The sequence below is a fragment of the Kutzneria sp. CA-103260 genome (assembly GCF_018263855.1).
GTDB lineage: Bacteria > Actinomycetota > Actinomycetes > Mycobacteriales > Pseudonocardiaceae > Kutzneria.
This window is the reverse complement of record NZ_CP073318.1, coordinates 6,875,704-6,991,046: the sequence shown is the minus strand read 5'-3', so window position 1 is coordinate 6,991,046 and position 115,343 is coordinate 6,875,704. Positions and strand designations below refer to the sequence as shown.

Genomic DNA, 115,343 nt, shown 5'->3' with positions numbered 1-115,343 from the left:
AGGACCCGATCGGCGCGCTGGCCGCCCAGGCCCCGACCTGGTTCCTGGTGCCGTACCTGATCAGCGTGATCATCAGCGTCACCGCCGCCGGCGCGGTCGACCTGTACTCCTCGGGCCTGGTGCTGCAGGCCATCGGGGTGCGGCTGCCGCGGCCGGTGACCGCCGGCGTCGACGGGGTGCTGATGATCATCGGCGGCATCTACATGGTGTTCGTCGCTCCCACCTTCGCCAGCGTCTTCCAGGCGTTCCTGCTGATCACCGGGGTCGGCGCGGCGGCCTGGGCCGCGGTGTTCCTGGTCGACCTGCTGCTGCACCGCCGCGACGGCTACGACACCGCCGCGCTGGACGACGTCAACGGCCGCTACGGCCGGTTCAACTGGGCCGGTATCGGCTCCATGGTCGTGGGCACCGTGGTCGGGCTGGGCCTGGTCACCTCGGCCGACCCGCACCTGGCGGTGATCACCGGCTTCCTGATGCCGCCGGCCATCGCCAACAGCACGCTGGCCATCACCAACCTGGGTGTGGTGCTGGGCTTCCTGCTCTCCGGCATCCTGTACGCCCTGCTCACCTCCAGGGCCAGGACCACGGCCGCCTGACCGCCGGTTACCGTTGTCGGGTGGACGCGACGACGGTGCTGACCGAACCCGAGTGGCGGGCCCGGCAGCGCGCGCACGTCGACCGGGTCCGGCAGTGGACCCAGCCGCACCGGGAACGGGCGCTGGCCAAGGAAAAGCACCCGGTGCACGACTTCCTGTTCACGTACTACTCGCACCGGCCGGGCCGGCTGGAGCGGTGGCATCCCGGCCTGGGCGTGGTGCTGGCCGGCGACGCCGACGAGTTTCTGGACTACCGCGGCTATCACCGCACCGACGAGGGCGTGACGCTGGACCCGGCCGCCTGCACCGAGCCCCGGGTCCGCACCGCCGAGTTCTACCTGGCCCTGCTGAGCGCGACCGCGTCCCGGCCGCCGCGGCTGAACTGCTTCGGGCTGCACGAGTGGGCCATGGTGTACCGGCAGACGCCGGAGCAGGTCCGGCACTTCGGCTGGCCGCTGCGCCTGGGGCACCAGGGAACCGACGAGCTGGTGGAGGCATCGAACGTCCGATGTGGACACTTCGACGCGTTCCGCTTCTTCACCCCGCCGGCCCGGCCGCGCAACACCCTGCAGCCGACCCGGGAGTCGCAGGTCGAGCTGGAGCAGCCGGGCTGCCTGCACGGCAACATGGACCTGTACAAGGTGTCCTACAAGATGGAGCCGTACGTGCCGTCCGAGCTGGTGGCCGACTGCTTCGAGCTGGCCTCGCGGATCCGCGAGCTGGACATGAAGGCCAGCCCGTACGACCTGTCGGAGCTGGGCTACCAGCCGGTGCGGATCGAGGACGCGGCCGGGCGGGCCGAGTACGCGCGTCTGCAGGCGTCCTTCGCCGAGCAGGCGAAACCCTTGCGGGACAGTCTGATCACGTGTTGTCGGGCGGTCCTGAGCTGGCGGTCAGCACACCAGCCAGCAGTTCCCTGACCGAGCGGCTGCCGGTGGTGTCGTCGATCTCGTCGTAGAGCGTCACGGCCTGCTGCCAGGACGCGCGGGCGTCGTCGCGGCGGCCCAGCTCCATCAGCACGTCGCCGCGCCGGGTCAGCGACTCGGCCTGGGCCCAGCGGTCGCGCAGCTCCCGGCCGGTCGTCACGGCATCGTCCAGCAACGCCAGCGCGTGCGGGAAGTTGTTGCGCAGCAAGTGGATCTCCACCATCTTGCGCAGCACGTAGACCTGCCCCTCCAACGAGGCGATGTCCACCATCATGCCCAGCGCCAGCCCGCACAGGGCGAGCCCGCCGTCCAGATCGCCGCGCAGCCGCAGCACGTCGCCGCGGGTCATCAGGCACAGGGCCTGGCCCTGGATGTCCTTGTACGTCAGGAATATCTGCGTCGCCTGGTCGGCGAAGTCCTGCGCCCGCGCGTGGTCGCCCAGGTCGGCGGCGAGGAACCCGGAGCCGGCCAGCGCCCAGGCCAGGCCGTAGCGGTCCCCGACCTCGGCCCGCAGCGCCCGCGCCTCGTCGTACAGGCGGCTGGCCGGCTCCAGGTCGCCCATCCGCCGGTAGCCCTCGGCCAGGTTGGTCACCACCCAGCCCTCGGCCGCGCGGTCGCCCAGCCGGCGGGTCGCCTCCCGGGCCAGCTCATGGCTGCGCAGCCACACCGTCCACGGCCGCCGTTGCAGCAGGTAGGTCCACAGCGTCACCGGCAGCTGCCAGGCCAGCTTGTCGTGGCCGTGGTCCATGGCCAGCTGGATGATCGGCACGATGTTGGCCAGCTCGGCGTCGCACCACCGCAGCGCGTCCAGCGCCCCGGCCTCGTCCTCGGTCCAGGCCAGCGGGTGCACGCCCGCCGGCAGCCCGTCCTTGTCCATCGGGTCGAAGCGGAACGGGGCCAGCACATGGCAGGCGGCCGCCGCCGAGTGCAGGTACCAGGAAGCCAGCCGGTGCACCGCCGCCGAGATGTCGGTGACCTGGCGGTCGGCCAGCTCGGCGGCGTAGTCGCGGATCAGGTCGTGGAACGTGTAGCGGTCGCGGCCGACCGCCCGCAGCAGGTGCGCGTGGGTGAGCCGGGCCGTGGCGCGGCGGGCGAAGGCGTGCGGCATGCCGGCGAACGCGGCGGCGGCCCGGCCGCTGATCTGCGGGCCGGGGTGCAGCCCGAGCAGCGGGAACAGCCGCGCGGCGTCCGGGTCGAGGCGGCGCAGCGACCAGGAGAACACCGTCCGCACGTCCGCGTCCTCCACGCCGAGCACGTCCAGGCGTTCCGAATCCAGCTCGGTGACCAGGTCGTGCAGGTCGTAGTCGGGGATCATGACCGCCCGCTCGGCCGCCACCCGCAGGGCCAGCGGCAGCCGGCCGCACCGGGCGGCCAGCGAGGCCAGCGCCGCCGGCTCCCGGGCCGCGCGCTCCCGGCCGAGCACGGTCGCCAGCAGGGCCAGCGACTCGTCCTCGGACATCGGGCCCAGGGTCAGCCGGTGCGGGCTGGCCCGCAGCGTCAGCCCGGACAGCCGCTCCCGGCTGGTGATGATCACCGCGCAGCGGGCGGTGCCCGGCAGCAGCGGCTCGATCTGGGCGAAGTCGGCCGCGTTGTCCAGCACGATCAGCATCCGCCGCTCGGCCAGCGCCGACCGGTAGAGCGCGGCCAGGTGCTCCACGTCGGCGGTGCCGGCGGCCGGCACGCCCAGCGCCCGCAGCAGGTCGGCCAGCACCTCGGCCGGCAGCGCCGGCCGGTCGTGCGGACTGTGGCCGCGCAGGTCGGCGTAGAGCTGGCCGTCGGGGAAGCGGGGAATGGCCCGGTGCGCGAAGTGCAGGGCCAGGGTGGTCTTGCCGGCGCCCGGCGGGCCGTCCACCGCGATGATCAGCGGCACCCGGCTGTCGGCCGGCCGCTCCAGCGCGGCGGTGAGGTCGCGGACCTCGGCCTCCCGGCCGACGAAGCCGCTCATGGCCAGCGGCAGCTGGGCCGGCCGGGGCAGCTGGTCGACCGTCAGCACGGCCAGCAGCGTGCCGTCCGCGTCGAGCGCGTCGTCCAGGATCCGGGCCATGTCCACCGAGGGCAGCCGGCCGTTCTCGATCTTGCTCAGGTAGCCGGGGGTGATGCCGGCGAGTTCGGCGAGTCCACGCAGCGACAGCTCACGCCGCGTGCGCAGCGCCCGCACATGCTGGCCGAAGCTTTCTCGCATTCCTTACCCCCGCCGCCGAGGGTATTACACATACCTCCCCAGCCCGGCGATGTCTGCCAGCAAATCGGCCAGGATCCGGTCGCTGTCGGCCCCGACGGCCACCTGGACCGGCCGGCGGGCCGGCAGCTCGGTGCCCGGCAGCGGGGCCGCCCGGCGGTCCACCAGGGTGGCTCCGCGCAGGTAGCCCTGCAGTTCGACCACCACCTCGTGGCGCTCGTACCGGCCGAGCTCGGGGTTCAGGGCGATCGCCGCCGCCACCGGGTCGTACAGCAGCATGCCCGGGCCGCCGTGCCCGGCGGCCGCCGTGCCCGAGTAGAAGTCCAGGTACTGCTTGTGCCAGGCGGTCAGCGCGCGGGCCACCGGATGGTCGACGCCGGCCAGCTCGGCCAGCCAGGCCTCGTCGGCCCAGGCCTGCTCCACCGCGTCGATCGGCACCACGGTCAGCGCGAAGCCGGCGGCCAGCACCTGCTCGGCCGCCTCCGGGTCGTGCCAGGCGTTGGGCTCCTGGACGATCCCGACCGTGCCCGGGCGGTCGAACACGCCGCCCATCCACACCACGTTCTTGACCAGGGTCGGCAGCGCCGGCTCGGCCGCCAGGGCCAGCGCCAGGTTGGTCAGCGGGCCCAGCGCCAGCACGGTGATCTCGCCCGGGTGCGTTCTGGTTAACCGGACCAACTGGTCGGCGGCCGACTCCGCGGTCGGCGTGGCCCGGGGCTTCGGGCCGGCGTTGCCGCCCAGACCGTCCTCCCCGTGCACGATCTGACCCGACTGCATCTCCGGCCCGACCAGCGGTTTCGCCGCCCCCACGGCCACCGGCACGGCCATCTCGAGCAGTTCGGTGATGCGCAGGGCGTTATCCGCGCCCGGGGCCGGCGGCAGGTTGCCGTGCACCGTGCCGATCGCCAGCACCCGGCAGTCGCCCCGGCGAGCCCGGGCCAGCAGCCCGACCAGAGCGAACGCGTCATCGACGCCGGGATCTGTGTCCACCACGATCAGCACACGATCGATTATGTAAGCCCCTAGGGGCAAGATCCGGGTGTTTCCTGGGTTGGCAACGGCCAACCCCTTTCGACCGTGACCGCTTGTTCACCATAGTTGACGTACCGGGGACTTCGGGGAAGCGGACCCGCTGGTCGAGGGGAGCGGCGGGTCCGGCCCCAGAGGTCTGCTCCGCCGAGGTGCGTCCCGGTCCGCGGTCCCCGCTGAAGTCCGCGCGACCCGCCCCTACGGCAACCGAATCCCGCTCTCGGGCGGCCATGAATCCGTCATGGCCGCCCGAGAGCGGGATTCGCCATCTCCGGCCCCAGCCTCTTGTGGCGTGGCTCACAAACCCCGGCGAGTCACGCTCTCCGGCACACCGAAATGCGGATCGGCGAACACGCCGATGGCGCCCGCTTCACGCGGGCGCCATCGAAGGCATTACGTGGTCTGTTCAGCTGCCGTGGGCGGCCTGGAACTTGGCCACCAGCTCGGCCGGGATGCGGCCGCGGTCGGAGATCTTCTCACCCTGGCTGCGGGCCCACTCGCGAATGGCCTGGTTCTGCGCGCGGTCGCCGCCGGCCTTCACCGCGGTGGTGGCGCCGCCCCGCTGCTTGCGGCCACCGACGCGCTGCGCCTTCTCAACGAAAGCGGACAGGCCGTCCCGCAGCTTCGCGGCGTTGTCCTCGGACAGGTCGATGGTGTACTCGACGCCGTCGAGTCCGAAGGACACGCTCTCGTTGGCCTCACCGCCATCGAGGTCGTCGATCAGCTGGACGATGGTCTTCTGTGCCATGGATGTTTCTCCGTCTGGGTCGGAACGTGGCGTAATGCTCGCTGTCAAAGAGGCGTGCCCCGTCGACGCGACTGCGGCCAGTCTAGTCGATACTCCGCACATAATGACTCACCGACTCGAAAGAAAATTGAGCGGCTAACCGGGTGGGGTCGGTCACCCCCAGCCGGCCGATCGGGCAGAAGTTGTCAAGACGCCGGTCCGCCAGTGATGTGCCGGTAGTACGCCGAACAGACCAGCGAAGACAGTTGTAACGGCCGATTCTTCACCGGATCAGGTGGTGGTGGGAAGAGCGTTAGGTCCGGATTCGCCGCAGGTCGAGGATTGCCCGCCCGCTCGGCGTGGCCGCCATGGGTGGCGCAGGATGGAGCGGTGAGCGAACCGGATCCGCGGCGGTGGAAAGCGCTGACGGTCAGCCTTGCCGCCGGCTTCATGAGCTTGCTCGACGTCAGCATCGTGAACGTGGCGCTACCGTCGGTGCAGAACGGTCTGGGGGCCTCGGCCGGATCTGTGCAGTGGATCGTGTCCGGATATGCGCTCACCTTCGGGTTGTCACTGGTTGCCGGCGGCCGGTTGGGTGACGTGCTCGGCCGACGGGTGATGTTCCTCATCTCTTTGACGGCTTTCGTGGTCACCAGCGCGCTGGCCGGCGCGGCCCCGAACGAGACGCTGCTGATCGGCGCGCGACTGCTGCAGGGACTGGCCGCCGGCTTGCTCACACCGCAGAACTCCGGCCTGATCCAGGATCTGTTCCGCGGCGCCGAACGGGGCCGCGCGTTCGGTCTGCTCGGGGCCACCATCGGCATTTCCACCGCGACCGGGCCGATCCTGGGCGGCCTGATCCTGGCCGCGTTCGGCGACGAGACCGGCTGGCGCTGGGTGTTCTACGTCAACGTGCCGGTCGGCGTGCTGGCGTTCGTGCTGGCGCTGCGCTGGCTGCCCAAAAGGGATCGAGACGGCCTCGACGGCGGTGGCCGGGGATTGCGGGGCCGGATCGACTATGTCGGCGCCGTCCTGCTCGGGGTCGCGGTGCTCGGCGTGTTGCTGCCGATCGTGGAGTCCGAGAGCGGCTCGACCGGTCCGTTGTGGCTAATCGCCGCGCTGACGCCGGTTTTCGGCCTGGTGTTCGTCTGGTGGGAGCGCCGGGTGGTCGCCCGGGGCGGCACGCCGCTGCTGGACCTGCGGTTGTTCACCGAGGTTTCCGGCTACTCGTCCGGTTTGCTGCTGGGATCGGTGTACTTCTGCGGGTTCGCCGGCATTTTCCTGGTGATGTCGCTGTTCCTGCAGAAGGGGCTGCACTACACGCCGTTGCAGTCCGGACTCACCGTGACGCCGTTCGCGGTCGGTTCCTCGATCATGGCGGCGGTCGCCGGCCGGCTGGTTTCCCGGCTGGGCCGCGCGCTGACGGTGGCGGGACTGAGTCTCATCATGATAGGGCTGGCGGTCGTCGCGGTGGTCGTGCTACTGGTCCCGCAAGACGTGATTGGCGGCGCGATCGCGATCCCATTGCTGCTCGCCGGAATCGGTGGCGGCGCGGTCATCTCGCCCAACACCACCTTGACCCTGGAATGTGTGCCGAACAGCATCGCCGGGGTGGCCGGCGGCGCGTTGCAGACCGGTCAGCGGATCGGCACCGCGATCGGCACCGCCGTGCTCGCGACCGTCTTCTACGCCACCGCCGCCGGCGGCTTTCCGGCCGCGCTGTCCACGACGTTGGGCTGTGCCATCGGATTCATGCTGGTGGCAATAGCCATCGCGGTCTACGAACTGCGGCGGGTCGGGGCCGGCCGGACTCCCGTCCGGCCGGCCGGACGGGATTAGGGCGTGACCGCGATGTTGGTCAGGCCCTTCACCGCATTGGTCACGGTGTTGGAGGCGTAGACCACGTTCGGCGTTCCCGCGCACTTGGACACCGAAGTCACGTTGATGGCGTACTGGCCGACGCCGCCGAGATCGGAGGAGTTGTTCCGCCAGACGTTCCCGCAGCCGCTGGCAAATGCCGGCGTAGTGCTCACGTTGTGCGTCTGGTAGCCGTCGGCGAAGGTGCCGGGGCTGGTGAACGTGCCCTTGTTCGCGTCGATCGTGTAGCCGGTGCCCTTGACGTCCACCCAGGAATCGGCCGAGTTCTCGCCGCTGACGCCCTGGCCGTCGAAGGTGTTGCCACTGATCACGCCGCCGGTGGTGCCCTCCTTGACGTCGATCAGCTCGGCCGCGACGTTCGGGCCCAGATGATTGTTCAGCACCTGCACCCGGTCACCCCGGTCGACGCCGCCGGTGTTGCCATAGCAGGGCCAGTTCGACACCGCCGATCCGATGTAGACACCCTCGCCGTAGCCCGGCTGCACCAGACCGGTGTCGGTGACCGTGGAATCGCGCACGACGCTGTCCGCCGAGGAGCGCCGGAAATGGATGCCCTCCTCGTCGACCCGCCGCACGGTGACGCCGTCGATGACGGTGTGCGGGGAGTTGTCCACAACGATGCCCTTTTTGGAGTCCGACACGGTGAAACCGGTGAGATTCCAGTACGGGGCGCCGAACAGCCAGAGGCCGTAGCCCGAGTCGTAGCCGGCGGCCGGCGCGGCGCAGTCCGGCGGGTCGCCGGCCGGCCCGTCGTTGACCAGCACGGCGTCGGCCGGCCCGGTCAGCGTGATGGGCTCGGCCGCGGTGCCGGCCCGCTGCGTGACGAAGGAACCGTGGTACGTCCCCGAGGCCAGCCTGATCGTCTGGCCCGGGGCGGCGCTGCCCAGCGCGGCGATCAGCTCAGCCGCGGTGGCGACGTTCACGACCGGGCCGCTGGGCGGCGTGGTGGTGGTCGTGGTGGTTGTGGTTGTCGTTGTTGTGGTCGTGCTGGTGGTCGTCGGGCCGCCGGTGCAGGCGGCCCCGTTGAGCAGGCAGCCGGTCGGGGTGGCCAGGCCGCTGACGCCGAACCCGAAGCTGGTGCTGGCTCCGGGTTTGACCGCGCCGTTGTAGCTGACGTTGGCCAGCTTGTAGTGCTGGCCGGTCTGGGACAGTGTGGCGTTCCAGGCCTTGGTCACGGTGGAGCCGCTGGGCAGGTCGAACTCGACGACCCAGGTGGTGCTGGCGGCCGTGCCGGCGTTGGCGATGGTGTAGCTGCCGTTGTAGCCGTTGCTCCAGGTCGATGTCTGGCTGAACTGCGCGGTCAGCAGGGGAGCCGTGGCCGACGGCGCCGTCGCGTCGGCCGGGTGCGCGACGGCGAGCAGCCCGGCGACGACCGCGACCGACGCCAGCGGCGCCAGCAGTCTCGTGCGGAACCTGGTGCGGAACCTTGTTCGGAACACGCGGGAACCTCCGGAAACACAGGGCGGGGTTCCGGCAGTATCAAGGTCGCTTTGACGCGGCGGCAATGGGCGGAACGGGTAGCTCCACGTACGTGAATCAAGAAAGCGGTCATGCCTTTCCGAGTCGTTTTCAGGTAGGCAAAACCGCTGGTCAGTCGGGGTCGATCGCGGTGGACCGCGGTACCACCAGGGTGAACTCCGCGCCGCCGGGACTTGTCACTTCGATCCGGCCGCCGTGCAGCACCGCGTTCTCGTAGGCGATGGCCAGGCCGAGGCCGCTGCCCTCGCCGCGCCGGGAGCGGTCGCCGCGGACGAACCGGTCGAACACCTTCGACCCCAGCTCCGGCGGCAGGCCCGGCCCGTGATCCCGCACCGCCACCCGGACCTCGGGCTCGGCGGTGCCGTCGATGGTGATGGTGATCGGCGGCGCGCCGTGGTGCAGGGCGTTGCTGACCAGGTTGCGGACGATGGTGTGCAGCCGGCGCGGATCGCCGGTCACGACGCCGTCGCCGCTGGCCGCGACCGGGATGTCGGCGCCCACCATCTCCACCACGTCCACGCAGAGCGCTTGCAGGTCAACGGGTTCCGGTCGGAACTCGGCCGCGCCGGCGTCGAACCGGGACATCTCCAGCAGGTCCTCGACCAGCGCGCTCAGCCGCCGGGTCTGCGTGCCGATCAGCTCGGCCGAGCGCTCCCGCTCCGGCCCGTCCAGGCCGTCGCTGGCGGCGATCAACACCGCCATCGGGGTCCGCAGGTCGTGCGCGACGTCGGCGACGAACTGGCGCTGTTGCTCGTCCTTGCGGCGCAGCTCCTCGATGGACTCGCCGAGCCGCTGGGCCATCGAGTTGAACGAGCCGGCCAGGTCCGCGAACTCGTCCCGACCCTGCACCGGCAGCCGCGTGTCGAGGGCGCCCGAGCCCAGCGTGCGCGCCGCGCCCGCCGCCACCCGGACCCGGCGCTGGATGCGGCGGGCGGCCAACAGGCCCAGCAGGCTGCCGACCAGGATCACGCCCGCGGCGGCCGCCGTCAGCTCCAGCCGCACCCTGGCCAGCTGCCGGTCGGCGATCTCGGTGCTGTAGATCTCGACCAGGATCATGCCCGGCTCGGCCTGGCCCATGACGATGTAGTGCAGGCTCCCGTCAACGATGTCGTTGTAGTCGACCGTCGCCGTCTCCTTGGCTCGGGCTTCCTCGACCCGACTCCGGTCGAACGGCCCCGGCCGGCCGGAGACCGGCACGTAGCCGCCCGGTCCCAGCGAGGACTGCGGGCCGAGGCTGGCGTTGAAGTTCAGGATGGACCAGTCCAGCGCCAGCCGGCCGTTCAGATACTCTCCGACACTGTCCAGTTTGGACTGTTCGGTGCTGCGGGAGTTCACCAGCCACTGGTGGATCTGCTGCCGGTCCGAGCCGAAGTCGGCCTTCGCCGCCGCCTTGAACCGCTCCCTGATCTCGGTCTGCTGCAACTGGTAGGACAACAGCGCCATCGTGCCCGTCGCCGCCACCGTGATCGCGATGACCGTGAGCACGATGCTCGTGCGCAGGCCCGGATGCCAGCGCCTCACGGTTTGACCAGACGGTAGCCGAGTCCTCGGGCCGTGCGCAGCAGCGTCGGGTTGCCCGGGTCCGGCTCGATCTTCGCCCGCAGCCGGGCCACCGCCGCGTCCACCAGCCGCGAATCGCCCGCGAACCCGTAGTCCCACACCCTTTTCAGCAGCGCCTGCCGGGACAACACCTGGCCCGGGTGGTCCGCGAACTCCAGCAGCAGCCGCATTTCCGTGGACGTCAGGTGCAGTTCCTCGCCGCCCCTCGTGACGATCATGGCCTCGCTGTCGATCGACAGGTCGCCGAAGGTGTGCACGGTGTGCTGCTGCGGGCTCGACGACGTGCGGCGCAGGATCGTCTTCACCCGGGCGTCCAGCACCCTCGGCTCCGCCGGCTTCACCACGTAGTCGTCCGCGCCGCCCTCCAGGCCCACCACCATGTCCACCGGGTCGCCCCGGGCCGTCAACAACACCACCGGCACCGTCGACTTCGCCCGGATCTTCCGGCACACCTCGAACCCGTCGATTCCCGGCAGCATCACGTCCAGCAACACCAGATCCGCCGGCGCCCTCTTCTCGAACAGGGACTCCAGGGCCTGCTCTCCCGTCGGCGCCACCGTCACCTCGTGCCCCAGCGCCGTCAGTGCCCGGGCCAGCGCCTCCGCCAGCACCGCGTCATCCTCGACGAGCAACAGCTGGGCCACCGCGCCTCCCTCGATCGGATACACAGTGGTTAGCACGACCGCCGCACCGGCGCCGCCCCAGGATGCGGCTGCCGCTCCGGTCGCCGCTGCGCCAACTCGAAATGCCAGGGCTCGTTGTCGTACCGGCTGTAGAGGCTGTACCTGTCCCCGTTGCGCTCCAGCCACCGCGCCCCCTCGGTCGGCCGCACATCCAGCGCCATTCCCCGCACGTGCTCCGACTCACTCGGCCGCAACACCCGGTTTCCCAGCTCCTGCCACAACCGATGCTGCTCCGCCGCGTCCCGATACCCCGACGTCAGCCCGATCAACTGGCCGTCCCGCCACAACGCCTCCGTCCTCGCCCCCTCGAACGCCCTCCTCGTCTCCGGCGTCAGCCCCTCCAGCGACTCCTTCGGGAACCTCAGTCCCAACGCCCACTGCGCCGCCCGATGCCGAGCCTCTCTCGGCTCCCGCACCTTCGCCACCGGCAGCAGCAGCCTCGCCAACACCTTCGTCGCCATCTCGTACACCACGCTTCGGTCCATACGGCCAGCGTGAATCCCCGGTGTGCCCGCCCCGACCTAGGACTGTGACGGAAGTGTGACGGTTGTCCGTTGTCCGCGGGCGTGCGTACCCTCAATGCCTTCTCCGCCCTGACCCATGGATCGGTGTGCTGGCCTACCCGCCTCTCCCGGCAATCGCAAGCACCGCTTAGGTTGGGCAGGGAAGAGGAGGTGCCCATGCCTGAGGTACTGGCGATTCCCGGCACGTTGTGTGCGCCGAGAGTGTTCGACCGGCTGGCGGAAAGGCTGGCCGGCGAGGTGGCGGTGACCGGGGTGTCGTGGCTGACGGAGCCGGGGCCGTGGGATGTGCCGACGGTCGCGGAGCGGATCGTGCGGAGGTACCCGGAGCCGGGAGTGGTGCTGGGCCATTCGACGGGCGGGGCGATCGCGTTGCAGCTGGCGATCGCGTATCCGGCGCGGGTGCGGGGGCTGGTGCTGGTCAACACGGGCGCCAACATGCATGGGCACGGTGACGCGGAGCGGATCATCGCGACGATGCAGGAGGGCTGGGGACCGGATCTGCACGCGGCGCTGATCGACCGGTCGTTTGCCACGCCGATTGAGCCGGTCGACCGGGCGGCGTTGTTGGGGTATGCGGCGGGGGTGCCGGCGGCGGCCGCGTTGGGGGTGTTGCGGAGTCAGCGCGACCTGGACGCGGCGCCGAGGCTGGGTGAGATCCGCTGTCCGGTCACGGTGGTGCACGGCGTGCTCGACAAGGCCCGCACCGTCGAGCACGCCAACGAGTTGGTGGGCGGCATTCCCGATGCACGCCTCTGCCTCGTGCAAACGGGGCACACACCGGTTTACGAAGCCCCGGACGAGGTCGCGAACGAGGTCCGCGCGCTCATCGGCCGACTGTGATCAGCGGCGGCGGGCCTTCCAGACCTCCTCGACCGGCCACTTGCGGGACCATTCGGCCGGCGCGTAGGCGTAGGAGGAGTCGGCCGCGCCCTCGGGGGCGTAGATCTCGATGAGGTCCTCGACCTCGAAACCGTTGGCCCGCAACAGGCGGATCATGTCGCCGTGGCCGAGGTGGAAGTCGACGGAGCCCTCGGGCCACGGCGTTCTGTGCAGGCCGCGCTGCGGACGGAGCATGCGGTCGGTGGGCCGCTCGTCCTCGTCGTCGGGGGCGCAGAGCACGGAAACGACGCTGTTGCCGAGGAAAGCGAGCCGGCCGCCGGGACGCAGCAGGCGGGCGGCCTCGGGAATCCAGACGTACGGGTCGCACCAGATGGCGGCGCCGTATTCGCTGACGGCCAGGTCGAACGAGGCGTCCGGGTACGGCACCTGTTCGGCATTGCCGTGCAGCAGCGGGAATTCCAGGCCGTGCTCGGCCTGAAGACGGCGGGCGGTGGCCAACTGGGCCTCGGAGTTGTCGATGCCGACGGGCCGGGCGCCGCGGCGGGCCAGCCAGGAGCTGACGTACGCGGTGCCGCAGCCCAGCTCGATCGCGTCCATGCCGTCGACGTCGTCGGGGAACAGCGGGGCCTCGCTCTGTGGGATGTGGAAGACGCCCCACGTCACCTCGTTCGACCGCCACGACCGCTCGCCGGCGGGTGCATACCTCGCGGCTTGTGTGTCCCAGTACTCGCGGTTGACGCGCACATGCTCCGGCAGCTCGGTCATGTCCCCATCACAACGCATGGGGTCAACCGAGTTTCAGGCGCTGTAGCGGATCATCCACTCGGTGTCGGGGTCGACGCCGGTGAACTCGAACCGTTCGGGCGGCACGACTTCCCCGGTGTGCTCGGCGCGCACCCTTTCGGGCAGGGCGCCGAAGCGCTCGCGGCGGCGGGCGGCGGCCTGTTCGTCGGTGATCTCAGCCATGACTGCCTCCGGAATTCCGTGTCGGCCGGACCCTGGCCCGATAGCTGCGGGCCGAGATGCCGACGTGTTTGACGAAGCTGCGGCGCAGCGACTCGGCCGAGCCGAAGCCGACCAGCACCGCGATGTCGGTGACCAGATGATCGGTGGTCTCCAGCAGGGTTTTCGCCCGCTCGACCCGCTCCCGGGCGATCCAGTCGAAGATGCTGGTGCCGGTCGCCTGCCGGAACTTGCGCACCAGGCTCCTCTCGCTCACGTGCGCGTGCGCCGACAACCGGTTCAACGTGAGCGGCTCGTGCACGTGTTCCCGTAGCCAGCTGAGAAAATCCTCCATGAACTGGCCGTCCGGGTCGCGGGACAGTTGCTCGCCGGACCGGTTCGGGGCCGCCACGAGCATCCGACCGACAGCGTCGGCGTACGCGTCGCCGACGTCCAGCGACAGCAGGTGCAACGCGACGTCCGCAGTGGACAGTTCGCCGCCGCAGGTGTGCACGGTCCCGTCGGTCACGAACACCCGGTCGATTTCCACCTGGGCCAACGGGAACTCCTCGCGGAGCGCCTGCGAGTACAGCCAGTGGGTGGTGGCCCGCCGGCCGTCAAGCACGCCGGCGCGGCCCAGCAGAAACGCGCCGCCGCACAGCCCGACCATGCGCGCCCCGTGGAGAAAGGCCGTCCGCAACATCGCCAGCACCGATCGGCTGCGCGGTGCGAACGGGTTCTCCACGCCGGGCACGAACACCGTGTCGGCGGTCAACACCGTCTCCATCGGGGCCAGGTCACCCAGGTCCACACCGCAGGCCAGCGGCTGGCGACGGCGTTCCCCGCACAACACGACCTGGTAGCGGCTGGACAGGTCGCCGGCGCCGGGGAAGGGACGGCGGCCGAACACCTGCTGCACCACCGCCACCTCGAGGGGCACCGAATCGGGCAGCACCGGCACGGCGATCACGTGGCGGTCGCGGCCGTGGGACACCGGCGGCGACTTCACCGGGTGCATCAGGCCGCGGCGACGAGTGCGTCGCGCATGATCTGCAGTTGGCCGTGGTGCTGGACGACGTCGGTGTAGACGTGCAGCAGCGCGCCCGAGCTGTGCACGTCGTCCCGGGCCTCGGCGATGTCCTGCTTGAGCTGGTCGATGGCTTCGTGCACACGCGTCAGCAGCGGGGCGATCGGTCCGGCGGCGGTGAACTCGGCGTCGCGGTCGCGGTGGGCCGGCCGGCCGAGCACCACTTCGCCGACCCAGTAGCCGATCGCGCCGAGGCTGTGGTGGAGCACCGCGTACGGCGTGTTCGCGCCGGGCAGCGGCAGCCGCCGGTTGGCCAGTTCGTCGCCCAGTTCCGCGACGATGTCGGCCATTGCGTTCAGGGCGTTGGCGAAGAAGTCGAGGTACTGCTCCCGTGTGATCACTGGCGTCTCCACTCGGCACCTGTCGGACCGGTGTTCGATGGTCTTCGACAATCGCGCACCGGTTAGAACGGTGTGCAGCGTTGCACGGGGTCTGCGCACCTGTCAAACTGGTGCGCATGGTTCACCGCTTCCCGTGCGACCATCCCGCGCTGGACTTCGTCGGCACGCTGCGCGGCCGCCGCTTCGACGACCCGCTCGAGATGCTCGACACCCCCGCCGCCCTGACCGCATGGTTCTTCGAATCCCGGCTCGTCGATGCCGGTCCGGCCAGCAACTCCATCGACCTGGCCAGGGCAATCGCCCTCCGTGAGGCCATCTACGCCCTCATTGCCGTGCGCCTGTTCGGCGACCCCCAGCGCGACTCCGACGTCGTCCTCCTCAACGACCACGCCCGGCTCGCCCCGGTCGTGCCGCAGCTCACCCCGGCCGGCCGGCACGTCGAGGCCACCCCCGAGCAGGTCCTCGCCACCGTCGCCCGCGCCGCCGTCGACCTCCTCGGCGGCCCCGACGTCACCCTGCTCAAGGAATGCCAGCGCCCGGAATGCAATCAGGTCTTCATTGACCGTTCCCGCGGCTTCCGTCGGGAATGGTGCTCAATGACCACCTGTGGCAACAAGGTCAAGGGCGCCACCTATCGCGCCCGCCAACGAGGGAATATGGCTCCGGCGAACTAGCTGAGCGTCAGTCGGTTTCGCTACCGTCGACCCGCCAGCCCACCTGATCTCGGACTGACCGATCACGCGAGGAGTTTGCGCACGGCGTCGACGACGGTCCGCCGGCGGAACTCGCGGGAGGACGAGCCGGCCAGTTCGGGGTTGGTGGTGGCCCACGCGGCGGGCACGGCCTGGAGCAGGACGAGCAGCTGCACGGGGTCGAAGTGACCGGGCACGGAGCCGTCGGCCTGGGCCTGGCGGAGCCGGTCGAGGCGCACGCCGTTGACGGCGGACACGGCGGGCAGGGCGACGTCGGCCCGTTCCATGCGGTACCACGTGGACAGCCGAAGCGTGACCGGGTGGGTCTCGTAGTGGTCGAACAGCCGGCCGGCGTAGCCGGGCAGGTCGGCGGCGTCGAAGGGCACCAGCTCGTAGAACTGGGCGATGTCGCGGGCGAAGACCGCCTCGAACAGCTGGTCCTTGTTGCCGAAGTACGAGTAGATCAGCGCCTTGTTGCAGCCGGCGGCGGCGGCCACCCGGTCGACCCGGGCGCCGGCGATGCCGTGCTCGGCGAACTCGGCGGTCGCGGCGTCGAGCAGCCGCTGTCGGGTGGCGTTCGCGTCCCTGGCCATGTGACCAGCGTATCAACTAACTAGATAGTTGACACGGAACATCGATGGTGCTGTCATGGTTGATGTAACCATCCAGTTAGTTACGAGATTGAGGTGGGACCGACGATGAGGACCTGGCTGATCACCGGCAGCTCCCGTGGCCTGGGCCGGGAACTGGCCGAGGCGGCGCTGGCGGCCGGCGACAACGTGCTGGCGACGGCGCGCCGGCCTGAGCAGCTCGACGACCTGGTGCGCAAGTACGGCGACAAGGTGGCGGCCTTCGCCCTGGACGTCACCGACGCCGAGGCGGCGAAGGCGGCGGTCCGGTTCGCGCAGGAGAAGTTCGGCGGCCTGGACGTCGTGGCCAACAACGCCGGCTACGCCGCCAGCGCCCCGATCGAGTTCATGGCCGAGAAGGACTTCCGCGACCAGTTCGAGGCCAACTTCTTCGGCGTGGTCAATGTGACCAAGGCGGCGCTGCCGCTGCTGCGAAAGCAGCGCAGCGGGCACATCCTCCAGTTCTCCTCGGTCGGCGGCCGGGTCGGCGGCTCGCCGGGTCTGAGCGCCTACCAGTCGGCCAAGTTCGCCGTGGAGGGCTTCTCCGAGGTGCTGAACAACGAGGTCAAGCCGTTCGGCGTGAAGGTGACGATCATCGAGCCGGGCCCGTTCCGCACCGACTGGGCCGCGTTCGCCAGCGACGCCGCGATCGACCCCGACTACGACGGCACGGTCGGCGAGATGGACCGCTACCGCGCCGAGACCGCCGCGACTTGGCCCGGCGACCCGGTCCGCGCGGGCCAGGTGATCGTGGACATGGTGCACGGCGAAGAGGCGCCGCTGCGGCTGCTGCTCGGCGCGCGGGCCGTGGACCTGGTGCGCCAGTCGGAGGCCAAGCGCGGGGCCGAGATGGAGAAGTGGGCGGAGATCAGTCGCTCGGCCGACTTCCCGACGGACTGAACGCGTACCGCCGCGCCCACGCGGCCAGCACGGAGGCCACGAACTCGGCGTCGGCCCGCTTGGTCAGCAGATGGTCGGCGCCGTCGATGGCCAGGAACGACTTGGGATGCCGGGCGGTGTCGAAGATCCGCCGCGCGTGGTCGACACCGACCAGCTCGTCCACGGGAGAGTGCATCACCAGCAGCGCCGCCCCGAGCGTCGCGATGCACTCGGCCTGCGGCTGGGCGGCGATGTCGGCCAGGAAACCGGCTCGTACCCGGAACTTCCGGCCGCCGAGCACGACATCGGCCTCGCCGTCACGCTCGATGTCCTCCCGGCGGTGCCCGATCAGGCTCAGCACATGCTCGGGATCGGCCGGTGCGCCGATGGTGGCCACGGCCCGCACCTCGGGGATCCGCCGCCGAGCGGCCAGCACGGCCGCGCCGCCAAGGGAGTGCCCGATCAGCAGTGTCGGGGCAGCATGGGTGGCCCGCAGATGTTCGGCCGCCAGCACCAGATCCTCGATGTTGGAGGAGAAGTCGGTGTTGCCGAAGTCCCCGCCGGAGCCACCGAGGCCGGTGAAGTCGAAGCGCAGCACGGCGATCCCGAACTCGGTGAGCGCCTTGGCGATCCGGGACGCGGCCAGCACGTCCTTGCCGCACGTGAAGCAGTGCGCGAACAAGGCGTACGCGCAGGGCGTCTCCTCGGGCAGCTCCAGCCGAGCGGCCAGCGGCTCGCCCTGCGACCCGGTGAACTCGGTCTTCACACTGTGCATCGGTCAGTCCTGACGGTGGCGCTGGTAGTGGCGGGCCACCCGCGCCCGGTTGCCGCAGTTCGGCGAGCACCATTCGCGGCGGGTGTGCTCCTTCACGAAGTACAGCACGCAGTTGGGGGCCAGGCAGGCGCGCAGCCGGCCGCGGGCCTCGCCGGCAAGCAATTCGACCCCGAGGGTCGCGATCACCCCGACGGCCGGCCCGTGCAGGGTGCGCTCCGGCGGTCCGTCGGCCGGCCACGACAGCTCGGTGCGGGCCAGGCCGGCCAGCGAGTTCAGGGTGGTCAGCGCGTCCGGCCGGGACATCGCGGTCACCGGCGCGCGGGGATCGTCGGTGGCGTCCGCGGCCAGCCGCCGCAGCGCGGTCCGCAGGTCTCGGAGTTGGTCGAGGTCGACCGGTCCGACCGGGTCCAGCCAGGCGACAGCGTCGTCCAGCTGGTCCTCGTCGGGGCGGACCGTGTTCATCAGCTCGACCGGCAGCGGTTCCGGCACAAACCGAACCTAGCACACCGCTAATGGAACCAAATTGTCCTATCCATTTGGTCGCTGTCGGCGGCGGGCCACCCGCGGGCACAATCCCGTGCCATGCGGGTGCTGGTCACGGGGGCGTTCGGCAACATCGGGTCAAGCGTGGTGGCGCAGTTGCGCGGGCAGGGCCACGAGGTGCGCTGCTTCGACGTGCCGAACAAGACCAATCTCCGCCGGGCACGCGGCGCGACCAACGTGGTGTGGGCCGACATCCGGGACGAAGAGGCCGTGCAGCGGGCTGTCCGCGGTCAGGACGTGGTGGTGCACATGGCTTACGTCATCCCGCCGCACGTGGACGAGAACCCTGAAACCGCCCGTGAGGTCAACATCGGCGGCACGGCCACCGTGCTGGACGCGGTGGGCCGACACGGTTCCCGCATCCTGTTCGCGTCCACTTTGGACGTTTACGGGCCGACCCAGCACCTCGAACCGCCGCGCCGCGCGGACGATCCGGTGGTGGCCACCGACGCCTACTCCGAGCACAAGATTCATTGCGAGGCGCTGGTACGGAAGTCGTCGCGACCGTGGGCGATCTTCCGGTTCGCCGACGTGCCGCCGCCGCAGGCCCGCCGGCCGCACCCGATCATGTTCGAGATCCCGCTGGACAACCGGATCGAGCTGGTGCACCGGGACGACGCCGGGCTGGCCGTGGCCAACGGCGTCGCGGCCGACATCTGGGGCCGCACCTGGCTGATCGGCGGCGGGCCCGGCTGCCAGGTCCGCTACCGGGAACTGCTGTACCGGTCGATGGCCCCGTACGGGCTGGGCGAGCTGCCCGCGTCGGCGTTCAGCACCGAGCCCTACTGCACGGACTGGCTGGACACCGAGGAAAGCCAGCGTGTGCTGCGGTTCCAGCGGCACACCTTCGACGAGATCATGGCCGACGTGGTGGCGTGCAGCCGGCCCACCCTGCCGGTCCGGCTGATGCTGCCGCTGGTCCGGCCGCTGGCCCGCCGGCAGATCCTCAAGCTCTCGCCGCATCTCTAGGTCCCCGGCCGGAGCTCGTCCACCGGCTCCATGCGCGCAGCTTCGTGTTTCCGCGTTCGACGCCCAGGGTGCCCTGCTCGAAACGGTCAGCGGTCCAGCGGGTCAGACCCGCCGCTTGTCACACACTGCGCAGGACGGTGACAACCGTGCCCAGCACTTCCGCGCGATCGCCGTCGATCACGTCGTAGGCCGGATTCCGCGGTTCCAGATAGACGTGGCCGTTTCGCTTCCGATAGACCTTCACCGTGGCTTCACCGTCGATCATGGCGGCCACGATCTGACCGGAATGGGCCTCCGGCTGCTTCTTGATGACGACCATGTCGCCGTCGCAGATCGCGGCGTCCACCATCGAGTCGCCGCGGACCCGCAGGGCGAATACGGTGCCCTGTCCGGTCAGTTCCCGAGGCAGCGTCAGAATGTCGTCGACGTGTTCCTCGGCGGTGATCGGAATACCGGCGGCGATGTCGCCGACCACCGGCACGCTCACCGCGCCGTCGGCGTGGTCCCGGCTCTTGCCGTTGCCGCGCAGGAAGTCCCGCACGTCGATCGGCCGCGACACCGAGGCGCTGCGCCGCAGGTAGCCCTTCTCTTCGAGGGCCGCCAAGTGCTTGGACACCGAGGAGGTGGACTTCAGGCCGACCCGGGCGCCGATCTCCCGGGTGCTCGGCGCGTAGCCGTACTCGACGACCCACTCCCGGATGGTGGCGAGGATCTTCAGCTGCCGCTCCGGCAGCGACTCCACGTCCATGTCCTGGAACGGGTCGAAATCGGTGTACGCGGTCATCGGATGATCATAGAGCCAGGGCATTTCCCGGTTCTTGCCGGATCCACATTCCGCGGGCCAGGCCGGGGAATCCCAGTTCTGCCCAGAGCCCGCAGCGATGGACCAGCGCCTCGTCGTTCGCGGACCACTCCACGTCGAATCCGCTCGCATGTTCGACAAGACGCAGGTTTGGCGGCGGATCATCGTCGCACGGGCGGCCCCGGCGGGCATACTCCATCACTGCGTCGCATTCCAGGAAGTGGTCGAGCGACGGGAACGCGGGCCGGTAGCTCTCGAACATTCCGAACAGGACAGTGCCGTCCACAGCCATCCCGGCGTCGAAACAGCCGTCGGCCGGATCGGGCTGGAGCACACCCCAGATCGCCGGTTCGTCCTCGGGATCGAACTGGGGCTGGAAGAAGACGGCCTGGTAGAACAGCGGGCTCTGGTAGCTCAGCCCGGCGTACCGGTCCTGGGCCCACCGCAGTCGCGCGAGCAGGTCCTCGTCCACCCGGCCGTACGCCGCCCGCATGTCGGCCCGCAGCCGCTCGTCGTCCGGCCCGAGGTCGACAGGCAGGCGCTTGGCGTTGCGGGCCAGGAAGTCGCGGGCCAGCGGGCTCAGCGGTCCCGGGTCGTCGAGCACGTGGGCCACCGGTTCATTCTGCCAGCACTAGGGTGGGGACCCGTGCCGAGTTTCGAGGATGTGCGGTTCTACTCGATCCCGATGACAACCCGGTTCCGGGGCATCACTGTGCGGGAGGGGGTGCTGCTGCGCGGCCCGAACGGGTGGGGGGAGTTCTGCCCGTTCGACGACTACGACGACGCGGTGGCGGCGACGTGGCTGGCGACGGCGGTGGAGCAGTGCACGCAGGGCTGGCCGGAACCGGTGCGGACCAGGATCCCGATCAACTGCACGGTGCCGGTGGTGGAACCGGCCAAGGCACACGAGATCGTGGCGAAGTCGGGCTGTGGCACGGCGAAGGTGAAGGTGGCCGACCACTCGGAGTCGCTGGGCGAGGACATCGCCCGGCTGGAGGCGGTCCGGGACGCGCTGGGGCCTCAGGGCAAGATCCGGATCGACGCGAACACGGCGTGGGACGTGGACACCGCGGTGCACCAGATCCGGCGGCTGGAGCGGGCGGCCGGCGGCCTGGAGTACGTGGAGCAGCCGTGCCGCACGATCGAGGAACTGGTGGCGGTGCGGCGCCAGGTGGACGTGCGGATCGCGGCGGACGAGTCGATCCGGCGGGCCGAGGATCCGCTGAAGGTGGACGTGTCGCAGGCGGCCGACGTGGCGGTGATCAAGTGCACGCCGCTGGGCGGGGTGCGGCGGGCGATGCGGGTGGCGGAGGCGGCGGGACTGCCGGTGGTGGTGTCGTCGGCGCTGGAGACGAGCGTGGGCCTGGCGGCGCAGCTGGCGTTGGCCGGGGCGCTGCCGGAGCTGGATTTCGCCTGTGGGCTGGGCACTTTGTCGCTGCTGACCGGGGACGTCGTGCGCGACTCGTTCACGGTGGTGGACGGATACCTGCCGGTGCCGGCGAAAGCGCCGACCCCGGACCCGGAGTTGTTGGCCCGGTACGAGATGACCGGCGACCGGCTGACGTGGTGGCAGGACCGGCTAGACCGCGTGCTGGCGCTCTGACCGCGGCGCGGCCAGCACGGCCGCCGGCAGGGCGATCGCGGAGAGGACCAGTCCGAGAGTGGCCACGGCCGGCCAGCCGCCGAGCACCCAGAGCTGCGAGCCGCACGCCAGACCGATGGCGATGCCCAGGTAGCGGGTGAAGAAGTACAGCGTGTTCAACCGGTTGTGGTGGGAGGCGTCGAGTCCGAACAGGACGGACTGGTTCACCACCTGGTTGCCCCACACGCCGATGTCCAACAACACTGTGCCGATCACGAGCCAGCCGAGCCACTCCTGTCCGACGGCCAGCGCGGCCCAGCCCAGCAGCAGGATGCTCACCAGGGTCAGCTGGCCGACCCGTGGCCCGAGCCGGTCGGTGAGCCGGCCGGCCAGCGGCGAGGTCAGCGCGCTGGCCGCCGCGACCAGCCCGAACAGGCCGGCGACCGCCGGCCCGAGACCGAAGTCGTGCAGCAGCACGAAGGGAAGCGTGTTCCAGAACACGCCGAACGCGGCTCCCACGAACACCCCGGCGGCGCAGACCCGGAGCACGGACCGGTTGTCCAGCAACAGCTTCGGCAGCGAGCGCAGCAGATCCGGGTACCTGATCGCGGACCGGGCCGGTGCGCTGGGCAGCACCCGCAGCAGCACCAGGCCAACGATGATCATCATGCCCATCGAGCACCAGTACACCGCCCGCCAGCCGAGCGCCTCCCCGACCGCGCCGGCGTAGGCGCGGGACGCCAGCAGCCCGACCAACAGGCCGCCCTGGAGGATGCCGACCACGTGACCGCTGCGCTCGCCGCCGTTCAACGCGACGCCGAGCGGCAGCACCACCTGGGGAATCGCGGTGAACAGGCCGATCAGGAAGCCGGCGGCGGCCAGCCAGCCCACCGACGGCGCGACCGCGGCGCCGACCAGGGCCAGCGTGGTGGCGGCCATCATGGCCAGGATCAGCGGCCGCCGGTCGCGGATGTCGCCCAGCGGCACCAGCAACAAGATGCCGGCGGCGCAGCCGAGCTGGGTGGTGGTCGGCACGATGCCCGCGGTGCCCTCGCCGATCCGCAGGTCGGCGGCGACCTGGCCGAGCACCGGCTGGATCAGGTAGAGGTTCGAGGCCGTGACGGCGCAAGTGGCGGCCAGCACAGCGGTCAGGCGACGAGTGAGCACGTGACGCCAATGTACGCCATATACTCCGGGGCGGGGAGGGAAAAATGAGTGTCGAGCACATCGTGTGGGACTGGAACGGCACCCTGTTCGGCGACGGGGCGGCCCTGATCGAGTCCACCATCGCGGCCTTCCGGGCCGCCGGCCTGACGGCGGTGACGCGGGAGTCCTACCAGCGGCACCACACCCAGCCGATTCCACTGTTCTACGAACGGCTGGCCGGGCGGGACCTGACCGAGGACGAGCAGACCGCGCTGGCCGGGCACTTCCAGACCGCGTATCTCAAGATCCGGGACACCATTCCGCTCAGCCCGGGCGCGCTGACGTCGTTGCAACGCTGGCGGGACACCGGCCGCAGCCAGTCACTGCTGTCGATGTATCCGCACGACGAGCTGATGCCCTTGGTGCGCAAGGCCGGCATCGCCGACTACTTCACCATCGTCGACGGATTGCGAGAAGGCGAGCGCGGCCGCAAGGCCCCGCATCTGCGCCGCCAGCTCGATGAGCTCGGCCTCGACCCGTCCACCGTGCTCCTCGTGGGCGACAGCGCGGACGACGCTGCCGCCGCACGGGAGTGTGGCACCAGTTTCCGGCTCTACCACGCCGGCCGGGACGCCCTGCACGCCCGCGACCACTTCGCCGGAATGTCCATCGTGGACAGTCTAGGCGAAGCGGTCGACGCCGCCCTGTGAACAACGTTTGAGTGTCTCCAAGACCCCCAAACCCTGCTCCGGAGGGTCTTCAACCGCCCCGAACATGCCAGGGTTCGTGGCGGTTGAAGACCTCTGCCGGCGGGTTTGTGGGTCTTGGAGACCTACAGACTGGGATCAGCTGCCCAGGGAGACGTGGAAGACCTGGTCGTTGCTGTTGTGCGGGGTGCTGTCCTTGTCCCCGTTGTTGGAGGTGGTCAGCCAGATCCCGCCGTCCGGCGCGGGTTCGACGGTGCGCAGCCGGCCGTAGGTGCCGTCGAAGAACACCTGCACGTTGGTCAGGCTGCTGCCGCTGATCACCTCGCGGTAGAGCCGGGTGCCCCGTTCACAGGCCACGTACAGCACGTCACGCACGATGGTGATGCCGCTGCACGAGCCCTGCGCCACCGGATAGGTGTGCTTGGGGGCGATGAAGCCGGCGGTGCCGCAGGTGCCGGACGTGCCCTCGCAGGACGGCCAGCCGTAGTTGCCGCCCTTCACGATCAGGTTGGTCTCGTCCATGATGCTGTTGCCGAACTCCTGCTCCCACAGCCGTCCCTGGGAGTCGAAGGCCAGCCCCTGCACGTTGCGGTGCCCGTAGCTCCACACCGCGTTGTGGAACGGGTTGTCGGCCGGGATGCTGCCGTCCGGGTTGATGCGCAGCACCTTTCCGTTGAGACTGCTGGTGTTCTGCGCGTTGTCGCCGTTCTGGGCGTCGCCGGTGCCGGCGTAGAGGTACTTGCCGTCGGGGCTGAACCGCAGCCGGCCGCCGTTGTGGAACTTGTTGCGGGCGATGCCGGTGACCAGGATCTGCTCGGTCGAGGTCTGCAGGCTGTCGGCGGCCGGGTCGTACTTGATCCGCACGATCCGGTTGTCGGTCGGCGAGGTGTGCATGATGTAGAGCCAGTGGTCGGACGAGAAGCTGACCGGGTTGATCTCCAGGCCGGTCAGGCCGCCCTCGCCGTCGGTGCTCTGCACGTTCGGCACGGTGCCGATGACCTTCTTGGCGCCGGTCTTGGGGTCCAGGTGCACGATGTCGTGCACGTCCCGCTCGTTGAACAGGATGGTGCCGTCGGGCAGCGTGACCAGGCCCCACACCACGTCGTCGCTCGCGCCGACCTGGGTGACGGTGCACACCGGCTGCGTGCACGAGCCGTTGGTGGTGGTCACGTCCAGCACCGGCGAGGGCGCGCTGGCGTTCTTGTTGGCGTCGGACGCGGTGACCTGGAGGTGGTAGGCCGTGTTCGGGCTGAGCGCGCTGAGCTGGGCACTGGGCGTGGCCCCGCTGGAGGAGCCGATCTCCACCGGCGAGCCGTTGACCACGTTGTAGACGGTGTACCCGGTGACGCCGACGTTGTCGGTCGAGGCGGTCCAGGCCAGGCCGATGCTGGTGCTGGTGACCGAGGTGGTGTGCACGGCGGTCGGCGCGGTCGGCGGCGTGTGGTCGTCCGACGGCGGCGTGGTCACCGACAGGGTGGGGCTGGGCTGCGAGACGTTGCCGGCCGCGTCACGGGCGTTGACGTAGAAGCCGTAGTTGGTGCTGGGGCTCAGACTGCCGCAGGTGCCGGTCAGCGTGGTCCCGTCGACCTGCGCGCACAGCTGCCCGTCGTGGTAGATGTCGTACCCGGCCACGCCGACGTTGTCGGTCGAGGCCGGCCAGCTGATGGTGACGCTGGACGCGGTGTCGCTGACCAGGGTTGGTGTGCCCGGCGCGGTCGGCGGAGTGGGGTCGCCGCCGGTGCCGTAGACCTGGAACTCGTCGAGCGAATAACCCTTGGTGGCGTCGGTGCGGCAGCGTTTGGTGCCGTACACCCGGACGTACCGGCCGGTGCCGGACAGGCCGGTGAGGTTCTCCACGCCACCCTTGCCGGCGGCAGTGGTGTAGATCGCCGTCCAGTTGGTCGTGTCGGGGGAGACCTCGACCCGGTAGGCCGCGGCGCACGAGGCGTCCCAGGTCAGCTGCACCCGGTGCACGGCGTAGGTGGCGCCGAGGTCGACGTAGATCCAGGACGGGTCGGTGTTCGCCGCGCTGGCCCACCGGGTCGTGGTGTTGCCGTCGACGGCGTTGGCCGGCTGGCAGCAGCCGCCGGAGGAGGAGGCCACGACGGGCTTTCCTTGGGACAGCAGGGTGTCCGCCGCTGAGGCAGTACCGGCCGCGCCGGCGACGACGATCAGTGCCGCCACCACCGCGGCGACCAGTCTGGCTAGTCTTCTGGCCACAACCCGCACCTCTTCCACTCGCATCGGATCTCACTGGGCGCGGCGGCGGACTGAAAACGTTTACACCAGCGAGTCAGCGTAAGAGTGGCGGGAGGGCGCGTCAACTGCTGCGACGGCCCCGATAGTGCTGTGCGACCAGTGTTGCGCCGAACGCCAGCGTGAGCAGGCCGAAGCCGACGCTGACGAGCACGAGGTTGGACGCGGACGTCACGACGTTGGCGACGGCGCTGATGATCAGCAGGATCCAGAGGGCCAGGCGGGTTTTGGTCATGGCCGAAACCCTAGGAATCCCGGGCGCGGCGGGCGATCCAGCGGGCGGGAGAGTTCCAGGTACAGCAGGCTGTACTTCTGGCCGGCAAACGTGGCGACGGCACGCGGGCGTGACTTATGGTCCCGGCGTGATGGTCGCCCGCACCCGCGCCGCCCTGGACGCCCTCGAACACCTCGCCGGTGGCCTGGGCACGGCGCTGCTCGCGGTGGCGGCGCTGGCCTGGCTGCTCGGCACGGCGGCATTGTGCCTGGTCGGAGTGGGTGTGGTGCTGCTCCCGACGGCGTTGCGGCTGGTGCGGGCGGTCGCCGACCGGGAACGGGCCCGCCTGTCCCGCTGGGGCCGGGAGATCGTCAGCCCGGAGCCGCTGCCGGCCCGGCCCCGCGCGGCCCTGGCCGATCCGGCGGTGCGCCGGGAAATCGGCTGGCTGGTCGGCCATGCCACGCTCGGCTTCCTGCTCGGCGCGACCGCGTTGACGATTCCCATCACCACGCTGCACGACATCTCCTTCCCACTCTGGTGGCAGCTGGTCTCGCCCGAGGCGGACACGGTGGCCCAGGGGTTCTTCCGTGCGACCGACTGGCCGGGCGCGGTCGTGGTGTGCCTGATCGGCCTGGCGGAACTGGTGGTCGGCGTGCTTCTGCTGCCGCCGATGGCGTGGTTGCAGGCCTGGCCGGGGATTCGCCTGCTGTCGCCCGACCGCGGCACCGATCTCGCCCTGCGGGTGGCCCAGCTGACGGCCACCCGGGCGGCCGCCCTCGACGCACACGCCGTCGAGCTGCGACGGATCGAGCGGTCGCTGCACGACGGCGCCCAGAACCGGCTCGTCGCCGTGACCGTGCTGATCGGCGCGGCGCGGCGGGCTGTGGCCCGGGATCCGGCCACCAGCAAGGAATTCCTCGACCGCGCGCAGGACGCCGCCGAGCAGGCGCTGGCCGAGCTACGCGGGGTGGTCCGCAGCATCCTGCCGCCGGTGCTGGCCGACCGCAGCCTGCCTGACGCCCTCTCCGCGTTGGCCGCGTCCTGCCCGGTGGATTGTCGCGTCGATGCCGAAATGCCCGACCGCTGCGCCGTTTCCGTGGAGGCGACCGCGTACTTCGTGGTCGCCGAGGCGCTGACCAACATCGCCCGGCACAGCGGGGCCGACAACGCCACCGTCCGGCTGCGCCGCGATGCTGGCCGGCTGTGTGTGGAGGTCCGCGACGACGGCGTGGGCGGGGCGAGTTCGACGAGCGGATCGGGGCTGACCGGCATCCGGCAGCGGGTCGAGGCCCACGACGGCCGGTTCGCGCTGACCAGTCCCGTTGGGGGACCGACAACCTTGACTGTGAGCCTGCCATGCGGATTGTGATCGCCGAAGACGACTCGTTGCTGCGCGAGGGCCTGGCGCTGCTGCTCAAGGCCGAGGGGCTGGACGTGGTGTCCACAGTGGCCAATGCCGTGGACTTCCTCACTGCTGTGGAAGAACACCGGCCCGATGTGGCCATTGTGGACGTTCGGATGCCGCCGACCCACACCGACGAGGGCATCGTGGCGGCCGTCGAGGCCCGCCGCCGGCAACCCGGGTTGGCGGTGCTCGTGCTGTCCGCGTACGTGGAACAGGCCTTCGCCACCGACCTGTTCACCACCGGCAGTTCCCGGCTCGGTTACCTGCTCAAGGAACGCGTCGGTCGCGTGGAGGAATTCCTGGACGCACTGCGGCGGGTGGCCGCCGGCGGCACGGCCATCGATCCGGAAGTCGTGGCCCAGCTGATGGTGCGCACCCGGCCCGACACCCGGCTGGAGCGGCTGAGCGCCCGCGAGCGGGACGTGCTGGCGTTGATGGCCGAGGGTCTGGGCAACGGGGCCATCGCCGAACGACTGGTGGTCACGGACGGGGCCGTGCACAAGCACATCCGCAGCATCTTCGCCAAGCTGGATCTGGCCCCGACCGACCGCGCCGACCGGCGCGTCACAGCCGTGCTGCGGTACCTGAAAGATGTGCACCGGAAAGGATGATTTCCTCTCCCCACTTCACTGTATAGCGCAGGTGGGGGCTTGCGGCAAGACCCCGGGTGTGCTTCAGGATGTGCGGCCGTAAGCCGAAATCCTGGAACTTGGGGGGATCTGCACCATGCGCGTGGTGATGACGTCGTGGGGATCGCGCGGGGACGTCGAGCCGCTGGCCGCGTTGGCCTTGCGGCTGAAGGAACTAGGCGCGGAGCCGAGGGTGTGCGTGCCGCCGGACGACGACTTCGTCGCCCTGCTGGACCGGGTCGGCGTGCCGCTGATCCCGCTCGGGCCGTCGGTGCGCTCGGTGGTGTCGGGTGAGAAGCCGGCGTCGGCCAAGGACGCGTTCTGGCTCGGGCCGGCCCTGGTCGACGCTCGGTACGAGGTGCTGGCCAAGGAAGCCGACGGCGCCGACGTGATGCTGGCCACCGGCCTGTTCCCGGCCGGCGCGCGGTCGGTGGCCAAGAAGTTCGGCCTGCGCTACACGGTCGCGAGCATGCACGTGTACGGCCTGCCGTCGCACCACTTCAAGCCAGGTGCGCGGCCGGGCAAGCCGTCCTCGGCCGACCCGAACGACCTGGAGGCGCTGTGGCGTGAGGACGCCGAGCGTGTGCAGGCCTTGTACGGCGACGCGGAGAACAAGCAGCGGGCGGAGATCGGCCTGCCGCCGGTGGACAACCTCCGCGACTACGTCCAGGGAAGTCAGGGATTCCTGGCGGCCGACCCGGTCCTGTGCCCGTGGGCCGACCTGGTGGACAAGAAGCTCACGCAGACCGGGGCGTGGATTCTGCCCGACGAGCGCCCACTCCCGGACGACCTTGAGGCGTTCCTGGAATCCGGCGCGCCGCCGGTGTTCGTGGGCTTCGGCAGCATGGGCATGCAGACCACGCCGGACCTGGGCCGGGTGGTGGTCGAGTCGGTTCGCGCGCAGGGCCGTCGCCTGCTGCTCGGCCGGGGTTGGGCTTATCAGGCCCAGATCGAGGAGGCCGACGACTGCTTCGTCATCGGTGAGGTCAACCAGCAGGCGTTGTTCCCGCGGGTGGCGGCTGTCGTGCACCACGGCGGCGCCGGCACGACGACAACGTCCACTGTGGCCGGTGTGCCGCAGGTGATCGTGCCGCAGATCGCCGACCAGCCGATGATGGCCGGCCGCGTGGCGGAACTGGGCATCGGCGCGGCTCACGACGGTGCGATCCCGACGGTCGAGTCGCTGTCGGCCGCGCTGAAGACGGCCCTGGCACCGGAAATCCGGGCCCGGGCCGTCGAAGTGGCTGGCACGATGCGTACCGACGGGGCGCTGGTGGCCGCGAAGCTGCTGATCGAAGGCTGACCACCGCGAACCGGCGCAGCCCCCCGAGGCTGCGCCGGTCCGCCTCAGGCCGGCTTGTAGCCCAGCCGGCCACGGGTCAACAGCAGCACCACGATCGCCACCGTGGCCGAGCCCAGCAGGAACGCGTGCGAAGTGTCCTGAATGGACATCTGGGGGAACATCTCCGACCAGGCGATGGAGAAGAAGTTGTTCACGCTGGTGTGCAACAGCATGGCGATCGGCAGGCTCTCGCCGCTGCGGTTGAACACCCAGGTCATGATGATGCTGAAGGTGATGCAGGTGGCCACGAACTCGACCGGCGTCAGCCAGGTCCAGTGCGGCCAGTTGCCCCACTCGGAGAAGAACAGCGGCAGGTGCCAGACGCCCCAGAGCGGCCCGAGAATGAGCGTGCCGCCGAGCGCCCCGAACCGCTTCTGCAGGCGGGGCAGGGCGAAGTCGCGCCAGCCGGGCTCCTCGGCCAGGCCGGTGGTGACCATCTGGAGCACCAGGCCGGGCACGTAGGCGACCAGCGTGGCCACCGCCGGCAGCACCGGATTCCGTTCGGACAGGGCCATCGTGGAGATGGTCAGCATGACCGGCACCGCCAGCACCACGCCGACGTACCAACGCCAGCTGACCCGCCAGTTGGCCAGCCGGCCGACCCAGCGGCGCAGCCCCGGCCGGCCGTCGGCGACCGCGGTCACCAGGTACGCGGAGAAGATCGGCCCGAGATATGCCCCGGGCAGCACGCCGGCCAGCTGGCTGTTGCCCAGCAGGTTCGGGTAGCTGAAGTGCAGTAGCCCCAAGCCGTTCTCGGACAGGATGTACGGCGTCCACGCCGCCCAGCTCAGCAGGTTGGCCAGTCCGAAGAACCAGGTCAGCGGCCGTCGGCGGATGCTGCCCCGAAGGCCCGGGGCGCTTTCGGTGATTGTCACGGGAGAAGAACACCAGCCCGGGGGCGCGGGGTCATTCCCGCGCACACCCGAAGTGAGGTACAGCAGGCTGTACCGGCCGGGTGGGGCGGGCAATAGTCCGAGGCGGTGAAATCCGCGCGGCCGAACGAGGTCGGCACGCCCACCCAAAACACTGCCCCTACCCCTGATATACCATCCTTCTGACTCGATCGAGTTAACCGGATGGGTCACTCTTGTCTGGCTGATTGACCGGCAATAACGTCGTCGGTGCTTCGGGAACGGGCCAGGACAACTATCCATTCTGAATGGTGGTCGAGTCGTGCCGGAAATGATCGACGCTCGGGTCAACGGAAACAATGGCGCCGGGCAGCTCAGCCTCAGCACCGAGGCTGCGCGCAAGCTGTCGTCGACGACCAAGTCCGTGCCGCAGATGCAGGGCATCACCCCGCGCTGGCTGCTCGGCCTGCTGCCCTGGGTGGAGGCGCGGGGCGGCGCGTACCGGGTCAACCGGCGGCTGAACTACACGCTGGGCGACGGCCGGCTGGACTTCCACACCACCGGCAGCGAGGTGGAGGTCATTCCGGCCGAGTTGACTGAACTGCCGCTGTTGCGAAACTTTGGCGACGCCGACGCGCTGGGCCTGATCGCCGGCCGGTTCACGCAACGGGAATGCGAACCGGGTGAAGTCCTTGTGGCGGCGGGCGACCCGGCGGAGGAGCTTTTCCTCCTCGTGCACGGCCGGCTGGCAAAACTTCGTGAGGGAAAATACGGCGAAGAATCGACCCTGACGATTATGGCGGACGGCGACTATTTCGGTGACGACGTCCTGCTCACCGCCGGCGGCGCCTGGGACTATTCGGTCAAGGCGACCACGGCGTGCACGGTGATGTCGCTGTCCAGGTCGACCTTCCAGGAGATCCTCGACCGGTCCCCCGGCCTGCGCGCCCACGTCGAGCAGCAGCGCACGGCGGCCGGCAAGGCCCAGAACCCGTACGGCGAGGCCGAGGTGGACATCCTGTCCGGCCACCGCGGCGAACACCAGCTGGGCGGCACCTTCGTCGACTACGAGATGAAGCCGCGCGAGTACGAGCTGAGCATCGCCCAGACCATCCTGCGGGTGCACACCCGGGTGCAGGACCTCTACAACGAGCCGATCGACCAGCTCGAACAGCAGCTGCGGCTGACCATTGAGGCGGTGCGCGAGCGCCAGGAGCACGAACTGGTCAACAACAAGGACTTCGGCCTGCTGCACAACGCCGACTTCAGCCAGCGCATCTACACCCGCGGCGGCCCGCCCACCCCGCACGACATGGACAAGCTGCTCAACACGGTGTGGAAGAACCCCGGGTTCATCCTGGCCCACCCGGAGGCCATCGCCGCCTTCCGGGACGAGTGCACCCGGCAGGGCGTCGCCCCGGAGACGGTGCACGTGCCCGGCGGCCGGATCTCCGCGTGGCGCGGCGTGCCGATCTACCCGTGCTGGAAGATGCCGATCAGCGACCAGCGCACGACCTCGATCCTGGTCATGCGCACCGGCGAGGCCGATCAGGGCGTCATCGGGCTGCGCAAGACCGGCCTGATCGACGAGTACGAGCCGGGGCTGAGCGTGCGGTTCATGAGCATCGACGAGAAGGCGATCGTCAACTACCTGATCACCTGCTACTACTCGCTGGCCGTGCTGGTGCCGGACGCGCTGGGAGTGCTGGAGAACGTCCAGCTGGGGAGCCTCGATGGCCGCAGCTGACCCGTTCCACCGGGCCCGTGAGCTGGTCACGCCGGGACTGAGGGCCGCGGCCGACCGGATGAACTCGGCGACGCGCCAGGTCATCGGCTACCACTTCGGCTGGTGGGACGAGCACGGCCGGCCGCTGGATGCCAATGGCGGCAAGGCGGTTCGGCCGGCCCTGGCGATGCTGGCGGCCGAGGCCGTGGGCGGCACGGCCGATCAGGCCGCCGACGCGGGGGTCGCCGTCGAACTCGCGCACAACTATTCGTTGCTGCACGACGATGTCATGGACCAGGACCGGACCAGACGGCACCGCCCGACCGCGTGGACGGTCTACGGTGTGCCCGCCGCCATCCTGGCCGGCGACGCGCTGACCACTTTGGCCGTCGAGGCCCTCGTCGCCGACGGCCCGCCGCTGTCCACCCAGGGTGTGGAACGGCTCAATTCGGCGCTGCTGCGGCTGATTGACGGCCAGGCGGCCGACACGGCGTTCGAAGGCCGTACCGACGTGGGGCTGGACGAGTGCGTGACGATGGCCGGCGACAAGACCGGCGCGCTGTTCGCCGTCGCCTGCGAACTCGGCGCGCTGGCCGCTGGTGCGCCGCCGGAGCGGGTCTGGCAGCTGCGTCAGTTCGGCGAACACCTCGGTCTCGCCTTCCAGCTCGTCGACGATCTCCTTGGTATTTGGGGGGATCCGGAGAGCACCGGTAAGCCGGTACTGTCGGATCTCCGGTCCCGAAAGAAGTCGCTGCCGGTCGTGGCGGCGCTCAACGCGGGCAACGGGGCCGCCGGGCGGCTGGTCGAGCTGTATCACCGGGCCGCCCCGCTGGACGACGCCGAGCTGCGGACCTGCGCCGACCTCATCGAGGAAGCCGGCGGACGCGCCTGGGCCCACCAGGAGACCCAGCGGCAACTCGACGCGGCGCTGGCCTGCCTCCAGGCCGCCAATCCGGATTCCACGGCCGCGGCGGAACTGGGGGCGCTCGCGAGCCGGCTGGGCACTCCGCCGGCCAAGCACGCGCCGACCGACAGCGGATCGCGGTCGTTCGAGCTGCCCGAGTTCCAGATCAACCGCGCGGCTCGGCTGAACCCACAGCTGGAGACGGCCCGCGCCCACACCAAGGCGTGGGCCGGGCAGATGGGGCTGCTCGACCCGAGCGCGGACGTCGTGCCGTGGACCGAGGCTCAACTCGCCGCGAACGACTTCGGGCTGCTGTGCTCGCACACGTTCCCCGACGCGCCCGTCGACCGGCTCACCACCGTCACCGACTGGCACACCTGGCTTTTCCACCTGGACGACTACATTGTCGAGGCGTTCACCCGCACCGGCGACGTGGCCAGCGCGAAGGCTTATCTGGCAAGGATTCCGCGGTTCGCGCCGGTCGATCCCGGCCGGGACCTGCCGACGCCGGCCAATCCGACCGAGCGGGGCCTGGCCGACCTGTGGTCTCGCACCGCGTCGACGATGTCGCACGGATGGCGCTGCCGTCTCCGGGCCGCCCTCGAGGACCTGCTGACCGGACACCTCCTGGAACTTCGGCGGCACACCAGCGATCCGGTCGAGTACCTGGAGATGAAGCGGAAGACCAACGGCGGTCGGCTCGCCGCCGGGCTGGCCGAGTTCGCCCAGGGCGCGGAACTGCCGGCGGCTGCCGCCGACAGTTCACGGACCCGGGCGCTGGTCGACGCCGTCACCGACAGCGCCTTGCTGCTCAACGACATCTTCTCCTACGACCGCGAGGCGGCCGATGCCGGTGAGACCGCCAACATGGTGTTGGTGCTCAAGGACTTCCTCGGCTGCGACGTCCAGCAGGCGGTGAACGCGACCAACGACATGATCACCGCTCGGGTGCGGCGGTTCGAGCACATCGCCGGGGTCGACATGCCTGAGCTGTGCGAGGACCACCGCCTCGGTGACGAGGACCGGGCCGCGGTGCTCGGTTTCGTGGATTCGCTGCGCGACTGGCTGCCCGGTTGGCTCGAATGGCACAAACGCGCAGCCCGCTACCGTGGCTCGGCCGTCACTGCCTCGGTCACCCGCCGGCTGGCCGGCCCCACCGGGTTCGGCACGGCCACGGCCCGACGCCCCCTGGTCGGCGCCGGAAGCTGAGCGTGCCGCTACTCGAACTCGGCCGCTGGCGGCGAGGCGGTGGGCTTGTCCCGTTTAGGCGCGTATGACCACTTCGGCCCGGCGTGGTCGACCTAGCACGGAACTGAGTGTTACACCAGTTTCATTGGTCGTCGTTGTCCTGGCGAGACAACGCCATCTGTGTCTCATTCACGTGTTGCGCTCGAATTCTTGCGGATTCACTACCTTCGTCGGGTTGTACGCCGTTCGCCGAGACACGACGCTGGTTCGTGGTCGACCCTTCCACGCCGAACCCGGCCCGCCACCGGGCTGAGTTCGCCCTGCCCGGAGGAGAAACGCCACCGATGACATTGCGACGACCACTCATTCTGATCGCAGCCGGTGTGTTGGCCGCGGCCGCGACCACAACGGCGGCCGCACAGGCGCAACCCACCCCGAACACGACGTCTCCGCTCACCGCGGCGGCGATGGCCGCCAACGCCGCGCAGAGTCTGGTTGCCTCCCGGCCCGCCGCGCTGCACGCCAGCGCGAGCGACGTCTTTGTGCCGCACACCGTGGTCTCCGCCACCAACGGCCTCAAGTACGTTCCGTACGACCGCACCTACAAGGGCATGCCGGTGGTCGGCGGCGACTTCGTCGTGGCCACCGACTCCACCGGCAAGGTCCTCGGCACCTCGGTCGCGCAGAGCGACACGATCAACCTGCCGAGCACCACCCCGAAGCTGACCGCGGCTCAGGCGGAGGCGATCGCCCGCACCCAGGTGCCGACCGTGGACAGCGTCACCGCCGCGCGGCTGGTGACCTACGCGCTGGGCACCCCGGCGCTGGCCTGGATGAGCACCGTCGTCGGCAAGAACGCCGAGGGCCCGAGCAAGCTGGACGTTGTCGTGGACGCCAGCACGGGCAAGGTGCTGCACACCCAGGAGCACGTCCTGTTCGGTGACGGCACCGGTGTCTGGAACGGCCCCGAGCCGCTGCACATCGACACCAGCCAGGCCGATGGCGGCTACTCGATGACCGACCCGAACCTGACCAACGTCAGCTGCCAGGACGCCGACAACAACACGACGTTCACCAAGTCCACCGACAGCTGGGGCAACGGCGACGAGACGAGCAAGGAGACCGGCTGCGTCGACGCCCTGTACAGCATCCAGTCCGAGAACAAGATGCTGTCGCAGTGGCTGGGCCGCAACGGCTTCGACGGCAACGGCGGCGGCTGGCCGATCCGCGTCGGCCTCGACGACGAGAACGCCTACTACGACGGCAGCCAGGTCCAGATCGGCCACAACACGGCCGGCCAGTGGATCCCGGCCATCGACGTGATCGCCCACGAGCACGGCCACGGCATCGACGACCACACCCCGGGCGGCATCTCCGGCAACGGCACCCAGGAGTTCGTGGCCGACGTCTTCGGCGCCTCCACCGAGTGGTTCGCCAACGAGGCCGCGCCGTACGCCAAGCCGGACTTCCTGGTCGGCAACCAGGTCAACCTGGTCGGCCAGGGCCCGATCCGCAACATGTACGACCCGTCGCAGCTGGGCGACAAGAACTGCTACGACAGCTCGATCCCCGGCACCGAGGTGCACGCCGCGGCCGGGCCCGGCAACCACTGGTTCTTCCTGCTGGCCGAGGGCACGAAACCGACCAACGGCCAGCCGACCAGCCCCACCTGCAACAACAGCACTGTCACCGGGCTGGGCGTGGAGTCCGCGCTGAAGATCTTCTACAACGCGATGCTGCTCAAGACCAGCGGCAGCTCCTACCTGAAGTACCGGACCTGGACGCTGACCGCGGCCAAGAACCTGTTCCCGGGCAGCTGCACCGAGTTCAACACCGTGAAGGCGGCCTGGGACGCGATCAGCGTGCCGGCGCAGTCCGGCGACCCCACCTGTGGCTGACGTTCAGTAGCAGGCAATGACGGACGGGGAGATGGCGGCCGCCGTCTCCCCGTCCCGTGTCGAAGCTCCCCAGGTACGCCGAACTCACGCGGCCGGCGCCAGCTGTCGCACGTAGGAGGCGAACTGGGCCACCGAGCGGAGGTGGTCCAGCTCCAGGTTCTCGTAGTCCAGTTCCAGGTCGAAGGTGTCCTCGATACCAAGCAGGAACGAGATCATCTGCAACGAGTCCAGGCCGTACTCCTCGACCAGGTCGGCGTTGGTGTTGACCTGCTCGGCGGTGAAGCGACCCGCGAGCACACCCACCAGCACGTCCAGAACCTTGTCCTCAACCGTGTCCATGTCACACCCCGTTCAGGTAAAGAAGAATGCACTTCGAGCAGACCGGCATCATGCCGTTGGTCGACAGGATGGAGCGGACCTGGCGGAACGCCTCGCTCTGCCACAGCTCGGTCATCTCGGTGTCGTAGAGGTTGCCGACCACGAACTCGGGGAAGAACTTGCAGGAGCTGACGTTGCCGTCGGCGTGGACTTCCATCCGGTTGGACACGGCCAGGCACTTGGAGCGGTTCTGCGCCGGGCGGGAGGTGCCGCGGATGAAGTCCTCGACCTCGTCGGCCTCCAACTGCGGCTGGTAGCGCACGCGCACGCCCCAGGGCCGGGAGGCGAGGCGGGCCATGGACTCCCGCAAGACCGGGAGTTGGTCTTCGGGTAGTTGGTAGGTGTAGGAGTGCCAGGTGGGTTGTTTGGTGCCGGTGTCGGGTTTGAGCCAGGCGAAGGACTGTTCGTAGACCTGGTCCATCTGGCCGGCGACTTCGGGGCTGATGTACCAGGGGAACTGGAAGTAGACGGTGTTGACGCCGAGTTCTTCGGCCCACTCCATGAACTCGTACATCTTGCCGACGGTGACGTGGGAGACCATGCACGACAACGACAGCTCGCCTCGGAAGCGGCCGTCGCGTTTGAGGTCGAGCATCATCTGGATGTTGTCCATGGTGCGTTTGAAGGTGCCCTTGCCGCGTAGGGCTTCGTGGTCCTCGCCGAGGCCGTCGAGGCTGACCAGGAGGTTGAGGTTCTCGCCGATGCGGAGCATGTCGTCGAGCTTGCGTTTGAACAGCAGGCCGTTGGTGCACATGTTGACCGTGCGCGGATACCGCTCCAGCAACGAGGCGACCTCGCCGAACTTCGTGTGCATCAACGGCTCGCCGCCCCACAGGAACAGCTTCGACCGTACGGGGGCGGTGGCACGCAACACGTTCTCGACGATCTCGATGTCGAGTTCGGTCTTCTGGCGCTGGGGGCTGAAGTCACGGAAGAAGCCCTGCTCGTTCCACTGGTAGCAGTGGGTGCAGCGCAGGTTGCAGCGGTAGGTGAGCTGGAGACTGACCTCCTGCGGCAGCGGGGCGGCATAGGCCGGGTCGTCGAGCACCCCGCGCCGGGCCCGCGAGCGGATGGCCACGGTGTGCTTGATGTCGGCGAATTCCCTGCTGTTCAAGGTCCTCGTGGTTGACGGATGCAATTCGACCCTCCGCTAGTGGGAAGCGTCCACCGGCCGGGCGGCCCGCAGCAGCGGAACCAGCCGGATGGCGAACGGCGTGCTGATCACCAACCGTGCCAACAGATATCCGGTCGACCAGACCAGGCTGAGCGCGGCTGCCTCGGCATGTGAAACCAGCTGCCAGGTGTCGGCCAGCAGCAGCACGCACACGCCCTGCGGGCCGCCGTAGCCGCCGATCGAGACCGGCAGCTGGGTCACGAGCAGGAGCACGGCACAGAACTGGACGAGATGCCCCGGGCTCAGGTGCAGACCGAAGGCGGCCGCCAGCAGCCACCACGAGATCATCATCGCGGCGACCACACCGGCCCGCAGCGCCACCTGCACCGCCAGCTCGGCCGGCCGGGTCCGGGTGAACACAGCGAGAAAGCGGCTGCCACGCCACCGAGGCAGCACGCCGAGGCCGGCGGGCAGCCAGATCCAGGCCAGGAACAGCACCAGCGCCGCGCCCAGCCCGATGCCGATCGACACCGCGGCCTCGGGCAGGCCGCCGGCCACCGCGCTCACCGCGATGACCGCGACCAGCACGGTGAAATCGGCGACGGTCAGCACCTCGCTGGCGCCGAGCGTGGACATCACCGGCACCCGCCACCGGCGCTGGAAGTACACCGGGGCGACCACCTTGGTCAGCGGCGCGAACAGCACACCCAACAGCTGCTTGCCGCAGGAGATCACCACGACATCCCGCACCGGCACCTCTGGCGCGAGATGACGCCGGTAGACCAGCGCCAATCCAGTGGTGTCCAAGGCGTAGAAGGCGGCGGTGTAACCGGTCACCGCGAGCAGGACCGGTGCCGGAGCGGCCGTGCGCAACGCGTCGCCCAGCCCGGCCAGGTCCACACCGTGCAGCGCCCACCAGCAGATGCCGACCGCGACGACCGCGGTCGCCACGAATCCCGGCATTCCGCGCGTTCGGCTCATGGTCTTGCGCGCTCCTCGCCGAAGTAGGCCCCGCCAGCTCGCTCACAATAAGCCGGGCGCGATAGGCAATCTCCTAAACCTGGCCCCGAAAAACGATGGGCCCGGGAACTGGCGTGCCGCCAGTGTCGCCGGGGTTAGGGTGAGCTGGAAAACGATTCTCCGATCTCGCGGGTCGATCAAGGCCGGCGGGCCGCCCAATCATGCTCGCGGCCCGCACATCAATTCCCGGAAGAACATGTTCCCGGAGGTGCTCGCTATGGGGCTGACCTGGCCCGCGTCCGTTTTCCAACACACCCTGATGGCCACCGACCAGCTGCTGCCGGGCGGGTCCATCGGACCGCGCATGACCATGAGCGTGGCCGCCCGAATCACCGGCCCGGTCGATCTCGGTCTGCTGGACCAGGCGTACGACGATCTCGTCGCCCGCAACGACGTCCTGCGCACGACGATGGTCCAGGTCGACGGCGGCGGCTACCTCCAGCAGGTGCACCCGCACCAGGCCGTGCATCTGGAGAAGACGGATGGCCACGGCGCGACGCCGGGGCAGTTGGCCGACGAGTGGTCGCGCACCCCGGTGCCGTCGACCGCCGCGCCGCTGATCCGCGGCCACGTCGCCCAGCTCGACGACGGCGACCACGTCGTCGGCCTGACCCTGCACCACCTGCACACCGACCCGCGCTCGCTGCACCTGGCGATCGCCGAGCTGGGCCGGCTCTACACCGCCCGCGTCGACGGCCGGCCCGAGCCGGCGCCGGAGCTGCAGTTCGGCGAGTACGTCGAACAGCGCCTGGCCAGCGTCGCCGACCGGCTGGACGCCGACCGCGACTTCTGGCGCACCACCATGGCCGGTGCGCGGCCGATGGCCCTGAGCCCCGACCTCCAGCGCGACTGGGAGCGCCAGCCGAGCAGCGGCTCGTTTCGGATCCAGGTGCTCGACGCCGACCAGGCGGCCGTCATGGAGCGGTGGGCCCGCAAGAACCGCACCACCATGTTCGGGGCCCTGTTCACCGGCTTCAGCCTGGCCATGGCCGACCGGCTGGAGAACCGGGACGTGCTGGTCAGCACGGTGTTCGAGCAGCGCGACCGGCCGGGCACCAAGGACATGATCGGCCCGTTCATCCACCCGGCCCTGCTCCGGGTCCAGGTGCCCGAGGGCGCGAGCTGGGAATCGCTCGCGCCGCTGGTCCGGGACAGCGTGCTCAACGCGTACAACCGCGCGCACATCCCGGCCATCGAGGTGCTCGGCATGCATATGGACGTGCTTCAGGAGATTGCGATGCGGCCGGCCGGGCTGTGCGTTTTCCAGTACATTCCCGCGCACGTGTCGGAAAAGCCGATTCCTTTCGGCCCCGCGCAGGCGAACGTTGTTCCGGGTGACGAAGGCGGCCCGACCGGGGACGTCGGTCTCATGTTCCGGCTGCACCGGCTGCCGACCGGTGAAGTGATCGCTCGGGTCACTTTCGACGAACGCGATCTCGACGAGCCGCTGGCCCGGGAGCTGTTCGGCGAATTCGCGGCCCGGCTGTCCGAGCCGCTGGCGGGGGCCTGAATGTCGCGGCAGACCGAGATCGACGACCTGGTCCGGCAGGCGGGTCGGGGCCGCGTCAGCGACTCCGCCTACGACGTCGGATGGCTGGCCCGGCTCGGGGCCGCCGACACCACACTGTCCGAGGGGGCGCTGGCCTGGCTGCGCCGGCACCAGTTGCCCGGCGGGACCTGGGGTGCGCCACACTTCGTGTACCACCACGACCGGGTGATCTGCACCCTGTCGGCGATCACCGCCCTCGCCTTGCACGGCGACGAGGCCGACCGCCCGCGGATCGAGGCGGCCCGGCCGGGTCTGTTGTCCTCGTTGCGGAAGCTGGACGCCGACATCGCCGGCGAGACGATCGGGTTCGAGTTCCTGGCCCCGGCACTGCTCGGCCAAGCCCGGCAGTTGCGGCTGGTCGGCCCCGAGGTTGACGAGGTGCTGGCGCGGCTGTGCGCCTACCGCCAGCGGAAGCTGGCCCCGCTGCCGTCGGCGGTGGTGTCGAACCGTATGGCGCTGGCCCATTCCGCCGAGCTGGCCGACCACAACGACATGCACCTGCTCGACGTGGACAACCTGTTGGCGTCCAACGGTTCGGTGGGCTTCAGCCCCGCCGCCACCGCCCTGTACGTCACGTCTGTGGAGAAGGACGAGCAGGCGCTGGCGTACCTGGCTCGGATGACCGGCGAGGACGGCGGCGTGCCCAACGTCGGGCCGATCGACGTCTTCGAGGCGGCGTGGACGCTGTGGAACCTCGACCTTGCCGGGTCTGTCCCAAGTGGACAAGGGCGTCTGATCGAGCTGTTGCACGACGCGTGGACGCCGGGCCGCGGCGCCAGCTTCGGGGCCGGCTTCACGCCCGAGGACGGCGACGACACGGCCATGGTCTACGAGGTCCTGGCCCGCTGCGGCAAGCCGGTCGACATGGACGCGGTGCTGGCCTACGCCGGCCCGGAGCACTTCTACACCTGGTCGACCGAGCGCAACTCCTCGCTCAGCACCAACATCCACGCCCTCGGCGCGTTGCGGGCCAACGGCATTCCCTGGGACGACACGCTGACGCGGCGGGTGCTCGCGTACCTGGCCGGCCGGCAGAATCCGTGCGGGTACTGGGTCGACAAGTGGCACGCGTCGCCGTACTACCCGACCGCGCACGCGGTGCTGGCCGGGGTCGAGAGTGGCGACGACATGTTCCGCCTGGCGGTCGACTGGCTGGTCGCCAGCCAGCGGCCGGACGGCTCGTGGGGCCATTTCCTTTCCACCGCCGAGGAAACCGCCTACTGCCTGCAAGCCCTGGTGATCGCCCGGCGCTGCGGCGAGAACGTGCCGCGGGAGGTCGTGGACCGCGGGTACCAGTGGCTGGCCGGCCACGCGGACGGCCCGTATCCCTGGCTGTGGATCGGGAAATGCCTGTACTCGCCGGACCTGGTCATCCGCTCGGCGGTGCTGTCCGCGCTGGTGCTCGTCGAGGCGGATCGGTGACCACCATGGACACTCGCTTCCACGCCAATCTCGCCGACATCCGCCGCCGGGTCGACGACTACCTGGCCGAGCTGTTCGACACGACGCTGTGGGACGACTGGAAGTCGGCCGACCTCGACGAGTTCGGGTTCGCCCTGTTGCGGGAGGCCGCGATCGGCGGCGGCAAGCGCATCCGGCCGGCGTTCACGCAGTGGGCGTTCCTGGCCGGCGGCGGTGGCGTCGAGGACGACCTGGCGATCCGCGCCGGCGCGGTCTTCGAGCTGCTGCACACGTTCGCGCTGATCCACGACGACGTCATGGACGAGGCCGACACCCGGCGGGCCATGCCGACGCTGCATGTCTCCTTCACTGAGCGGCACTACGCGCTGGGCCTGCGCGGATCCGCGCAGCGCTACGGCGAGAACATGGCCATCCTGCTCGGCGACTACACCCTGCTGGTGTGTGCCCGGCTGGCCGGCTCCCTTCCCCCGCAGGCACAACAGGTCTTCTACCGGGCGGCCACCCGCCTGATGCACGGGCAGTACCTGGACCTCGAAACCTCGGCGATGGGGGAGTGGCACGAGGACGTGGCGGCCACCACCGCCGAGCTGAAGACGGCCAGCTACACCGTCGAGGGACCGCTGCTGGTCGGCGCGGGGCTCGCCCCGAACGGGGCTGCGCTCGAACCGTTCCTGCGCTCCTACGGCCGGGCGGTCGGCCAGGCGTTCCAGCTCCGTGATGACCTGCTCGACCTGTTCGGGAACGAGGCACAGACCGGCAAGCCGATCGGCGGGGACGTGGCGCAGCACAAGGCAACCCGGCTGCTGGAGATCGCCCGTCGGCGCGTGACCGGCCCTGATTCGGCGTTGTTGGGCCGTAACGACGCCGACCTCGACGCTGTCCGGACCGTCCTGCACAACTGCGGCGCGGTGGCCGAGCTGGAGCTGGTGATCGAACGGCTGGTGCTGGACGCGACCGAGGCGGTCGCGAACGCGCCGATGACGGCGTACGGACGGGAAATGCTGATCGACGCGGCGCGTTTCGCCGGCGAGCGGAAGTGGTGAGCACGATGCGGGAAGCGGCCTACATCCCCTGGGCGGACATGGATCCCGCGCTGCGGGCGATGATGGTGTACGAGCAGAACGACGCCTTCTCGGTGGCACAGCCGCAGCTCGTGTTCGATCGCCTGCGCCGGGAGAGCCCGGTGGTGCGGTGGGAGGCGGGCGTCGGGTTCTTCGCCATGGACGACATCATGGCCGCCTGCCGCAACCGGTCGATCGTGTCCAACCACCCGGACACCGGCCGCCCGTTCGGCATGGGCACCCGGGAGCCGCTGATCCCGGTGCACCTCGACGGCCTGGACCACCGCCGGTACCGGCGGCTGCTGGAGCCGCTGCTGTCCTCGGCCAAGGTGTCGCCGATGGAGCAGGAGATCCGCAAGCTGGCCGACGAGCTCATCGACGGCTTCGCCGGGGACGGCCGGACCGAGCTGTTCTCCGCCTTCTGCGCCCCGCTGCCGGCCACCCTGTTCCTCAACCTGTTCGGGCTTCCGTTGCAGGACATGACCTTTCTCACCGAGATGAAGGACCGCATCCTGGAGAACGAGGGCGCGGACCTGGCCCAGCGGGAGGAACTGGGCGTCGAGGCCGGCGACCGGATGCGGGCCCGGCTGCACGAGCGGCTGGCCGAGCGCCGCCGCGAGCCGCAGGCCCGCGACGACCTCATCGGCCGGTTCATGACCTTCGAGGTCGACGGCGAGCGCCTGGCCGACGACGAGATCGTCAACATCCTGCACCTGTTCACCATCGCCGCGCTGGACACCGTGACGTCGGCCCTGTCCTGCCTGTTCGCCTGGTTCGCGGCGAATCCCGAGCAGCGGCGGCAGGTCGTGGCCGACCCGTCCATGCTGCCCGGCGCGATCGACGAGCTGATGCGCTTCGAGAGCCCGGTGCCGGCCGGTGGACCCCGCTGGGCCAAGGAGGACACCGAGGTCAACGGCATCCCGGTCAAGCGGGGCGAGTTGGTGTTCCTGTGCTGGGGCAGCGGAAACCTCGATCCCACCGCGTTCGAGGACCCGCTGGAGCCGCGGCTGGACCGCAAGATCAGCCGGCATCTCGGCTACGCCGCCGGCGCGCACCACTGCCTCGGCATCCACCTGGCTCGCATGGAGCTGTTCGTCGCCATCGACCAGTTCCACCGCCGCATTCCCGACTACCACGTCACTCCTGGCGAGCAGCCGGTCTTCCGGCTGGCCGGCGTCCGCCAGGCCCGGCACCTGCCGATCACGTTCGCCTGAGCCCGGGAGGGGAATCGGCATGGCGCGACGCCATCTGGAAGTCCTCGGCACGGCTCCGTCGCCGCGCGACGACGCCCCGCTGCGGATCATCGCCGAACTGGCGCAGCGGGCCGAGCGGCACGGCGTGAACGGGCTGTTGGCCTTCTACAACCACAAGAACCTGGACCCGTGGGCGGTCGCCGGGGCGATCATGCAGCACACCAAGGCATTGTCGCCGCTCACGGCATTGCAGCCGTACTCCATGCCGCCGTTCACCGCGGCCAAGCTGATCCACGCCATGACCCGGCTGTACGGGCGGCGCATCGACATCAACCTGATCACCGGCGCGGCCAACGAGGAACTGGGCCAGCTCGGCGACACCCTCGACCACGACCAGCGCTACGAGCGGGCCATCGAGTACGCCAAGGTGTTGCGGGCGCTGCTGGCCGTGGACGAGCCGCTCAACCACGAGGGCAAGTTCTATAGCTATCGAGGTCTGTGGACGCATTCGTGGCTGCCGCCGGAGGAACGGCCACGGGTGTTCGTCGCCGGCTCCTCACCCGCGTCCCGGCGGGCCGCCGAGGAGGTCGGCGACATCGCCATCACGCACCCGGAGCCGGTCGACCAGTTCGCGCGGACTTTCCTTGACGGAGCGCGGACTGTGCGCACGGGAATCCGCATCGGCCTGATCGCCCGGGACACTGACGAACAGGCCTGGCAGGTCGCCCACGAGCGCTACCAGAGCGACCGGCGGACCCGGCTGAAGACCGCCATGCGCCGCAAGTCCGACTCGGACTGGAGCCGGCGGATGGCCACGCTGTCGGCCGACGTCCACGACGACGTGTACTGGACCGGGGCGTACCAGGCCGACAAGGGCTCCATGCCGCTGCTGGTCGGCAGCCACGGCCGGGTGGCCGACTACCTGGACCGGTATCTCGCGCTCGGGGTGGACACCGTGCTGCTGGGCGATCTTCCCACCGAGGAGGACTTCCGGCACGCCGGCGCCGTGCTCTCCGACGTGCGCAAGCGTGTCTCGGTGTGAAGGGGTTTCCGATGACTGCACAGGGTTTTCCGTCAGCGGCGCAGTGCGTGCCGATCGCCATGCGCTCGCTGGGCGTGCTGGCCGACCTCCGCTCCTGGCTCGCCGGACCGGCCGCCGGCCTGGAGAACCTGCCCATCGAGGCGATGGCCATCTCGGCCGCCACGATCGCCCCCTGGCGCTCCGTCGGCCAACTCCGGGCTGTCGCTCGGATGTACGTCTGGACCTACGCCCTCGACGACCACGTCGAGCAGGCCGTCACCTCGCTGCCGGAGCTCGACGACCTGTTCGCCCGGTGCCTGAACGTCGTTCGCACCAACCAGCCCGACACCAGCCACCCGCTGCTGACCGCCCTGTCCTCCTGCCAGCGGGACCTCAGCGCACAACCGCTCTACCCCGCGCTCGCCGAGCTCTGGGCGGCCAAGTTCGCCGACGACCTCAAGGCCGTCCGCTACGACTGGCTCGTCAGCCGGGGCGAGATTCCCCGGACCGACATCCGCGACTACCTCGACCATGCCAGCAGCGTCACCCTGTGGATGAACCACTTCCCCCTGTGGGCCACCGCCGCCGACGCCGACCTCATCGACCACCTCGATGCCCTGGTGTCCTCTTTGGATGATCTCACCGTCGTGGTGCGACTGGCCAACGACCTCGCCACCTTCCACCGCGAGAGCCGCACCGGCGACAACAACATCCTCATGTACCCCGGCGTCAGCCCGGCCCAGGTCCGCACCGAACTGGCCCGCCGGGCCGAATCCGCCACCGCTCGGCTGTCCGCCCTGGTCGATCGTGACTTCGCCCCGGCCGTTGAACTCATCCGCCTGCTCGAATGGTCCACCGTCTTCTACTCGTGCGGCGACTTCCGCGGCTGGGGCTCGGACGCGGTCCCGGAGCCGGTCCTGGGGTCGGCGGGCTGATCGGGCGCAGGGTCGCCGCCGCTCGGCGGACGCCGTGCCGCCGAGCGGCGGCGGTGAAACGGACGTTGCCCGTTCACGGGTGATGTGCCTTTCGTGAATATCGCCGAATGATGGTTGAATATGTTACCCCCGTGGTGAAGTGAATTCTCGCCCGATCGTGCCGTCACCGCGCGTAGTGAATGATCATTGGCTGGTCCAACCCGGTGATGCGGGTGTCCGCCCTGACAATGGTTGGCTACGCTTCCGGGCTGTGTGGGCATGGGGGCGAGGTGATCGCGGCCGCTAGTCTGTCATGTCGACGTCCGGGTGGGGCGCCGGCCGGAAGGATGTGCGCGGCTGGCGACGACAATTGTGCGTCACACTGGGGGATAACTGTCATGCTGTGTGGAGAAGAGCGCTTACGGGCGCGGATGCCGAGCGATCTCGACCTCGGCGACACGACGCTGGGCGAGCTCTGCTCCCGGCTGTTCGTTTCTCTGCCGAGAAAAGATCAGCGGGCCAGGGCCGCCGAGTATGTGTGCGGCCTGTTGGAAGTGGACGGCCGGAAATCGATCCGCAACATCGCGGCGCTGATCGGCGGTGCCACGACCGAGCAGAAACTGCACCATTTCGTCAGCAGTTCGACCTGGGACTGGCGGCTGGTCCGCCGGGCACTGGCCCAGTACGTCTTCACCATCGCGCCGCCGCGGGCCTGGGTGGTCCGCCCGCTGGTCATCCAGAAGGCGGGCGAGCATTCCGTCGGCGTGGAGCGCCGTTTTCTCGCCGATATCGGACAGGTGGTCAACGCCCAGCGCGCCACCGGTGTCTGGGCGGCTTCCGCGGACATGAGCGCACCGGTCAACTGGCGGCTGCACCTGCCGACGGCGTGGCTCAACGACCGAGAGCGGCGGGCCCGTGCGGCGATTCCCGACGGGGTGACCGAGAAGTCACCGGCCGACTGCGCGGTCGAGACGTACCTGACGATGTCGTCGGACTGGGGCCTGCCGGCCCGACCGGTGGTGATCGACGGCCGGGACACCGAAGTCGCTGTCCTGCTGGGCCGGGTGAGCCGGGTGCTGGCCCGGATCGGCGGCGCGCTCCCGCTGACCGTGCGGGACCCGGTGCTGACCGGGCGCGGCAACGACGAACTGCCGGCGCGCGAGATCATCGGCATGTGCCGGGACCTGCGCCGCCCGGTCACGGTGGCCGGTCGGACCACGCTGGTGGCCGCCGTCCGGGTGGCGTTGCCGAGCCGGCCGGGCGAACTGCTGCTGATGGGTGAATGGGGCAGCGCGCGGGGCTGGCCGACCCGGCTCTGGATCACCGACATGCTCGACGAGCCGCCGGCCGAGCTGCTGGAGCTGGACCGGCTCACCCAGCGCGTGGACCGGGATTTCACCCGGATAGCCGACCAGGTCGGCATTCGGGACTACACCGGCCGGTCGTACGACGGCTGGCACCGGCACACCACGCTGGCCTCGGTCGCGCACACCGTCGCTGTGCTGAGCGGGGACGTCCGCGACGACGAGATCAGCCGCGCCTGCTGACCTGACGGATTCCGCTGACCTGACGGATTTCCCGCCACGTGACGGACTGAGCGTGACTGCCTTGGTGGATGCCCCGGGCCAAACCCAAGATCGGGGCATCCGCCGCACGTGGCGCTCAGGAGGGAAAACCATGGATGTTCTACAGGCGATCAAGGGAATCCTCACTTCCGAGGTGCTGGTCGAGGTCCCGGCCGAGCGCATGACCCTGGACGACAGCCTGCGCGACCTGTACGGGCTGGACTCGCTGGGCTTCGTCGAACTGCGGGTGCAGTGCGAGGACATCTTCGACGTGGTCATCTCCGACGACGACTTCTCGCCGGAGAACTTCACCACCCTGGGCGGCGTGTTCGCGCTGGTGGAGAGCCTGGTCGCGGCCAAGGAGAAGACGCCAGTCGCCTGAACCTGTCCCGCCGACCACCAGCTCTGGGGGAGAAACCCTTGTCCGCTCCTGCGAAGTCCCAGCTCACCGCCGCCGACCTGGCCCAGCTCCGGCGCAGCCAGGAACTGCACTTCAACCACTACGACCGGACCCCGCTGCCGTTCGCGTGCCTGCGCGGCCAGGGCATCGAGATCGAGGCCGCCGACCTGTCCGACGGCGAGCTGTTCCGGCTGCTCGACACCAGCGGCGGCTACGGCAGCGCCTGCCTCGGCGCCGGCCACCCGGTCGCGCGGCAGTCGCTGCAGCGGGCGCTGGGCGAGGCCGGCTACGTCACCGACGAGCTGGCGTCCCTGGAACGCGCCCGCATGCTGGACTGGCTGTTCGGCCCGGAAGGCCTGTGGGGCCAGCACTTCCCGGCCGGCGAGTACCACGCCAGCGGGCGCAACTCCGGCTCGGAGGGCATGGAGCTGGCGATCCGGCTGGTGCTGGAGTCGCGGTTCGACACCCGCCGGCTGCGGCCCAAGCCCGGCAAGGAGAAGCGGGACACGATCCTCGCGTTCGAGGGGGCCTGGCACGGCTGGACCGACGGCCTGCTGCCGCTGCTCAACCGCCGGCACTACCGGATCGGCCTGCCCGGACCGGCTGCCGACGACCAGTACGGCATCCGGGTCGAGCACATCCCGTTCGGCGACGCCGACGCGCTGCGCGAGTACTTCGCCGAGAACGCCGACCGGCTGCTGGCCGTGGTGGTCGAGCCGATCCAGGGCGACGCCGGCATTCTGGTGCCGGCCAACGGATACCTGCGCGGCCTGGCCACGCTGTGCGCCGACAACGAGGTGCTGCTGGTTGCCGACGAGGTGCTGACCTTCGCCAAGTCCGGCCAGTTCTTCGCGATGCGCGACGAGGACGGACCGGTGCCGACCGACATCACGGTCATCGGCAAGAGCCTCGGCATGGGGATGCTGTCCACCTCGATGGTGATCGCCCGGCGCACGCTGAAGACCCGCAGTTCGGGCGCGGTCGCCACCTCGGACCTGCGGCCGGTCACGTGCGCCGTGATCCACGACGGCCTGCGGCACATCGTGGAGGCCGACCTGCTGGGCCACTCCCGGGAGCTCGGCGCGCACCTGTCCCGGCTGTTGGACTCCGAGCTGGTGCGCCAGTTCCCGGACCTGTACACCGAGGCCAGGGGCCAGGGTGTGATGCACGGCGTCGAGCTGTCCGACCTGGCCGCCTCGCGGCTGGACGCGTTGCGGGCCAACGTGATCCGGTCCGGGGTGTACGTGGAGTTCATGGCCGGCGCGGGCAAGCGTTCCCACGGGCTGCGCTACGTGCACCCGACGATGCGGATCGCGCCGCCGCTGATCACCACCGTGGCCCAGGTCGAGGAGATCGTCGGCAAGATCGCGGACGGCACCCGGCGGTTCCGGGAGTCGCTGTGACCACACCGTTCCGGCGGCGGGTCGAGCACGTCGACACCGACGCCTCCGGGGTGGTCCACTTCTCCCGCTACGTCTCGCTGATGGAGACGGTGGTGCTGGAGTTCCTGGAGGACCGCGAGGCCGGGCTCACCGCGCTGGCCGAGCAGGGCGTCGACCTGGCCGTCACCCAGCTCCAGGTGTCCTACTCCCGGCCCATGACCTACCGCGACGTGGTGGTCGGACACGCGCACGTCGAGCACGTCGGCGGCGCGAAGTTCCGCGCCACGGCGGTGCTTTCCCGAGAACCCGACGCCGTCCTGGCCACCGGGAGCCTCACCTTCGCCGCGGTGGACCCGACCACCGGCGGCCCGGTGCCGTTGCCGGCCGCCCTCCGGCAGACCCTGAAAGGAATCGCAGCTGATGCAGGTCTCGACGCAGGACAGCGCGCCGCCGCGGCTCCAGGAGCCCACGCCTGACCGCATGATGGGCTTCTCGGAGCTCAAGAAGTACCTGCGGCACGGGCACCCGATGATCTACATCGACCGGATCACCGACCACGAGCCGGGCGTGTTCCTCAAGAGCCTGCTGTCGGTGTCGGGCAACCTGGACGCGATCGCCGGCCACTTCCCGGAGCGGGGCATCTACCCGGGCAGCCACCTGATGCAGGCCTACGCCCAGTCCGGCATCATCCTGTACCTGCTCAGCAGCCGCCCGCTGGAGGACGACGAGCTCACCCTGATCGGCTCGGTCAAGGCCCGGTTCACCAAGCCGGTCGTGCCCGGCGACCAGGTGCTGTTCGACGTGCGGGCGGACCGGTTGCGCGGCAACCTGTTCTTCTTCTCCTGCCAGGCCACCGTGGACGGAAAGTCGGTCGCGGCGTTCCGCGGCACCCTGACCAGGACCAAGATCGAGGCGCTCGGCCGGCAGCTGTGGTGACTGCCCCCGTCGTCACGGGGATGGCGTGGTCCACCCCGCTCGGCGCTGATCTCGACGGCGTCTGGGACCAGCTGTGCGCGGGGCGGACCGGGGTCGCCCCGGTCGCCTCGCCGCACCAGCTGCGTTCCGAACTGGCCGCCGTGGATTCCTCGGTGCCGTACCGGCCCGAGGCGGCGGCCGAGCGTCAGGTCACGTTGGCCGAGCGGACTCTGACGGCGGCCTTCGCCGACGCCGGGCTGGCCGCCGATGATCCACGGGCTCTGCTCGTGCTCGGCACCAGCTTCGGGGCGGACTTGGACGGACCGCCGCTGGACTGGACAACGTTGGCCGCCAGGGGCATCGGCCACCCGCACCGGCCGATGTGCGTGACCACCGCGTGCTCGGCCGGTTCGGACAGCATCCTCGTCGCCGACGCGCTGATCCGCAGCGGACGCAGTCAGGTCTGCGTGGCCGGCGGCGTCGACGTGCTGACCGAGGCCAAGCGGCTGGGGCATTCCGCGCTGGGCACGATGAGTCCGTCCGGGCTGCGTGCGTTCGACGAGGGTCACGACGGCATGATTCTCGGTGAGGGCGCGGGATTCCTGGTGCTGGAGTCGGAGGAGTCCGCGCGCCGGCGGACGGCCCGGGTCTACGCCCGGCTGGGCGGCACCGGCTCCGCCAACGACGCCGCCGGGTTGACCGCGCCGGATCCGTCCGGCCGCAGTGTCGTGGCCGCCGTGCGCCGGTGCCTGGACCGGGCCGGCCTCGATCGGTCGGATGTCGGCGTGGTCAGCGCGCACGGCACCGGCACACAGCTCAACGACCAAGTCGAGGCGTCGAGCTTGAACCAGCTGTTCGGCGATCTCGACCCCGGGCCGATCGTCTTCGGCACCAAGGGGGTTCTCGGGCACAGCCTCGGGGCCACCGGCGCCATCGAGGCGATCGCCACGATCCTCGCCCTGCGGCACAAGACGGTTCCGCCACTGGCCGGCCTGCGCTCGCCCCTGCCGGAGTTCACGTTGCGACTGCCGGCCGACGGTCCGGCCGAAGTCCCGGCCGGCGTGGGGATCAGTCTCACCCTGGGCTTCGGCGGCTTCAACACCTGCCTGCTGTTCAGCGAAGGAGGATGGCAGCGGTGAGCGGTCGGCTGATGGTCGAGGATCCGGCGCAGTGCGCCGACAACCGGCCGTCCTTCTACGCGGATCCGGTGGCGTGGCTGGTCGCCCGGGCGGTCGAACAGACGCTCACCGAACCGGTGGAACGCGACCAGGTCGCGGTGCTGGTGATGAGCGCCACCACCACGCGGCCGACGATGGCCGGCATCGCCGACAAGGCCGCGCGGGGCCGGGTGTCGCCGCTGCGGTTCGCCGGCGCCAATCCGGGCATCCTCGCCGGCTTGACCTGTATCCAGCAGGGTTTCACCGGTCCGTCGCTGGTGCTGGCCAACGAGCCGGCCGACGCGCTCGACACCGCCGCGGCCGTGGTCGACTCGTGGCTGGACTCCGGGCAGGCCCGGCACGTCGTGTGCGTCGCCCATCGCGCGGACCCGAACGGTCATCAGGCCCGGGCGGTTGTCGTCGGCGGGCACGACGACCGGGCCGACCGGCTGGCCCAGCTGCTATGAAGGGAACACCGATGCAGCACAACGACAGCGTGCCGGTGCTGGACGCGCGGCGGGTCGCCGATTTCCTCGACAACGTGGTCGACGCGGACGGCGCCGCGAGCCGGCAGTCCCTCGACGACGTCACCGCGGACCTCGCCCGGCTCGGGCTTCCGGCGGGCACGGCGGTGGTCCTGGCGTTGTCGAACTCCGTGCAGATGGTGCGGACCTATCTGTCGGCGCTGCTGCTCGGTCTGGTCCCGCTCGCGGTCGCGCCGGCGACGCCGTCGGCCAGGATCCGCGAACTCGCCAGCCGACTGGGCGCGGGCGCGGTCATCGCTGGCCGGCTGGCACCGGAACGCTATGGGGCCACACAGATCCACGTTGTCGGTGCGGCCGAAGCGGTGCTGCTCAGCGGGGCCACATCTTACGAGAGCGGCCAGGTCCTGATCCCGACCTCCGGCACGTCCGGCATGTTCAGCGCCTGCCTGCATCGTGTCGATTCGCTACTGCGCAACGCTCATCGCCACGCCGGGGCGGTGGGGCTGACTTCTGACGACGTGGTGTTGGTGAATCTGCCGCTGTACTACTCGTACGCGATGGTCGCCCAGGTGCTCGCCGCGTACGTCCAAGGCGCGGCGCTGGTTGTGTCCGGTCCGCCCTTCACGCCGAGCGCATACCGAAAAGCGTTGGGGCAGCACGGGATCACCCAGAGCTCGATCACCCCGACCATCGCACGCCAACTGCTGGCCCGCCCCGAAGGGCTGCCGAATGGTCTGCGCGCACTGGCCGTCGGCGGGGACCAGTTGACGGCCGACCAAGTGGCCGCGTTGCTGGCCGCCCGTCCCGGTGGGGAGCTGTACATCACCTACGGCCTGACCGAAGCCGGACCGCGTGTGTCCACGCTCGCCGCCCACGCCGAACCGGCGCGACGGCACGCCTCGGTCGGCCGGCCGCTGCCGGGAGTTCGTGCCTACCTGCGCGGACCGGACGACGAATTGCTGGTCGAGTCCGACACCGTGCTCGTCCGCAAGATCGGCGGCTCGACCGCGAACCGGGTGCTGGTCGCCGACCGGACCGTCGCCACCGGTGACGTGTTCCACATCGACGACGACGGGTACCTGTTCTTCCGGGGGCGGCTGTCCGACTTCGTCATGGTGCGCGGCGAGAAGGTCTCGCTCACCGGGATCAAGCAGGCCGCCCAGGCGATCCCCGGCGTGCTGCGGTGCGTGCCGATCGTGCGCGCCGAGGACGACGGTGCTGTGCTCGACGTCGAGATATCGGTGGCCGATCCGGGTCCGGACACCGAGCGGGCGGTGCGGCGGGCGCTCAATTCGGTGCTGCTGCCCGGCGAGCGGCCGAGCCGGATCCTGATCGCCGCCGAGTCCGGGGCCTTTCAGAAATGACCGCTGACATCCAGTTGTTCTGCGTGCCCTACGCCGGCGGGTCCGCGCGCGTGTACCGGAACTGGCGGCGCGAGTTCCCGGACAGCACCGAGGTCGTGCCGCTGGAGTTCGCCGGCCGTGGTTCGCGGGCCGCGCAACCTTTCCCGGACTCGGTGGCCGAGGCGGCCCTGGACCTCGCCGAAACTGTGCGCGAAAGGGCGACCGGCGTGCCGTATGTCCTGTTCGGACACAGCATGGGCAGTCTGGTCGTGTTCGAGATGGCAGTGGCGCTGCGGGCCCTAGGTCTGCCCTCGCCGGCGCTTGTTGTTGTGTCCGCACGCAATCCGCCGCACATCCGGGCCAAGTGGAACGCCCACGTCCCGGAACTGCCGGACGCCGAGCTGCTGGACCTGCTGGCCGGGGTTGGGGGAGTGCCGCCGGGGCTGAGCCCGGCCATCGCCGCCGGCTTCTTCCTTCCGCTGTTACGGGCGGATTTGCGGATCGCGGTGAAGTACGATGCCGGGGCAGCCGATCGTTCGATCGACGCGCCGATCCTGGTGCTCGCCGGCCGGGAGGACCCGCTGGTGGATCCGGAGTTGGTGGCGCAGTGGGGGCGCTACACCGAACGGGGCTGCACGGTGGTAGAGCATGGGGGGCACCACTTCTCGCTGTTCGGCCAGGTCCACGAGCTGGCCGGCGCGCTGCGGGCGGCCGGTGTGCCTGGAACTGGGGGTTCACTGTGAAGGGCTATCTGCTGATCGCGTTGTCGGCGACCGGCTTCGGCCTGATGCCGATCTTCGCCACGTTCGCCTACGGCGACGGGCTGAGCGTGTCCACGCTGCTGTTCCTGAGATTCGCCATCGCGGCGGTGTTGTTCCTGCCCTACGTCTGGTGGCGGGGCGTGCGGCTGTCGGGGCGGGAACTGCTGCGGGTGCTGCTGCTCGGCGCGGTCCTGTACGCGTTGCAGTCGGCGTTGTACTTCTCGTCCGTCCAGCATATCTCGCCCGCGCTGGCGGCGCTGCTGCTGTACCTGTACCCGGGCATGGTGGCCGTGGCGTCCGCGGTGCTGAGCCGGCGGTGGCCGTCGAAGATGGTCGTGCTGTCGGTGCTGGTCTCCTTCTGTGGCGTCGCCCTCGCGCTGGGGCGCATCGACTGGGGGCTGAGCCTCGTCGGCGTGGCCGAAGCCCTTGGCGCGGCGGCTGTGTACACCGTGTACATCCTTTACGGGGACCGGGTCGGGGGCAGCGTGCCGCCGGTCGCCATGACCGGGTTCGTGTCGCTGTTCGCCTCGATGTCGTTCCTGGTGTTCGGCACGGCGACCGGCCAGCTCGGCTTCGACTTCGCGCCGGCCGGCTGGATCCCGGTGCTGTGCGTCGCTGTGGTGTCCACGGTGGTCGCGATCCTGTGCTTCTTCCGCGGCATGGCCATGATCGGCCCGACCAAGGCCTCCATCGGCAGCATGCTGGAGCCGGTGGTGAGCATCGGCGCGACCGCGCTGCTGCTCGGCGGCTCGCTGACGTGGCTCCAGTGTGTCGGGGCGGTGTTGGTGCTGATCGGGGCCACCGTCGGTGTGTTGTCCCGCCGCGGCGCGGATGTCGAGGCGTTGGTCGTCTCATGACCCGGGAGCTCCGCTTCTTCTCTCGCAAGGATGTGCTGCGGCTGCTCGATCCGGACACTGCCATCCGGTCGCAGCGCCGGGCCTTCACGGAGTTGGCCGCCGGCAAGGCCGATCTGCCCGACAAGATCATGCACGCCAGTCACTTCGACGACTCCGTGATGTTCTGTTATGCCTCTCGGCTTTCGCTGGACAGCGGCGCGGTGGCCAAGGTCGGCAGCGTCAACCCCGGCAATCCCGCGCGGGGCCTGGCCAGCGTGCACGCCATGGTGATCGCCTTCGACCCGGTCACCGGCGAGCCTGTCGCCATCATGGACGGCACCACCGTGACCACCTTGCGCACCGCCGCCGCGAGCGCTGTCGCCGTCGACGTTCTCGCCACCCACGACGCCGACACTCTCGGCATCATCGGCTCCGGCGTGCAGGCGCGGGCTCATGCCCGAGCTATCGCCCGGGTGCGTCCGCTGCGGGCCATCCGGCTGTGGAGCCCTTCACCGCAACGCCGCACCGTGGCTGCCGACGACCTGGCCCACGAGCTCGGGATCACCGTCGATGCCGTTGGCAGTGCTGAGGAAGCCGTCACAGGATTGTCCATTGTGGTCACCTGCACCCTCAGTCTCACCCCCGTTGTCCACGGCTCGTGGCTCGCTCCCGGATGCACCGTCGTCAGCGTCGGCTCTTTCGAGCCTTCCCGCTGTGAGGTCGACGAGGCCGTGATCAGCCGCTGCACCGCCGTCGTCGTCGACGACCCGGCCACCGCCGCCACCCATGCCGGCCCCATCGTCCTCGCCCTACGCTCCGGCTCTTTACACCCGGCCGACCTCATCCCACTCGGCGATGTCATCACCGACCGCCGCCGCGCCCGCTCCACCGCTGACGACATCCTCTTCTACAACAGCGTCGGTCTCGGCGTTCAGGACGCTGCCGCCGCGTGGAGCATCGTCGATCCAGGCCCCTAGCTGGCCGCCGCCCACCCGAACTCCGGCACCCCGGCATTGATCTTGACTGACCAATCGCTGTGGTGGATCAATCGATGATGCTGCCCGCACAGCAGCACGAGGTTGTCGATGCTGGTGGGGCCGCCGTCTGCCCAGTGGATCACGTGGTGTGCGTGACATTGTCGTGGTCTTCGATGACACCCAGGGAAGGCGCATCCCCGGTCGCGGATGATCAACGCCCGACGGATCTGCGTCGGGATGGTGCGGGTGGCACGGCCGATGTCCAGCGGCTGGGACTGGGCACCCAGGACCACGCGGAGGACGGTGCTGTCGCAGCCGATCCGCCGGGCGGAGGCGGCGTTGAGCGGCCCGGACCCGTCCATCTCGGCCGTGCCCCGCTGGGCCAGGAAGTCGTCGAGCCGCATGGTCAGCGCGAGGTGGGGCTTCTCGCCGCCCTCATCCGGCAGGCTGTCGCTGCCGGCCGCGAGGTCGATGATCTCGGCGAGGGCATCGCCCTGACGCTGCGCGGTGGTGCGGGTGTCGTCGGCGGAGGTGGGCTTGGTCAGTGGGCTGAGCATCGCTTCCAGCTGTGCTCCGCTTTCCGGGTCGAGCTTGCCCCGGAACACCATCGAGCCGTCGCGCCGGTTGGTGTAGTGGAACTCGCGGTCGGGTTCGGCCAGGTCCGGGTCGTCGGGTTCTTTGCCGTCCTGGTCGAGCAGTTGCAGGATGCGCTGCCCGAGCATCCGCAGCGCCGCCCCATCGAACACGCGTGCCTTGTCCAGCAGTTCCGCCTCGACCTTGTCCCGGTCAGGCTCAGGTGCCTCGGCCAGTGTCTTGTCCAGCACGGTCAGGTGCTGCTTGCTGAGCACCCCCGCCCGCGCCGCCTCACGAACCGCCTCGCGCCGCAACAACTGCGCGTGCCGTAGCAGGTCCCGCGCCTCCGCCCGAGTGATCTTCCACCGGGCCGCCAGGTCCGCCACCAGCGCCCGCTGGTCGTCTTTGCCTTGTGCCGTGCGGTCCCACAGCTCACCGACCAGTTCGACCTGCCGCACGTACTCCGCGCGCTGCCGGTCCTGGCTCTGCTGGCCGGCGGCCCATAGCGATCCCTCGTCCATGCGCCACCACTGGGCGTCGGCGGTCAGGGTCGCTTCCATACCCTCGATTCTACCGCCTCACAGTGATCGATTCCTGTTGTGGGGCAATGAATACCTGTGTGGGTGACCAAATTAGGCAAGCGCTTTCCGCTATGGTGGCGGTGGGAGTGAAGGCGGCCTGGGGCAAGGGCGATCGCCAGCGGAAACGGGTAGCCGGCGACCAGAGGAATGGCATACCGGCCAACGGCAACTGCGCGGTGCGGACACCCGAGCCACAACCGTGCCCGGCCAACGGCAACCGCGTGGTGCGGACACCCAAACCACACCCCACCCCGGCAACCCACCCCACAGCAAGACAACCGCCCGAGCCCGCCCCCACCCCAGTCCACAGCCCTCCCTAAACCCAACCCCACACCCAACCGCCGGCAAACCACCAAACGTCACCACCCGCCCAACCCAAGCGAACTAGGCAACTGCGCGGTGCGGACACACGAACCACACCCACAACCGCCCCAACGAATCGCCCAGCCCTGACCTGGTCGCCGACGGCCTCCTCGGCCGGCAGTAGCGGTCAGCCGGTCAGGCCAGCTCGCTGTCCGGGATCCACGAGCCGTGGAAGCCGGCTGGCACCCGCCGCGGCAGCTGCACGGCGGCCACCGGCTTGGCGGTCACGTCGGTGGCGTCGTGCACGAGTAGCCGTGACGGCACGGTCGGGTCGATGTTGGTGACGATCGACATCAGCCAGCCGTCGTCCTCGGCGGTGCCGCCGGCGGCCGGCACGAACACGGCTTCGCCGGTGTGCCAGTCGGTGCCGAGCTCGTGCCGGTGCACGGCCCCGGAAGCGTTGTCGTACTTGACGATCGCGTGCTGGTCGACCGCGTACAGGTAGCGGTTGGACCGTCCGACCAGTCGGTCGTCGACGGTCGGGAACTCGATGTGCTGGTCGTCGAGCTGCTGCTCGCTGACCCGGCCGGTTGTGGTGTCCAGCGTCCACCGGTGCAGGACGGCGCTGCTCACGATGGCGCTGCCGTTGCTGTCCGGGGAGCTGTACATGTCGCTCCACGTAGTGAGGAACGCCGCACGGTTGTAGCGGACGGCGTCCAGCGTGATCCGCCCCTGCCCGTCCTCGCGGGCGTTGCCGACGTGGAAGACGTAGCACGGGTCGACGTCGAACCACTGCACCGGCCCGCCGTCCTTGTGCATCACGCCGATCCGCGGCCGGTAGCTGTCGCTCCATTCGTACGGCATGCCCTTGCCGACCCGCGCCGGGTTGAACACGGCGGGCAGGTCCAGCCACACCAAGTGGTTCTCGGTGATGGCGAAGTCGTGCATCATCGTCGGCCCGCCGACCTCGACCGGGAAGCTGGTGATCAGCTGCCCGTCGGCGGAGAGCCGGTGGTAGGTCAGGAAAGGCGGCTTGAAGCCGTAGCCGAACAGGTGCAGCTCGCCGGTGACCGGGTCCTCCTTGGGGTGGGCGGTCATGCCGGTGGTGAGCCGGCCGCCGAAGTCGCACGGGCCGACGGTGTCCAGCTCGGGCGTCACCTGGTGTGGGAATGAGGTTTCGACCAGGGCGAAGATCTTGCCGCCGTGCTCGATGACGGAGGTGTTGGCGCTGCCGACGGCCAAGTCCCGGGTGCCGTCCTCGCGGAACGGCCGCGCGCCCTCCAGGGTGCGGGTGCGCACCCAGCGGTTGCGGTACCACTCGGCCCGGCCATCGCGCAGCCGCACGCCGTGCAGCATGCCGTGGCCGGTGAACCAGTGGCCGGGGTCCTCGCCGGGCTTGGGGTTCGGCCCGTTGCGGAAGTAGCGGCCGGACAGCTCTTCGGGCAGCGCGCCCTCGATCGGCAGGTTCACGGCGTCGGTCTCGTCCGGCACCGGGGCCAGGGTCCCTTGCAGGTAGATCGGAGTGTTGTCGCTCATGCATCAACCATGACATGTACGAGCTGACACGTCAATTGGTACATGTACATCCTGTCTCTACACTCGGCCCATGTCCCTTCGACACGCGCTGCTCGGGCTGCTCATGGAAGGCCCGCAGACCGGCTACGACCTGCGCCGACGCTTCGAGCAGTCGCTGTCCAGGTACGCGTGGCACGCCAGCCACAGCCACATCTACCCGGAACTGCGCAAGATGACCGAGGACGGGCTGATCGAGGTCGTCGACGAGGGCGCGCGCGGCAGCAAGTCCTACGGCATCACCCAGCCCGGCACCGACGAGTTCCGGCAGTGGATGCTCACGCCGATCAAGGACTCCCCGGTGCGCAGCGAGCAGACCCTGCGCCTGTTCATGCTGTCCGCGCTGGAGACCGACGAGATGCGGCCACTGCTCGACGACGTGGTGGAACAGGCCGAGGCCGGCATCGCCGAGCTCACCGGGGCGATCGAGCACATCGACGCCTCCGCCACCACCGGCGCCAAGCCGCCCTTCGCCCGCTTCGCCGCCGAGTTCGGCCTGCGCTACCGGCAGTTGCAGCGGGACTGGGCGCTCTGGGCCGCCGGCGAACTGGACCGCTACCCGTCGTCCTGACCGCTGTGGTGGTTGCTGAGGGGTTTCCCGCTGATCCGGTCCGCGGCGCTCGGTGCTGTCCCCGAAGTTCCTACTGTTGTGGGGCGCCGGCAATCCTCTCGACGGCAGCGGGGACCGGACGCTATTGCGGCTCAGAAAGGGCCGCGAATCGGCGTGGACAAAGGAGATCGCATGCGTTCATCGGTGGCCAAGCGGACCGCGGCGGCGTCGGCTGCGGTGGGACTGGCCCTGGTCGGCCTCGCGGTGGTGCCGGCGGTGGCGTCCGCGGCGCCGGCCGCTGGCGGTGCGCAGCTGTGCGTCGACCGGTTCGCCGACTACAGCGCGGTCATGCAGTGGCCCAACCGGGGCGGCATGGAGACGACCGTCACCGGCCCGGGGCAGTGCAGCAACTGGGGTCCGGGCGACGCCGGCGAGCTCATCGTGGTGCTGGCCTTCTACAACGGGGCGCAGATCAACCTCGGGCACTTCCAGGCCAGCGGGCGCGGCGACAACGTGGAGGCCGTCGGCCGGGTGAGCGACGGCACGGAGGGCATCAACCTGGGCGTCTGACCCGGTTTTCTGCGGGCCTATCCCCGCTCGCAGATATGTCGGCGGCGTGTTCTCGTACCCCGGAGCAGGACACGCCGCCGATCTCGGGTCAGGCCGGGTATTCGCCGGTGAGCATGGCCGCGGCCAATTCCACTCGCGACCGGTATCCGGTGCGCTGGAACAGCCGGGTCAGCCGGCCCTCCACGCTTTTCTCGCTGCCGCCGAGCACGACCGCCAGTTCCCGGTTGGTCAGCCCCTCGGTCACCAGCGCGGCCAGCAGCCGCTCGTTCTCCGCCACCGTCGCGCTGCGGCCGGGCACCGCGATGTCCAGGTCCCGCATCACCTGACGCAGCCGGGCCCGCGGCAGTAGCGCGTCCAGCTCGTCGTACAGCTCGTACGCCTCGCGCAGCAGCTTGCCCTCCACCAGCTCACGGCCGGCCAGCAGGCTCAGGGCATTGGCCAGCTCGAACGGCTGATCACGTTGTCGGGCCAGGGAAACGGCCTCGGCGGCGGCCCGGCCGTCCCGGTCGGCGATCGCGGTGGCCAGGAACCCGTGCAGCCGGGCGCGGCCGGTGTCGAGCAGGTCGGCGATCCGGATCACCTCGGCCGCGCACTCCCGCGCCTCGGTCGCCTTGCCCGCGGCCAGGTGCCATTCCGTCATGCGCAGCCACAGTTCGTCGGTGCCCACCACCAGCCCGCCCTCGACGGCCAGCCCGATCCCGTCGAGCACCAGTCGCCGGGCCCGTTCGGCGGCGCCGAGAGCGTGCTCCAGGTCCGACTCGGGCACCGACAGGAGGTGCAGCAGCATCGGCCCGCGGGCCTGCGCGTTCTCGATCACCGTGCGGGCCTCGGCCAGCCGGCCGCGCGCGGTCAGAATGATGCTCATCTCCCGGCACATCACCGTGTGCGCGGCCGCGTAGCCCAGCGAGGACCCGGTGGCCAGGCTGACCCGGGCCACGTCGAGCGCGTGATCCCACCGGCCGGCGAGGGCGGCGCTGATCACCTGGTTGTCCAGCGAGCGCCGTTCGGCGGGCAGGTCGTGCGCGGCGAACAACGCCTCGGACCGGTCCAGCTCGCCGAAGGTCATCAGGTTCCAGCCCAACTCGACCAGCTGCTCCTGCCGGTGCCGCTCCACGTCCCACAGCGGCCGCTGCGCGGGATCGGCGACGGCGCTGCGCAACTCGGCCATCCGGCCGAGGAACGACGTCGTGCCGGTGCTGAAGATCAGCCCGAACGCGGCGACCGCGTCGTTGTCGTCGCGCCAGATCTCCCGGGTGGACCGGAGCTGCTCGTCCGCCTCCCGCCAGCGGTCCAGGTGGCACAGCGCGGCGGCCCGGGTGACGATGCGATGGCCCTCGCCGCCGGGCAGCGTGCGCCAGCCCTCGTCGACGATGGCGGTCAGCGCCTCGATGTCGGCCGAGCCGAACAGGGCGACGACGTAGATCATCTCCAGTTCCAGCACGATCTCGGGCGGCAGGAGATCGGCGTGGCCGGCGAACACCGCCGAGGCGCTGTCCACCGCCTCGGCGAACCGGAGATGGACGCAGCACGCCGCGGCGTGCATGAACAGCGCCCAGGCCCGCTGGCCCCGGTCGGTGATCAGGTCGACCGCGGCACGCAGCCAGCGTTCAGCGAAATACCCGTTGTCCAGCATCGCGCCCTGGGCCAGCAGCTCGTTGACCGCACGCGGCGGGTCGACCAGTTTGCCCGCGGTGACCAGCTGCTCAGCCAGATAGCGCGGGTCGGCCTCGACCCCGTCGGTCCAGATCGCTGTGACGGCGATCTGGGCCAGGCGTCGCCGCTCGTACGGGCCGAGGCAGACGGCCAGCGAGTCGGCCAGCAGCGGCAGCCGGAACCGTGGTCTGCCGCCGGGCCGCAGCACACCCTCGTCCCGCAGCCCGGCCAGCACCTCGATCACCTCGGCCTCCGACAGGCCCACCGCCTCGGCGATCAGCCGCGTCGCCGCGTCACCGAGGGGATGCAGCACGGCCAAAGCCTTGACCACGGGCCAGGCCGGCTCGCCCAGCTGCCGCAGGTCCTCGAACATGGGCAGATCGGTGGCCGGCTGCGGAGGTTTGCCCGGCCAGGCCAGATAGGCGTGGCGCTGGACGATGCGCAGTGACCCGGTGCGCCGGTGGCCGTCGATGGCGGCCAGCACCGCGGCCGGCACGCCACGGCAGCTGCGGTGCAGCGACTCCGACAACGTGTCGCCCGGCCTGGCCGCCAGCGTTGCCGTGACCAACGCGTCCACCTCGGCCCGGCGCAACGGCCGCAACGGGATCACCTCGGCCAGGCCGTCCTCGACCAGACCGGCCAGCGCGTCCCGGCCGGCCTTCGAGTCGGCCATCCGCGAGCGCAGCGCGACGACGAACGTGATCGGGCTACCGACCAGCGTCCGCACCATCGGGACCAGCGTGGCCAGCGAACCGGCGTCGATCCACTGCAGGTCGTCCAGGAACACCGCCAGCCGCTGGTGATTGGCCGTCGCCCGGGACAGCGCGTCGGCCAGCTGGCCCGCAACCGGCGCGGGCCGACTCGCCGGCGGACGGTCGTCGGCCGCGGTCAACTGGGCGGACAGCCGGGAGAGCACGGCGTAGGGGCGGGTGCGCTCGTTGCGAGCGCCCCGCGAGGTGATCGTGGTCACCCCTTGATCGGCCAGCCGCTCGCGAGCCGCGGCCAGCACGCTGCTGCGCCCGATGCCGGCCTCGCCCGTGACCACGACCAGTGGCGCGGCCGACTCGACGATCCGGCGCAACTCGTCGTCCCGGCCGACCAGGGCGGAAGACGACGAAAGATTGGCAGGCCTCACGTTGGGTCTAGACGCCTCACGGTCACGTAGGTTTGCCTCGGCGGCCGGGTCTGTTTCCGAGCATACGGCTTGCCGAGGGATGTCCCCTACTCCGGGCATCCGAGCAACCCCACGGGCCTCGAACGCGTAGAACTGGTGCCTCGCGGCGTTTCCGCCGTCGGCACTGGAGGAGACACGCGGCATGGCACGGCGGCACAGCGGACTTCGCGGCAGAGAACAGGAGTTGGCCGCCCTGCGCGCGGCGCTCTCCGGCGAGGTCGGCCGCGTGACCGTGGTGCGCGGACCAGCCGGTGTCGGCCGTTCGGCGCTGCTGGACGCGGCCACCCGTGGCCTGCCGACCGACGCCGCCCGGGTGCTGCCGGTGCGGTTCGATACCGAGGATCCCTTTGGTGTCGCGGCATTGCTGCGGGCGCTGCGCGGGCGGTTCGAGCAGTTCAGCGACATTCGGCTGGCCGAGTCGCTCAACGCGGTGGAGCGACTGCATCGGTTGTCCGGTACCGGTTCCGACTGGTGGATTCCCCGGATGACCGCCGAGCTGGGCGTCCTGTTCGACCGGATCGCCCGAGCCCGGCGCACCGCGCTGGTGGCCGAGGACGCGCACCTCGTCGCCGAACCGGCCCTGCTGCTGGCCGCCGCCGGTCAGTCCGGCTGCCTGGTCGTGGCCTCCTGTCGTGACGATGTCGAGCCCACCCCGGGCTCGGCCGAACTGCTCACCATCGCCGATCAGGTAATCACCCTCGGACCGTTGGCCGACGAGGACATCGAGGCACTGGCCGACCGGGCCGCCGGCGGCCGCCTCGACAAGTCGGCGGTGGCCGCGCTGCGCCGCGCGCTCGGGCCGCTGTTCGGCAACCCGGGCACCGTCCTCGCCACCCTGGAAGGCCTGCGTGACCGGTTGGTCCCGGTATACGACCGACTTTGCCTACGTGGTCCGGACGAAGCGATAACTCTGCCCCCGGATCACCACCTGCTGCGGCGAGCTGAGCGTCTGGGCGAGCCGGGACCCGCCCTGCTGGCCGCCGTCGCGGCGCTCGGGGCGATCCCGCTCGACGAACTGCCGTTGCTCAGCCAGGCCATCGACGCCGATCTCGCCCGGTGTGGCCGGTTGCTGGACGAGCTGATCGCCGCCGGCGTGCTGGTGGTCGACGAAACCGGCCGGGTGTCCTGCCTGAGCCCGGCCCTGGCCGCGGCCGTCGCGGACCGGCCGGCCCCGGCGTGGCTGCACACCCGGATCGCCACCCTGCTGTTGGACCGGCGGGATGAGGGAACCTGGGTGGATCCCGCCGCGCTGGCCGAGCACATCGCCGGCAGCGACCCGACTTTCGCGCTGGACGAAGAGATCATGGCTTGGCTGCTGGACTTGGCCGTCGAGGCCGAAACCGAGCTACCCGACCACGCGGCCCGCTGGTACGCCGCCGTGCTGCGCCGCACGGATCCCTCGGCACCCGAACACGTCCGGGGACTGGCCACCCTGATCGGCCTGGTGATGCGCACCGGCCAGTACGAGCTCCTGCACGAAGTCCTTACCCGGTACGGAAATCTCGGCGCCAGCCCGGCCTCGCTGCACGATCTGGCGGCCGCCGTCGTGCTGGTGGTCGTGCACTCCACCGACCCGCTGCCCCCGTCGGCGGTGCGGGCGCTGCTGGACGAGCCGGTCGTGGCCGATGAGGTCGCGGAGTTTTTGCAGTGGTGGTCCGGTGATCTGCGCGGTTCCACCGTTGAGCTGGCCCGACCCGGTGGGGCGCCGATGCACCGGATCTGCACCCGGGAGGTGGCCTCCTCCGACCAGGTCGGGCTGCTGCGGGCGGCGATGTCCGGCGATCCGGAGCTGTGCCGCCTGGCCTGGCAGCAGGCGGGCCGGCCGGCCGATTCCCCCGACCTGGACCGGCTTCGTGAGGGTGCGGCCCTGGTGGAGGTGGCCACCGTGTTCGAGATCGTGTTCGGCGAGGGCTACCGGGTGCCCGACACCGGGGTGGCGGCGCGCTACCAGCGGGTGATCCACAGCTATGCCGCCGCGGACTGGTCCACCGCCATGTCCGCCGTGCGGGAGCTGGAAATGCTCGGCTCCGGCGACACCATCGTGCACCACGCCGCCCGGCTGGTCGCTGCCGAGATCAGCGCCGTCTGCCACCAACACGCCAGCGCCGCCGAGTGGCTGGCCGCCGCCGCGCCGCTGCCCGACCTGGCCGCCATGCACGCCTGGGTCGAGGTCAAGCTGCTCGCCGACGCCGGTCGCCCCCGGGACGCGGTGCTCCTGGCCCAGCGGACCTACCGCCAGGTCCTCGCCACCGGCGGCCGCGGCTGCCTCGAACCACTGCTGATCCGCGGCCTGGAGATCGCCATTTCCGTGGACGACCAGGAGATCGCCGCCGAGCTGCTGGCCGTGATCGAGCAGCTGCACCAGCAGGGCGCCTGCCGGATCACCACCGCCATCGTGTCCCTGGCCCGCGGCCTCGTGCACCGTGACCAGACCCATGCCCAGGCCGGCGCCGGCCACGTGCGCGACCGTGGCTACAAGAGCGAGATGATCGGCGCCTGCCTGGTGGCCGCCCAGTTCGCCGCCGACCCCGCCGCCTGGCTGTACGAGGCCTACGAAATCGCCTGCCAGTCCGGTTCGCAGAACCTGCGCGACCACGTCCGCGGCCTCATCCGCGACCACGGCCTGCCCGCCCCTCGCCCCCGCGACCGCCGGGATCCGTTCTCCGACACCGAGTTGCGCATCATCGAGCTCATCCGCGCCGGTTCCACCAACCGTCAGATCGCCCTCGACCTCAACGTCAGCGAGAAGACCGTCGAGAACCACCTCACCCGGCTGTTCGCCCGCACCGGCTGCCGCTCCCGCGTCGAACTGGCCGCCGCCAGCCTCGACGGCCGCCTACTGGAACCCGCCTCCTGACCGCTGACAGTCCACTGTGGACACGAATCTCGGTCAGTGGGCCTTGTCGCGGGGCTTGGCCCGGACGCTGATGCGCTCGCCCTGCGGCCCGAACAGGCTGAGCACCTCCACCGGCCCGTCCCCGGTGCTGCCGAACCAGTGCGGGAAAGGTCCCGCCCGTGATGCGTGCGGGACCTTTCGCTGTCAGCGGCCGACCGGCGCGTCGAGGTTCAGGCCGGCGAACAGATCGTCGGCGCAGCCGTCGGATTCCCCGACGGCGAGCACGAAGTGCTCCGTGCCGAGGATCGGCTGTGCCACGCCGTTGGACAGTGCGTAGGCGGCGATGCCCGCGCCGTCGTGCCACTGGTCCAGCCACAGCGACACCTGGGTGCCGTGGCAGCGCAGGGCGTCGATCCTCGCCGGCAGATGGGCCCGGACGTCCACGATCGTCGTGACCGACTCGTCGGCGACGGTGGGCAGCTCGTCGACATCGGGCACGGGGAAGGGCACCGCGCCGGTGCCGGCCAGCGCCTTCAGTCCACTGTGGATCGCCGCCCGTGAGGGGACCACGTGGAAGACCCGCCGCACCTCGGGCACCAGCGCCGTGGCGGCCATGGTGATCTCGTGCGCGCGGACATGGTCGGGATGCCCGTAACCGCCGTCGTTGGCGTAGGTCACGACGACATGGGGCCGCACCTCCCGCAACACTTCGACGAGCGCTTCGACCTGCTCGTGGCGGTCCGCGTTGGCGAAGGCGCCCGGCCCGGCGTTGGGGGTCGGACCGGCGAGCCCGGGCCGCAGCCAGGCCATGCCGGAGTCACGCCAACGCCCCACACCGCCGAGGAACCGGTGGTCGGCGACGCCCAACGCCCGGCAGGCGCCGTCCAGTTCGGCCACCCGGAAGCCGCCCAGCTGATCGGCCCGGTCGGCGGCGAGGCCCTGCAACCGGTCGCCGATGACCTCGCCCTCCTCGCCCAGGGTGCAGGTCACGAGCGTCACCTGCGCGCCCTGCGCGGCGTAGCGGGCCATGATGCCGCCGGTGGCCAGCGTCTCGTCGTCGGGATGGGCGTGGACCAGCAGCAGCCTCGGGGTCGTCATGAATTGGAGTTTAATGGCCCCGGATAGGCCGAATGGAGCGGAAACCCGATCGTTCCGTCCCGGTTTCACCGGCTCTGACCAGTGTGTTCCCAGAAACGGCAAGAAACTTTGTCCGGTCGTTCCGGCCTGCGGCACCCTGATTCCCGTAGATGATCGCCGCACACTGGATTGGGGTAGGGATGCTGGATTTCGACGTGGTGATCGTCGGTGGGGGCGCGGCCGGACTGAGCGCGGCGCTGGTGTCGGCGCGGGCGCGCCGCAAGGTCGTGGTGGTCGACGCGGGCGAGCCCCGCAACGCGCCGGCCGCACATCTGCATGGTTTTCTCTCGCGTGACGGCGCCGACCCGGCCGAGTTCCTGGCCGCCGGCCGCGCCGAGGTCGCCGGCTACGGCGGCGAGTTCGTCACCGCCGAGGTGCTGGGCATCGAGCGCCGCGACCTGGCAGGCTTCGTGGTGCGGCTGGCCGACGGCCGGACGCTGACGAGGGTGGAAGCACTCCCAGGTCAGCCGCGGAGCCCGCCCGAGCGGCGTATCGCCAAACCGGTGAACCTAAGTGGACAACGCACTAGCGTGACCGATGGTTGTGGGCTGATCAGGAAAACGCCGCACCTCGCCGATGGTCATTCGAGTTTCCGGCGTTTCGTCCTGGGCATGTCTACCGAGTCGCCCCCCTCCCCTCGTGTCACCTGGACGGATGGTCGATGCGCGTGCGCTGAACCGAACGCACGCGCTGTCGGTGGACTCCAACGCACCTCGACGATCGCCCTGCGGCACACGCCAGCGGGCGCCACTCACAGTGCTGGAGAGGGTTGGGATGAGCCGGCAGGGCCGAGTGTTCAAGCAATGCAGCTGCGTGAACCCGGATACCGGACGGCGGTGGGGACGTGCGTGCCCGGCGTTGCGCCCTGGTGGCGTCTGGAGCCCAGACCACGGCAGGTGGCATTACCGGTATGAGTTGTCTAGCGATCCACACGGCGCGCGGCGCGTGCTACGCCGTGGCGGCTTCGCCACGCAGGACCAGGCACAGCAGGAAGTAGACCGCCTGCGTGCCCTGGTGGCCCTGGTCAATCCCGGGGACACCGACGTCGTAGAGCAGCTGGTCGCAATGATCAAAGATGCGGCCCGCCGAGGCGTGCCACTGCCAGAGATCGACCAGACACGCGGCTATCTCAACGGCGACCTGCTGCCCGGACAACTCCCGACGGTCGCTCAGTGGCTGCGGCACTGGTTGACCAGTCGACGTGGTCTGCGGGCAACCACGCTGAGGACCTACGAGGCTCACATCCGGTTGTATCTGATTCCCTACCTCGGGTACATCCGCCTGGACAGGCTCCGCCAGCACGATATCAAAGGCATGTTCGCCGGGTTGGAGGAACGCGACTCGGAGATTCTGGACCGCCACGCCAGTCCAGAGTCGACCGTTCGCGCCTCCACGACCGGGCAGCGCGTGGTGGGTGCGGCAACCATGCACCGGATTCGCGCCTGTCTGCGTAAGGCCCTCAACGACGCGATCGGACATGAGCTGATCACCGCCAACCCGGCTCAGCACGTCGAGTTGCCCAGCGGACGACGCCCCTGGCCGATGGTGTGGACTGATGCGCGAGTGGCGGCCTGGCGCGCCACCGGCCAGGTGCCCTCCGCGGTTATGGTGTGGACGCCCGAGCAGACCGGCCGATTTTTGGATCACGCGCTGCCGGATCGTCTCTATCCGCTGTTTCACCTGATCACGTTCCGTGGACTGCGCCGGGGAGAAGCCTGCGGCCTACCTTGGGACGAACTCGATCTGGTTCGCAGATCGTTGACGGTGTCCCAGCAATTGGTGCAGGTCGGATGGCCTGCTGATCTCAGCAAGCCCAAGACCAGCGCCGGGCATCGGGTCGTCGCCTTGGACTGGGACACCGTCGCCGTGTTGAGTACGCACCGCCGACGTCAAACGCAGGAACGGCACGCCGCGGGACCGGAGTGGACCGAGACCGGGCTGGTGTTCACCCGTGTTGATGGGCGTGCTCTGCAGCCAAGGACAGTCAGCGATCGGTTCCGTGAACTGGCAGTGGAGGCGGATCTTCCACCAATCCGGCTACACGATCTGCGCCATGGTGCCGCGACGTTGGCGTTGGCGGCCGGTGCGGATCTGAAGGTTGTGCAGGACATGCTTGGCCACTCCAGTATCGCCATCACCGCCGACACCTACACCAGCGTTCTCCCGGAGTTGGCCTATCAGACGGCCGAAGCCGTCGTCGGTCTGGTGCCCCGCACCTGCCGCCCCAGCGACTCCACGGCAGCGAGGCTGCGTCCCGTTGCTGGCCTCGCCGGTGCTGGCGCGCGGTGTGAGACCGAGCCGGTGCCGCGCACCGTGGGCAGCTATCCCGGGTGCTGACGGCCGGTGGTTGTGCCGGAGAGGTGGGCGCCAGTGGTCACACCCATCCGGACCGAGTCGGTGAAGGCAGCCTAGGCCGATGGTCTCTACTAGGCACAGCACATGGACCAGGCCCGTGCACGACACGAGGTTCGGATCGTCGAAGGTCGCCTACATCGTCGAGCGGCTCTGCGCTAATCGCACCTGGAGGGCGTCCTCTCGGTGGAGGTCCGACGTTCCCTTAGCAAGAACATCATCCCAGCGCAGAGGGCACCTTCCTCGTTTGCCACACCGTCATACTGCCACGTCACCGGCGGATCCAGGATGAGGCCGACTGATCGTCAAGGATGTTGCACGCGGTGGCACGGCTGCCACGGATGAGTCACGCTTCGGCAACTGAGGTAACAGCGCCCGGTCTGTGACGACATGTCTGCTGCCTGTTGTTGTCAGATGGTGGCTCCAAGGGGGAGACATGGACGTTATCGTTACGATCGAGAGTGGCCGGGATAATGAGCTCCGTAGGATTGAGACCGCGGTGCGCAGTGAACTACAGGGGCAGGGTATACAGATCGACCGCGCCGTTACCGAGATCAAACAAGGCGGACTCGGCGTCCTGGAAGTACTCCAGTTTGTCGGGGAGAACGTAATGCTTCCGGTGCTCTTGCAGGCGCTCTACGACTACGTCGTCAAGCGACTGCGTGAGCCGGACGGCGACACCCTCAAGATCCAAGCCGTCCGGACTGACCTGCCTGACGGCACACGCAGTTGCGAGCTTACGGTCGAAGGCGATGCGAAGGAGGTTGCCGAGGTTCTAAAGGAGCTGCAGTGAATCCCGATCAAGAGAAAGCTGACCCGTCCCGCTCGAGCGCCCTCCTGATTGGTGGCAAGACCTATCCGGATTGTAGCCTCGCTACGGTCGACGCGGTCGAGGGCAACTGCGAAAAGCTGAAGGAAGCGTTCTCCGACCGTCAACTGTGGGGCTTGCCGCGGACCCGGCTCGTGGCCGAAATCGACCTCGAGCGGGCCGACATGCTTGATGCTATCAAGCTGAGCTATCGGCGCTCCGAGCGTGGTGGTGTGTTTGTCCTATACTTCACGGGCCACGCACACTTTCACGATGGAATGCTCTACCTGGCATCGCATGACACCAAGGACCTCGCCAATCCTGACACCTCGATGGTGTCTATGGGTGAGGTCTTCAAGGCGGTCGAACTGGAAGGCAAGCGAGCCGAGCGAAAACTACTCATCCTCGACTGCTGCTACGCGGGGGCTGCCGCCAGCAGCGTCCGAGGAGAGCCCAATCCTGTTAGTGCCCGAAGTGGCTGGTTCGTCTTGGCTGCGACGTCGGACAGGGACATCGCACTCGGCGAATCCGGCCGTGAATCCACCTTCTTCACCGGGGCCTTGCTCGAAGCGTTCGACGGGGTCCAGGACACGCGGCGCAGTTTGTCGGCGAACTGGGTGTTCGAGGCGGTCAGCTCGATCATCGAGCGTGCCGAGGAACCAAAGCTTGCGCCAACACCACACCACTTGACGGCCAGCTGGGCGGATGAGCCGTGGCTGCGCAACCGCCAGCACGTTCCCGTGCCCAGCACCGCGTACCATTATCCTCCGTCGCGTGCAGAGACGAGCACTGTTCGAGGACCTCGGCCTAATGGCTTCCGAGTGTGGCCACAGCCCGAGGTCAACTTCGCCGGCCGCGCACAGGAACTGGAAGCGGCCCTCGGTCGCTTCCGGCAGCGCACCGTACTTCCCGTCAACGGGCCCCGTTACGCGGGCAAGGCCGCGTTCGTCCGTCAATTCCTGGCCACGAGCGGCGTCAAGGAAGCAGTTCCCGCCGAGCAGCCATGGCTGTTCCTGGAAATCACGATCGTCAACGCCAGCGCCGAATCACCTGTCCTGGAGGCGCTCGCCTCTGCGCTGGAGATACGCCTCCAGGACATCGCCCAGAGCACGGAGGGCCACGACGACCCACGCCGCGAACTAGTCATCGACCGGCTCCGGGAACACGCCCGTGGAGGCACCCTGCTTCTCGTCATCGACTGCGGGCGCCTCGGGTATGACTCCGGGCGTATCAGGGGCGAGCTCGACCAACTGCTTGCGCACCCGTATTTTCGAGACACGGCCAATATCGTCATCTCCAGAGGGGCCCTAGCCGTCCACGGCGACGAGCAGCTCGATCTTCAAGTCCCCATTCAGCTGAACGAACTCGAGCAACCGGAAGCCGCAGCGCTCCTCACCGTTCTCATGGCACAGGAAAATCTGACGGTTGATGGAGCGGATGTCCTCAACCGCATTCAGGACCGCTGGATCAGGCTGCCTGGAGTACTGAAGAACACAGTACAGGGCTACCTTAGCAGTCCCGGCCGTGGCACGACCCCGCCCGACCCTGGGCATATGGCGGCCAGGCTGATCGAGGGCACGACCTACAGCGTGGCCAGGATTCTGAAGGACCTCGATTGCCGCCTTGCCGTCGGTATGGACGGATCCGCCGGGGTGGGTCCCCTCGCGATCCTCGCCGTTTGGGCTCTGTGTGATCAGCTTTCGCTACCTCGCCACGTCTTGCTGGCCCCTTCCGTGGGCTTCCCGCACCGCACCCTGGTGCTGCTGGAAAACGCCCGTGTCATCTCCTCCGCCGATTCGGGGCAGCTCATGCTCGGACAGGCCAGCGAGCAGGCACTTCGTTTTCTTGTCCTCGCCACCTTGACACGCGGCGAGTCCGTGGCTGACCCACTCGCGCCGGTCATGCTTGATCCCGGGACCCTTGAATACCTTTTCCCTCTTGAGCTGGAAACTTCTGAACTGGACCGGCGGTTGGCCATGGCCGCGACCCCGCTGTTGATCACGACGGGCGGGACGCTAGACGTCGACGAGGGGAGGGTGGCCGATACCTTCCAGATGAAACTCCGTTCGGCACTCGGGTGGATCGAGGACGAAGGCGGCAACAGGCTTCCGGCGCTGCATGAGGTCATCTGTTCACTGGTCGTGGCACCCGCTGGTGATGCCCCGTATCTGCCGGCATCCGCGGACCGCCTGGTGCAGCCAGCTTCTCAAGGCGAGCCGGTTGAGCAAGAGCCTGCAGTGGCAAGGGTGCGTGCCAGCGAGGCCAACGGGAGCTCCGTGGCTGGGCTCTTTCGCCTATACAGTGCGCTGGCCTCCCTCACCATGAAGGCCCGCGTTGATGGCGCGGCTGCGTCGGACAGCGGGCGATTCGTCGCGGCCGCTGAGGAGTTCGCCGCTGCTTTCGTGGATTGCGAACCCGGACAGGTCCAGCACACTCTGCTGCGCTCCGCAGATGCTTCGTTGTCTCTCACTGGTAAACGGCTGCGGCTGCAGGCGCGCCTCATCGATGTCCGGCTGAAGGTTGTCGACACGCTGCTTCTCGGCGCGCGGCGACCTGGCGCTGGACAGGCTGGCCGGATCACCCTGGCCGTTTCCTGGCTGCTCAACACGGCGGACGCGCTGATCGACGTCGACCGGAGCCGTGAGGCCGAAGGGCTCGTCGAGATATCCGACCAGCTTCTGGCTGACGAGTTGCCGCAGGACGGTACGGCGCGCAGCCTCTATTCAAGGCTGCAGCTCGGCAACCGGATCTCCCGAGTACGCAGCCGCCTCTTGCGGGATCTCGCCGACAGCCGCCGCGAACTCGTCACTGCGGTGCGGTACGTCGTGTCTGGCCTGGAACTCGCGCACGAGGAAGGCGCACCGCTGACGCTGTGGTCCATGCGCCTCTTCGAATCCGCCACGCTGCTGCTCCAGGAGGGCTCCACCGAGGAGGAACTGTCCGAGGTTCGAGCACTCGTACTGGACCCGCTGGAGCGCTACTGGGGTGATCGGCGTTCCTGGCCGTTAAGTATCTGCATCGCCGCGGCACGCTTCCTACAGAAGGTACATATGCGATGCGCGGATGCGGCTGCGAAACTGAGTGGAGCCAAGGAAGCCGTGGAGCTGCTGGCTCACCATGTGCCCGCGATGGACAACCAAGTCGTGGAAGCAGAAGCAGACCAGCGCAGTGCTCCACTAATTTCCAAGCCGGGAAGCGGCATCGCTGCGCTGGACAAACGGGAGGTTGTCCAGCTAAAGACCGCATTGGCGCGGGCGTACGGAATCCTCGCCCGAGCACTACGAGATGGCCAGAGACTTCGCGAGGCAAGCGCGGCGCTGACAAAAGCCGAAGAACATGCCTATGCCGCGGTCGAACTGACCACGACCGCCTTGTCGTTGTCGGTCTGGCTCAGGCAGGTACTCGACATCCAGCAGTCTGCTCCGCGTACCAGTGGCGCCGGCGAGGAGGCGGAGAGACGTCGCCGGCGCTGCGTCAAGACGATCCGGAGTTGGTTGGCGCAGGCGGACATTCGCTCGCACGCCCATGCTGTGCTCGATCTGAAATGCCTCGAGTCCGATTGGGTCGAGGAAGGCAGCTTGCGCAGTGCCGCGCAGCGTGCTGGAGAACAGGATTTCCTGTCGCTGCCCCCAGCTGTGCAGCTTGAGCGGATCGAAGCGCTCTACCACGAACGTCACCTGAAGCTGCAGGCACATCACCACCGCTACGGTCCTTCGATCGAACTGTGCGCCTCGGAGATGCGACTGGAACGGGAGTACTGCCGATGGTCAGCCGTGCTCGACTTCAGGGTAGCCAAGTGGGAGAAGAATCGAGGTGTCGGCCCGGGCCCTGCTACGAAGCGCCCGAAGGTCGACAACACCCCGGTCTTCGAAATTTTTGACAAGGCCTCACGTCTCTGGCCCGAGGACGCCCGGCTGCGGATGGCCGAAGCGGACTTCCGCCGCTACATCTGGGACCATGAGGGGGCCATTGACCTGTACGAGCGCCTTGCCCGTACCGCGCCGAACGGTGACATCCGGCGGATCGCTCTGTTGTCTGGCGCGGAAGCGATGCTTGCCGATGTGGAGTACGCCGACCCTGACGTACGGCCTGAATGGCGCTCTCGGCTCCTGGTCGCCAAAGACCAACTCAACACCGTTCTCAGTGGCGACCATCGCCTGTGGCTGGCTTTGGTGCTCAGCGGACGAATAGCCCTCAGGCTGGGTGAACCGTTGAACTGGGAGCCGATCGACAATGCCTTCAAGACCATCATCGGCGGGGATTACACGGGTACTGTCGGCCGATTTCTGGACCGCCGCTGGTACGGCGCGGTCTCGAGCATCGATACCATCGGCGACAGAATACGTCCTAAGGCTGGTGACAAACTGCCGGAACGGCGACGGCGTAACGAGCTGCTTGACTTGCTCGACGCAGATGTCGTAAACGGCAGCGCTCCGGCGACTTTGGGGGCAGGCAGTGTAACGTCTGCTCAGTTGGGTGCTGCGGACACCTACGCCCGCGAGGAGGACTTGGAACAGCTCGCCCCGGATCTTCTCGGTGAACTGGTTGTTGTAGACTTCACGAGCGTGCCGCTTTTGGGTGGGCTCGGAAAGCTCTATCTTGATCGGGCTACCGACCTGATTAAGAGGCATGAGGGTTCTTGTGGAGGCGATCCGGAACCTGATTCCAGCACGGCTGAGGAAGCCGCGGACTATGCCCGACGCGCCTACGATTGCTTTGATGCATGTCGTATCCTTCAAGAGGCGCACGGAGCTGAGTCAATCGTGACGAAGTTCGAACGTGGACGCGCCATCACCTTCGCGGCGAAGTTATTACACAGCGCGGATCCCTTTCCGTGGTCTGTGTTGCAGGGGCGGGGAGCGCAAATCAAACATGCTGTCAACCTCTTGCTGGTGGCACGGGAGCACAGTGTCGGCAAGTTCAACTCGGTGTGCTCACGAGCCGTAGCGGAGAACAATTATGTTCAGGCACGCCTCGGCTTACGGAAAGACGCCGACAATCGACGAACGAGTCGATCGTGATCGTGACGTATGTGTAGCTCAATGTGCCGGGGGTTGCTATCGATCTGAAGATCATCATTTCAATCGCCGACGCCGACGAACTGGTGGTGTACCGCGACCTGCTGACTAAGGTTGCCGGGCACGTCGACGTCGCGCCGTCACCGCTCAACGCCTCTGGCGGTTCGATATACTACACGCCCACCCACTATCAGACCTGGATTGTGGTGGTGCCTGGCTCATGACGACCGCAGAACTGTGGACCCTGGACGGGGCGAACCTACATGTAGTACGTGCCGACTTCCTATGTCGTCCGATCGACTGGATGCCGCCGTCTGGGGTTGTTGTGATAGCCTGACTCGACGGATCGAAAATGGTTTACCCCTCTGATTTAGGTCTGTTTTGAAGGGTAAACCACGCGCCTTGGTTGGTCTGCTTGGGGTGGACTTCGCGGGGCGTGAACCCAGCGTTTCCGGGTGAGGCAGCCCCTGTCGTGCCCTACTGTCCCCGGCCGTATGGTGGTGGTGTGTCCCGGGTCTTGACAGACAAACCGCCTTGTCCTGCATCTGCGTCCGCCGCAGCCGCTTGACCTCGTGAACCACCCACCCCCACCGTATGGGGCATATGCAGGCTCTGTCGTGCGGTCGGCCCTGGCGACCTGGGTGCCATGCCGGCAAGCTGGGCAGGTGGCCACAACTGACGTGTCGACGGAACTCGCCAGCCAGTACAACCTTCCGGGCGCCCTGGGCATCACTCGCCACCGCACGAAGGTTTTCGTCGAACTGGACATCCCCCTGCACGCCGAGCGCATCAACGAGGCGCTGATTCCCGCTGTCGAGGCACTCTGTCTGGGCTTCGTGAAAAGGATGTACACCGCGTCAGGTGGACACCGGGATTCGGTGAACATCCACGTCGGTGACGACTACGTCGCGGCGTGGGCCAGTAAGGACGACCTTGACCACCTGCTGGTTGCGTTGTCGGCACTGCTGGCCGGCGCCGGAGTCGAGGGCAGCCTGGTTGCGGGCAGTGGCACTTCGCGGCCCGCGTGACGATGACCGAGGACCACCTCATCAGGCCGTATCGGACAGGGGCCGGATCGGGCCGATGACCGATGGTGACCCCGCTGGTGGCCGTCTTGGCGAGCACGGTCGCCTGGACAACTCGGGACGCCCTGGCGCTCGATCAACCTGAGATCTGGTTGTACTCGGTTCCCCATCCGTGGACGTGGTAGTCGCCGCGGCGAGTGAAGATCGCGGCGCCGCGCACGGTGGGATCCTCAGGGATCTCGGGGAAGCGGTAGTCATGCTGGCTGATGGTGGGGTGCGGTTGAAAGCCATTGTCGGACCAAAGGGTCACGATGCCGCTGTCGGGGTGCTGGATGGTGATGGTGCCGTCGGGGTGGTCGCTGATGGTGGTGCCGGTGGTGCGGTCGCGCAGGAGCGTGAGGTAGGCGTTGTGGTCGAGCCGGCATTGGCGCGGCGGTTGGCCGGAAGGCCAGTCGGGACTGGTGATGTCGGCGTTGCGGGCGGAGCGGTAGAGCTGGGGGACGAGCTGGTCGGCGTGTTCGCGGGTGGCCATCTGTTCGCACATCCACAGCAGCCGGCCCGATCCTCGCGGCGGGGCGGTAGTGCGCCAGCGGATGCGGCGGCCGAGGTCCGCGGCGGTAATGGCGATCCAGGGGTGCACGGTGCCGAGGGGGCCTTGTTCGGCGAGCCAGGAGAAGTAGCGGGGTGCCTCGGCGAGGATCGGGAACAGTGTTGTGGCGGTGAGACCAGCGATGGTGCGGTTGCGGCCGGCGAATGAGTGCGGGGCATGGGCGACGAGGAGGAAGGCGAGTTGGGCGAGGTCGCCGGGTGCGCAGGCGTCCGCCGGTGCCAGACCGGGCGCCGGTGGGGTGGTGTCGAGCGCGGCGGGGTTCCCACCAGCGCGCAGTAGCCGGGCGATGGTGGGGCGGAGTTCGTCGGGAACAGGGGCTTCAGCGAACTGGGGCACTGTGGTGGCCACGGTGCGGGCAAGCAGTGCTTCTGCCTGTTCTGGGCCCGCAGGGTGGTCGAGCGCGCTGAGGTGGGCGGTGAGTTCGATCCCAGCATGCACGCTAACCATGAGGCGGGTGGTGAGGTACCCGAGGTCAGTGACGGTGAGCAGGGTGGTGTCGTCGCGGATGGTCTCGGTGAGGTAGCCGCCGTCGATGAGAAGTTGGAGAGCGGCGTGGACGGGGCCGACGTCGCGGGTGCCCTGGTGGTGGGCCAGGGTGCTGATCCACCAGTGCTCGGCGTCGCTGACGGTGTGCAGGCGGTCCTGGGCGGCTTCGGCCAGCAGGTGGTCCGGCAGCGTGTTGGCGATGTGGGAGACGACGGTGTAGCCGGCGACCAGTTTGGCCTGCCAGTCGGGGCGTTCGCCTTCGGTGGTGATCAGGTAGGACCAGCCCTCGGTTTCGCCGGCGCCGACCCGGCCGGCGCGGCCGAACATTTGCTGCACGGTGGCCACCCCCATGGTGGTGGTGCCGAGCTGGGTGTCGCGCACGATGACGGCGCGGGCGGGCAGGTTCACCCCGGCGGCGACAGTGGTGGTGGCGACCAGGACGTCGAGGTCACGGGCCCGGAACGCGCGTTCGGCGGCGGCCTTGTGGTCCCAGTCCCTGTAGTGGAGCCCGACTCGGACCGAAGTGCAGACACGTTCGAGGGCGTCGAGGTCGTCAACGTGCACGCCGGCGGTGTTGGCGCCGCGGGCGGTGGCGATGGCCAGCGCGGTGGCGCGGACGTTGCGTTTGCTGCCGCAGAACACCAGCACACTGCCGGCGTGCTCGGTGACTTGTGCGGTGATCGCGACGGCGAGCTGGTTGCGCTGGGAGTGCTCGACTGTGCGTGTGTGGCTGCCGGGAATGGCGGGAAGCTGCCAGGTCAGGCGACTGGGACGCCACACGGTCGCGACGAGATGTGCGCCGAGCCAGTCGGCGATTTCGGTGGCGTTGGACACCGTCGCGGACAGACCGACAATCCGGACGGGCGAGTCGGTGCCGCGCACTCGAGCCAGCAGAGCCTCCAGCAGTGGGCCGCGGACAGGGTCGCCGAGCAGGTGGATCTCATCGACCACCAGGCATGCGACCTCTGCCAGCGCGGTGCGCATCGAGGCGGTGCGGCACAGCGATTCGAACTTCTCCGTGGTGGAGATCCACAAGTCGGCGTCGCGGATCTTGCGTAGGTCGGTGACCTGCTCACCGGAGAGCCGTTCCACCCGCACGCCGAGGCCGCGCCAGGCTTCCAGTTCGCGGTCGAGTTCATCGGTGAGTGACCGCTGGGGGACCAGCCACGCGGCTTTCCGGCCCTGGGTGACGATTGCCTTGATCGCAGCCAACATCCCGATGACGGTTTTGCCGGCACCCGTCGGCGCGGTGACGACCACGTGTCCGGATTCGTCCGCGATGACCGGCGCGGTCTGCGCCTGTGCCGGGTTCAGCGTCGGGTACGGCAGATAGGGCAGCCAGTCGACAGGGACGAATTCGGCTGCCGCCACGGGCGTCCACACAGTCGACACCGTCTCGTCGTGGGCCTGCCAGATCATCTCGAACGCGTCACGTGCCGCCGCGGCGTCGACACCGCGCACCGTCACCGGGTCCGAGCCGATGCCGTTGACCAACGTCGATACGGCGGCGGTGGCCCGTAGCGGTGCCAACCGCGCGCCTTCACCAACTGTTGAGATCGTTTCGTCTTCCAGCCAATACCGAACCTGTCGGAACGCGACATCGGCTTGGGCTAGCCGGGAGGCGAGGGGCTCGAACTCCGGCGCGAGCGGCAGCAGCACCCGCACATCCGTGTGCGGTGGCTGCCGCGGGATTGTCGCGTGCGGGTTAGTGGTCTTGACCCAGTGCAGCAGCCGCGTCTCCACCAGCAGCGGGACGGGGCTAGAGGCGACCACACGCGCTCCCGGCTGACCGAGCAGTTCGGCGACGTAGGCCTCGACGTCCGCGACGTGGATCGTCCGGATCCGCATTCCACCGGGCTCGACGTCGCAGTCCAACCACGGCGTCGAGTTGGGCCGCGATACTGGCTTGGTCGTTTCGGATTCGGGCGGGGTCATCAGGTGGGCGTAGGTCCGCAGCCCGAGCGTGCGCAGCTGAAACGTCGCAGGACAAGCTGGGCACACTGCGGCGACTAGGTGTCCTGGCTTGGTGCCGGGTTTGCGGTTCGGTCCGTCGTAGTTCTTGCGGAACGCTTGCAACGGCTCTCCGCAGTCGGGGCATGGCCGTGGGCTCGGCCCTTCGTGCCACCACCCTGGCCGGTCGAAATGTGGTGACGCTGAGGTCGGGCGCACACCCCACAGCCGCTCGGTGAGATCACTGATCGTCGAGTCGTTCGCCGCCGCCACCGCGTCGTCCACCACGGTCTTCAATGCGGTGGCCCGTGGCGGTCCATCCGCAGCAGCCCTGCGCGGCGGTGTGAGCAGGTGGTCGTACTTCTTCACGCCGACTCCTGCCAGATCAAACGCGGCTGGGCAGCGCGGACACACGATGGCCACATAGCGATACTGCTTACCTGCGCTCATATACGGTTTGCGCAGGGTGTGCAGCTCACCGCCGCACGTCGGGCATGGCGTCGCCACCACCCGCTCGTAGGACCAGCCCGGTTCCGTGAACCGTGCAAATGGCGCCGAGAGGCGCACGCCCCACCGCGCCGCCGCGATCCCGATGACAGAGCTGCCCTCGTCATGTGGAAGCCCAGCCGCAGGCTCGTTTGGGGAGCGGCGTGTGTCGTTATGGGCGTTTCGCTCAGTGCGCCCTTTGCCCCAACCGAACACCGCATACCCTCCCCAGGTACCGACTCGTCGGCAGCTGCGTAGCCTACCGAGTCAAAGGCCGGATCAGCCTGGTGGTGGCATGGCAACCACGTCGCCCGGCGACAACGCGGAGATCGGTGTCAGCGTCGCACCGGTCGGGTTCTCGCACGGTTTTCGTGATCTGGCCCGCTACCCAGCCCGTCGCCGGGTAGTTGGTCATGCAGAAGTGTTGATCGTGATCTGCTCAAGGGTTCTCCGGCTGCCCGGAACCAACCGCGCGTCCGGAGACGACATTCCATTGGCGTCATCGCCTGGTCTGGGCAAAGTGGACGTATCGGTCGCGCGCGGGCGTCCGTCGATCTCGACGGAGATCCGGAGCCCTGTTGTGTCCTTGGCAGAACAGAATCGTCTGTGGGGCGAGCGCCGCCTTCAGGGTGAGCTCGCCCGACTTGGTCGCGGGTGGGCACTGACGCGGTCCTAGGCGGAGCCCGCCGGGTCGGCTCCTCGTGGTGCGGACACGACGTGGCCGATGGTCCTATGTAACCAGGCGCAGGGCCTGCTCGCGGTGGGCTTCCTGCTTGGGGTGGTCAGTGAAACCACTGATCGCATGGCTACACCGATTTTTGTGCGGCACAGGGGCGAATGAGTACGAAGCATGTGGCCGTCATCGGGAACCGCGACCTGGTCGATGCGGCTTAGCCGGAGCAACTCGTTAAACTTTGGTAGTTGTTGAAGCTGGTGGTGCAGCCATTAGTCTTTCCGTCGACGGGAACGTAATAGGCGGGGAAGACGAAGTGGCTGGCCTCGCCCTGGGCCACTGGGGTGCCAGTGAAGCCGGTGGTGCCTTGTACCGGCGCCACGAGCAAGAATGCCTGACCGAGCTCAGTGTCAGCGTGGCCCGCCGGGCTCGCGTAGTCCTGCAGGCCAATAAACCCTTGGGCTGTTATGGCTTGATTCGGTTCGACCTCCTGGGCTGAACTGATATTGGCAAGAGTGCCGTCCGTTGATTGGCCTCCAAAATTTGTATTGCAGGTCGCGCCATCGCTGAGATCGATCTCGATGAAAAGATTGGAGTCGATAGTGGCCGACTCGAAGTTGTAGCTGAGTGTGGTACTGAAGCCGGTCGTGGCATTCGTCAGCATGATCCTGAATGGGACCAGTAGGTCCTTCTGTTGGTTGACACGACACGCTTGAGCGGTGATCGGTCGGTCGGCGGCGAGCTTGGGTTCGCCTAACTCCAACGTCACGTGCTCCTGGTACCCGTTGCCATCGAGCGTTTGTGTGAAGGTGTAGGTGTGGGTGTAAGCCACCGGCGCTGTCGTGGGGTTCGCTGACGTGGTGTTGGTTGAGAAGGCTGTGCTGCCGGTTGGTGTCGAACTCGGTGTCAGTGACCGCACGTTTGTGCCACCAGTGCAGGCGGTCAGTAACAGCGCTATGGCGCCGAGTAGAGCGGTTCGAACGATGTGAGGCATGGGTCTCCTCTTGGAAGCGTAATCGCCTTCACGGGCAAAATATATTCAATAAATTTGACCAATAATTGTTCGCCGCTGAAACTTGGTGTATTGAGCACGTTGTCGCACATCTAACTAGGTGTACGCAGCATCGCTGAAGTGGGACGATTTATTACGGCGAGATGCGAAATTGTGACCTCTTGCCTCCAAATGGGTGGCAGGTTGAGGGAGTTCCGCTCGCTTCGCGCAAGCTGGCCTCTGTCAACCTTCCATCGCCATGTGGCACGAGTCATGTGGCACGCGTCTTGAGATGCTCATTCGTTGCAGCTTGAGCTGGATCTTTGATCGATAGGGCGATTGCGTGCACGTGGACCTGGCCCCTGCCCTGTCACGGTCCGATCGGAGTATCAGGTTGAGTGCCGCACAGCGCGCCAGACTCGGGAAGTGCATGGGGGCTTCCCTGAGGTGCACGCGCACCCTGGGTGCCATGGTGGCGGTATGGTCCCGATCGCGGCGAGGCAAGACTCGGCGACGGCCCTGGAACGTGGGTCGAGCGGTCTACGGTTCGTGCAGGCGGCGATGGTTGTCGGACTGCTCTTTGCCGCCGTCAGCCTCTACTGGAGCGTGGGCGGCACGGTGTTGCTGGACACCGTCGGCGGCGCACTGGAGCGTGGCGGGCGCACCCACAGCGTCGGCACGATCCTGCTCGCCTGGGCTGCGGTGTTCCTGAAGGTGAACGCCTCGGTGCTGCCGTTGCTGGCTGTTCGCCGCGCCGGGAGCAGGTGGCATCGCCTCGTGCGTGGCGTGGTGTGGGTCGAGGCGGTGGTGTTGCCCCTGTACGGCCTGGCGCTGACCGGTGTGGTGATTCTGATCCAGGTAGGTGTCATCCCTGCCGCCCCGTCCGCGGATCACCGAGCGCTGGCCTGGCACGCCTTTCTCTGGGATCCCTGGTTCCTGATGTGGGGACTGCTGGTCGCCGCCGCGCTGCTGCACATGAGAGGACAAGTCGAGACGGAGCATGCTGCAGTGTGAACGGTCCCATCGTTTCCTGCCTGTGGGAGCACAGTGGACGTCACGATCACCGCCGCGGACATCTCCGCCGGCCCGCTCGCGGGCACGACCCATCCCGTGTGGGCCGTACCGTCAGGGCGCCGCCACGTCGAGGGCTGCGGTCGCCTGTCACGCAGTGTCCGCAATGTCGTAGGCTCGCTGACCTTTCCCCCGGACGCGACCCTCGCCGATGTCGAAGCGCTCCTACCGGCCGGGTGTGGAATCTGCCTGGCGCGGCACCCTTATCTCCGTGAGGCCCGCAGGTTCCTGCAGCGGGCGCAGTTCACCGAGCGGGCGTTGCGGACACTGCGACGTGAGCTTCATCTGCGTACCTATGCGGCGGAGCTGCGTTCGCTCGATCGCTGGCGCCTGGACACGGTGAGCCCACCCCTCCGCCCGATTGCCGAACGGCTGGTCGCTGCCGAACGCGATGTCGTCAACTTGTACGCCGACGCCGTCCGTTCGCCCAGTGCCCGCGCCGAGGTTGTCGGTGAACTCCTGGCCCCGAACCGACCCGACCTCGCCGCTGATCGTGAGCGGCTGCTCGGATCAGTCGAGGCTGGCCAGTGGTCGCTGTTGTTGCTGACCGAGGATATTGCGAGCCAACCCTGGTGGTTGCTGGCTCAGGCTCAGTACTGGGGGCAATGCGGCGCCGGGACCGGTCGCTGACCGCCTTGGTGGTTCCCCGCGTGCTAGCCGACGTCGTCCCCCAGTTGGAAGCAGCGGGCGTCCCTGTGCATCCCGATCGTGTCCGTGTCGTGGGCAAGCTGACCGCCCACGAGACCTCCGAAGAGTTCTGTGCAGCCGTTCTCGACGAGCTGCCGCGTTTCGTGTTCCGAGTTGGTCCCGTGGTGCAAGCGGCGTGGTTGACGCTGGACCTTGACGCCGTGCTGTCCCAGGCGCGACACCCACTACCGCGCACCACGCAGACCATCTCGGCAGGACCAGGTGCGGCCTCCAGCAAGGAGTTGCTGGAGAACGCGCGCGGGTACCTGAGCGACTTCCTGCACAACGAGGACTGGTTCGACGACGACGGGATCCAAGACTGGTTCAACAATCTCGGCCGGTACGTCGCTGCACTTCCCCTGACACACCCACATATCCGGGCGGCCGCACAGTATCTGCGCCCGTTCCTCGAGGATGACGACTGTATCGACGGCTTGCTCTATCCCTGCGGCGCGGCGATCTGTTACATCGAACGTCGCCGGCCGGGTGGTGACCTCGACGACTATCTGTCGGGTTTCCTTAAGGCCCTGGCCATCGACTGGAGAACGTGGCGTGATGTGACCGAGCACTTCGGTGCCCAGGCACATTGGCACGGGGCCGTGAGGCCCGCGCAGCCCACCGGACCTTTCACCTCCACCAATGTCGGCAACTGAGCACGACTGATCCAGGCAGCTCGAGGAAGTTGACTGGTCCGCGGCACGGCAGCCAGCCGTCGACGCAAGTGATCATGCGCGATGCTGTCCACCACGACGGGCCGAGAGCCAGGCCCGAGCCGGCGGCCTCGGCTCCAATTACACCTGCTACGGACGTCACACCTGCTACGGACGTCCGAACACCTTCTCGGGTGCGTGGACGTGGCCTGCATCAGACAGCACAGGCCGGACAGCCTACTGGCCGCCGGTCTGTTTGCCCTGCGCCGCTGCAGCGAACGGCACCGTATGCCACTCACCGGCTGGAGCCGTCTGTAGACCGCCCATGCGCACGAGGCGCGTGCGTAGCCACCGTGCGGCGTCGAGCAGCTCGACGAAATGCGGCCTATCGCTGTGCTTGGCTGTCGGTGTGTAGCGGTTGTTGGAGGTCTCCCGGATCCGGTGGGCCTCTTCGCCGATCAACACGTCCAGCCCGTTGCATCGAGCTGACTAGCGCCGGATGTACGGCTGGTCGTCGAGCTCCACGCGGATAGGGGCGGCTTCGGCTGCGGTGAATTGCCAGGCGTGACCGGGTAGACCGGCGGTCGTGCAGCCGTCGCAGTCGACGAACATCACGCCGTCGCGTTGGCTGACCCGGAAGCCGACCTTGTGGAGCGCGCGTCCGCAGACTTTGCAGGTCGCGGGGATGATGCCCACCTGTTCGCCATCGACGTCTCGACGGTAGTGCAGCACGCCATCCGACTGGTGCCCGGGTTGGAGGTTGTCCACGGAGCAGACCCTACCCTGACCATCGCACACACTTTCGAGTTTCCCCAGGTGGGGGCAACCTGTGGACAACCCTGGGGGCGGAAGGTTTACCCAGGTCGGTGGTGGATCCTCGGCCGAAGGAGGTTCTTCGATGTCCTCTCCGGAACAGCCCGCCCGCACAGGGACGACATCCAGTTGATCCCCGCCGCCGCATCGCAAGTCACGGCGCGTCTACCTCGTCCTAGGGAGAACCATCACTCATACGGTGGCGTGTTGCCTCCGAGCGATGATCAGTCACGACCTGATCGGTTGGCCCGTGTGGGTGATCACACTCGTCGGAGAAGCTGATCCGTTCGGCGTACCGCCAGTCGTACTGAACGGTAGCGCTCCGGTGCGCGGGCATCATGGATGCCCCGAAGCACCCGGCCTATGAGGACGCGGTGCCCCGCTGGAACAGGGCTGCGTCGCGTCTACCCGAAGCACCGGGCGTGCGACCATGTGACATCAGGAGACCCTCGTGAGCACGTGACCGAACCGGGTGGTGCGCCCACAGGGGGCACGGCCACCGTGGCACCGCGAACAAGCATCGCGCCGACGCCATCTCGTCGTCCGTCGTCCTTGATGGAATCTGTTGCTGTGTCACGGCTGTCGACCGTCGTTTGTGGATTACCAGAAAGTGCTCATGTCGGCCGCCCGTTCCTCCCGCCCGCCGCCGTCGCTGAACCGCCGACTGCTGTCCTTGCCCAGCACCATCATTGACACCGACGTCACCGTTGCCGGCGACGATGTCCCCTGCCGCCTGGCAACCGGCCTGGTCAGCTGCTAGGAGAGCCTGAGCTGGTCGCAGCAGGTTCCGCATACTCGCTGGTATCGACACCGATGCGGAAGACGCTGTCCGGTCACGCTCCTGGGCGCCGGCCCTCCTGACCCCCTGCTGCCGCACCCCTTGAAACCAAACGACACAAACGACACAGAACAGGGCGGAATGAGGACAACACGGACGGCCGTGCACCGCACCATCCTCGCGGTCGACGTCGAGAAATACGGGGACCCGCGGCGGACCAACCCGCACAGGGTCACCGTCCGCGAGGGCGTGTATCGGGCGCTGCAGGCGGCCTTCGCCCACGCCGACGTGCCATGGGCCGACTGCGACCATGCCGACCAAGGCGACGGCGTGTTCGTCCTGGCCCCACCGGACATCCCCAAGGCACTGTTCGTCGAATCGGTACCGGCCATGGTGGCCACCATGCTGCGCGAGCACAATGCGGCTCACCTGACCGAGGAGCGGATTCGGCTGCGCATGGTGGTACACGCCGGCGAAGTTACCTACGACGCTCACGGGTTGGCCAGTAACGCTGTCAACCACGCCTTCCGCCTGTTGGACGCCGGTCCGGTCAAGACGGCGCTGGCCGCATCTCCTGGAGTCCTCGCACTGATCGCATCATCGTGGTTTTTCGACGAGGTCGTCCGCCACACCACGGTCGTCGACGCGGCGACCTTCCGGCCGGTGCGGGTAGTGGCGAAGGAAACCAACACGGTCGGGTGGATCGCACTGCCCGACCATCCCTTTCCAGCCGAACCCGCCCGACTCCTCTCGCCACCACAGGATGCCGTGGCTGCGATGCCACAGCAGTTGCCCGCCGCTCCGTGCGGGTTCACCGGCCGGGATGCTGAGCTGGCCACGCTCACCACGACGCTAGACGGTGAAGCCGTGCAGGCAGGCGTCGTGGTGGTCAGCGCGATCGGAGGCGCCGGGGGGATCGGCAAGACATGGCTGGCACTGCACTGGGCGCACCGGCACCTCGACCGATTCCCCGACGGCCAGCTGTATGCCAACCTCCGCGGCTTCGACCCCAGCGGCAGCCCGGCCTCACCAGCACACGTGGTCCGCGATTTCCTTGGTGCGCTGGGCGTGGAGCCCACGGCCATGCCAGTCAGTGTGGACGCCCAGAGCGCCCTCTACCGCAGCCTGGTCGCCGGCAGGCGCATGCTCATCCTGCTGGACAACGTCGCCAACACTGACCAGGTCGTCCCGCTGCTGCCTGGTAGCCCAACCTGCACCGTGGTGGTGACCAGCCGACACCGGCTGACCGGGCTGATCGCTACCCACGGCGCCCGGCCCCTGGAGGTCGATGTGCTCACCGACAGCCAGGCCCGGGATCTGTTGGCTGCGCGACTGGGTGCCCAGCGGCTGGCGGCAGAACCTGACGCGGTCACCGAACTGGTGGCCTGCTGCGGCGGTTACCCACTCGCGTTAAGCGTCGTCGCCGCCCGCGCCCTGAGCGCGCCCGGTCTGTCCTGTCTCGCGACGTTGGCCGCCGAGCTCCAGGACACCGGCACTCGCCTGGGCGCGCTGGACACCGGAGATGACTCCGGCTCCAACGTGCGGGCGGTGTTCTCCTGGTCCTATGACGCGCTCAGCCCCGCGGCGGCCCGGATGTTCCGGCTGTTGGGGCTGCACGACGGCGCAGACATCAGCCGGCACGCCGCAGGGGCACTCGCCGACCTCACCACACAGGAAGCCCAGCAACAGCTGGACGAGCTGACCAGGGCGCACCTGCTGGAGTCGAAGAAGGACGGTCGCTACCAGTTCCATGATCTGCTGCGGGTGTACGCGCTGGAGCGTGCCACCAGCGCCGAGCGTGCGCAGGATCGGACCGATGCGGTCGGCCGGGTGATCCGCTGGTACCTGCACGCCGCCAACCTGGTGGACAAGAAGATGATTCCGCACAAGCCCATCCACGACATCGTGGAACCGCCCGAGCACTGGAGCTTCCCCATCCCAACCGACCCAGCCGACGCACGGGCATGGTTCGCCGCCGAGGAGACCAACCTGATCGCGGCCGTCCGCCGCGCGGTCGAGCTGGAGGATCACTCGACCGCCTGGCGGCTGCCGCAGACCATGTCCAGCTTCTGGTACGTGCACAACAAGCGCTGGGATCTGTGGGCGGAGATGCTGCGCATCTCCCTTGACCACGCGCGGCTGGACGGCAGCGCCTCCGGACAGGCCTGTGCTTACTCCAGTCTTGGCATCATTAGCAACGACCTGCACCGCTACGACGAGGCCGCCGAGTACTACCTGAATGCCATCGAGCTGTTTGGCGGTCCCCAGGACCGGTGGCAGGAGGGAATCACCTACAACGCGCTAGGCAACACCTACGTCAGTCTCCGCCGGTTCGAGGACGCGATGTGGGCCCTGGACAAAGCGGCCGAGGTGTTCGAAGCCATCGGAAGCCGGTTCGGGCGGGCCTGGGCGTTGCAGGGCACAGCGTCGGCGTATGAGGCCATGGGTGAACACAAGGTCGCGCTGGACTACGCGAGGCGGGCGCTGGCCGCGTGGAGTGAGATCGAATACGTGCACGGCGTCGGCTCCGGCCTGAACTTGCTCGGCCAGATCCACTGCGCGCTCGGTCGGTACGAGCAGGCCGTGGACTACTTCGACCAGGCGGTCCAGACCCGCCAATCGACCAACGACCAGTTCGGTGTTGCGGTCACGTTGCAGAACAGGGCCGCTGCCCACCTGGGCTGCGGTCAGACCGAACAGGCGAGGCAGTCACTACGGACGGCACTACCCATCCTGGAGAGGCTTGGTGCCGATGAGATCAACAAGGTGTCCGCGCAGCTCGCACAGCTCGACGAGCATTGAGGATCTTGCAGCAATACTGAACCGCGCCGGGTGTGGATCAGTGGAGTCAATACCTGTCGCTTGTCACGCTGTTCAAACGATTCGTCGCCCCGAACACGCCCGGCTTTCGCCAGGCCAAGAACACCTTGCTGGAGCCGCCCGCACGGAACAGTCCCGCCTGCGCGGGGACTACCCCGTCGACCTGTGGCGCCAGGCCGAACAGGCCGGAACAGCCCCGCCTGCGCGGGGACGTGGTCCGGGGCCAGCAGAAGATCACCGCCACATACGGCTGATCTTCCATACCTGCTGCGGACCTGATTCCGAGCGCGCAGCCTCGCAGCGGCCTGTCTAGATACCAGCTGGCGGTCATGTTGGTGCCACTGACCAACCACGATGTTTAACCGGCCACCGCGGGCGCTCACTCACAACTGTGTGTGTGTCGCTCAGGCGCAAGGTGACAGAACTTCACGCTAGGTGGAGGATGCAGTGTCACCCCTGCAGCATCCGTCCGCGCCAACGGCACACACGATGACACAATCATGGTTGCCCTCGTGCCCGGCGGATCCGGCGCAGCTTCGTGGTCGACCTGGACGGCAAGGCCACCATGCGCAGTACAACAGGAAGACACCAGCCGCGTCGCTTGCCTCCGCGAGCACACCTCAGAGCCTCATCCCTCATCCGTGCTGTCCCAACTTCTCCGTTCCAGGCACATTCCTGCCCGCCCGTCCCTAGAGTGGGGCCTCGACTTGGACCGAGCACACATCCACTACTGGGGGAAGCATGGGTGCGTCCCTGACGCGGCCCGCCGGGCCAGATCAGCTGGCCAGGTGGGCGATCACTCGCAAAATCCTCGCGTGCGTCATCGCGGTTGCGATCGCGCTGCTGTCCGTGCCGGGCGCGCTGGCCTGGGCGGCCAGTAACCCGGTCAATGGCTCCACCGACGGTGGCCCGGGCATCTGGCGCCCAGCCAAGAACGGCGGCCCACGACCGGGAACACAATCATGGGACTACGAGCAACAGATCAAGGGCGGTGATCCAGGCCTGGACTACTGGGTGCCGTTACCGGAGACCCGCCAGAAGCCGGGATTCGACATCCACACCTGGGACCCGATTGACGCACCGGGAGCGACCAGCGACGGGGTGAAGTTCGACGGCTACGATTCGGCCACCAGTGAGCTGATCGAAGCCAAGGGCCCCACCTACGCGTGGCTGCTCGACCCCAAGAACGCGGGCTGGTCAAAAAGCAAGGACGGCATCATCCAACAGGCCCAACGGCAACTGGCCGCGGCCAGCGAGACCAACACGCCGATCCGGTGGGAGTTCGCAGAGGCCGACGCGCAGCGACAGCTGAGCGCCGATTTCGCCCGGATGGGCGTCAAGTCCGTCTTCACCCCGCCGGCCAAGCCGGACCTGTTCGACGCGCCGGGCAGCCCGGCCGATCCCGACGGCAACGCCGTGCAGGGCGGTGCCGCAGAAGAGGAACCAGGCGGGATCGACTTCAGCACGCTGCAACTGCACTATCTGTCGGCCACGACGGCGCCGGACGGTTCGGTCGGCTTGAAGTACTCGTTCCAGAACACGCCCGGCCTTGTCACCGGCGATGCGAGCAGCGCCCGTGAGGCGTCCGACGCGTTCTTCGTCTGGCTGTCCCTGGACCCGTCGCAGTTCTGGGTCAACCTGAACCCGCACCAGCCCGACACGATCATCGACCCAGCGCTGGCCAGGACCGACGTGGGCAAGGTGTTGCTGGAGTCCGATCTTCAGCTGAAGAAGTCGATCACCGATCTGATGGATCCGAACACCAAGCTGGGCAACGAGTTCTGGCAGAAGATCTACCACGGCCCGGACAACGACCACTGTTTCTGGATCCGGAATTGGATCGTGCCCCAGCCAGCCGCGGTGCGGCCTTCTGGCACCGACCTGTACATCCTGGACGCCCCGCTGGAGGTGCGGTCGGAGAACTGGCACGACGGCTCCAACGCCTGTCCCGGCCAGACCCAGCAGCGCGCCGACTACAACGAGCAGGTCATCCACGACCTGTTGCTGCCGGCTGTGCAGCAGAAGGTCAACACCGCGCCCGAGTTCGCCGAGCTGCGCAAGGTCTACTTGAGCCGGATCGCGGCGGAGTGGTACCGCCAGCTCAGCACGACGCAGAACACCCAGTACAAGTCCGTGATCGGATCGGGCATTGTGGGTCCGTGGGCATCGCGCACGGCGTGGGATCCCAAAGATGTGTTCAACCAGTACGTCAAGCTGGTCAACGGCACGCACAGCGTGATCACGGTGGACGGCGTGACGTACCGGATCGTCTACGGCGGCGTCGACTTCTCCAAGGCGCCTCAGACACCGGTGAGTCAGCAGGAGTTCCAGCAGAAGTGGCCGCAACTGCCGCAGACCGTCGACCGGTCGATTAGCAAGCCGACCCTGGACTCGAGCGGAAAGTCCATCTGGTTCGGTGGCACCTCCCTGGTCGCGCAGGTGCAGCCCGGTCCGCCGAGCACCACACCCCCTCCTCCGTCGTCGACGACGGGCCCGCCCAACAGCACACCGCCGGCGACCTCGACCGGCAGCGGGCCGGCTCCGCAGGGGAGCGGGCTGGCCAACACGGGTGTGTCGGTGCTGGTCCCGACCATCGCTGGCGTGGTGTTGTGCATGATGGGCGTTGCCCTAGTTGTGCTGATGCGTCGTCGAGCGAGGAACCGAACCTGATGTCAACGCACGGATCGTCCTGGCCGGGCACGGTCGACCTGTCCCACGACACCTGGTTGTTCGAGGCCGGGTGGGCAGCCCGGCGGGACGATCCGGCGGACTGTACGGCGCGGCTGCTGGCCTGCCTAACCGAAGTGGCCGCGCTCGACCCGCTGCTGAGCCGGTGGTACCACGGCGCGGAGCCAGTCGCCGTGGACGAGCCGAGCCTACGAAGCCGGGTGGATGCCAACTGGGACAACCCGACCTCGTCGACGACGCACGGCACCGTCATTTCGCTCCGTAACGGGATGACCGACGACCTGACCGTGGCCACCTTCTCGGTGTCCTGCGGAGCGACCGCGTCCTACCTGCGCAACTCGGTCGAACTCCGGCCGCCACTGCCGGTGTCCGTGCCGCACCTGTACCAGCTGGACACCATGCTGGGACTGGTCGACTCGATGATCTCGGTGTGGCAGCCGCAGTGGTGCCGGGTACGACCCAGAAGCCTAGCCGAGGCGACCGGGCGGGACACCGTGGACGTGTTGGCGTCGTGGATTGTCTACCTCGACGAGGGCAGCCACCGCCGGACGGATGGTGCACTGCCGGAGGAGGTGGATGTGCTCGAACGCGCCAATGGCGAGATGTTCGTGCTGGCGCCGACCGCTGAACGAGTGCAGTTGGCGACCATCGACCGGCTGCGCGAGCACATCACGCTCGCTGACGCGGCACGGCTGGGCTGACCGTCCGCGCACCAGCACCGAGCCTGTGACGCCGGACAGCACGATCTGACCAACCACCGACAGCGGCCTATCGGTTATGTGGGGACAACACATGGTCCGAACACTGGCCCGGCTCCCTGCTGACGCGGTCGTGCGGACACTGACCTGGACACAGCGCGCTGGAATCGACTGGCCCCGCAGACCATCGACATGCAGTCCACCAGCTCCGGCTACTTCCCGCTGGCGCTGAACATCACGGACATCCTGACCGTCGTCAACCACCCAGTACTACAACTCCGGCACCATGAACGGCTGCGACGGCAACGTCTACGCCCAAGGCACCGAGGACTTCCTGACCGTGCTGGCCTGCATCCAGCTGCAAAGCGGGCGGAACCCGAGCCAGGTCGGCTCCGGCCTGCCGGCCTCACCGTCCGACGCCGGCAGCGGCTACCAGGACCCTGCCAACGTCACTAAGGCGCTGGACTGCCTGGCCACCGGCACCAACTGCGGCACGTTCACGCCACCGCAGACGTCGGGCGCGATCGGCGGGACGATGGACTGGTCGATCAACTGGGACGCGGCCAACGGCTACACCTTCGCCAACACCGTCAAGGCCGGCTGATGCGCGGTGACGGGGCGCGACTCGTATGCCAACACCTCGAGTCGTGCCCGGTCACGCGCACCGAGCTTTGGTCATGATCCGACGGACGTGGGCACGTGAGGTCGCTGGGCTGATCACCAGGTGCTCGGCGACTTCATCGTGGGACAGTGCACCGGCGACCAGCGTCAGCGCCTCCCGATCCTGATCGGTTAGCTCGCGCGGCGCCGTGGGATCGGGCCGGTGCTGCTCGGGGCGGGCGGCGAACTCGGCGATCTGCCGCCGGGTCGCTCCCTCACCGAGGTGATCAGGTCGAATTTGAGGTAACGTCGCTTCCCGACCCACGCCGCGAGTGCGACGCCGAGCAGGCGTCGGCCGTGTCCCCGGACACCTGATGGCCAGCCTCGCGATCCACGACATAGTCACGCATGTTCACTTGAAATACACCTCGTTCGCTGGCCGGCGATAGCCCGTTGGGTACACGCTGGGGTGCGAATCGCGTGCACTACAGCGCGCGGGTAGGGAGTCGGTAGGTCATCATGAGGGTGTTTCGGACAGTCGGGGTGTTAGTCGGCGCAGTGGTGATGCCTGCGCGGTGGGCCCGTTCGCGCAGGCAACACCCGCGCACACCACGGCAGTGATGGCTCCGTCGCAGACTTGTTCGCAGCAGTATCTGCCGTTGCCGGATTCAGCGTGTACTCCAGGAGCGCTCAACCCGGATGTCACGCAAGCGACGATCGGTCAGACCATCTGCGTGTCCGGGTGGACGGCGACGATCCGGCCGCCGGTGTCCTACACCAACGCGCTCAAGAAGCAGGGCATCGCCGACTACGGCTACGCGGACACCAGCATGGCGGACTACGAGGAAGATCATTTCCTGCCGCTGGAACTGGGTGGGGCGCCGCGGGATCCCAGGAACTTGTGGCCCGAGCCGCACTCCGGTGACCAGAACTCCTACTCCAAGGACAAGGTCGAGAACGACGTGAAGAAGGCCGTGTGTGCCGGCGAAGCGACCCTGGACCGAGCCCAGCAGGCGATGCTTGCTAACTGGACCACGGCAGAGTCGGTGCTGGGCGTCGGCTGACGCCACAAGCGGCGCTGGCGGGCACCCTGTGACCACGTCGGAATAGCGCAGCAACTGCACTTTCGCCGTTACTGAATACATGGCGGGATCCAACGCTTGGTGTAGGATCTCAAAACTGATGTCGTAATCTCACGAGCGATGTCGTACGGATGTCGTATACGACAGCGCGTTGAGATTCTCCCCGAACGGCGTGCCCGATCCGCGCGGGGTCGAAAACTCATCGCGCCATGCCAGATGCGACCGGACAGCCCCGTCGTTTGTGACATCCCCGACGGTCAACAGGGCTCGGGGAAGCAATGCCAGCGGCTCAGCTTGTCCTGGTTGAGCACGATCCACAGGGCGCTGATGCCCGTCTCGCCGGCCTCGACCGCGATCACCGCCACGGCTTCCCCGGCGGCCTGGCGCATGAGCAGCCCGGACCGTCCGTTCACGGCTTCGACTGTGAGATCGGCGTGCGGGAACACGCTCCCGATGAGCGTGACGAGGCGGGCCACGTCCTGCGCTCCGTGGAAGGTCCCGGTCAGCGCGGGCAGCAGACCGGCGCTGTCGCAGACCGCGGCGGCTTCGGCGCTCAGCACCTCGCGCACCGCGACGGCCTCGCCCGACCGGATGGCCTCAGCCAGCCGGTACACGGCGTCGTCACTCTCGCGGCCCATAGCCCACGCGGTTCTCGCTCCCCAGACGGTTGCAGGTTACGACCGGGTGGAACCGGGCTTTGTGACGTCGCCGAACCGGGTCTCGGCGGCGAGCCGGGCGGGCAACGATCGGTCCGTGATCTTCTCCGTGTTGAGCATCCACAGCACCTGGTCGATGCCGTCGGTGGAGGCGCTGATCGTCAGCATGCCGAACGTCAGGCCGCCCTGCCGGATGACGACTGTGGCGAGTCCGTTCGTGGTGACCCAGTCCAGCTCGACGCCGTCCCAGAACCACACCATGGCGTGCAGGAACTTCGCCACCGGCAGCGCACCCACAATGACCTTGCGGGCGACGCGGTGCCGGCCGTTGCCGTCGGACACGTTGGCCACGTCCCCGGCGAAGAGCTTCTCCAGCACGGCCATGTCCCCGGTCTTGGCGGCTGTGAGGAAGGACGTCAGCAGCTCCTTCTGCCGGGCCGCGGTCACCGGGGTCTTCCGCTCGCTCGTCATGTGCTTGCGGGCGCGGCTGACCAGCTGCCGCACCGCGGGCTCCGTCGAGGTCAGGACGTCGGCGATCTCGCCGTACGAGTAGTCGAACGCTTCGCGCAGCACGTACGCCGCGCGCTCGTTGGGCGTGAGTTTCTCCATCAGCAGCAGTGCCGCGTACTCCAGCGCCTCGCCTCGTTCGGCGCCGAGGTACGGGTCCGTGCTGGTGTCGACCGGCTCGGGCAGCCACGGCCCGATGTAGGTCTCGCGCCGGACGCGTGCCGACTGGAGCAGGTTGATGGCCAGCCGGGTGGTGGTGGCCGTCAGAAATGCCGGCGGGTTGTCCACGGAGCTGCGGTCGTAGGTCTGCCACCGCAGCCAGACGTCCTGCACCAGGTCCTCGGCCTCGGTGACGCTGCTGAGCATGCGGTAGGCGATCCCGAACAGCTGCGGCCGGACGCTTGTGAAGACCGCGACTGCCTGCTCAAGGTCGTCGGTGCTGCCGGTCTCGGCCTTCGTGGTATCCATCGCCCTCGCCCCTTACTGATCAGTCGCATCACGGCGAGCGTTCGCTCTCATCGTGTGCCATGGAGGCCGTCCGTACCAACCCTGGAGAGCGAATCCCCAGCTCAGACAGCATACGTGCGGTCGACATCCAGGGTGATGTCACAGATTCGGGGCCTGCCCGGTCAGTTATGCCATGAGCCAATCCCTCGAATCGAAGACCGGTGTCGACGGACCGGTCACCGTGATCAAGCCCTACACCGTGCCGTCGGCCGAAGCCGACTACTTCGCCGAGGCCTACCAGGAGAACGCCCGGATCATGTCGACACAGCCGGGCTTCATCCGCTCGCGGCTGCACAGGCCGCTCGCCGACGCGCCTGACATCCAATTCATGCACATCGCCGAGTGGAGCTCGGGCACCGCGCTCGACAAAGCCACAGGCAATCCCGAGTGGCGTGCCGCGGTAAAGCGCCTGTTCGACGATCCCGGTCTGCACATCACCTCGACACCGGCAAGCTACCGCGTCGTTTCCGAACTTCGCGCTTCCTGAGGACTGCTTCCGCCCGAGCGGCGCCGGCCGAGCACCGACACCGACAGCAGCACCGACACCGACAGTACGAACAAGGAAAGATCATGACATCAGAATCCGCAGAGACGACCGGTGCCAACCGCCGCACGTTTCTGAAGACCGCGACCGCCGCCGCTGCGGTTCCCGCCGCCGCCGTGCTGGTGGGTGGTGTCGCGGACACCGCTGCCGCCGCCGACACGCCCTCATCCGGCCTGCCGGACTACGCGCCGGTGCCCTCCGGGGCGGTCGGGCCCGCGCTCAACGCCGAGGGCTATTACGTCGGACAGATCAAGGGCAACCTGTACTGGATCACCGACGCCTATTACCAGGCCATGTTCCTCACCACGCGGGAGGGTGTCGTGCTTGTCGACGCCCCGCCGACTACCGGGCACAACCTGCTGCGGGCCATCGAGCAGGTGACCCGCGCCAACGGCAAGCCCTCCAAGGTTACGCACCTGGTGTACTCCCACAACCACGCCGACCACATCGGGGCCGCCTCCCTGTTCGGCAAGGACGTGGTGCGCATCGCCCACACCGAGGCCCGCCGGCTGCTGCGCATCGACAACGACCCCAACCGGCCGGAACCCAACGTGGTCTTCGACGACCGCTACACCCTCCACGTCGGCGGGGAGCGTCTCGAACTCGCCTACCATGGCCCGAACCACTCCCCGGACAATATCTTCATCTACGCGCCCGACTACGCCACGCTCATGCTCGTCGACGTGCTCTTCCCCGGCTGGGCGCCGTTCAAGGGGCTCGCTGCCTCCTCGGACATCCCCGCCTGGATCAAGGCCCACGACATCGCGCTCGACTATCCCTGGCAGACCCTCGTCGGCGGCCACCTCGGACGGCTCGGCGTCCGAGATGACGCCACCCTGCAGAAGCAGTACATGGCCGACCTCCTGGCCAGCACCAGGGCTGCAGAGGCCGACGTCGACCCCACTCCCTTCTACGAGAAGTACGGACCGAGCGGCAACTCCTGGGCCATCTTCAAGGCCTACCTGGACGCCGTCGCGGAGGCAGCCGCCGCGCCCGTCGTCAGCAAGTACATCAGCCTGCTCGGCGCCGCTGACGTCTTCACCTTCGACAACGCCACGGCCCTGATCGAGTCGCTGCGCATCGACTTCGGTGAGCTCGGCCCCTTCGGTATCCGACCGTGACACTGGCTACGGACCCACGTCGGGCCCGAATGCCGAGAACGTAGGGCTGCTCGGACATCTGAATAGATCAATCGCCCCAGGTCAACAGCTTACCGACCTGGGGCGATACGAGCTGGTGCAGATTTCGGTTCACATCCTCAGCCTCGCCAACCGTTCGGCGGCCGTCGAGCCCCGCTCTTCAGCTGTCCGTCCAGGTCGGAGACCGCTCAGGCTCGTTGAGCGAAGAAATGCCGCAGGTCTGAGACTGATCTTGGTGACATCGCCGTGAGACAATTGAGAAACCGCAGATCACACAAGATCGACATGCCATGCGCGGTGAGAACCTACAGGCATGTAGGGTCTCGCGACACATGTCGCAATCTCACGGACGATGTCGTAACGATGTCGCATGCGACATCGCGGTGAGATTTAAGTTTCGCTCAAGTCGACGTCAGAGCAAGCTCGTTGAACGCGTGCTCATAGCGATGAGCGCGCGATTCGCGGCGATGCCCGGCCGATGGCGTGCCGGGTAACGACGCGGGCTCACGAGTTTCTCCATCACGGGGATTAGCGGCTCCACAGGCAGACGTTGTTGTCTGCGCTGCCGCTGGCGAGGAGGCGTCCGTCGGGACTGAACGCCACCGTAAGCACCCCGCCGGCATGGCCGGTGATGGGCGAGCCGACCGGTTCACCGGTTGCCGGATCCCACAACAGGACCGCGTTGTCGCTGCCGGACCACCGGAAGGTTTTGTCCCGGCGGCTGCCGCTGGCGAGGAGGTGTCCGTCCGGGCTGAACGCTACCGCCATCACCCCGGCAGTGTGGCCGACGAGGGGGTGGCCGATCGGTCGACCGGTTGCCGGATCCCACAGTCGGACGGTTCTGTCCCTGCTGCCGCTGGCGAGGAGGTGTCCGTCCGGGCTGAACGCCACTGCCGTCACCTCGGCAGTGTGGCCGACGAGGGGCGGGCCGATCGGTTCTCTGGTTGCCGGATTCCACCTCCGGACGGTCCTGTCATTGCCACTGCCGGCCAGGAGGCGTCCATCGGGACTGAACGCCACCGCCGTCAGGCCGGTGTTGGCGGCGAGGTGCACGCCGGTTGGTTGACCTGTTGCCGGATCCCAAAATCGGACGGTCGTGTCATTCCCGCAGCTGGCCAGCTGGTGTCCGTCCGGACTGAACGCCACCGCCGTCACCCCGGCAGTGTGGCCGACGAGGGGGTGGCCGATCGGTCGACCGGTTGCCGGATCCCACAGTCGGACGGTCCTGTCATTGCCGCCGCTGGCCAGGAGGCGTCCATCTGGACTGAACGCCACCGCAAGCACCGCGCGGGTGTGGCCGGTGAGTGGGTCGCCGACCGGTTCACCGGTTGCCGGATCCCACAGTCGGACGGTCCTGTCATTGCCGCCGCTGGCCAGGAGGCGTCCATCCGGACTGAACGCCACCGCCGTCACCCCGGCGAAGATCCCGTCGTGTCCCCTGAGGACCCTCACGCAGCGGTAGTCAGGCGCTTCATCCGCTCGGTGATCGGTGGCGGGTTGGTGGGGCGGCGCGGTCTCGGTCGGATGCTCGGTTGGGTTGCCGGCGGTCGGGATTGTTCGGTTGGTGGCCTGGAGCAAGTGGCTGGCATCAGCGGCGACCGACGGGACGTCCTGGGAAGCGACGCGCTGCAGGACCTGGCGGGCGGCCGCGACCGCGCTGGCATCATCGGAGGCCAACCAGGTGCCCAGGGTGGCGACAGCACCCCGACGGATGTCCGGGTAGGGGCTGTCCAAGGCCACTCGCACCGCCTCAGGCAGCTTCGCCGGGGTGACCGTCGCCCCGTGGGGATTGCGGGCCAGGATGATCTCGCCTTCGGCCCCGTATAGCCACCGCTGCGGGCTCTGCTCCCCGCCAGCGGCTACGACCTGGTCGGCGGCGTAGACGTAGGCGTCATCCACCGTGATGTAGCCGTCGCCGTCACGGTCAGCGGCCCCGGTGCGGAGCCCGTCAAGGAGAGCAGCGGTGAACACCGAACGGCCGGTGACCACGCCGGGCAGCACAGTGCCCTCGTATGAGTACTCACCGGCCCGCGACGCAGTCAGCACCGCCCGCCCCCGCCCTGCCCCGATCAGACGGCGGTCCAACTCGACATCGGAGCCACTGCCCGCTTTGGCGCGCGCGAAGGCGCCGCTGAAGCAACAGTCCAAGATCAGCACCTGTCGGCGAGCCCGGCACTCCTCCAGCCGGTCCAGCAGCCATGCCGACTCGATCCCGGTCGCGGCCAACTGCCCCTTGACGGTGTCGGTGGCGGCGAAATACAGGCGGCCGCGCGCGTCCAGCACGCCATGGCAGGACAAGTAGAGCACCACCAGATCGTCACGGCCCCGGTCAGCCAGGAATGCGCCGATGGCCCGACGGATCTCGTGCTCGGGCCGGTCCAGCATCGAGGTGACGGTGAATCCGCCGATCTCCGGGGCGGCCAGCACATCAACGACCGCGGCCGCATCCTGCGCAGGGGCACGCAATTGGGTCATCTCAGGGTCGGTGTAGGTGCTGGTGGCCACGACCAGGGCCAGCCGTGGCCCTGGTAGCTCAGGCACTGTGTGCTGCATGCCGAGCGAGCCAGCCGTCACGAACAGCGTCCTGTTGCTGCCGCGTCGCGTGGGGGATCTCGTGGGGGTCCGCGTAGACGGTGGTCTCGTCGGTGCGGTGGCGACGCAAGTGGGTGGCGAGCATCGTCGTGAACGCGGTATGGGCGTTCGTGACGGCCGTGTTCGCCGTGTCCTTCACATCGGCGGCCACGCCCCCGACCAACGCCGCGAGCGGCGTGTCCGCAACCTCGCTCACCCCACACCCCGATCCGGTCGACTCGAACGATCCCGTTGACCAGCCACCTATAGCTGAATCCCGGCCAGACGGTCACGCGAACCGGTCGACCACTCCCCGAACAGACTAGTCCGCGGATCCGCCAGCCTCGTCAGTCAGCGTCACACCCCGCCCAGGTCATGCCGGACAGGCCGGTGACCAATCGGTGCCGGACGAAGAAATGCCATGGGTTTGAGACCGATCATGGGTGACACGGCCGTGAGACAACTGAGAAAGTCCAGGCGAGCGAAGATCGACATGTCATCAGCGGCGAGATCCTACACTTGGCTGTAGAGTCTCACAGCTGATGTCGTAACCTCACGAGCTGTGTCGTAGCGATATCGTTTACGACATTGCCGTGAGACCAGTCGGTGTGCGATCAGTCAGGCAGCTGATCCAGACGCAGGCTCATCGCCTCCTGCTCCGCCTGCTCACGGCTGCGCCGATAGCTGCACACGAAACAGATTCCCGCCCGGATGTTGTACCCGAAGGAGTCGCTGCCGCCGTCAGGGATCAAGGTGCAGTTGCCGCACAACGGGCAGTCTTGAAGCCCGTCGTCCTCGAACGGGTCAGGGGCGAGCCAGTCCGCCGCCTTGACCCGGCGGTCGATCTCGTCCTGGGTGAGCAGCCGGAGATAGTCGTTCGCGAGGTCCACACGCAGCTGATCGGCGTCGATGTCGTCACGCTCGGTGGCGTCGATCTGCGCCGTCAGCAGTCTGTTGAGGCCAGGATGCGCGTCGAGTGCGAACAGCGCGTCGAGATGGCGCTGCTCAAGCTCGCCGTCGGCGTCGTTGCCGTGTCGGATCCCGTTCGCGATGTCGATCGCGTCCAGGAGCACTGCCGAGTCGACACGCACGATGTGGTGGGACGGTGTGAACGGCCGGAACGCAGAGCCTAGCGGCCCCTCCGGACGATGCGGCTGGAGCTGCTCCGGCGGGATGTCCAGAAAATGTGTGACCGTGAGTTCCACCGCGGTGGCGGTCGCACCGGTGACATCCCACTCGGCGGCGATGCCGTCCACCCGCACCTGCGGCGCCGTCAGCGCGGTCCCAGCCGGCGTCACCGCCTGAGCGCGGGCCTTGCTGGCAAGGATGTCCAGAAGCTCCCGGCTGAACAACACCTTCAGCTTGCCGTCCTTACCCGGCTTCGGTCTGAATTCCTCGCCGCTCCAGCTCGATCCGACGATGACGGCTAGGCTGTTGCTGAGTGCGGCGTCGAACAATGACTCCGCGCCGGCGACGTTCGGATCACGCTGCAGCGCGAACGCGCATCGGGCATAGACCTGGGCGCGGCTGTAGAACAGCGCCGCGTCGAGGGACTCGGGAGGCAACATCTCGCCAGTATCGGCCTCTACCGCGGAGGCATTGACGAGACCAGCTGGGGGCGCGGCGTCTGGGACGATCGCGCCCACACGATGACAGAGGGTCCAGATCAGTACCGGCGGCCGTGGCTGGGAAGCCCGCCCGAGACCGTCCGCACACTTTCCGAGGCCGAGTGCGTCAGGGGCCGCACTCGTAGCGTGGGCGCCTTCACTGGCTTCGATGCCGTCCTGGCGGGTTGTCCCGCTGCGGTCACGCAGGATTGACACGAGCAGGGCGGCAGCGCGGCTTCCGACTCGCTCATCGGTTCGGTGATCTGCTCGTTCGACAGCAGACACACCTCGACCTTGCCGGGGATCTGGTGTGAGTACAGCGTTCCCCGTACCCGGTGCAGCCGGGTCCGGGCGCCGCACACCGGGCACTCGTAGCGTTGGACGTAGGGGTTACGGCTGCGCTCGGGATCGTGCCGCACGGGGCCGCCCGGTGGCGGTAGCGGGGCAGGTGCGAGCTGCAGCCCGGCCAACTGCAGGGCCTGCGACCGGCGCTGGTGCCGAACCTCGCGTGCGATGCGCTTCCGACACGACAGGCACTTCTGGTTGCTCAACCTGCTGCGGGGAAAGTGATTTCCGCAGCCCTCGCAGGCCTGCGACCTGCATCCCTTGTGGATGGCGACGCGCTTGCCGAGGGGCTTTTCGCACACCGAGCACAACCGCGGCTCAGTCGGCTCCGACGCCGGCTTCGCCGCCGCGTCGCTGTCGTCGGAGTGCCCCGGCCCGGTCTGCGGGATGTCGAGCTGCTGGCGAAGCTGTGCGCACGCCCGCTCTGGGTCGGTCTGCCCGGTCGCGGCACACAGTTGGGTGCGAAGGCGCTGGTGGATGATCAACTGCTCGATGTTGAGGCCGGAGCTGCGCCGGCGCTTGGCCAGCGCGGTGAAGGTACGCACGGCGTCGCGAAGCTCTGTGTGATCGAGGTTGGTCATAGACACCTCCCTGGCAACCAATCCACTGTGCCACGACTACACGCGATGCCGGGGCAGGTCGTGGAGACGGCCGGCGCGGCGGCCGTGTGCGTGACCATCGCACCCGGCACCTCGCGGCGTTACGCCGGTCAGCTGTGGCAGGACGAGACCAGCATGCGGTTGGTGCCGCCGTCTAAACTGGTCAGCGTCGTGTCGTTCGTGGTGATCACGCGTCCCTACAGTTCCCGACTACTCCATATGGGTGTACCGCAGCGATGTGTGAATCCGATCGTGTCGAGTGGTGACATCCCGTTGATCAGCGACGATGGACAGTGTGGTGTGGGAGAGGTTACTCACCGGCATCGACATCGCTGTCCTTGTCGACGCCGAGCTGGACTGGTGGCCCACCGGCGACCTGTACGAGCGGCTGCTTCTCGCGGGCCCACCACCTACGATCCCACCGGCGGCATCTGGACCCGGTTCAGCTGGTGCTGGGGCCACAGCGCGACTCGGGCGATGGCCACCCGGTACCTTTTCCGAACTAAGCAGCTCTTTGACACGACCAGGCGCTACCGTCCCCTTCTGGCTCACGGTCCACTCGACCCGAGGCTATCTCGGATGCGTGGGCGTCCGAAGCCGTTGACAGCCGCGACACAGCAGATGGATGTGGAGGCGCCTGATCTCCGCCCGGCGGTCCCCGACTGGGCAGTCACTTTCAGGGGTGAGAAATTCGGCGATGCTGATGGCTTGGTGCTTCCATCCTTTTCCTTGCGGCTTCGGAACTGCTGTACCTAGTGTTTCCTTGGCTAGTCCACAGTCGCTACCGAGAAGCGGTTGCCCGGGCTACACGTCTTCAGGTTGAGTGAAACCGTCGATATTTTGCCGCACCCGTATCGCGCTCGCGTCGCGGCCTTGTCGCCGGTACAGCTTCTCTGCCTCCTGCCACGCCGTTCGCGCTTGACTGTGTTCGCCAACTTTGAAGTAAGAAAATCCGAGATCATCAAGGACGCTGGCACACCTGCGGGCATCGCCGAGCGTGCGGAACAGAGTCGCGGCCCGTTGGTCGTAGTTGATGGCATCACGGTGACAATCTGTGTTTCGGGCGATATCGTCGAGGGTTTCCAGTGCGATCGCTTCGCCATAACGGTCATGATGATGCTGTAACTGCGCAAGGGCCGCCTGACAGTGAGACCGAGCGGTTTTGTAGTCACCCAGCTGCGACGAACACCAACCCATGTAGTTTAGTGCGTTAGCCTCCCATACTGGCAGGTTGAGGTTGCCGTAGAGAGCGTGGGCTTGGTCGGCGTGCTCCAGGGCTTGATGAAAGTCGCTTTGAGTGGCGGAAGCGACCGCAAGGGCTCGGTGAACCTGCGCCTGTTGATGGAAGTCGCCGTATTTTTGGGTCAGCGCCAGGGCTTCATGTAGGTGTCGGCGAGCTTCGTTATGACGCTCACGGGCAGAGTAGGCGACACCGAGGTCCCGGTGAGCGATTATGAGCATGTGGACGTTGGATAGGTGAGCAGCGGAATCCAGTGCGGTTAGCCACACGCGAAGGCGATCGCGGCTGAGTCCTCGTCGGCCATGGAATTCGTTCAGAGACCAGGCTATTTGCCAAACGACGTCATGCCAGCCGTGAGTGACAGAACCGCGCTGGGCGGCGAGCAGTGTGGTATGCTCCGTGTCGAACCAGTCTATGGCTGTCTGAATATTCTGAACCAGCTGAGGGTTGGCGCCGGGAGCAGGCGCTCTGAGTGGGACCGATTCACGGTAGGGATTTAGGATCCGAGCAGCAGAGTGCGCCGTGTGTGCGTAAAAGTCGAGCAAGCGCCGCAGCGCGACCTTCCGCAGTTCCCCGGGCAACTCTTGGTCCGCTGTGGTGGCGGCATAACCACGGATCAGGTCGTGCATCACGTACCGATTGCCGGGCTTGCGGTCAAGCAGCGACGCCTCCGTCAAAGCCATGAGCACAGCGTGGGCCTGCACGTCGGACTGGTCAGACAGCCTCGCGGCGGCTGGCAGACCGATGTCAGAGCCGGGTGCGATCCCCAGCAAACCGAACACCTTGCGTTGCTGCGCGGTCAGGGCCCGCAGGGACCAGGACAACACGGTGTACACGTTCGCGGCGGGGTCGTCATTGTCCAGCGCTCGGAGCCCGAGGTGGCGCAGGTCTGAGACGAAGTCGGCCAGGGGGACGTCGGGTTGAGTGTAAGCGCGGCCGGCAATCAGGCCGAGTGCAAGCGCGAACCCGCGACAAAAGTCGATCAGTTCGTCAACGGCCTCCGTTTCTGCTGTGATTCGGTGGAGCCCGAGCCTGGCGGTCAGCAGCTCGCGGGCGTCTTGGGGGGTGAGCGTAGCCAAGCGCAGCTGGCTGGCGCCGTGTCGGGTGATCAAGGTAGGCAATGTGCGGCGACTGGTCACGATAACCGTGCACGTACTTCCTCCAGGTAGAAGCGGGGTAATCTGATCCGCACCGGCGGCGTTGTCTAGCACGATCAGCATCCGCTTGCTTGCCACAAAGCTGCGGTACAGCCTGATCTGATCCTCCAGTTCGACAGGTATGTGGGAAGGGGTGACACCCAAGGAAATGAGGAACCCTCGCACAGTGTCGGCGACCGACATCGGCTCGCCTGCCGGAGAGAAAGCCTGCAGATCGACGAACAGTTGCCCGTCGGGGAATCGGTCCAGGTGTTGATGAGCCCAATGTAGGGCGAGCCAGGTCTTGCCGATCCCACCGGCGCCGGCCAGTACGAAGATCAGTACCGTGCCCGCAGCGCCGGCGGCATGATTCAACGTCGCGGTGAGTGCCGCGAGTTCGTCCACGCGGCCAACGAAGCCGGACGAGGCCGGCGGCAGTTGGCGTGGCGTTGGGGCCTTGCGCGGCAACGGGTAATGGTAATGGACGCCGCCGCTGATTACTCCGGCCTGCACTGAGCCGGTCACGATGCCGGCCGTCAGCGTGTTGTGGATCTCGCCGGCTGACGGCCGTCCTTCGACGTCATCGCCGTCATACTCTGCATTTGCCATCGTCGTGCCCCTGGTCGCCACGTTGATGGTCTGACGATAGCGAGCCGATCAGCTGTGAGTACCTTCTTCGCGCTAGTCGCACCCCACTCCCTCAAATACGGGATAGTACGGCGGACGTCTGCGTGAGGAACGAGGGGTGCAAGGTGTCGAAGAGCGATGGTTCCTCCCGGAAGCATGTCGTCATCGCTGCGGCAGGCGCCTTCGCCATGGTGGTCGGCTTGTCCCTGACCGTGATCAACTCGCTGACACCTTTGCTGGGGGGCGGGCGCCGGATCTCTCCGATGCCCGCCCTTCCTCCATTACCTCTGCCGTTCGGTGATGACCGGGATACCGAGGTCGACCGGGCCGTAGCCCCCATCCTTGGTCCGGTCGAGACTGATCAGTTTCCGGGCCGCCTCGTTCAGGCTGGTCTCCAGGCCGGCGACCTCGCCCATCTAGCCATTCAGCTTCGCCTCCTGGATGCGGTCGCGCAGGTTGGCGATGATCTCGACCAGCCGCGGCCGCGCCGACGGATCCAGCCGAAGGCTTGTGAAGATCATTACTGGGTCTCAGTTGTATCGAGGCATGCGGTCGGTCGCGACATCGCCTGCTGGGGCTGGCCGCCTCAAGGCATGTGACATCTTGCGGTCTCGCGACAGCAAGGCTACCCATGTCACCATGAGGTTATCTCCCGCAATGAGTCGAGCCTGAGCGAATCGTGCCCACGGGTCGTGCCCTTGGTGTCATGCTTGGCCCATGGGAGCCGTCAAGGAGCGCACCGCTAGCACGAGGCCGCGTGTGCTCAACCCGCTGTGGATCATCTCTCTGTTCCTCGGGATCGCTGAGACCACACTGGGAGTTGCCGCGACGCAGGTCACCGGTTGGATTCAAGGGCTGTTCGCGGTGTCAGCCACCATGTTCCCCTTGCTGGTGTCGGCAGCTTTCTTCGCCACCCTCTGGAAGAAGCCAGAGGTGCTCTACGCGCCCGGCGACTTCCCCGAGCATGTCCCAGTCCCTGAGTTTGTTCACGGCATACACCGGAGTGTGCCTGGTAACCTGGAAGAGGTCGGCTCGGTGGTGCGCGACACACTAGAGTCGGTCCTGCCCGGCATCCTTGCCTCCCGAGTGTCCCCAGACGCAGTCGAGGAAGTCGTGAACGAGGCTGTGGCAAGCGCGCAGACCGACCTGGAGAACCGCACTATCAAAATAGATCTTTCTCGCGTTGGCATTGGCGTCAACCAGGTTGAATGGCTCATCGACAGGAAGATGACCGTCGATAACTTGCTCGATTCCCTCTGGCTCGTTCATCTCAAGCAAGTAGTGCCGACCTATGCCTATTCCGAACAATGGGTGTTGATGGAGTGTCAGACAAAGAAAGTCTTCGACCAGATGGGGTCTCGGTGGGCCGAGAGGCACTCCTTGAAAAACGACGACCGGCCACTCGAGGCAGTTGGCATACTTCCAGGAATGGAGCTTGCGGTAGTCCTGACAAGTGAAGGCTAACTGGAAAATCTGTGGACGGCGACTGTATCGCCCTTCGAGATCGCGAGCAAGGCGAACTACCGCTCATCACTGTTGCTTTCCGGCCGGCCAACGTGTCAAAGTTGGGCATGCCAAGATCAACTGTCGTGGTTTGGCGCCGGAGTGTGGTCCAGCGAACGAGCGTGCCGACCTGGCCCAGTTGGTCTGACTACGGGAGACTCCTCCGCGTGCTGACGCCTCTTGTCGCTGGATTGTTCGCCTTGGCTGGCGTAACACTCGGTGTGTTCCTTGAGCCCGTGAAGGCTCGCGTGGCGGCCCGAACCCGACTACGGGAAGACAGAGCGCTGCGCTGCGCCCAGTTGGTTGAGGCGGCGACGGCAGCTAGTGGGGCGATCGTATGGCTCTTGGGGACCATCCGCATCGCCACTCCGCCGCTGGCCGCGAGCGACACCATGATCGCCGAGGTGGAGCAGCGGTACTGGAGTGTGCGCAACGACATCAAGAAGGCGGTGTTGCTGATACAGCTCATCGGGCCAAACGAACTGATCGTGAGCGCCGTGGCGGTCAGCGACAGCGACCTGGACCTCCGCAGGCTATGGTTTGATCGAGAGCCTGCCGCGCGCCAGTCGGACTCCGCTGAGATGGCCCAGGCATTGCACGCCAACACGCGAGCGTTGGAAGAGTTCGCCGACCTTGCGCGCCGACTCACTACACCTTCTCGGACCTAACTCCTCAGCCGGGCTGACGTCGTGGCACAGGACCGCGCGGCGATTTGGACGAAGGAGGGCATGCCGAGCTCCGTGATGGTAGATTGCCGTTGAAGTGTCGAGTCAATTTGGGCGATCTTATCCTCGTGCCAGCCAGGCTGGCTTCCCCGGGTCATCCTTCGCGCTTGGCCTCGATAATACGAGACTCCAGATTATCTCGGATCTCCTCCAACTGCGGTCGTTGCACTGGGTCAGGCCGCAGTAGTGAACACCTGGCACAGGCGTGCTCATGTACGCAAGGCGATCTGAATGCTCATGTGCAGGTTCCGACTGACACCTTCCTCTTTTTCAAGTGTGCAAGGAAGGAGTCTCACTCTTGATCGGTCGGGGTCCGATATTCTCCGCTGGGCCGGGTCGTCCGTCGGCGGGCAATGAACGCCCGATGGACCTCGATCGCCTCGGCGGGATAGACCGCCTTGTAACCCATTGCCGTGTCGAGAGATTTGTGTCCGCAGATGACTTGGGCGATGTGGGGCAGTAAACCACTCATGATGGCGTTCGTGGCAAAGATTCTCCGGAAATCGTGGAGTGAGAACATGAGCGGATCGCCGCTGGTGTCGGTGAGGCCGGTCGCCGCGAGCGCGTTGATGAGCAGTTTGCGGATCGCCGTGGGTGTGAACGGCGGGTTCTCGCTGCCGATGGAGCGTTGGAACAGCAGCGGCATCGGTGGGTTCCAGACCCTCTCCCGGATGTCGTAGGACGCCACGAGCGGTATCGCGCCGTTGGGGCCGCGCAGGCGGCTAACCATGGCGCTGAGGACGTCCGTGAGCTCGGGGCTGACGAGTAGGAGGCGCTCGGTGTCGGTCTTGGATGGCGCGATCTGCAGCAGCGGCACGAGCTCGCCGGTGGAGGGCAGTCGGTATTCGGTGATGCTGTGGTGGCTTAAGGTGTCTGACTACTCAGCATGTCGTGCGTGATGATGCCTGTTCTGGTTGACGTACAGGTCGTGCACATGCACCAGGGCGGTAGCTGTGGTGATCTATGGCTGTCATCCGTGTGGGCGGCGCCGGCGACACTCCGCGACCGAACGTCGGCAAACGGGGGTTTTCGTTGAGTGGAGCCTGGTCCGATTGAGCGGATTCTTGCAGGCTGATTGCTCAGTGACCGGCCGTGTTCTTAGCTGACAGCGCGGCATTTCCTGCACGCTCGGGGGAGGTCATGTGGGGACATCGGTGCGTTGGCCAGGCCCATCACGTGGCGCCTGGACCTCTCCCAGCGCGAGTCTGACGCGAACACTGAACGCTCTTGTGGACCGCGGTGTTGAGGCAGCGGTGCCGGTGCCTCGAAGCGAGAGTGAACCGTCCAACTCCGCTGGACCGCCGGCCGCACCCCCACCGGCCCTGTCGCCAGACGAGGTCGAGCGCCTTGGTGAAGGCTTCCGGGCTGCACTGGCCACGGCGCTGCAGCGCGATCCGGACCAGTTCGGTCTGCGGGATGCCGTCGAGCAGGCCGGAAACCGGCTAATGGATACCCTGCAGAACATCGACCGCGAGTTGCCGGCATGGCTTGCGGTAGCTGACGACGCCAGCGTTGATGAGCGGCGGGATGAGTTCGTTGCCCGCTTCAGTGACGAGGTCGCTGGTTCGGTCGGGGGCATGGCGGACGCCGCTGTTCGGCACGCCGCCACGGACGCCGCCGTCGCAGTGCTCGATGGCAGTCCGCGGCTGCGCCACGCGGTGGACACGGGAACGCCCTCCCGCGGTGGCATCAGCAGCGAGCTCTTTTGCACCGTCTACCGCATCTTCTTCGCGCAGGCCGTCACCAACTTCCTGAAGTCCGTGATTACCGCGAAGATCACGCTGATAGCACCTATCCTTCCCGTCATCGATCCAGCTGGGCACATTGCCACATGGATTGCGGACATGATCATGTCGATTGTGCCGACCCCATGCGATCAATCAAGCGCGCACGACAGCGGCCCACCCATCGCCGAACTGGGACGAAGCCTTGTGCGGGAAACAGTCGAACGTGCGCTGGGCCTTCCTGTGGATGGTGCATCATGAGCAGCCAGCGCGTGTTCCGCTACGCGTTCAGCTCGGTAGGGAAGTACCCCACCACCGGTGAGTGGTCCCACGTGAGCGAGGCGGACTTTCACACCTCGCTCCGGCGGATCGGACAGGCCGTCTTGGCCGCCGAAGTCACGCCTGCGTGGGCTGATGATCTGTTGCGTATCGCCCGCGCGGTGTACCTGGTGGACAAACGCGCCCCGCGTCCTCGCGGTCTCGACCCGTGGACCAGGGACCTGCACCTATGGGTCCATGTCACCGATGCCGACCGGTGGCGCGGCGAGCCCATCACCGTCCTGGAGACGGTGCTGCGCGCCATGACCTCAGACCAGTGGCATCTCACCATCGAGGGTGGCGCCCCACCCATCGACGTCCAGCCACGCCTGGGCACAGACTCGCCCGCTGGCGAGGTGGCTCTGTTCTCCGGCGGCCTGGACTCCACCGCGTACGCGGCCCAGCAAGCAAGCACACCCGGGCACCCAGTGCTGTTGATCGGCCATGACCTGGCCGACGGCCACATACCGCAGAAAGCCCTCTACGAAGCCATTCGGCGCCTCTCTGGTGGGCAACGAACGATCACGTACTGCCCCGTCGGGGACAGCCCCGCCACCCCATCCGGCTACTCGGAGCCCAGCACACGTACGCGTGGGTTCTTGTTTGCCGCCACCGCGATCTATGCCGCAGCGGCGCACGGCACCACCGTGGCCACCATGCCGGAGAACGGCCAGCTTGCGATCAACCCGCCGTTGACAGCGGCTCGACGAGCCGCGTGCTCCACTCGGTCGGTGCACCCGTGGGTCCTAGACCTGCTCAACCACCTCACTACCGCTGTTCACGGCGACGTGTCCCTGCACAATCCGTTCCTCTACAAGACGAAGGGGGAGGTGTGCGCGATCGCCCGCGACAGTGGACTGTCGGCCAACTCGCTCGGCGCCACGGTGAGCTGCGGCACCTATTCGGTGCACCGCCAGGACGGCAACTGCGGATTCTGCTATCCCTGCCTAATCCGGCGCTCCGGTCTGCAGGCCGCACTCGGCCACGACCCGACGCACTACAGCCGTGCTCTGTCCGAGCTCACGACGATCAAGACCGCGCAACACGTCCTCGACCTCCAGCAGTGGCTGCTCAGCGACTTCGGCGCCCGTGAACTGGTTGCAGACATGCCGCTGCCTCGATCGGCTGACCGTCCGTCGCTGCTGGCCATGCTGACCCGAGGCCGCGCCGAGATCGTGCAGATGCTCGCCCATCACCATCAGTGGAGCCCTGTCCCGGAGACCGGCGCAGTCGCCGAGGCCGTTGAGCGTTAGCGAGGCGCAGTGCGGTCTGACGGTCATGCTGGTGCGCGCATGTTTGAGGTGAGCTGGCCGAGTAGCGTCTCGAGTAGGTCGCGTCGTCGAGTGGGGTCGTTTGTGTTGAGATACAAGGGAACGTCGATCGGCATCGCGTTGACGTGTGCGCCAACGCTGTTGTCTGGGTGGCGGATCGTGAGTGTCGTCGTGGGGGTGCTGGCGGGTCCGGGGTACAGGATGCACGCAGTAGGAGCGTCGTCGCGGCTGAGCGCATAGCCATACAGGAAGGTCTGGTACAGATCTGTGGGGTCAAGCTTGCGGTCGGCGTACATCTTGTACTTGATGTCCACCGGACGCCTCCAGGCGTGCGGGCTTCGCCCGTCGCTGATCACAATGTCCGGGATCAGATTGGTGTACGTGCGCCCCGCTGTCTCATCGCGGATGATCCCGGAGTGCGCAACTTGGTCCAGCACGACCAGCCCGGTGCCGGCGGCGGCCTCGCGCAGCAGCCGGGTGGCGAACCGCTCGAACAATCGGTTCATGTCAAGCAGGAATGCCTCACCGTGGTGGCGGCTGCTGGTGTAGAGGTCGTCGAAGCCACCGGCGCCCAACAGCAGCAGGGCCCAGTGGTGAGCAGCCCGGTAGTGCTCGTTGTGTCGGTGATAGGACAGGACCGTGGCGACATGCCCCGCATCCAGGGGCGGCGTTGCGCACAGCGCGGCGAAGTCGGCGGCGACTACTCGAGCACGAGCTCGTACAGCCGTGTCACTGGCGGTACGGGCGGCCACTCCCAGCGCCACCGCGCATAGACGGTTGTCGAGGATGTCGGTGGTGAACTCGTCGAAGCGGCATTCCAGGTGGTCCAGCCGGCCGTGGCGGCGAAGCAGTTGCCGGTCGGTCAGTAGCCTGCCGCGCAGGGCAGGCAGCAGATCCTCGCGGCGTGTGTAGTCCCGCCGTGGCCCCGAGCGCAGGATGCCTTCGCACTCGGTGGCTAGCAGCAAGCAGAGCAGATCGCGCAGGTGAAGGCCGCCGGTGGGCATCGAACGTGGAGCGGGCAGCGTGTGCAGTGTGGACGTTCCGCTGGTGTAGTCGAGCATGTGCAGCACGCCGAGTTCTCCGCCGACCAGTTTCGGGGTGATCCGCACAACGACGCTATCGAGGGTGATCACGCCGACGTGGGAGGTGGTGGACACCTCCAGCCGGTCACCAGCAAGCCAGCGTAGTGCCAGCCGGTTGCGGATCTCCGGCTGTTCGGCGAGTTCTCGATCGGCCGTGGTGGCAGGTATCGCCTCAAATACTTCGGTTTTGTGCTCAGCCAGGGTGATCACGCGTTGGTCGGTCATCCGTCTACCGTGCCGACCTGGAATTCCGTGTAGAGGGCCTCGACCAGCTCCGCGGCGTCGAGCTCGCGGATGTGGTGTGTGGGCAGATCTATGATCGTGTCGCCGACGAGGGCAGCGAGCAGGTTGTAGTCGTCGTAGGCGTACTCCTGCAGCAGGGGCAGCACCTCTCCGTAGACCACCGCTGCCACCTCGGCTTCGTTGTCGATCGGCTCGCCGTCGGACAGGAAGAACGAGTGGCCGATCTGGCGTTCGCGGCCAAGGTGGCGCAGTAGCCGCTGGTTCAGCCCGCGCAGCAGCAATCCGAGGTCGAGTTGCCCGACCAGGCTGCCGTCCAGGATGGTGGGGTCGGGCATGATCTCCAGGAACGTGAACCGCCGGCGTAGCGCGGAATCGAGCAGCCGGATGCTGCGGTCCGCGGTGTTCATGGTGCCGAGCAGGACGACGTTGGGCGGGACCTGGAAGGCCCGTTGGCTTTGCGGCAAGGTCACCGTGATGCCGCGTTTGTCGCGCTCGATCAGCGTGATCAGCTCGCCGAAGATCTTCGGTAGGTCGCCGCGGTTGATCTCATCGATCAGCACGAGGTAGGGGTGGTCCGGATCCTGTTGCGCGGCGCGGCAAACCCGCGTGAACACCCCATCGGTCATCGCTAGCCGCAGTCCGTCTTCTCGGCCCTGGACGCCCGTGTTCCCCTCGGCGGTGACTGGGCGGAAGCCTTCGATGAAGTCCTCGTAGGCGTAGGCGGGGTGGAAGGTGAGCTGGGTGAGATGGCCGTGGTTGGTCAACGTGGCCAGTGCGGTCCGGAACCCCTCGGTGCCGTAGTCGGCCAGAGGGTCGACGTTGAGGTCGACCCGTTCGGCCAGCCACCACAATGCGAACCGCAGAGAAGTGTAGGTCTTCCCGGTACCTGGTGGCCCGAACAGTACGGCCTGTCCTTTACGTCGCAATGCCTCCGCCAGCCGGGGGAACTGCGGATCGGTGGGGAGCAGCGGAGCTGGTGTGGCCGCCGGTTCTGCCGGTTCTGCGTCGTGGTCGGCGGCGCGATTGCGGCGGATGACTTGCCAGAGCCGGTCGGGCACCTTCGCGACGGTCACGACGCCCCATGCTTTTTCCGGTTCCGGGAGTTGCTGGGCGTAGCTGGTGTCCCAGTCCACCGCCACCGTGTGCCGCATATCCGGGCGTTCGGGCCGCCAGGAGTAGCCGGCGCTGGTGACCGTGCCGACACCAAGGATCCTGCTGATGCCCTGGTTGGCGACCACCAGGTCATCGGCTTGTAGTTGCGTCAGTCGCCATACTTCGGTGGCCTTCTGCGTGATCTTGCTCTGGTTGCCGTTGTACTCATCTCGGTAGGCGGTGCGGAACGCCTCGCGGAACTCGTCCTCATCGGCGAAGGCGGAGAGGTCACCTACATCGTCCCAGCCAACGCAGATGTATCCGCCGCGAAGACAGTCCTGCCATTGGTTGGCGTTATGGCCGGGGGCGATCTTCATGATGGACCTGGTGGGCCGGGGATCTGCCCACCAGTACAGGAACTTCCCGATCTCCAGCGGGTTCCATCCGGCGAACCGTGCATCCTCGACGGTCAGCTCGCGCAGCCGCGCGCACGCTGCGAACGGACCGAGCGACCGCGAGGCCGCCTGCCCAGATATGCGCTCGATGAAGTGCCGGACGTGGTCCCGGCTGTAGATCGGCAGGAGTCGATCAGGGAAGTAGCTGAATACGGCCTTGCCTACCAGCAAGGTGCCCGAGCGCAACACGTCGATGTCGTCGATGTCGGCTAACCGGCCTTCGCCCGCTGCGGTGAAGGCATCCTGGAACCCTTGGCGCAAGGCTGCCCACGCCTGGCCCACGTCGGAGAACTGCTTGTCGAAGTACCAGCCCTGGTCGCTCCTGCGCCGGTAGATGATGTGCTTTCTCGAGCTGCCACCGGAGATGCTGCCCAGGTTCGGGGTCAGAAACTCTATGAGGTGGCAAAAGTTTCCCCGAAAGTCATCGTGGCCGAGTGCGTAGCGCTCCAGTGGCAACGAATCCCATGACTGGAGCGGGAATGCCTCCCGTACCTGTGCGAGTTCTGATTGCCCCGCAGCTACTGCGGTGGCAATGGTGGTCCGGTCGAACAGGGCCAGCGCCTCGTCCAGCGTGCGCCAGCGCCGCGCCTCACGTCCGTCCACTGAGATGGCTGGGCGCAGCACACATTCGCTGCAGGTGGTGGTGAGCGGTTGGCCGGCGCCGTTCACCAAGTCTGCCGCCCGGGCGAACGCTGCCCGGCCTTCGAGATCCGTGCTCGGCGCGGAGTCGATCAAGCGTCGCCATGTCATGCGGTCGGGATCAGGAATTCGCTGCAGCGCAGCAGTGTCCGTCCCGCGGACGTACATGCAGTCCAGACGGTGGTGCATCGCCGTGCCGGTTGGTGTGCCGATCACCTCACCAGCCGAGGGCATCAGCGCCCATATCTGGTCCTCAAACTCGATAGCCTCGGGTCGACCCGGCGCCTGTGCCCTTGCATCGACATCCTCCGCCATCGGGCGTCCTCCTCGCTGTCGGCACCGAGCCCCCCGCGGCAGAGCTTAATGTCACAACATGACTACCGCACTGGGGACGGTGCGAAGTGCTGCATGGGCCAGCCTCTCCCGCAAAGGCGGGATTCCCGCTCAATACCTGGATGTGGCCGTGTCGCCGCGGGAGACGGACCTGCCAGGTCCGGCCGCCGTGCCTCAAGGACAGTCCGCGGTATGCAGACCCACGCTGTCTAGCGAACACCGAGCGTGCACGCAACGCTGCCGGGCGGGTGACCTCGATGCGTATCCGTGTCCCAGTGATGTCACCGCGACGGCAGGTCTTCCAGCGCTGACGGAGTCACCACCGCGTCGAGTGACCGTGACGGCGGGCCAGTTACTGCGTGGTACGGGGGTATGTGTTGGTGCGGTGCCACTCGAAGTAGTGGGCGTTGGCCGCCGTGAACGCCAGACACGGCGCCCCGGCCAGGCTTGCGATGCGCTTGGCCACCAATGGACCGTGTACGGCGTCGTCGGGTGTCACGGTGATGATGGTGCCATCCGGGCCGACGCTGATGTAGCCGAGCTCGTAGAAGTCGTCGCAGCCTAGCTTGCAGGCGAGCATGCCGATGTTCAGCAGATCGCGTTTCTCCTCGTCCTCGCACAGGCTGCGTTTTTTGATGTGCGCGGCCACTAACAGTTCGACCGGCATTTCCTGGCCACACAGCGCGCACGGCGCGACGGAGCGGTTTGCCACAAGGGAACGCCGTAGCGGTGCTTGCTCGGTGCGGGCGTACCGCGTGACCGCGACGTCTAGATCCCCTTGCGGTGCAACCGCATCCTGCTGATCGCTCGGCGTTGGAGCGCTGGTGGCGTGTGAGGCCAGCGACACGCGTGCAGGGTTCAGGCCGATGATGGTGCCCGGCAGGGTACGCATCACGGCGCCGATGAAGGCACTGCGATAGCTGGCCTCAGGCGGCCGGCAGATTACCGTGCCCTCACTGTCAATGTATGGGCTCAGGAGATCCTTGACGTTTCGTACTCGGGACATGCTTGACGATCACTCAACCTCCTGATCTTGTGACCCCGTGGATCAAGAAACACTGGCGGAGTACCGCTATCGGGCGGTGTGCGAGGTGCTCGGCGGCTCTCCGATCGGGGAAGTCGCCGCGCGGTACGGCACTTCCCGGCAGTCGCTGCACACCTGGCGGCAACGGTTCCAGCAGGAGGGCATGCCCGGTCTGGCCGATCGCTCCCGCCGGCCACGCACCAGCCCGAGCCGGGTCATAGCCGAGATCGAGGCGTTGACCTGCCAGTTACGCCGGCAGCATCCACGTTGGGGCGCCCGCCGGATCAGCCACGAACTAGGCCGGCACGGAGCCGATCCCACGCCGTCGCGGGCGACGGTCCACCGCATCCTGGTCCGCAATGGACTCATCGATCCTCAAGCCCAGCAACACAAACGCAAGTACAAGCGATGGCAACGGGCCGAGCCAATGCACCTGTGGCAGATGGACATCGTCGGCGGCGTCCCGCTGGCCGACGGCCGCTCCTGCAAGCTGGTGACCGGCATCGACGACCACTCCCGGTTCGTCGTGATCGCGGCGGTGGTCGCGGTGCCGTCCGGGCGGGCGATCTGCGCGGCGTTCACCGAGGCGATGCGCCGCTACGGGGTTCCCTCGGAGGTGTTGACCGACAACGGCGGCCAGTTCACCGGCCGGTTCATCAAGCCACAGCCGGTCGAGGTGATGTTCGAGCGGATCTGCCGGGACAACGGGATCAAACAGCGCCTGACCAAGCCGAGTTCGCCGACCACCACGGGGAAGGTCGAACGGCTGCACAAGACGTTGCGGGAGGAGTTTCTCGATC

At 68.1% G+C, this 115,343-nt stretch carries 98 protein-coding genes and 3 pseudogenes (2 of these 101 only partly in view); 57 read left to right on the top strand and 44 right to left on the bottom strand.

Going from position 1 to position 115,343, the window contains the following annotated elements; genetic code table 11:
• Together JJ691_RS30670 and JJ691_RS30665 are read left to right on the top strand one after the other, a co-directional pair.
• A protein-coding gene (locus JJ691_RS30670; protein ID WP_211763073.1) for a purine-cytosine permease family protein crosses the window boundary here: on the top strand, positions 1 to 596 show its 3' portion. The gene continues 844 nt to the left of window position 1, outside the view; only the last 596 of its 1,440 coding nucleotides appear in the window; its start codon lies beyond the left edge, outside the window; its stop codon occupies positions 594 to 596.
• A 20-nt stretch (positions 597 to 616) separates the two neighbouring features.
• Entirely contained in the window at positions 617 to 1,516 is a 900-nt protein-coding gene (locus JJ691_RS30665; RefSeq protein ID WP_249227116.1) for a 3-methyladenine DNA glycosylase, read from the top strand.
• Here JJ691_RS30665 and JJ691_RS30660 read toward each other — a convergent pair.
• The 3 genes from JJ691_RS30660 to JJ691_RS30650 all read right to left on the bottom strand — a co-directional run bounded on the left by JJ691_RS30660 (position 1,458) and on the right by JJ691_RS30650 (position 5,478).
• Complete coding sequence (locus JJ691_RS30660; RefSeq protein ID WP_211763072.1) at positions 1,458 to 3,704, bottom strand: ATP-binding protein; 2,247 nt, start codon at positions 3,702 to 3,704, stop codon at positions 1,458 to 1,460. The two genes, JJ691_RS30665 and JJ691_RS30660, sit on opposite strands and share 59 nt — an antisense overlap.
• Before the next feature lie 24 nt (positions 3,705 to 3,728).
• Complete coding sequence (locus JJ691_RS30655; protein WP_211763071.1) at positions 3,729 to 4,703, bottom strand: nucleoside hydrolase; 975 nt, start codon at positions 4,701 to 4,703, stop codon at positions 3,729 to 3,731.
• A gap of 433 nt (positions 4,704 to 5,136) precedes the next feature.
• Positions 5,137 to 5,478 carry a histone-like nucleoid-structuring protein Lsr2 gene (locus tag JJ691_RS30650; RefSeq protein WP_211763070.1) on the bottom strand — a complete coding sequence of 114 codons (342 nt, stop codon included), beginning with the start codon at positions 5,476 to 5,478 and terminating at the stop codon, positions 5,137 to 5,139.
• Positions 5,479 to 5,907: 429 nt separating this feature from the next.
• Between JJ691_RS30650 and JJ691_RS30645 the strand changes: the two genes are divergently transcribed.
• A complete protein-coding gene (locus tag JJ691_RS30645) occupies positions 5,908 to 7,296 on the top strand; it encodes an MFS transporter (protein ID WP_211771809.1) in 1,389 nt (462 codons plus the stop codon).
• Here JJ691_RS30645 and JJ691_RS30640 read toward each other — a convergent pair.
• The 4 genes from JJ691_RS30640 to JJ691_RS30625 form a co-directional block, all read right to left on the bottom strand.
• Positions 7,293 to 8,774 carry a cellulose binding domain-containing protein gene (locus JJ691_RS30640; protein WP_249227115.1) on the bottom strand — a complete coding sequence of 494 codons (1,482 nt, stop codon included), beginning with the start codon at positions 8,772 to 8,774 and terminating at the stop codon, positions 7,293 to 7,295. The two genes, JJ691_RS30645 and JJ691_RS30640, sit on opposite strands and share 4 nt — an antisense overlap.
• Before the next feature lie 151 nt (positions 8,775 to 8,925).
• Positions 8,926 to 10,335: a sensor histidine kinase gene (locus tag JJ691_RS30635; protein WP_211763069.1), complete on the bottom strand. Its 1,410-nt coding sequence runs from the start codon at positions 10,333 to 10,335 to the stop codon at positions 8,926 to 8,928.
• Positions 10,332 to 11,018, bottom strand: a complete 687-nt coding sequence (locus JJ691_RS30630; RefSeq protein ID WP_211763068.1) for a response regulator transcription factor — start codon at positions 11,016 to 11,018, stop codon at positions 10,332 to 10,334. The genes JJ691_RS30635 and JJ691_RS30630 overlap by 4 nt, the downstream gene beginning before the upstream one ends.
• Positions 11,019 to 11,047: 29 nt before the next feature.
• A complete protein-coding gene (locus JJ691_RS30625) occupies positions 11,048 to 11,542 on the bottom strand; it encodes a D-alanyl-D-alanine carboxypeptidase family protein (RefSeq protein WP_211763067.1) in 495 nt (164 codons plus the stop codon).
• A gap of 195 nt (positions 11,543 to 11,737) precedes the next feature.
• On the opposite strand from JJ691_RS30625, the gene JJ691_RS30620 reads away from it, so the two are divergent.
• Positions 11,738 to 12,421 (top strand): alpha/beta fold hydrolase, encoded by a 684-nt coding sequence (locus tag JJ691_RS30620; RefSeq protein ID WP_211763066.1) that lies wholly within the window; start codon positions 11,738 to 11,740, stop codon positions 12,419 to 12,421.
• Here JJ691_RS30620 and JJ691_RS30615 read toward each other — a convergent pair whose 3' ends face one another.
• From JJ691_RS30615 to JJ691_RS30600, 4 genes are read right to left on the bottom strand one after another with little or no spacing between them, the layout of a single operon-like run.
• On the bottom strand, positions 12,422 to 13,186 hold the full coding sequence (locus JJ691_RS30615) for a class I SAM-dependent methyltransferase (RefSeq protein ID WP_211763065.1): 765 nt from the start codon (positions 13,184 to 13,186) through the stop codon (positions 12,422 to 12,424).
• A gap of 33 nt (positions 13,187 to 13,219) precedes the next feature.
• On the bottom strand, positions 13,220 to 13,387 hold the full coding sequence (locus JJ691_RS30610) for a hypothetical protein (RefSeq protein ID WP_211763064.1): 168 nt from the start codon (positions 13,385 to 13,387) through the stop codon (positions 13,220 to 13,222).
• Positions 13,380 to 14,381, bottom strand: a complete 1,002-nt coding sequence (locus JJ691_RS30605) for a GlxA family transcriptional regulator (protein ID WP_211763063.1) — start codon at positions 14,379 to 14,381, stop codon at positions 13,380 to 13,382. The genes JJ691_RS30610 and JJ691_RS30605 overlap by 8 nt, the downstream gene beginning before the upstream one ends.
• Positions 14,381 to 14,791, bottom strand: coding sequence for a DUF664 domain-containing protein (locus tag JJ691_RS30600; protein ID WP_211763062.1), 411 nt, complete (start codon positions 14,789 to 14,791; stop codon positions 14,381 to 14,383). Before JJ691_RS30600 ends, JJ691_RS30605 begins: the two co-directional genes overlap by 1 nt.
• Positions 14,792 to 14,907: 116 nt before the next feature.
• Here JJ691_RS30600 and JJ691_RS30595 point away from each other — a divergent pair, with 116 nt between their 5' ends.
• Positions 14,908 to 15,465 (top strand): CGNR zinc finger domain-containing protein, encoded by a 558-nt coding sequence (locus JJ691_RS30595; RefSeq protein ID WP_211763061.1) that lies wholly within the window; start codon positions 14,908 to 14,910, stop codon positions 15,463 to 15,465.
• Positions 15,466 to 15,527: 62 nt separating this feature from the next.
• On the opposite strand, the gene JJ691_RS30590 is transcribed toward JJ691_RS30595, so the two are convergent.
• Positions 15,528 to 16,076: a TetR family transcriptional regulator gene (locus JJ691_RS30590; protein WP_211763060.1), complete on the bottom strand. Its 549-nt coding sequence runs from the start codon at positions 16,074 to 16,076 to the stop codon at positions 15,528 to 15,530.
• Between the two features lie 105 nt (positions 16,077 to 16,181).
• Between JJ691_RS30590 and JJ691_RS30585 the strand changes: the two genes are divergently transcribed.
• Positions 16,182 to 17,012, top strand: coding sequence for an oxidoreductase (locus JJ691_RS30585; RefSeq protein ID WP_249227114.1), 831 nt, complete (start codon positions 16,182 to 16,184; stop codon positions 17,010 to 17,012).
• Here JJ691_RS30585 and JJ691_RS30580 read toward each other — a convergent pair.
• Both JJ691_RS30580 and JJ691_RS52570 read right to left on the bottom strand, forming a co-directional pair.
• The gene (locus tag JJ691_RS30580; RefSeq protein ID WP_211763058.1) at positions 16,981 to 17,766 is read right to left on the bottom strand and encodes an alpha/beta hydrolase family protein; all 786 of its coding nucleotides are present in this window, start codon (positions 17,764 to 17,766) and stop codon (positions 16,981 to 16,983) included. The two genes, JJ691_RS30585 and JJ691_RS30580, sit on opposite strands and share 32 nt — an antisense overlap.
• Positions 17,767 to 17,769: 3 nt before the next feature.
• On the bottom strand, positions 17,770 to 18,255 hold the full coding sequence (locus JJ691_RS52570; protein WP_249227113.1) for a CGNR zinc finger domain-containing protein: 486 nt from the start codon (positions 18,253 to 18,255) through the stop codon (positions 17,770 to 17,772).
• A 93-nt stretch (positions 18,256 to 18,348) separates the two neighbouring features.
• Here JJ691_RS52570 and JJ691_RS30570 point away from each other — a divergent pair, with 93 nt between their 5' ends.
• A complete protein-coding gene (locus JJ691_RS30570; RefSeq protein ID WP_211763057.1) occupies positions 18,349 to 19,278 on the top strand; it encodes an NAD-dependent epimerase/dehydratase family protein in 930 nt (309 codons plus the stop codon).
• 118 nt (positions 19,279 to 19,396) lie between these two features.
• Here the strand turns inward: JJ691_RS30570 and lexA are convergent, their stop codons facing one another.
• Positions 19,397 to 20,062 (bottom strand): transcriptional repressor LexA, encoded by a 666-nt coding sequence (gene lexA, locus JJ691_RS30565; protein ID WP_211763056.1) that lies wholly within the window; start codon positions 20,060 to 20,062, stop codon positions 19,397 to 19,399.
• A gap of 7 nt (positions 20,063 to 20,069) precedes the next feature.
• Positions 20,070 to 20,693: a hypothetical protein gene (locus JJ691_RS52565; RefSeq protein ID WP_249227112.1), complete on the bottom strand. Its 624-nt coding sequence runs from the start codon at positions 20,691 to 20,693 to the stop codon at positions 20,070 to 20,072.
• Between the two features lie 72 nt (positions 20,694 to 20,765).
• Here JJ691_RS52565 and JJ691_RS52560 point away from each other — a divergent pair, with 72 nt between their 5' ends.
• Complete coding sequence (locus JJ691_RS52560) at positions 20,766 to 21,683, top strand: o-succinylbenzoate synthase (protein WP_249228292.1); 918 nt, start codon at positions 20,766 to 20,768, stop codon at positions 21,681 to 21,683.
• On the opposite strand, the gene JJ691_RS30555 is transcribed toward JJ691_RS52560, so the two are convergent.
• Entirely contained in the window at positions 21,660 to 22,829 is a 1,170-nt protein-coding gene (locus JJ691_RS30555) for an MFS transporter (RefSeq protein WP_211763054.1), read from the bottom strand. The genes JJ691_RS52560 and JJ691_RS30555 overlap by 24 nt on opposite strands.
• Positions 22,830 to 22,873: 44 nt before the next feature.
• On the opposite strand from JJ691_RS30555, the gene JJ691_RS30550 reads away from it, so the two are divergent.
• A complete protein-coding gene (locus tag JJ691_RS30550; RefSeq protein WP_211763053.1) occupies positions 22,874 to 23,518 on the top strand; it encodes an HAD family hydrolase in 645 nt (214 codons plus the stop codon).
• A gap of 135 nt (positions 23,519 to 23,653) precedes the next feature.
• Here the strand turns inward: JJ691_RS30550 and JJ691_RS30545 are convergent, their stop codons facing one another.
• A complete protein-coding gene (locus JJ691_RS30545; RefSeq protein ID WP_249227111.1) occupies positions 23,654 to 25,735 on the bottom strand; it encodes a PQQ-dependent sugar dehydrogenase in 2,082 nt (693 codons plus the stop codon).
• A gap of 100 nt (positions 25,736 to 25,835) precedes the next feature.
• Positions 25,836 to 26,006, bottom strand: a complete 171-nt coding sequence (locus JJ691_RS30540) for a hypothetical protein (RefSeq protein ID WP_211763051.1) — start codon at positions 26,004 to 26,006, stop codon at positions 25,836 to 25,838.
• 130 nt (positions 26,007 to 26,136) lie between these two features.
• Here JJ691_RS30540 and JJ691_RS30535 point away from each other — a divergent pair, with 130 nt between their 5' ends.
• The 3 genes from JJ691_RS30535 (at position 26,137) to JJ691_RS30525 (ending at position 29,322) form a co-directional block, all read left to right on the top strand.
• Positions 26,137 to 27,354, top strand: a complete 1,218-nt coding sequence (locus JJ691_RS30535) for a sensor histidine kinase (protein ID WP_211771806.1) — start codon at positions 26,137 to 26,139, stop codon at positions 27,352 to 27,354.
• Complete coding sequence (locus JJ691_RS30530; protein WP_211763050.1) at positions 27,342 to 28,001, top strand: response regulator; 660 nt, start codon at positions 27,342 to 27,344, stop codon at positions 27,999 to 28,001. Before JJ691_RS30535 ends, JJ691_RS30530 begins: the two co-directional genes overlap by 13 nt.
• A gap of 115 nt (positions 28,002 to 28,116) precedes the next feature.
• Positions 28,117 to 29,322, top strand: coding sequence for a glycosyltransferase (locus JJ691_RS30525; RefSeq protein WP_211763049.1), 1,206 nt, complete (start codon positions 28,117 to 28,119; stop codon positions 29,320 to 29,322).
• 44 nt (positions 29,323 to 29,366) lie between these two features.
• On the opposite strand, the gene JJ691_RS30520 is transcribed toward JJ691_RS30525, so the two are convergent.
• The gene (locus JJ691_RS30520; RefSeq protein ID WP_249227110.1) at positions 29,367 to 30,236 is read right to left on the bottom strand and encodes a CPBP family intramembrane glutamic endopeptidase; all 870 of its coding nucleotides are present in this window, start codon (positions 30,234 to 30,236) and stop codon (positions 29,367 to 29,369) included.
• Positions 30,237 to 30,543: 307 nt separating this feature from the next.
• Between JJ691_RS30520 and JJ691_RS30515 the strand changes: the two genes are divergently transcribed.
• The 3 genes from JJ691_RS30515 to JJ691_RS30505 all read left to right on the top strand — a co-directional run bounded on the left by JJ691_RS30515 (position 30,544) and on the right by JJ691_RS30505 (position 35,928).
• On the top strand, positions 30,544 to 31,959 hold the full coding sequence (locus tag JJ691_RS30515) for a family 2B encapsulin nanocompartment shell protein (RefSeq protein WP_211771805.1): 1,416 nt from the start codon (positions 30,544 to 30,546) through the stop codon (positions 31,957 to 31,959).
• Positions 31,946 to 34,051, top strand: coding sequence for a polyprenyl synthetase family protein (locus JJ691_RS53200; protein WP_211763047.1), 2,106 nt, complete (start codon positions 31,946 to 31,948; stop codon positions 34,049 to 34,051). Before JJ691_RS30515 ends, JJ691_RS53200 begins: the two co-directional genes overlap by 14 nt.
• Positions 34,052 to 34,374: 323 nt before the next feature.
• Complete coding sequence (locus tag JJ691_RS30505) at positions 34,375 to 35,928, top strand: M4 family metallopeptidase (protein WP_211763046.1); 1,554 nt, start codon at positions 34,375 to 34,377, stop codon at positions 35,926 to 35,928.
• An 84-nt stretch (positions 35,929 to 36,012) separates the two neighbouring features.
• Here JJ691_RS30505 and JJ691_RS30500 read toward each other — a convergent pair whose 3' ends face one another.
• From JJ691_RS30500 to JJ691_RS30490, 3 genes are read right to left on the bottom strand one after another with little or no spacing between them, the layout of a single operon-like run.
• On the bottom strand, positions 36,013 to 36,267 hold the full coding sequence (locus JJ691_RS30500) for an acyl carrier protein (protein ID WP_211763045.1): 255 nt from the start codon (positions 36,265 to 36,267) through the stop codon (positions 36,013 to 36,015).
• 1 nt (position 36,268) lies between these two features.
• Positions 36,269 to 37,420 carry a radical SAM protein gene (locus JJ691_RS30495; protein WP_249227109.1) on the bottom strand — a complete coding sequence of 384 codons (1,152 nt, stop codon included), beginning with the start codon at positions 37,418 to 37,420 and terminating at the stop codon, positions 36,269 to 36,271.
• A gap of 36 nt (positions 37,421 to 37,456) precedes the next feature.
• The gene (locus JJ691_RS30490; protein ID WP_211763043.1) at positions 37,457 to 38,401 is read right to left on the bottom strand and encodes a lysylphosphatidylglycerol synthase domain-containing protein; all 945 of its coding nucleotides are present in this window, start codon (positions 38,399 to 38,401) and stop codon (positions 37,457 to 37,459) included.
• Between the two features lie 256 nt (positions 38,402 to 38,657).
• Here JJ691_RS30490 and JJ691_RS30485 point away from each other — a divergent pair, with 256 nt between their 5' ends.
• The 17 genes from JJ691_RS30485 to JJ691_RS30405 all read left to right on the top strand — a co-directional run bounded on the left by JJ691_RS30485 (position 38,658) and on the right by JJ691_RS30405 (position 55,421).
• On the top strand, positions 38,658 to 39,950 hold the full coding sequence (locus JJ691_RS30485) for a condensation domain-containing protein (protein ID WP_211763042.1): 1,293 nt from the start codon (positions 38,658 to 38,660) through the stop codon (positions 39,948 to 39,950).
• Complete coding sequence (locus tag JJ691_RS30480) at positions 39,951 to 41,411, top strand: prenyltransferase/squalene oxidase repeat-containing protein (protein WP_211763041.1); 1,461 nt, start codon at positions 39,951 to 39,953, stop codon at positions 41,409 to 41,411.
• A gap of 5 nt (positions 41,412 to 41,416) precedes the next feature.
• Positions 41,417 to 42,454, top strand: coding sequence for a polyprenyl synthetase family protein (locus JJ691_RS30475; protein WP_211763040.1), 1,038 nt, complete (start codon positions 41,417 to 41,419; stop codon positions 42,452 to 42,454).
• 5 nt (positions 42,455 to 42,459) lie between these two features.
• Positions 42,460 to 43,686 (top strand): cytochrome P450, encoded by a 1,227-nt coding sequence (locus JJ691_RS30470; protein ID WP_211763039.1) that lies wholly within the window; start codon positions 42,460 to 42,462, stop codon positions 43,684 to 43,686.
• A 19-nt stretch (positions 43,687 to 43,705) separates the two neighbouring features.
• Positions 43,706 to 44,707 (top strand): LLM class flavin-dependent oxidoreductase, encoded by a 1,002-nt coding sequence (locus JJ691_RS30465; protein WP_211763038.1) that lies wholly within the window; start codon positions 43,706 to 43,708, stop codon positions 44,705 to 44,707.
• Between the two features lie 11 nt (positions 44,708 to 44,718).
• On the top strand, positions 44,719 to 45,621 hold the full coding sequence (locus tag JJ691_RS30460; RefSeq protein ID WP_211763037.1) for a terpene synthase family protein: 903 nt from the start codon (positions 44,719 to 44,721) through the stop codon (positions 45,619 to 45,621).
• Positions 45,622 to 46,031: 410 nt separating this feature from the next.
• Positions 46,032 to 47,147, top strand: a complete 1,116-nt coding sequence (locus JJ691_RS30455; protein WP_211763036.1) for an IS701 family transposase — start codon at positions 46,032 to 46,034, stop codon at positions 47,145 to 47,147.
• A 130-nt stretch (positions 47,148 to 47,277) separates the two neighbouring features.
• The gene (locus JJ691_RS30450; RefSeq protein WP_211763035.1) at positions 47,278 to 47,547 is read left to right on the top strand and encodes an acyl carrier protein; all 270 of its coding nucleotides are present in this window, start codon (positions 47,278 to 47,280) and stop codon (positions 47,545 to 47,547) included.
• Positions 47,548 to 47,585: 38 nt separating this feature from the next.
• Complete coding sequence (locus JJ691_RS30445; protein ID WP_211763034.1) at positions 47,586 to 48,968, top strand: aminotransferase class III-fold pyridoxal phosphate-dependent enzyme; 1,383 nt, start codon at positions 47,586 to 47,588, stop codon at positions 48,966 to 48,968.
• On the top strand, positions 48,965 to 49,423 hold the full coding sequence (locus JJ691_RS30440) for an acyl-CoA thioesterase (protein WP_211763033.1): 459 nt from the start codon (positions 48,965 to 48,967) through the stop codon (positions 49,421 to 49,423). The genes JJ691_RS30445 and JJ691_RS30440 overlap by 4 nt, the downstream gene beginning before the upstream one ends.
• Entirely contained in the window at positions 49,368 to 49,883 is a 516-nt protein-coding gene (locus tag JJ691_RS30435; RefSeq protein WP_211763032.1) for a 3-hydroxyacyl-ACP dehydratase FabZ family protein, read from the top strand. The genes JJ691_RS30440 and JJ691_RS30435 overlap by 56 nt, the downstream gene beginning before the upstream one ends.
• The gene (locus JJ691_RS30430; protein ID WP_211763031.1) at positions 49,880 to 51,001 is read left to right on the top strand and encodes a beta-ketoacyl-[acyl-carrier-protein] synthase family protein; all 1,122 of its coding nucleotides are present in this window, start codon (positions 49,880 to 49,882) and stop codon (positions 50,999 to 51,001) included. The genes JJ691_RS30435 and JJ691_RS30430 overlap by 4 nt, the downstream gene beginning before the upstream one ends.
• Positions 50,998 to 51,486, top strand: coding sequence for a hypothetical protein (locus JJ691_RS30425; RefSeq protein ID WP_211763030.1), 489 nt, complete (start codon positions 50,998 to 51,000; stop codon positions 51,484 to 51,486). The genes JJ691_RS30430 and JJ691_RS30425 overlap by 4 nt, the downstream gene beginning before the upstream one ends.
• An 11-nt stretch (positions 51,487 to 51,497) precedes the next feature.
• Positions 51,498 to 52,868 (top strand): class I adenylate-forming enzyme family protein, encoded by a 1,371-nt coding sequence (locus JJ691_RS30420; protein ID WP_211763029.1) that lies wholly within the window; start codon positions 51,498 to 51,500, stop codon positions 52,866 to 52,868.
• Positions 52,865 to 53,590, top strand: coding sequence for a thioesterase II family protein (locus JJ691_RS30415; protein WP_211763028.1), 726 nt, complete (start codon positions 52,865 to 52,867; stop codon positions 53,588 to 53,590). The genes JJ691_RS30420 and JJ691_RS30415 overlap by 4 nt, the downstream gene beginning before the upstream one ends.
• Entirely contained in the window at positions 53,587 to 54,465 is an 879-nt protein-coding gene (locus JJ691_RS30410; protein ID WP_211763027.1) for a DMT family transporter, read from the top strand. Before JJ691_RS30415 ends, JJ691_RS30410 begins: the two co-directional genes overlap by 4 nt.
• A complete protein-coding gene (locus JJ691_RS30405; RefSeq protein ID WP_211763026.1) occupies positions 54,462 to 55,421 on the top strand; it encodes an ornithine cyclodeaminase family protein in 960 nt (319 codons plus the stop codon). Before JJ691_RS30410 ends, JJ691_RS30405 begins: the two co-directional genes overlap by 4 nt.
• Here JJ691_RS30405 and JJ691_RS30400 read toward each other — a convergent pair.
• Together JJ691_RS30400 and JJ691_RS30395 are read right to left on the bottom strand one after the other, a co-directional pair.
• Positions 55,418 to 56,554 carry an HNH endonuclease signature motif containing protein gene (locus tag JJ691_RS30400; RefSeq protein ID WP_211763025.1) on the bottom strand — a complete coding sequence of 379 codons (1,137 nt, stop codon included), beginning with the start codon at positions 56,552 to 56,554 and terminating at the stop codon, positions 55,418 to 55,420. The genes JJ691_RS30405 and JJ691_RS30400 overlap by 4 nt on opposite strands.
• A 519-nt stretch (positions 56,555 to 57,073) precedes the next feature.
• On the bottom strand, positions 57,074 to 58,414 hold the full coding sequence (locus JJ691_RS30395; protein ID WP_211763024.1) for a carotenoid oxygenase family protein: 1,341 nt from the start codon (positions 58,412 to 58,414) through the stop codon (positions 57,074 to 57,076).
• A gap of 70 nt (positions 58,415 to 58,484) precedes the next feature.
• On the opposite strand from JJ691_RS30395, the gene JJ691_RS30390 reads away from it, so the two are divergent.
• Together JJ691_RS30390 and JJ691_RS30385 are read left to right on the top strand one after the other, a co-directional pair.
• Positions 58,485 to 59,021 (top strand): PadR family transcriptional regulator, encoded by a 537-nt coding sequence (locus JJ691_RS30390; RefSeq protein ID WP_211763023.1) that lies wholly within the window; start codon positions 58,485 to 58,487, stop codon positions 59,019 to 59,021.
• Between the two features lie 171 nt (positions 59,022 to 59,192).
• On the top strand, positions 59,193 to 59,570 hold the full coding sequence (locus JJ691_RS30385) for a hypothetical protein (RefSeq protein WP_211763022.1): 378 nt from the start codon (positions 59,193 to 59,195) through the stop codon (positions 59,568 to 59,570).
• 88 nt (positions 59,571 to 59,658) lie between these two features.
• Here JJ691_RS30385 and JJ691_RS30380 read toward each other — a convergent pair whose 3' ends face one another.
• Positions 59,659 to 62,358 (bottom strand): AAA family ATPase, encoded by a 2,700-nt coding sequence (locus tag JJ691_RS30380; protein ID WP_211763021.1) that lies wholly within the window; start codon positions 62,356 to 62,358, stop codon positions 59,659 to 59,661.
• Positions 62,359 to 62,539: 181 nt separating this feature from the next.
• On the opposite strand from JJ691_RS30380, the gene JJ691_RS30375 reads away from it, so the two are divergent.
• On the top strand, positions 62,540 to 65,254 hold the full coding sequence (locus JJ691_RS30375) for a helix-turn-helix transcriptional regulator (protein ID WP_211763020.1): 2,715 nt from the start codon (positions 62,540 to 62,542) through the stop codon (positions 65,252 to 65,254).
• 33 nt (positions 65,255 to 65,287) lie between these two features.
• Here JJ691_RS30375 and JJ691_RS52545 read toward each other — a convergent pair.
• Both JJ691_RS52545 and mshB read right to left on the bottom strand, forming a co-directional pair.
• Positions 65,288 to 65,398, bottom strand: a pseudogene (locus JJ691_RS52545) (XRE family transcriptional regulator); the annotation flags it as partial.
• 39 nt (positions 65,399 to 65,437) lie between these two features.
• Complete coding sequence (gene mshB, locus JJ691_RS30370; protein ID WP_211763019.1) at positions 65,438 to 66,331, bottom strand: N-acetyl-1-D-myo-inositol-2-amino-2-deoxy-alpha-D-glucopyranoside deacetylase; 894 nt, start codon at positions 66,329 to 66,331, stop codon at positions 65,438 to 65,440.
• A 149-nt stretch (positions 66,332 to 66,480) separates the two neighbouring features.
• Here mshB and JJ691_RS52540 point away from each other — a divergent pair, with 149 nt between their 5' ends.
• From JJ691_RS52540 to JJ691_RS30340, 6 genes are all read left to right on the top strand, one after another.
• Positions 66,481 to 67,284: an FAD-binding protein gene (locus JJ691_RS52540; RefSeq protein ID WP_249227108.1), complete on the top strand. Its 804-nt coding sequence runs from the start codon at positions 66,481 to 66,483 to the stop codon at positions 67,282 to 67,284.
• A gap of 31 nt (positions 67,285 to 67,315) precedes the next feature.
• A complete protein-coding gene (locus tag JJ691_RS30360; RefSeq protein ID WP_249227107.1) occupies positions 67,316 to 68,707 on the top strand; it encodes a tyrosine-type recombinase/integrase in 1,392 nt (463 codons plus the stop codon).
• Positions 68,708 to 69,158: 451 nt separating this feature from the next.
• Positions 69,159 to 69,515 (top strand): hypothetical protein, encoded by a 357-nt coding sequence (locus JJ691_RS30355; protein WP_211763017.1) that lies wholly within the window; start codon positions 69,159 to 69,161, stop codon positions 69,513 to 69,515.
• Entirely contained in the window at positions 69,512 to 74,551 is a 5,040-nt protein-coding gene (locus tag JJ691_RS30350) for a caspase family protein (RefSeq protein WP_211763016.1), read from the top strand. The genes JJ691_RS30355 and JJ691_RS30350 overlap by 4 nt, the downstream gene beginning before the upstream one ends.
• A gap of 23 nt (positions 74,552 to 74,574) precedes the next feature.
• Entirely contained in the window at positions 74,575 to 74,772 is a 198-nt protein-coding gene (locus JJ691_RS30345) for a hypothetical protein (protein ID WP_211763015.1), read from the top strand.
• Between the two features lie 441 nt (positions 74,773 to 75,213).
• Positions 75,214 to 75,576 carry a hypothetical protein gene (locus JJ691_RS30340; protein WP_211763014.1) on the top strand — a complete coding sequence of 121 codons (363 nt, stop codon included), beginning with the start codon at positions 75,214 to 75,216 and terminating at the stop codon, positions 75,574 to 75,576.
• A gap of 133 nt (positions 75,577 to 75,709) precedes the next feature.
• On the opposite strand, the gene JJ691_RS30335 is transcribed toward JJ691_RS30340, so the two are convergent.
• Complete coding sequence (locus tag JJ691_RS30335) at positions 75,710 to 79,186, bottom strand: DEAD/DEAH box helicase (protein WP_211763013.1); 3,477 nt, start codon at positions 79,184 to 79,186, stop codon at positions 75,710 to 75,712.
• A gap of 809 nt (positions 79,187 to 79,995) precedes the next feature.
• Positions 79,996 to 80,610 (bottom strand): hypothetical protein, encoded by a 615-nt coding sequence (locus tag JJ691_RS30330; protein WP_211763012.1) that lies wholly within the window; start codon positions 80,608 to 80,610, stop codon positions 79,996 to 79,998.
• A 639-nt stretch (positions 80,611 to 81,249) separates the two neighbouring features.
• On the opposite strand from JJ691_RS30330, the gene JJ691_RS30325 reads away from it, so the two are divergent.
• The 3 genes from JJ691_RS30325 (at position 81,250) to JJ691_RS30315 (ending at position 83,180) form a co-directional block, all read left to right on the top strand.
• Entirely contained in the window at positions 81,250 to 81,783 is a 534-nt protein-coding gene (locus tag JJ691_RS30325) for a DUF3995 domain-containing protein (RefSeq protein WP_211763011.1), read from the top strand.
• A 33-nt stretch (positions 81,784 to 81,816) separates the two neighbouring features.
• Positions 81,817 to 82,470, top strand: a complete 654-nt coding sequence (locus JJ691_RS30320) for a hypothetical protein (protein WP_211763010.1) — start codon at positions 81,817 to 81,819, stop codon at positions 82,468 to 82,470.
• 89 nt (positions 82,471 to 82,559) lie between these two features.
• Positions 82,560 to 83,180, top strand: a complete 621-nt coding sequence (locus tag JJ691_RS30315; protein WP_211763009.1) for a hypothetical protein — start codon at positions 82,560 to 82,562, stop codon at positions 83,178 to 83,180.
• Positions 83,181 to 83,414: 234 nt separating this feature from the next.
• Here JJ691_RS30315 and JJ691_RS30310 read toward each other — a convergent pair whose 3' ends face one another.
• Positions 83,415 to 83,642, bottom strand: coding sequence for a hypothetical protein (locus JJ691_RS30310; RefSeq protein WP_211763008.1), 228 nt, complete (start codon positions 83,640 to 83,642; stop codon positions 83,415 to 83,417).
• Between the two features lie 24 nt (positions 83,643 to 83,666).
• On the bottom strand, positions 83,667 to 83,945 hold the full coding sequence (locus JJ691_RS30305) for a hypothetical protein (protein ID WP_211763007.1): 279 nt from the start codon (positions 83,943 to 83,945) through the stop codon (positions 83,667 to 83,669).
• A gap of 964 nt (positions 83,946 to 84,909) precedes the next feature.
• On the opposite strand from JJ691_RS30305, the gene JJ691_RS30300 reads away from it, so the two are divergent.
• The 4 genes and pseudogenes from JJ691_RS30300 to JJ691_RS30285 form a co-directional block, all read left to right on the top strand.
• Positions 84,910 to 87,570: an ATP-binding protein gene (locus tag JJ691_RS30300; protein ID WP_211763006.1), complete on the top strand. Its 2,661-nt coding sequence runs from the start codon at positions 84,910 to 84,912 to the stop codon at positions 87,568 to 87,570.
• Between the two features lie 759 nt (positions 87,571 to 88,329).
• Positions 88,330 to 90,258, top strand: a complete 1,929-nt coding sequence (locus JJ691_RS30295) for a Tox-REase-5 domain-containing protein (protein WP_211763005.1) — start codon at positions 88,330 to 88,332, stop codon at positions 90,256 to 90,258.
• Positions 90,258 to 90,977: an Imm52 family immunity protein gene (locus JJ691_RS30290; RefSeq protein WP_211763004.1), complete on the top strand. Its 720-nt coding sequence runs from the start codon at positions 90,258 to 90,260 to the stop codon at positions 90,975 to 90,977. Before JJ691_RS30295 ends, JJ691_RS30290 begins: the two co-directional genes overlap by 1 nt.
• A gap of 168 nt (positions 90,978 to 91,145) precedes the next feature.
• Positions 91,146 to 91,578 (top strand): annotated as a pseudogene (locus JJ691_RS30285) (chitinase); the annotation flags it as partial.
• A gap of 51 nt (positions 91,579 to 91,629) precedes the next feature.
• Here the strand turns inward: JJ691_RS30285 and JJ691_RS53455 are convergent.
• Entirely contained in the window at positions 91,630 to 91,974 is a 345-nt protein-coding gene (locus JJ691_RS53455) for a helix-turn-helix transcriptional regulator (protein WP_442912485.1), read from the bottom strand.
• A gap of 334 nt (positions 91,975 to 92,308) precedes the next feature.
• On the opposite strand from JJ691_RS53455, the gene JJ691_RS30275 reads away from it, so the two are divergent.
• A complete protein-coding gene (locus JJ691_RS30275) occupies positions 92,309 to 92,638 on the top strand; it encodes a hypothetical protein (RefSeq protein ID WP_249227106.1) in 330 nt (109 codons plus the stop codon).
• A 275-nt stretch (positions 92,639 to 92,913) separates the two neighbouring features.
• On the opposite strand, the gene JJ691_RS30270 is transcribed toward JJ691_RS30275, so the two are convergent.
• Entirely contained in the window at positions 92,914 to 93,294 is a 381-nt protein-coding gene (locus JJ691_RS30270; protein ID WP_211763003.1) for a hypothetical protein, read from the bottom strand.
• 36 nt (positions 93,295 to 93,330) lie between these two features.
• Positions 93,331 to 94,287, bottom strand: a complete 957-nt coding sequence (locus JJ691_RS30265) for a sigma-70 family RNA polymerase sigma factor (RefSeq protein ID WP_211763002.1) — start codon at positions 94,285 to 94,287, stop codon at positions 93,331 to 93,333.
• A gap of 172 nt (positions 94,288 to 94,459) precedes the next feature.
• Here JJ691_RS30265 and JJ691_RS30260 point away from each other — a divergent pair, with 172 nt between their 5' ends.
• Together JJ691_RS30260 and JJ691_RS30255 are read left to right on the top strand one after the other, a co-directional pair.
• The gene (locus JJ691_RS30260; protein ID WP_211763001.1) at positions 94,460 to 94,813 is read left to right on the top strand and encodes an antibiotic biosynthesis monooxygenase family protein; all 354 of its coding nucleotides are present in this window, start codon (positions 94,460 to 94,462) and stop codon (positions 94,811 to 94,813) included.
• A gap of 83 nt (positions 94,814 to 94,896) precedes the next feature.
• Positions 94,897 to 95,991, top strand: coding sequence for an MBL fold metallo-hydrolase (locus tag JJ691_RS30255; RefSeq protein WP_211763000.1), 1,095 nt, complete (start codon positions 94,897 to 94,899; stop codon positions 95,989 to 95,991).
• A 546-nt stretch (positions 95,992 to 96,537) separates the two neighbouring features.
• Here the strand turns inward: JJ691_RS30255 and JJ691_RS30250 are convergent.
• From JJ691_RS30250 to JJ691_RS30230, 5 genes are all read right to left on the bottom strand, one after another.
• The gene (locus tag JJ691_RS30250) at positions 96,538 to 98,562 is read right to left on the bottom strand and encodes a caspase, EACC1-associated type (protein ID WP_256449443.1); all 2,025 of its coding nucleotides are present in this window, start codon (positions 98,560 to 98,562) and stop codon (positions 96,538 to 96,540) included.
• A complete protein-coding gene (locus JJ691_RS30245) occupies positions 98,543 to 98,797 on the bottom strand; it encodes a hypothetical protein (protein ID WP_211762998.1) in 255 nt (84 codons plus the stop codon). Before JJ691_RS30245 ends, JJ691_RS30250 begins: the two co-directional genes overlap by 20 nt.
• Positions 98,798 to 99,194: 397 nt before the next feature.
• The gene (locus JJ691_RS30240; RefSeq protein ID WP_211762997.1) at positions 99,195 to 100,148 is read right to left on the bottom strand and encodes a hypothetical protein; all 954 of its coding nucleotides are present in this window, start codon (positions 100,146 to 100,148) and stop codon (positions 99,195 to 99,197) included.
• A gap of 98 nt (positions 100,149 to 100,246) precedes the next feature.
• Positions 100,247 to 101,113, bottom strand: coding sequence for a hypothetical protein (locus JJ691_RS30235; protein WP_211762996.1), 867 nt, complete (start codon positions 101,111 to 101,113; stop codon positions 100,247 to 100,249).
• 822 nt (positions 101,114 to 101,935) lie between these two features.
• Positions 101,936 to 104,137 (bottom strand): ATP-binding protein, encoded by a 2,202-nt coding sequence (locus tag JJ691_RS30230; RefSeq protein WP_211762995.1) that lies wholly within the window; start codon positions 104,135 to 104,137, stop codon positions 101,936 to 101,938.
• A gap of 122 nt (positions 104,138 to 104,259) precedes the next feature.
• Here JJ691_RS30230 and JJ691_RS30225 point away from each other — a divergent pair, with 122 nt between their 5' ends.
• The 3 genes from JJ691_RS30225 to JJ691_RS30215 all read left to right on the top strand — a co-directional run bounded on the left by JJ691_RS30225 (position 104,260) and on the right by JJ691_RS30215 (position 106,305).
• The gene (locus JJ691_RS30225) at positions 104,260 to 104,733 is read left to right on the top strand and encodes a hypothetical protein (RefSeq protein WP_211762994.1); all 474 of its coding nucleotides are present in this window, start codon (positions 104,260 to 104,262) and stop codon (positions 104,731 to 104,733) included.
• 118 nt (positions 104,734 to 104,851) lie between these two features.
• Positions 104,852 to 105,598: a hypothetical protein gene (locus tag JJ691_RS30220; protein WP_211762993.1), complete on the top strand. Its 747-nt coding sequence runs from the start codon at positions 104,852 to 104,854 to the stop codon at positions 105,596 to 105,598.
• Positions 105,599 to 105,804: 206 nt separating this feature from the next.
• The gene (locus JJ691_RS30215; RefSeq protein WP_211762992.1) at positions 105,805 to 106,305 is read left to right on the top strand and encodes a hypothetical protein; all 501 of its coding nucleotides are present in this window, start codon (positions 105,805 to 105,807) and stop codon (positions 106,303 to 106,305) included.
• Positions 106,306 to 106,654: 349 nt separating this feature from the next.
• Here the strand turns inward: JJ691_RS30215 and JJ691_RS30210 are convergent, their stop codons facing one another.
• Complete coding sequence (locus JJ691_RS30210) at positions 106,655 to 107,179, bottom strand: tyrosine-type recombinase/integrase (RefSeq protein WP_211762991.1); 525 nt, start codon at positions 107,177 to 107,179, stop codon at positions 106,655 to 106,657.
• A gap of 442 nt (positions 107,180 to 107,621) precedes the next feature.
• Between JJ691_RS30210 and JJ691_RS30205 the strand changes: the two genes are divergently transcribed.
• Positions 107,622 to 108,347 carry a hypothetical protein gene (locus JJ691_RS30205; RefSeq protein WP_211762990.1) on the top strand — a complete coding sequence of 242 codons (726 nt, stop codon included), beginning with the start codon at positions 107,622 to 107,624 and terminating at the stop codon, positions 108,345 to 108,347.
• A complete protein-coding gene (locus JJ691_RS30200) occupies positions 108,344 to 109,657 on the top strand; it encodes a 7-cyano-7-deazaguanine synthase (protein WP_211762989.1) in 1,314 nt (437 codons plus the stop codon). The genes JJ691_RS30205 and JJ691_RS30200 overlap by 4 nt, the downstream gene beginning before the upstream one ends.
• Before the next feature lie 23 nt (positions 109,658 to 109,680).
• On the opposite strand, the gene JJ691_RS30195 is transcribed toward JJ691_RS30200, so the two are convergent.
• From JJ691_RS30195 to JJ691_RS30185, 3 genes are all read right to left on the bottom strand, one after another.
• On the bottom strand, positions 109,681 to 110,982 hold the full coding sequence (locus JJ691_RS30195) for an McrC family protein (RefSeq protein WP_211762988.1): 1,302 nt from the start codon (positions 110,980 to 110,982) through the stop codon (positions 109,681 to 109,683).
• Entirely contained in the window at positions 110,979 to 113,501 is a 2,523-nt protein-coding gene (locus JJ691_RS30190; protein ID WP_211762987.1) for an AAA family ATPase, read from the bottom strand. The genes JJ691_RS30195 and JJ691_RS30190 overlap by 4 nt, the downstream gene beginning before the upstream one ends.
• A gap of 370 nt (positions 113,502 to 113,871) precedes the next feature.
• Positions 113,872 to 114,525, bottom strand: a complete 654-nt coding sequence (locus tag JJ691_RS30185; protein ID WP_211762986.1) for a hypothetical protein — start codon at positions 114,523 to 114,525, stop codon at positions 113,872 to 113,874.
• 37 nt (positions 114,526 to 114,562) lie between these two features.
• On the opposite strand from JJ691_RS30185, the pseudogene JJ691_RS53450 reads away from it, so the two are divergent.
• A pseudogene (locus JJ691_RS53450) lies at positions 114,563 to 115,343 on the top strand (IS481 family transposase); its annotated part runs 125 nt beyond the window's last position; the annotation flags it as partial.

Coding starts and splice junctions, on each gene's coding strand:
- JJ691_RS30255 (WP_211763000.1), top strand. CDS start 94,897: ATGACATCAGAATCCGCAGAGACGACCGGTGCCAACCGCCGCACGTTT.
- JJ691_RS30290 (WP_211763004.1), top strand. CDS start 90,258: ATGTCAACGCACGGATCGTCCTGGCCGGGCACGGTCGACCTGTCCCAC.
- JJ691_RS53455 (WP_442912485.1), bottom strand. CDS start 91,974: ATGTCGTGGATCGCGAGGCTGGCCATCAGGTGTCCGGGGACACGGCCG.
- JJ691_RS30240 (WP_211762997.1), bottom strand. CDS start 100,148: ATGTTGCCTCCCGAGTCCCTCGACGCGGCGCTGTTCTACAGCCGCGCC.
- JJ691_RS30395 (WP_211763024.1), bottom strand. CDS start 58,414: ATGAGCGACAACACTCCGATCTACCTGCAAGGGACCCTGGCCCCGGTG.
- JJ691_RS30465 (WP_211763038.1), top strand. CDS start 43,706: ATGGCGCGACGCCATCTGGAAGTCCTCGGCACGGCTCCGTCGCCGCGC.
- JJ691_RS30450 (WP_211763035.1), top strand. CDS start 47,278: ATGGATGTTCTACAGGCGATCAAGGGAATCCTCACTTCCGAGGTGCTG.
- JJ691_RS30580 (WP_211763058.1), bottom strand. CDS start 17,766: ATGCACAGTGTGAAGACCGAGTTCACCGGGTCGCAGGGCGAGCCGCTG.
- JJ691_RS30300 (WP_211763006.1), top strand. CDS start 84,910: ATGAGGACAACACGGACGGCCGTGCACCGCACCATCCTCGCGGTCGAC.
- JJ691_RS30650 (WP_211763070.1), bottom strand. CDS start 5,478: ATGGCACAGAAGACCATCGTCCAGCTGATCGACGACCTCGATGGCGGT.
- JJ691_RS30660 (WP_211763072.1), bottom strand. CDS start 3,704: ATGCGAGAAAGCTTCGGCCAGCATGTGCGGGCGCTGCGCACGCGGCGT.
- JJ691_RS30615 (WP_211763065.1), bottom strand. CDS start 13,186: ATGACCGAGCTGCCGGAGCATGTGCGCGTCAACCGCGAGTACTGGGAC.
- JJ691_RS30375 (WP_211763020.1), top strand. CDS start 62,540: ATGGCACGGCGGCACAGCGGACTTCGCGGCAGAGAACAGGAGTTGGCC.
- JJ691_RS30620 (WP_211763066.1), top strand. CDS start 11,738: ATGCCTGAGGTACTGGCGATTCCCGGCACGTTGTGTGCGCCGAGAGTG.
- JJ691_RS30460 (WP_211763037.1), top strand. CDS start 44,719: ATGACTGCACAGGGTTTTCCGTCAGCGGCGCAGTGCGTGCCGATCGCC.
- JJ691_RS30595 (WP_211763061.1), top strand. CDS start 14,908: ATGGTTCACCGCTTCCCGTGCGACCATCCCGCGCTGGACTTCGTCGGC.
- JJ691_RS30420 (WP_211763029.1), top strand. CDS start 51,498: ATGCAGCACAACGACAGCGTGCCGGTGCTGGACGCGCGGCGGGTCGCC.
- JJ691_RS30185 (WP_211762986.1), bottom strand. CDS start 114,525: ATGTCCCGAGTACGAAACGTCAAGGATCTCCTGAGCCCATACATTGAC.
- JJ691_RS30490 (WP_211763043.1), bottom strand. CDS start 38,401: ATGAGCCGAACGCGCGGAATGCCGGGATTCGTGGCGACCGCGGTCGTC.
- JJ691_RS30415 (WP_211763028.1), top strand. CDS start 52,865: ATGACCGCTGACATCCAGTTGTTCTGCGTGCCCTACGCCGGCGGGTCC.
- JJ691_RS30470 (WP_211763039.1), top strand. CDS start 42,460: ATGCGGGAAGCGGCCTACATCCCCTGGGCGGACATGGATCCCGCGCTG.
- JJ691_RS30515 (WP_211771805.1), top strand. CDS start 30,544: ATGATCGACGCTCGGGTCAACGGAAACAATGGCGCCGGGCAGCTCAGC.
- JJ691_RS30250 (WP_256449443.1), bottom strand. CDS start 98,562: ATGCAGCACACAGTGCCTGAGCTACCAGGGCCACGGCTGGCCCTGGTC.
- mshB (WP_211763019.1), bottom strand. CDS start 66,331: ATGACGACCCCGAGGCTGCTGCTGGTCCACGCCCATCCCGACGACGAG.
- JJ691_RS30505 (WP_211763046.1), top strand. CDS start 34,375: ATGACATTGCGACGACCACTCATTCTGATCGCAGCCGGTGTGTTGGCC.
- JJ691_RS30530 (WP_211763050.1), top strand. CDS start 27,342: ATGCGGATTGTGATCGCCGAAGACGACTCGTTGCTGCGCGAGGGCCTG.
- JJ691_RS30550 (WP_211763053.1), top strand. CDS start 22,874: ATGAGTGTCGAGCACATCGTGTGGGACTGGAACGGCACCCTGTTCGGC.
- JJ691_RS30400 (WP_211763025.1), bottom strand. CDS start 56,554: ATGGAAGCGACCCTGACCGCCGACGCCCAGTGGTGGCGCATGGACGAG.
- JJ691_RS30265 (WP_211763002.1), bottom strand. CDS start 94,287: ATGGATACCACGAAGGCCGAGACCGGCAGCACCGACGACCTTGAGCAG.
- JJ691_RS30475 (WP_211763040.1), top strand. CDS start 41,417: ATGGACACTCGCTTCCACGCCAATCTCGCCGACATCCGCCGCCGGGTC.
- JJ691_RS30195 (WP_211762988.1), bottom strand. CDS start 110,982: ATGACCGACCAACGCGTGATCACCCTGGCTGAGCACAAAACCGAAGTA.
- JJ691_RS30455 (WP_211763036.1), top strand. CDS start 46,032: ATGCCGAGCGATCTCGACCTCGGCGACACGACGCTGGGCGAGCTCTGC.
- JJ691_RS30390 (WP_211763023.1), top strand. CDS start 58,485: ATGTCCCTTCGACACGCGCTGCTCGGGCTGCTCATGGAAGGCCCGCAG.
- JJ691_RS30480 (WP_211763041.1), top strand. CDS start 39,951: ATGTCGCGGCAGACCGAGATCGACGACCTGGTCCGGCAGGCGGGTCGG.
- JJ691_RS30235 (WP_211762996.1), bottom strand. CDS start 101,113: ATGACCAACCTCGATCACACAGAGCTTCGCGACGCCGTGCGTACCTTC.
- JJ691_RS30325 (WP_211763011.1), top strand. CDS start 81,250: ATGGTCCCGATCGCGGCGAGGCAAGACTCGGCGACGGCCCTGGAACGT.
- JJ691_RS30500 (WP_211763045.1), bottom strand. CDS start 36,267: ATGGACACGGTTGAGGACAAGGTTCTGGACGTGCTGGTGGGTGTGCTC.
- JJ691_RS30385 (WP_211763022.1), top strand. CDS start 59,193: ATGCGTTCATCGGTGGCCAAGCGGACCGCGGCGGCGTCGGCTGCGGTG.
- JJ691_RS30485 (WP_211763042.1), top strand. CDS start 38,658: ATGGGGCTGACCTGGCCCGCGTCCGTTTTCCAACACACCCTGATGGCC.
- lexA (WP_211763056.1), bottom strand. CDS start 20,062: ATGACCGCGTACACCGATTTCGACCCGTTCCAGGACATGGACGTGGAG.
- JJ691_RS30270 (WP_211763003.1), bottom strand. CDS start 93,294: ATGGGCCGCGAGAGTGACGACGCCGTGTACCGGCTGGCTGAGGCCATC.
- JJ691_RS30200 (WP_211762989.1), top strand. CDS start 108,344: ATGAGCAGCCAGCGCGTGTTCCGCTACGCGTTCAGCTCGGTAGGGAAG.
- JJ691_RS30355 (WP_211763017.1), top strand. CDS start 69,159: ATGGACGTTATCGTTACGATCGAGAGTGGCCGGGATAATGAGCTCCGT.
- JJ691_RS30535 (WP_211771806.1), top strand. CDS start 26,137: ATGGTCGCCCGCACCCGCGCCGCCCTGGACGCCCTCGAACACCTCGCC.
- JJ691_RS30585 (WP_249227114.1), top strand. CDS start 16,182: ATGAGGACCTGGCTGATCACCGGCAGCTCCCGTGGCCTGGGCCGGGAA.
- JJ691_RS52560 (WP_249228292.1), top strand. CDS start 20,766: ATGACAACCCGGTTCCGGGGCATCACTGTGCGGGAGGGGGTGCTGCTG.
- JJ691_RS52540 (WP_249227108.1), top strand. CDS start 66,481: ATGATCGCCGCACACTGGATTGGGGTAGGGATGCTGGATTTCGACGTG.
- JJ691_RS30645 (WP_211771809.1), top strand. CDS start 5,908: ATGAGCTTGCTCGACGTCAGCATCGTGAACGTGGCGCTACCGTCGGTG.
- JJ691_RS30590 (WP_211763060.1), bottom strand. CDS start 16,076: ATGGCCAGGGACGCGAACGCCACCCGACAGCGGCTGCTCGACGCCGCG.
- JJ691_RS53200 (WP_211763047.1), top strand. CDS start 31,946: ATGGCCGCAGCTGACCCGTTCCACCGGGCCCGTGAGCTGGTCACGCCG.
- JJ691_RS30405 (WP_211763026.1), top strand. CDS start 54,462: ATGACCCGGGAGCTCCGCTTCTTCTCTCGCAAGGATGTGCTGCGGCTG.
- JJ691_RS30610 (WP_211763064.1), bottom strand. CDS start 13,387: ATGGCTGAGATCACCGACGAACAGGCCGCCGCCCGCCGCCGCGAGCGC.
- JJ691_RS30525 (WP_211763049.1), top strand. CDS start 28,117: ATGCGCGTGGTGATGACGTCGTGGGGATCGCGCGGGGACGTCGAGCCG.
- JJ691_RS30190 (WP_211762987.1), bottom strand. CDS start 113,501: ATGGCGGAGGATGTCGATGCAAGGGCACAGGCGCCGGGTCGACCCGAG.
- JJ691_RS30220 (WP_211762993.1), top strand. CDS start 104,852: ATGGGAGCCGTCAAGGAGCGCACCGCTAGCACGAGGCCGCGTGTGCTC.
- JJ691_RS30570 (WP_211763057.1), top strand. CDS start 18,349: ATGCGGGTGCTGGTCACGGGGGCGTTCGGCAACATCGGGTCAAGCGTG.
- JJ691_RS30260 (WP_211763001.1), top strand. CDS start 94,460: ATGAGCCAATCCCTCGAATCGAAGACCGGTGTCGACGGACCGGTCACC.
- JJ691_RS30625 (WP_211763067.1), bottom strand. CDS start 11,542: ATGGACCGAAGCGTGGTGTACGAGATGGCGACGAAGGTGTTGGCGAGG.
- JJ691_RS30435 (WP_211763032.1), top strand. CDS start 49,368: ATGCAGGTCTCGACGCAGGACAGCGCGCCGCCGCGGCTCCAGGAGCCC.
- JJ691_RS30540 (WP_211763051.1), bottom strand. CDS start 26,006: ATGACCAAAACCCGCCTGGCCCTCTGGATCCTGCTGATCATCAGCGCC.
- JJ691_RS30605 (WP_211763063.1), bottom strand. CDS start 14,381: ATGCACCCGGTGAAGTCGCCGCCGGTGTCCCACGGCCGCGACCGCCAC.
- JJ691_RS30295 (WP_211763005.1), top strand. CDS start 88,330: ATGGGTGCGTCCCTGACGCGGCCCGCCGGGCCAGATCAGCTGGCCAGG.